The sequence below is a fragment of the Gorillibacterium massiliense genome, assembly GCF_000455485.1.
Classification (GTDB): Bacteria; Bacillota; Bacilli; order Paenibacillales; family NBRC-103111; genus Gorillibacterium; species Gorillibacterium massiliense.
Map to the genome: position 1 here is coordinate 1 of NZ_CBQR020000036.1, position 115,343 is coordinate 115,343.

Annotated in this window: 109 protein-coding genes and 4 pseudogenes (1 of these 113 running past the window's edge); 95 read left to right on the forward strand and 18 right to left on the reverse strand. The window is 45.0% G+C overall.

From position 1 onward, the window contains the following. Window positions 1–215: 215 nt before the first annotated feature. From TJ79_RS03745 to TJ79_RS03795, 11 genes are all read left to right on the forward strand, one after another. A complete protein-coding gene (locus tag TJ79_RS03745) occupies window positions 216–668 on the forward strand; it encodes a GNAT family N-acetyltransferase (protein WP_040948959.1) in 453 nt (150 codons plus the stop codon). Window positions 669–914: 246 nt separating this feature from the next. Further along, entirely contained in the window at window positions 915–1,193 is a 279-nt protein-coding gene (locus TJ79_RS03750; RefSeq protein WP_040948960.1) for a hypothetical protein, read from the forward strand. Between the two features lie 242 nt (window positions 1,194–1,435). Continuing rightward, on the forward strand, window positions 1,436–1,909 hold the full coding sequence (locus tag TJ79_RS03755; protein WP_040948961.1) for a hypothetical protein: 474 nt from the start codon (window positions 1,436–1,438) through the stop codon (window positions 1,907–1,909). 232 nt (window positions 1,910–2,141) lie between these two features. Beyond that, window positions 2,142–2,936, forward strand: a complete 795-nt coding sequence (locus TJ79_RS03760) for an aminoglycoside adenylyltransferase domain-containing protein (protein WP_040948962.1) — start codon at window positions 2,142–2,144, stop codon at window positions 2,934–2,936. A 203-nt stretch (window positions 2,937–3,139) separates the two neighbouring features. Continuing rightward, window positions 3,140–3,625: a DUF6985 domain-containing protein gene (locus TJ79_RS03765; RefSeq protein WP_040948963.1), complete on the forward strand. Its 486-nt coding sequence runs from the start codon at window positions 3,140–3,142 to the stop codon at window positions 3,623–3,625. Between the two features lie 230 nt (window positions 3,626–3,855). Further along, window positions 3,856–4,248, forward strand: coding sequence for a YxiJ family protein (locus TJ79_RS03770; protein WP_040948964.1), 393 nt, complete (start codon window positions 3,856–3,858; stop codon window positions 4,246–4,248). 259 nt (window positions 4,249–4,507) lie between these two features. Continuing rightward, complete coding sequence (locus TJ79_RS03775) at window positions 4,508–5,068, forward strand: hypothetical protein (RefSeq protein ID WP_040948965.1); 561 nt, start codon at window positions 4,508–4,510, stop codon at window positions 5,066–5,068. 246 nt (window positions 5,069–5,314) lie between these two features. Beyond that, window positions 5,315–5,785 carry a hypothetical protein gene (locus TJ79_RS03780; RefSeq protein ID WP_155987764.1) on the forward strand — a complete coding sequence of 157 codons (471 nt, stop codon included), beginning with the start codon at window positions 5,315–5,317 and terminating at the stop codon, window positions 5,783–5,785. A 210-nt stretch (window positions 5,786–5,995) separates the two neighbouring features. Continuing rightward, on the forward strand, window positions 5,996–6,379 hold the full coding sequence (locus TJ79_RS25660; protein WP_052339227.1) for a VOC family protein: 384 nt from the start codon (window positions 5,996–5,998) through the stop codon (window positions 6,377–6,379). 289 nt (window positions 6,380–6,668) lie between these two features. Further along, window positions 6,669–7,208, forward strand: coding sequence for a GNAT family N-acetyltransferase (locus tag TJ79_RS03790; protein WP_081756682.1), 540 nt, complete (start codon window positions 6,669–6,671; stop codon window positions 7,206–7,208). A 225-nt stretch (window positions 7,209–7,433) separates the two neighbouring features. Further along, on the forward strand, window positions 7,434–8,129 hold the full coding sequence (locus tag TJ79_RS03795; RefSeq protein ID WP_040948967.1) for a class I SAM-dependent methyltransferase: 696 nt from the start codon (window positions 7,434–7,436) through the stop codon (window positions 8,127–8,129). A gap of 260 nt (window positions 8,130–8,389) precedes the next feature. Here TJ79_RS03795 and TJ79_RS03800 read toward each other — a convergent pair whose 3' ends face one another. Continuing rightward, window positions 8,390–9,352, reverse strand: a complete 963-nt coding sequence (locus TJ79_RS03800; RefSeq protein WP_040948968.1) for a helix-turn-helix transcriptional regulator — start codon at window positions 9,350–9,352, stop codon at window positions 8,390–8,392. Window positions 9,353–9,466: 114 nt separating this feature from the next. Between TJ79_RS03800 and TJ79_RS03805 the strand changes: the two genes are divergently transcribed. The 12 genes from TJ79_RS03805 (at window position 9,467) to TJ79_RS03860 (ending at window position 17,894) form a co-directional block, all read left to right on the forward strand. Next, on the forward strand, window positions 9,467–10,423 hold the full coding sequence (locus TJ79_RS03805) for a Gfo/Idh/MocA family protein (RefSeq protein WP_040948969.1): 957 nt from the start codon (window positions 9,467–9,469) through the stop codon (window positions 10,421–10,423). A gap of 49 nt (window positions 10,424–10,472) precedes the next feature. Continuing rightward, window positions 10,473–11,396 (forward strand): SDR family oxidoreductase, encoded by a 924-nt coding sequence (locus TJ79_RS03810; RefSeq protein WP_052339228.1) that lies wholly within the window; start codon window positions 10,473–10,475, stop codon window positions 11,394–11,396. Between the two features lie 482 nt (window positions 11,397–11,878). Continuing rightward, on the forward strand, window positions 11,879–12,661 hold the full coding sequence (locus TJ79_RS25665) for an SPL family radical SAM protein (protein WP_052339229.1): 783 nt from the start codon (window positions 11,879–11,881) through the stop codon (window positions 12,659–12,661). Between the two features lie 183 nt (window positions 12,662–12,844). Then, entirely contained in the window at window positions 12,845–13,795 is a 951-nt protein-coding gene (locus TJ79_RS03820; RefSeq protein WP_040948970.1) for a transglutaminase-like domain-containing protein, read from the forward strand. Between the two features lie 208 nt (window positions 13,796–14,003). Then, complete coding sequence (trxA, locus tag TJ79_RS03825) at window positions 14,004–14,324, forward strand: thioredoxin (RefSeq protein WP_040948971.1); 321 nt, start codon at window positions 14,004–14,006, stop codon at window positions 14,322–14,324. Window positions 14,325–14,351: 27 nt separating this feature from the next. Further along, the gene (locus tag TJ79_RS03830) at window positions 14,352–14,666 is read left to right on the forward strand and encodes a rhodanese-like domain-containing protein (protein WP_040948972.1); all 315 of its coding nucleotides are present in this window, start codon (window positions 14,352–14,354) and stop codon (window positions 14,664–14,666) included. 41 nt (window positions 14,667–14,707) lie between these two features. Then, the gene (locus TJ79_RS03835; protein ID WP_040948973.1) at window positions 14,708–15,094 is read left to right on the forward strand and encodes a rhodanese-like domain-containing protein; all 387 of its coding nucleotides are present in this window, start codon (window positions 14,708–14,710) and stop codon (window positions 15,092–15,094) included. Between the two features lie 87 nt (window positions 15,095–15,181). Further along, window positions 15,182–15,844, forward strand: a complete 663-nt coding sequence (locus TJ79_RS03840; protein ID WP_040948974.1) for a hypothetical protein — start codon at window positions 15,182–15,184, stop codon at window positions 15,842–15,844. 33 nt (window positions 15,845–15,877) lie between these two features. Next, window positions 15,878–16,600, forward strand: coding sequence for a cytochrome c biogenesis CcdA family protein (locus tag TJ79_RS03845; RefSeq protein ID WP_202903285.1), 723 nt, complete (start codon window positions 15,878–15,880; stop codon window positions 16,598–16,600). Between the two features lie 12 nt (window positions 16,601–16,612). Next, the gene (locus TJ79_RS03850) at window positions 16,613–17,179 is read left to right on the forward strand and encodes a peroxiredoxin family protein (protein ID WP_040948975.1); all 567 of its coding nucleotides are present in this window, start codon (window positions 16,613–16,615) and stop codon (window positions 17,177–17,179) included. A gap of 41 nt (window positions 17,180–17,220) precedes the next feature. After that, window positions 17,221–17,616, forward strand: a complete 396-nt coding sequence (locus tag TJ79_RS03855) for a rhodanese-like domain-containing protein (protein WP_052339230.1) — start codon at window positions 17,221–17,223, stop codon at window positions 17,614–17,616. Window positions 17,617–17,633: 17 nt separating this feature from the next. Further along, window positions 17,634–17,894, forward strand: a complete 261-nt coding sequence (locus tag TJ79_RS03860) for a metal-sensitive transcriptional regulator (RefSeq protein ID WP_040948976.1) — start codon at window positions 17,634–17,636, stop codon at window positions 17,892–17,894. 101 nt (window positions 17,895–17,995) lie between these two features. Here the strand turns inward: TJ79_RS03860 and TJ79_RS03865 are convergent, their stop codons facing one another. Both TJ79_RS03865 and TJ79_RS03870 read right to left on the reverse strand, forming a co-directional pair. Next, a complete protein-coding gene (locus tag TJ79_RS03865) occupies window positions 17,996–20,476 on the reverse strand; it encodes an FAD-dependent oxidoreductase (protein WP_040948977.1) in 2,481 nt (826 codons plus the stop codon). Window positions 20,477–20,479: 3 nt separating this feature from the next. Next, the gene (locus TJ79_RS03870; RefSeq protein ID WP_040948978.1) at window positions 20,480–20,764 is read right to left on the reverse strand and encodes an ArsR/SmtB family transcription factor; all 285 of its coding nucleotides are present in this window, start codon (window positions 20,762–20,764) and stop codon (window positions 20,480–20,482) included. Between the two features lie 534 nt (window positions 20,765–21,298). On the opposite strand from TJ79_RS03870, the gene TJ79_RS03875 reads away from it, so the two are divergent. The 12 genes from TJ79_RS03875 to TJ79_RS03935 all read left to right on the forward strand — a co-directional run bounded on the left by TJ79_RS03875 (window position 21,299) and on the right by TJ79_RS03935 (window position 34,000). Continuing rightward, window positions 21,299–23,554 (forward strand): ATP-binding cassette domain-containing protein, encoded by a 2,256-nt coding sequence (locus tag TJ79_RS03875; protein ID WP_040949073.1) that lies wholly within the window; start codon window positions 21,299–21,301, stop codon window positions 23,552–23,554. 261 nt (window positions 23,555–23,815) lie between these two features. Then, window positions 23,816–24,373, forward strand: a complete 558-nt coding sequence (locus TJ79_RS25670; protein ID WP_052339231.1) for a hypothetical protein — start codon at window positions 23,816–23,818, stop codon at window positions 24,371–24,373. A 23-nt stretch (window positions 24,374–24,396) separates the two neighbouring features. Continuing rightward, on the forward strand, window positions 24,397–24,657 hold the full coding sequence (locus TJ79_RS03885) for a hypothetical protein (protein WP_238322766.1): 261 nt from the start codon (window positions 24,397–24,399) through the stop codon (window positions 24,655–24,657). Window positions 24,658–25,186: 529 nt separating this feature from the next. Beyond that, window positions 25,187–25,603 (forward strand): Hsp20/alpha crystallin family protein, encoded by a 417-nt coding sequence (locus TJ79_RS03890; RefSeq protein ID WP_162162906.1) that lies wholly within the window; start codon window positions 25,187–25,189, stop codon window positions 25,601–25,603. Between the two features lie 215 nt (window positions 25,604–25,818). Then, window positions 25,819–26,274, forward strand: a complete 456-nt coding sequence (gene gerPC, locus TJ79_RS25675; RefSeq protein WP_081756683.1) for a spore germination protein GerPC — start codon at window positions 25,819–25,821, stop codon at window positions 26,272–26,274. 58 nt (window positions 26,275–26,332) lie between these two features. Further along, window positions 26,333–26,632 carry a hypothetical protein gene (locus tag TJ79_RS03905; protein ID WP_238322768.1) on the forward strand — a complete coding sequence of 100 codons (300 nt, stop codon included), beginning with the start codon at window positions 26,333–26,335 and terminating at the stop codon, window positions 26,630–26,632. A gap of 292 nt (window positions 26,633–26,924) precedes the next feature. Next, the gene (locus tag TJ79_RS25680) at window positions 26,925–27,407 is read left to right on the forward strand and encodes a hypothetical protein (protein WP_238322784.1); all 483 of its coding nucleotides are present in this window, start codon (window positions 26,925–26,927) and stop codon (window positions 27,405–27,407) included. A 187-nt stretch (window positions 27,408–27,594) separates the two neighbouring features. Beyond that, entirely contained in the window at window positions 27,595–30,702 is a 3,108-nt protein-coding gene (locus TJ79_RS03915; RefSeq protein WP_040948981.1) for an efflux RND transporter permease subunit, read from the forward strand. 59 nt (window positions 30,703–30,761) lie between these two features. After that, window positions 30,762–32,072: a VTT domain-containing protein gene (locus TJ79_RS03920; protein ID WP_052339236.1), complete on the forward strand. Its 1,311-nt coding sequence runs from the start codon at window positions 30,762–30,764 to the stop codon at window positions 32,070–32,072. Window positions 32,073–32,111: 39 nt separating this feature from the next. Further along, window positions 32,112–32,663, forward strand: coding sequence for an RNA polymerase sigma factor (locus tag TJ79_RS03925; protein ID WP_040948982.1), 552 nt, complete (start codon window positions 32,112–32,114; stop codon window positions 32,661–32,663). Further along, window positions 32,660–33,148: an anti-sigma factor family protein gene (locus TJ79_RS03930; RefSeq protein ID WP_040948983.1), complete on the forward strand. Its 489-nt coding sequence runs from the start codon at window positions 32,660–32,662 to the stop codon at window positions 33,146–33,148. The genes TJ79_RS03925 and TJ79_RS03930 overlap by 4 nt, the downstream gene beginning before the upstream one ends. A 39-nt stretch (window positions 33,149–33,187) precedes the next feature. Further along, on the forward strand, window positions 33,188–34,000 hold the full coding sequence (locus tag TJ79_RS03935) for a hypothetical protein (RefSeq protein WP_040948984.1): 813 nt from the start codon (window positions 33,188–33,190) through the stop codon (window positions 33,998–34,000). A gap of 78 nt (window positions 34,001–34,078) precedes the next feature. Here TJ79_RS03935 and TJ79_RS03940 read toward each other — a convergent pair whose 3' ends face one another. The 4 genes and pseudogenes from TJ79_RS03940 to TJ79_RS03950 form a co-directional block, all read right to left on the reverse strand. Beyond that, window positions 34,079–34,729, reverse strand: coding sequence for a L,D-transpeptidase family protein (locus TJ79_RS03940; RefSeq protein WP_238322781.1), 651 nt, complete (start codon window positions 34,727–34,729; stop codon window positions 34,079–34,081). A gap of 134 nt (window positions 34,730–34,863) precedes the next feature. Then, window positions 34,864–35,007 (reverse strand): annotated as a pseudogene (locus TJ79_RS27920) (SDR family oxidoreductase); the annotation flags it as partial. Between the two features lie 36 nt (window positions 35,008–35,043). Then, window positions 35,044–36,714, reverse strand: a complete 1,671-nt coding sequence (locus tag TJ79_RS03945) for a thiamine pyrophosphate-binding protein (protein WP_238322770.1) — start codon at window positions 36,712–36,714, stop codon at window positions 35,044–35,046. A 167-nt stretch (window positions 36,715–36,881) separates the two neighbouring features. Then, the gene (locus TJ79_RS03950) at window positions 36,882–37,562 is read right to left on the reverse strand and encodes an SDR family NAD(P)-dependent oxidoreductase (protein ID WP_040948985.1); all 681 of its coding nucleotides are present in this window, start codon (window positions 37,560–37,562) and stop codon (window positions 36,882–36,884) included. 189 nt (window positions 37,563–37,751) lie between these two features. Here TJ79_RS03950 and TJ79_RS03955 point away from each other — a divergent pair, with 189 nt between their 5' ends. Beyond that, window positions 37,752–38,324 carry a TetR/AcrR family transcriptional regulator gene (locus TJ79_RS03955; RefSeq protein ID WP_040948986.1) on the forward strand — a complete coding sequence of 191 codons (573 nt, stop codon included), beginning with the start codon at window positions 37,752–37,754 and terminating at the stop codon, window positions 38,322–38,324. A gap of 102 nt (window positions 38,325–38,426) precedes the next feature. On the opposite strand, the gene TJ79_RS25685 is transcribed toward TJ79_RS03955, so the two are convergent. Next, window positions 38,427–39,326, reverse strand: a complete 900-nt coding sequence (locus tag TJ79_RS25685; RefSeq protein ID WP_052339237.1) for a helix-turn-helix transcriptional regulator — start codon at window positions 39,324–39,326, stop codon at window positions 38,427–38,429. Between the two features lie 287 nt (window positions 39,327–39,613). Between TJ79_RS25685 and TJ79_RS03965 the strand changes: the two genes are divergently transcribed. Next, window positions 39,614–40,894 (forward strand): MATE family efflux transporter, encoded by a 1,281-nt coding sequence (locus TJ79_RS03965; protein WP_238322771.1) that lies wholly within the window; start codon window positions 39,614–39,616, stop codon window positions 40,892–40,894. Further along, window positions 40,891–41,919: a phosphotransferase gene (locus tag TJ79_RS03970; RefSeq protein WP_040948988.1), complete on the forward strand. Its 1,029-nt coding sequence runs from the start codon at window positions 40,891–40,893 to the stop codon at window positions 41,917–41,919. The genes TJ79_RS03965 and TJ79_RS03970 overlap by 4 nt, the downstream gene beginning before the upstream one ends. 119 nt (window positions 41,920–42,038) lie before the next feature. On the opposite strand, the gene cdaS is transcribed toward TJ79_RS03970, so the two are convergent. Then, window positions 42,039–42,647 carry a sporulation-specific diadenylate cyclase CdaS gene (cdaS, locus tag TJ79_RS03975; protein WP_040948989.1) on the reverse strand — a complete coding sequence of 203 codons (609 nt, stop codon included), beginning with the start codon at window positions 42,645–42,647 and terminating at the stop codon, window positions 42,039–42,041. A gap of 176 nt (window positions 42,648–42,823) precedes the next feature. Between cdaS and TJ79_RS03980 the strand changes: the two genes are divergently transcribed. The 11 genes from TJ79_RS03980 (at window position 42,824) to TJ79_RS04030 (ending at window position 52,828) form a co-directional block, all read left to right on the forward strand. Next, the gene (locus tag TJ79_RS03980; protein ID WP_040948990.1) at window positions 42,824–43,918 is read left to right on the forward strand and encodes an endospore germination permease; all 1,095 of its coding nucleotides are present in this window, start codon (window positions 42,824–42,826) and stop codon (window positions 43,916–43,918) included. Further along, a complete protein-coding gene (locus TJ79_RS03985) occupies window positions 43,911–45,389 on the forward strand; it encodes a spore germination protein (protein ID WP_052339238.1) in 1,479 nt (492 codons plus the stop codon). The genes TJ79_RS03980 and TJ79_RS03985 overlap by 8 nt, the downstream gene beginning before the upstream one ends. Beyond that, a complete protein-coding gene (locus TJ79_RS03990; RefSeq protein WP_040948991.1) occupies window positions 45,386–46,540 on the forward strand; it encodes a Ger(x)C family spore germination protein in 1,155 nt (384 codons plus the stop codon). Before TJ79_RS03985 ends, TJ79_RS03990 begins: the two co-directional genes overlap by 4 nt. 233 nt (window positions 46,541–46,773) lie before the next feature. Then, window positions 46,774–47,685, forward strand: coding sequence for an AraC family transcriptional regulator (locus TJ79_RS03995; RefSeq protein ID WP_040948992.1), 912 nt, complete (start codon window positions 46,774–46,776; stop codon window positions 47,683–47,685). Between the two features lie 193 nt (window positions 47,686–47,878). Further along, window positions 47,879–48,784 (forward strand): alpha/beta hydrolase, encoded by a 906-nt coding sequence (locus TJ79_RS04000; protein WP_052339239.1) that lies wholly within the window; start codon window positions 47,879–47,881, stop codon window positions 48,782–48,784. A 284-nt stretch (window positions 48,785–49,068) separates the two neighbouring features. Beyond that, window positions 49,069–49,413 carry an ArsR/SmtB family transcription factor gene (locus tag TJ79_RS04005; RefSeq protein ID WP_040949085.1) on the forward strand — a complete coding sequence of 115 codons (345 nt, stop codon included), beginning with the start codon at window positions 49,069–49,071 and terminating at the stop codon, window positions 49,411–49,413. A 32-nt stretch (window positions 49,414–49,445) separates the two neighbouring features. Beyond that, window positions 49,446–49,961 carry an SRPBCC domain-containing protein gene (locus TJ79_RS04010; RefSeq protein ID WP_040948993.1) on the forward strand — a complete coding sequence of 172 codons (516 nt, stop codon included), beginning with the start codon at window positions 49,446–49,448 and terminating at the stop codon, window positions 49,959–49,961. Between the two features lie 89 nt (window positions 49,962–50,050). Continuing rightward, entirely contained in the window at window positions 50,051–50,428 is a 378-nt protein-coding gene (locus tag TJ79_RS04015; RefSeq protein ID WP_040948994.1) for a VOC family protein, read from the forward strand. A gap of 222 nt (window positions 50,429–50,650) precedes the next feature. Next, a complete protein-coding gene (locus tag TJ79_RS04020; protein ID WP_040948995.1) occupies window positions 50,651–51,019 on the forward strand; it encodes a VOC family protein in 369 nt (122 codons plus the stop codon). Between the two features lie 182 nt (window positions 51,020–51,201). Next, on the forward strand, window positions 51,202–51,699 hold the full coding sequence (locus tag TJ79_RS04025; RefSeq protein WP_040948996.1) for a GNAT family N-acetyltransferase: 498 nt from the start codon (window positions 51,202–51,204) through the stop codon (window positions 51,697–51,699). A gap of 574 nt (window positions 51,700–52,273) precedes the next feature. Further along, a complete protein-coding gene (locus TJ79_RS04030) occupies window positions 52,274–52,828 on the forward strand; it encodes a CueP family metal-binding protein (RefSeq protein WP_040948997.1) in 555 nt (184 codons plus the stop codon). Between the two features lie 6 nt (window positions 52,829–52,834). On the opposite strand, the gene TJ79_RS04035 is transcribed toward TJ79_RS04030, so the two are convergent. Further along, window positions 52,835–54,424: a multicopper oxidase family protein gene (locus tag TJ79_RS04035; protein ID WP_420319369.1), complete on the reverse strand. Its 1,590-nt coding sequence runs from the start codon at window positions 54,422–54,424 to the stop codon at window positions 52,835–52,837. A gap of 300 nt (window positions 54,425–54,724) precedes the next feature. Here TJ79_RS04035 and TJ79_RS04040 point away from each other — a divergent pair, with 300 nt between their 5' ends. The 7 genes from TJ79_RS04040 to TJ79_RS04070 all read left to right on the forward strand — a co-directional run bounded on the left by TJ79_RS04040 (window position 54,725) and on the right by TJ79_RS04070 (window position 62,049). Further along, window positions 54,725–54,982: a hypothetical protein gene (locus tag TJ79_RS04040; protein WP_040948998.1), complete on the forward strand. Its 258-nt coding sequence runs from the start codon at window positions 54,725–54,727 to the stop codon at window positions 54,980–54,982. A gap of 77 nt (window positions 54,983–55,059) precedes the next feature. After that, complete coding sequence (locus tag TJ79_RS04045) at window positions 55,060–55,767, forward strand: response regulator transcription factor (RefSeq protein WP_040948999.1); 708 nt, start codon at window positions 55,060–55,062, stop codon at window positions 55,765–55,767. After that, complete coding sequence (locus TJ79_RS04050) at window positions 55,760–57,160, forward strand: sensor histidine kinase (protein WP_052339240.1); 1,401 nt, start codon at window positions 55,760–55,762, stop codon at window positions 57,158–57,160. The genes TJ79_RS04045 and TJ79_RS04050 overlap by 8 nt, the downstream gene beginning before the upstream one ends. After that, window positions 57,157–57,375, forward strand: coding sequence for an SHOCT domain-containing protein (locus TJ79_RS04055; RefSeq protein WP_040949000.1), 219 nt, complete (start codon window positions 57,157–57,159; stop codon window positions 57,373–57,375). The genes TJ79_RS04050 and TJ79_RS04055 overlap by 4 nt, the downstream gene beginning before the upstream one ends. Window positions 57,376–57,896: 521 nt before the next feature. Continuing rightward, complete coding sequence (locus TJ79_RS04060) at window positions 57,897–59,723, forward strand: glycoside hydrolase family 2 protein (RefSeq protein WP_040949001.1); 1,827 nt, start codon at window positions 57,897–57,899, stop codon at window positions 59,721–59,723. Continuing rightward, window positions 59,710–61,026: an MFS transporter gene (locus TJ79_RS04065; protein WP_040949002.1), complete on the forward strand. Its 1,317-nt coding sequence runs from the start codon at window positions 59,710–59,712 to the stop codon at window positions 61,024–61,026. Before TJ79_RS04060 ends, TJ79_RS04065 begins: the two co-directional genes overlap by 14 nt. A gap of 6 nt (window positions 61,027–61,032) precedes the next feature. Continuing rightward, window positions 61,033–62,049 carry a DUF2804 domain-containing protein gene (locus tag TJ79_RS04070; RefSeq protein ID WP_040949003.1) on the forward strand — a complete coding sequence of 339 codons (1,017 nt, stop codon included), beginning with the start codon at window positions 61,033–61,035 and terminating at the stop codon, window positions 62,047–62,049. Window positions 62,050–62,223: 174 nt separating this feature from the next. Here the strand turns inward: TJ79_RS04070 and hisC are convergent, their stop codons facing one another. The 4 genes from hisC to TJ79_RS04090 all read right to left on the reverse strand — a co-directional run bounded on the left by hisC (window position 62,224) and on the right by TJ79_RS04090 (window position 65,599). Further along, window positions 62,224–63,297, reverse strand: a complete 1,074-nt coding sequence (hisC, locus tag TJ79_RS04075) for a histidinol-phosphate transaminase (RefSeq protein WP_040949004.1) — start codon at window positions 63,295–63,297, stop codon at window positions 62,224–62,226. A 243-nt stretch (window positions 63,298–63,540) separates the two neighbouring features. Continuing rightward, entirely contained in the window at window positions 63,541–63,966 is a 426-nt protein-coding gene (gene arsC, locus TJ79_RS04080) for an arsenate reductase (thioredoxin) (protein ID WP_040949005.1), read from the reverse strand. 31 nt (window positions 63,967–63,997) lie between these two features. Beyond that, window positions 63,998–65,290 (reverse strand): arsenic transporter, encoded by a 1,293-nt coding sequence (locus TJ79_RS04085; protein ID WP_040949006.1) that lies wholly within the window; start codon window positions 65,288–65,290, stop codon window positions 63,998–64,000. 12 nt (window positions 65,291–65,302) lie between these two features. Further along, window positions 65,303–65,599 (reverse strand): ArsR/SmtB family transcription factor, encoded by a 297-nt coding sequence (locus TJ79_RS04090; RefSeq protein ID WP_040949088.1) that lies wholly within the window; start codon window positions 65,597–65,599, stop codon window positions 65,303–65,305. 280 nt (window positions 65,600–65,879) lie between these two features. Here TJ79_RS04090 and TJ79_RS04095 point away from each other — a divergent pair, with 280 nt between their 5' ends. Both TJ79_RS04095 and TJ79_RS04100 read left to right on the forward strand, forming a co-directional pair. Continuing rightward, window positions 65,880–66,230 (forward strand): ArsR/SmtB family transcription factor, encoded by a 351-nt coding sequence (locus TJ79_RS04095; protein WP_052339242.1) that lies wholly within the window; start codon window positions 65,880–65,882, stop codon window positions 66,228–66,230. 73 nt (window positions 66,231–66,303) lie between these two features. Further along, window positions 66,304–67,101, forward strand: a complete 798-nt coding sequence (locus TJ79_RS04100; protein WP_040949007.1) for an arsenite methyltransferase — start codon at window positions 66,304–66,306, stop codon at window positions 67,099–67,101. A gap of 109 nt (window positions 67,102–67,210) precedes the next feature. Here the strand turns inward: TJ79_RS04100 and TJ79_RS04105 are convergent, their stop codons facing one another. Next, window positions 67,211–67,765 (reverse strand): hypothetical protein, encoded by a 555-nt coding sequence (locus TJ79_RS04105; RefSeq protein ID WP_040949008.1) that lies wholly within the window; start codon window positions 67,763–67,765, stop codon window positions 67,211–67,213. Window positions 67,766–67,933: 168 nt separating this feature from the next. Further along, a complete protein-coding gene (locus TJ79_RS04110) occupies window positions 67,934–68,329 on the reverse strand; it encodes a chromate transporter (RefSeq protein ID WP_081756701.1) in 396 nt (131 codons plus the stop codon). On the opposite strand from TJ79_RS04110, the gene TJ79_RS04115 reads away from it, so the two are divergent. The 22 genes and pseudogenes from TJ79_RS04115 to TJ79_RS04225 all read left to right on the forward strand — a co-directional run bounded on the left by TJ79_RS04115 (window position 68,256) and on the right by TJ79_RS04225 (window position 97,838). Next, window positions 68,256–68,852 (forward strand): MFS transporter, encoded by a 597-nt coding sequence (locus tag TJ79_RS04115; RefSeq protein WP_081756688.1) that lies wholly within the window; start codon window positions 68,256–68,258, stop codon window positions 68,850–68,852. The two genes, TJ79_RS04110 and TJ79_RS04115, sit on opposite strands and share 74 nt — an antisense overlap. A gap of 84 nt (window positions 68,853–68,936) precedes the next feature. Next, on the forward strand, window positions 68,937–69,299 hold the full coding sequence (locus TJ79_RS04120) for a hypothetical protein (RefSeq protein WP_040949010.1): 363 nt from the start codon (window positions 68,937–68,939) through the stop codon (window positions 69,297–69,299). A 9-nt stretch (window positions 69,300–69,308) separates the two neighbouring features. Beyond that, on the forward strand, window positions 69,309–69,959 hold the full coding sequence (locus TJ79_RS04125) for a response regulator (protein ID WP_040949011.1): 651 nt from the start codon (window positions 69,309–69,311) through the stop codon (window positions 69,957–69,959). Window positions 69,960–70,304: 345 nt separating this feature from the next. Further along, complete coding sequence (locus tag TJ79_RS04130) at window positions 70,305–72,530, forward strand: MMPL family transporter (protein ID WP_052339245.1); 2,226 nt, start codon at window positions 70,305–70,307, stop codon at window positions 72,528–72,530. A gap of 145 nt (window positions 72,531–72,675) precedes the next feature. Continuing rightward, window positions 72,676–73,869, forward strand: coding sequence for a sensor histidine kinase (locus TJ79_RS04135; RefSeq protein WP_040949012.1), 1,194 nt, complete (start codon window positions 72,676–72,678; stop codon window positions 73,867–73,869). Between the two features lie 1,065 nt (window positions 73,870–74,934). Beyond that, window positions 74,935–75,965: pseudogene (locus TJ79_RS04140) on the forward strand (Cfr family 23S rRNA (adenine(2503)-C(8))-methyltransferase). Between the two features lie 322 nt (window positions 75,966–76,287). Next, window positions 76,288–76,758, forward strand: a complete 471-nt coding sequence (locus TJ79_RS04150) for a DinB family protein (RefSeq protein WP_162162909.1) — start codon at window positions 76,288–76,290, stop codon at window positions 76,756–76,758. Between the two features lie 51 nt (window positions 76,759–76,809). After that, window positions 76,810–77,259: a YdeI/OmpD-associated family protein gene (locus TJ79_RS04155; protein WP_040949015.1), complete on the forward strand. Its 450-nt coding sequence runs from the start codon at window positions 76,810–76,812 to the stop codon at window positions 77,257–77,259. 411 nt (window positions 77,260–77,670) lie between these two features. Further along, a complete protein-coding gene (locus TJ79_RS04160) occupies window positions 77,671–79,530 on the forward strand; it encodes a glycosyltransferase 87 family protein (protein WP_052339247.1) in 1,860 nt (619 codons plus the stop codon). Between the two features lie 281 nt (window positions 79,531–79,811). Further along, window positions 79,812–81,929, forward strand: a complete 2,118-nt coding sequence (locus TJ79_RS27925; protein WP_040949016.1) for a motility-associated ABC transporter substrate-binding family protein — start codon at window positions 79,812–79,814, stop codon at window positions 81,927–81,929. Window positions 81,930–82,293: 364 nt separating this feature from the next. Next, the gene (locus TJ79_RS04170; protein WP_052339248.1) at window positions 82,294–83,898 is read left to right on the forward strand and encodes a VWA domain-containing protein; all 1,605 of its coding nucleotides are present in this window, start codon (window positions 82,294–82,296) and stop codon (window positions 83,896–83,898) included. A 19-nt stretch (window positions 83,899–83,917) separates the two neighbouring features. Continuing rightward, window positions 83,918–84,523 (forward strand): 5-bromo-4-chloroindolyl phosphate hydrolysis family protein, encoded by a 606-nt coding sequence (locus TJ79_RS04175; protein WP_040949017.1) that lies wholly within the window; start codon window positions 83,918–83,920, stop codon window positions 84,521–84,523. Further along, complete coding sequence (locus TJ79_RS04180) at window positions 84,520–85,611, forward strand: substrate-binding domain-containing protein (protein ID WP_040949018.1); 1,092 nt, start codon at window positions 84,520–84,522, stop codon at window positions 85,609–85,611. The genes TJ79_RS04175 and TJ79_RS04180 overlap by 4 nt, the downstream gene beginning before the upstream one ends. Before the next feature lie 25 nt (window positions 85,612–85,636). Next, window positions 85,637–86,719, forward strand: coding sequence for a toxic anion resistance protein (locus tag TJ79_RS04185; protein ID WP_040949019.1), 1,083 nt, complete (start codon window positions 85,637–85,639; stop codon window positions 86,717–86,719). Between the two features lie 495 nt (window positions 86,720–87,214). Continuing rightward, window positions 87,215–88,054: a membrane protein insertase YidC gene (gene yidC, locus TJ79_RS04190; RefSeq protein WP_238322773.1), complete on the forward strand. Its 840-nt coding sequence runs from the start codon at window positions 87,215–87,217 to the stop codon at window positions 88,052–88,054. A gap of 467 nt (window positions 88,055–88,521) precedes the next feature. Next, window positions 88,522–90,693, forward strand: coding sequence for a serine hydrolase domain-containing protein (locus TJ79_RS04195; protein ID WP_040949020.1), 2,172 nt, complete (start codon window positions 88,522–88,524; stop codon window positions 90,691–90,693). Between the two features lie 68 nt (window positions 90,694–90,761). Beyond that, window positions 90,762–91,151 carry a hypothetical protein gene (locus TJ79_RS04200; protein ID WP_052339249.1) on the forward strand — a complete coding sequence of 130 codons (390 nt, stop codon included), beginning with the start codon at window positions 90,762–90,764 and terminating at the stop codon, window positions 91,149–91,151. Window positions 91,152–91,374: 223 nt separating this feature from the next. Next, window positions 91,375–92,046 (forward strand): annotated as a pseudogene (locus TJ79_RS04205) (TetR/AcrR family transcriptional regulator). 309 nt (window positions 92,047–92,355) lie between these two features. Beyond that, window positions 92,356–93,039 (forward strand): response regulator transcription factor, encoded by a 684-nt coding sequence (locus tag TJ79_RS04215; RefSeq protein WP_040949021.1) that lies wholly within the window; start codon window positions 92,356–92,358, stop codon window positions 93,037–93,039. After that, window positions 93,032–94,387, forward strand: coding sequence for a sensor histidine kinase (locus TJ79_RS04220; RefSeq protein ID WP_040949022.1), 1,356 nt, complete (start codon window positions 93,032–93,034; stop codon window positions 94,385–94,387). The genes TJ79_RS04215 and TJ79_RS04220 overlap by 8 nt, the downstream gene beginning before the upstream one ends. Window positions 94,388–94,469: 82 nt before the next feature. Beyond that, window positions 94,470–94,646 carry a hypothetical protein gene (locus tag TJ79_RS27050; RefSeq protein ID WP_155987769.1) on the forward strand — a complete coding sequence of 59 codons (177 nt, stop codon included), beginning with the start codon at window positions 94,470–94,472 and terminating at the stop codon, window positions 94,644–94,646. Window positions 94,647–94,811: 165 nt separating this feature from the next. Then, window positions 94,812–97,838: an efflux RND transporter permease subunit gene (locus TJ79_RS04225; protein ID WP_040949096.1), complete on the forward strand. Its 3,027-nt coding sequence runs from the start codon at window positions 94,812–94,814 to the stop codon at window positions 97,836–97,838. A 198-nt stretch (window positions 97,839–98,036) separates the two neighbouring features. On the opposite strand, the gene TJ79_RS04230 is transcribed toward TJ79_RS04225, so the two are convergent. Beyond that, window positions 98,037–98,612, reverse strand: a complete 576-nt coding sequence (locus TJ79_RS04230) for an undecaprenyl-diphosphatase (RefSeq protein ID WP_040949023.1) — start codon at window positions 98,610–98,612, stop codon at window positions 98,037–98,039. Between the two features lie 427 nt (window positions 98,613–99,039). Here TJ79_RS04230 and TJ79_RS04235 point away from each other — a divergent pair, with 427 nt between their 5' ends. The 6 genes and pseudogenes from TJ79_RS04235 to TJ79_RS27930 all read left to right on the forward strand — a co-directional run. Beyond that, window positions 99,040–99,693: a TVP38/TMEM64 family protein gene (locus TJ79_RS04235; protein ID WP_040949024.1), complete on the forward strand. Its 654-nt coding sequence runs from the start codon at window positions 99,040–99,042 to the stop codon at window positions 99,691–99,693. A gap of 189 nt (window positions 99,694–99,882) precedes the next feature. Beyond that, window positions 99,883–101,088: a COG4705 family protein gene (locus tag TJ79_RS04240; protein ID WP_040949025.1), complete on the forward strand. Its 1,206-nt coding sequence runs from the start codon at window positions 99,883–99,885 to the stop codon at window positions 101,086–101,088. 190 nt (window positions 101,089–101,278) lie between these two features. Further along, window positions 101,279–101,791, forward strand: coding sequence for an SMI1/KNR4 family protein (locus tag TJ79_RS04245; RefSeq protein ID WP_238322775.1), 513 nt, complete (start codon window positions 101,279–101,281; stop codon window positions 101,789–101,791). Between the two features lie 13 nt (window positions 101,792–101,804). Continuing rightward, window positions 101,805–102,605: an Imm47 family immunity protein gene (gene imm47, locus TJ79_RS04250; RefSeq protein WP_162162910.1), complete on the forward strand. Its 801-nt coding sequence runs from the start codon at window positions 101,805–101,807 to the stop codon at window positions 102,603–102,605. 51 nt (window positions 102,606–102,656) lie between these two features. After that, a complete protein-coding gene (locus TJ79_RS04255) occupies window positions 102,657–103,055 on the forward strand; it encodes an immunity 22 family protein (protein ID WP_040949027.1) in 399 nt (132 codons plus the stop codon). Further along, window positions 103,052–103,190: pseudogene (locus TJ79_RS27930) on the forward strand (type I methionyl aminopeptidase); the annotation flags it as partial. The gene TJ79_RS04255 and the pseudogene TJ79_RS27930, both read left to right, overlap by 4 nt. 351 nt (window positions 103,191–103,541) lie before the next feature. Here the strand turns inward: TJ79_RS27930 and TJ79_RS04260 are convergent. Further along, a complete protein-coding gene (locus TJ79_RS04260) occupies window positions 103,542–104,411 on the reverse strand; it encodes a helix-turn-helix transcriptional regulator (RefSeq protein WP_040949028.1) in 870 nt (289 codons plus the stop codon). A gap of 33 nt (window positions 104,412–104,444) precedes the next feature. Here TJ79_RS04260 and TJ79_RS04265 point away from each other — a divergent pair, with 33 nt between their 5' ends. From TJ79_RS04265 to TJ79_RS04305, 9 genes are all read left to right on the forward strand, one after another. Beyond that, complete coding sequence (locus TJ79_RS04265; RefSeq protein ID WP_040949029.1) at window positions 104,445–105,149, forward strand: DUF4386 domain-containing protein; 705 nt, start codon at window positions 104,445–104,447, stop codon at window positions 105,147–105,149. 54 nt (window positions 105,150–105,203) lie between these two features. Next, window positions 105,204–105,647 carry a cell wall hydrolase gene (locus TJ79_RS04270; protein WP_040949030.1) on the forward strand — a complete coding sequence of 148 codons (444 nt, stop codon included), beginning with the start codon at window positions 105,204–105,206 and terminating at the stop codon, window positions 105,645–105,647. Window positions 105,648–106,052: 405 nt separating this feature from the next. Beyond that, window positions 106,053–106,625, forward strand: a complete 573-nt coding sequence (locus TJ79_RS04275; RefSeq protein WP_040949031.1) for a DUF1062 domain-containing protein — start codon at window positions 106,053–106,055, stop codon at window positions 106,623–106,625. Between the two features lie 379 nt (window positions 106,626–107,004). Further along, window positions 107,005–108,372, forward strand: a complete 1,368-nt coding sequence (locus tag TJ79_RS25690; RefSeq protein WP_052339251.1) for a glycosyl hydrolase family 18 protein — start codon at window positions 107,005–107,007, stop codon at window positions 108,370–108,372. A 272-nt stretch (window positions 108,373–108,644) separates the two neighbouring features. Continuing rightward, on the forward strand, window positions 108,645–109,961 hold the full coding sequence (locus TJ79_RS04285; protein ID WP_040949032.1) for an ABC transporter substrate-binding protein: 1,317 nt from the start codon (window positions 108,645–108,647) through the stop codon (window positions 109,959–109,961). A 411-nt stretch (window positions 109,962–110,372) separates the two neighbouring features. Continuing rightward, window positions 110,373–110,897 carry a hypothetical protein gene (locus TJ79_RS04290; RefSeq protein WP_202903284.1) on the forward strand — a complete coding sequence of 175 codons (525 nt, stop codon included), beginning with the start codon at window positions 110,373–110,375 and terminating at the stop codon, window positions 110,895–110,897. A 327-nt stretch (window positions 110,898–111,224) separates the two neighbouring features. Continuing rightward, window positions 111,225–112,670, forward strand: a complete 1,446-nt coding sequence (locus TJ79_RS04295) for an SWIM zinc finger family protein (protein ID WP_040949033.1) — start codon at window positions 111,225–111,227, stop codon at window positions 112,668–112,670. 11 nt (window positions 112,671–112,681) lie between these two features. Beyond that, window positions 112,682–114,553, forward strand: coding sequence for a hypothetical protein (locus TJ79_RS04300; protein WP_052339252.1), 1,872 nt, complete (start codon window positions 112,682–112,684; stop codon window positions 114,551–114,553). Further along, a protein-coding gene (locus TJ79_RS04305) for an ATP-binding protein (RefSeq protein WP_040949034.1) crosses the window boundary here: on the forward strand, window positions 114,471–115,343 show its 5' portion. 219 nt of this gene lie beyond the right edge of the window; only the first 873 of its 1,092 coding nucleotides appear in the window; the start codon lies at window positions 114,471–114,473; its stop codon lies beyond the right edge, outside the window. The genes TJ79_RS04300 and TJ79_RS04305 overlap by 83 nt, the downstream gene beginning before the upstream one ends.

A 115,343-nucleotide genomic window follows, 5' to 3' on the forward strand; every position in this document is an offset into this window, starting at 1 on the left:
TTATTCCCGCTACGGAGCTAACGCTCTTTGGTCGGCCCGAGGTTATTCGGTGAAGAGGATCAGGCAGACAACCCTGCGAGACTAAGTGGCGGAGCCACCCGGCACTGACGTGCCTTAAGCCTCTCGGGTTCGGAAATACAACAACGTTATATGAAATCGACTACTGATAATATTATTGGAAATTCAATGAAGATCTTATAGATGGGGGAATTTTCGTGGATGTTAGAAATATTAATAAGGGTGAATCAAGTAGAGTACTTAGACTAGTGGAGCAATGTGGGCCATATGTTGCACCGCACAACCTATATGTGTACTGGATGCTTGAAAACTATTATACATCGACGTGTAAAGTCATGGAACATGACAGTGAATTAATTGGTTTTATTAGTGGAATGCCAAGCGTAGATAATAAATCTTTATTTATTTGGCAGATATGTGTGCATAAAGAATATCGAAACCAAGGAATTGCATTCTTATTATTGGATTCAATATTGCAAAGTGCAAGAGAGATAGGATATAGGTTTATGGAATTATCCATATCAGAAAATAATAATGCAAGCCAGAGCTTTTTTGAGAAATATGCTCGAACTAATCAATTAAAAACAGTTGAAAAACGTAAAGAACACATTGGAAGTACAATAGAAGTAATAATTAAGTACGAATTATAGAAGAGTATTTTGGAATAATTCAAGAAGCAGTCGACTTCACCTAACAGCATATTCCCACTGCGGCCGGTTACGCCGTCCTTGGTCTACACGAGGTTTTTCGATGGAGTGATTCATGCAGGCAACCCTGCGAGGCTAAGTGGCAAGCCACCGGCCTGACGGCCTTAAACCTCTCGGGTTTGGGAATACAACAACGTTAGATGAAATGGCCGAGAGCTTGAATAACGACAAAATCATCGGGGTGATTGAATGTTTGAATTTTTTATAGAAGATGTCTTTAAGATCACTGGAAGAGGCTATGTACTAGGGGGAGTAATTAATGATCCTAAAGCATTATTAAGAGTTGGAGAGACATTAATCGTGAAGGACAATAAAGAGAAAAAGCTATACGTTAATTCAATTGAAATGCTTAATTATGGAAGCGACTATGAAAACAGACGATTAGATCAGATAGGGATATTAGTAGATATTTCGAATGAGGATGCAACTGAAATTAAAGGGAAAATACTGATTAAAGAAACTGAATGAAGATCTTATTTATGTAATTCAAGAAGTCGGTCACTTCATATAATACCGTTTTCCCGTCTGCGGGCCTAGCGGCCCTTGGTCTGCCCGAAGTTTTTCGGTGAAGATGAGTCAGGCAGACAACCCTGCAAGGCTAAGAGGCGGAGCCACCCGGCCCTAATGGACCTTAAGCCTCTCGGGTTCGTGAACACAACAACGTTAGATGAAAGAACTTGAAGAGATATTAATGAAATCGAGGATCTCAAATGTCAAATCATATAAATGATTTTAAAGATCAAGTGGAAGTTATTAATCCGATTGAAGCAGAGACTTTTAGAAAGTCTTATTTGGATTGTTTTATTAATACAAATAGTAAACAGTACATTGATAACATAGAGAAACTTTATTTATTTTCAGATGGCTTTTGTTATATAGGATATTTATGGGATTGCTTAAATCAAAAGCGCCCCGATGATTTTGAAAATTTAATAAATGAACTTCCGATTACTCCGATCCTTGTGATGTGGGATATTCATTCGAAAGAACGAATTTTCATTGATAATTATTGGATTTTTAACAAGGCAGATATTATTAGACTGGATAAAGAAAAGCTCATTAATAATCTAGAGCTTTTACCTGAAGACATTTATATTTTTGATGAGTCTTTAAAGTGGTCAATAATTTTTACACATGAAGAAATCACTCAAGGAAAAAGATATTGTTTAAAGATAGCTGTCTAGTATGACCGAAGATGCCAAGTTCCATCATCTAACACAGTATTCACGCAGCGGGCCTGACGGCCCTAGGTCTGCAGATGTTGTTCTATGAGGCAGAATCAGCAGACAACCCTGCGAGTCTAAGTGGCGGAGCCACCCGGTCCTAGCGGACCTTAAGCCTCTGGGGATTCGGGAATACAACAACGTTAGATGGAATTGGTGCGTTTTTAAATAAAATAGAATGAGGAAAATTCTTATGAAGAAGTATTCTTTTCAAGACGATAAATTAGTTGAAACTCTTAGAAATTTCATATGCATGTTACAGAATGATTTAAATGATCAACTAGATAGTGTCTATATTTACGGTTCAGCTTTATATAATGACCTTTGTCCAGGCTATGGTGATTTAGATTTTCTTGTTATCGTAAGAAACAACTTGGATGAAAGTACTGTCTCTACTCTAATCTCGAGAAGAAGCGAATTAAAGTTAGGGGAATATGGCACTTACGCAAGTATGCTTGAAGGCGCCTTCTTACCAATATCAATGATAACTGCTGGAGAAGAAGGTGTTGCATTATGGTGGGGTTCAAGAAGTGAAAGGATCTGGGAAACGAATCAACTTGATCAATTTACTTTATATGCAATTAAACATGAAGGTATTTGTATACATGGCAATTTTGATAGGAAATTATTACCGGAAATAGGGTGTGATGAAATAAGGGGATTTATAAGTCAATTCATTAGTTCGATGAAGTTGCATGGAAAAGGCGGTAGATTACATTCAATAGATTGGTTATTGCTAACTTCGAAATTTATTTGTTGGTTACGAGAAGGAAGAATACTATCAAAGAGTCAAGCAGCTGATTGGGGTATCGCTAATATTGAAAGTAGTTGGACAAAGCATTTAAAGAGATCAAAGGAATTACGAAAAGAACCACACAAACAAAACTTAAATGAGTATAGTGAATGGCTAATGGACTTGGAAATTGTAATTCAAGAAGCATGCAAAGATTTAGAACTGCAACTCGAGAAAGGCCCCAACTTCTTATAACACCGTATTCCCACCGTAGCCGGCTACGCCGAACTTGGTCTGCCCGAGGATTTTCGAGGAAGATGATTCAGACAGACAACCTTGTGAGGCTAAGTGGCGGAGCCACCCGCTCACTATGTTCGCTTAAGCCTCTCGGGCTCGTGAATACAGCAACGTTAGGTGAAATTCTCGAATAACTATAAATTGAATGGAGATGTTCGAAGATGGAATCAAATAATTCTAATACATGTAATGCCAGAGATGAAGTATATTTTTCATTGTATGAAACGTACATTGGATTGGAAGTTGATGACGATATCCCAAATGAATACATTAACTTGTGTGTCGAATATCTTAATAATTTGAGTGAAGAGATTATTCTATCTATTTGTACTTACTCGCTTGATTATTGTAAAGATGTCATGAAAAATTATTGTGATGTTGAGTTTATTGATGGGCTGCATAAGATTATCTCTTTAAGAGATATACTGAATTATATGAAACCTGTATCATTACAAATTGATCAACCAGATTATTGGTATATTCCAGCGATAAATCTATATTTTAAATGTGCTTGGGATCAAGACAATGATATGCAGGTACTAATAAATAATGATCGAGTTGTTTATGTTGGTCCATACGAAGGTTTGGATTGTTGGTTAAAGAACTTATCTGAATGGAGTAATTATGTAACAGGATATAAGATTTAGAACGTAATAGCGTATTCAGAAGAAGTTGAGAACTTCAACAATGCATTCCAGCATCGGGCCGGCTTTTCCGTCCCTCGGTTGCCGCGAGGCATTTCGGAGAAACAAACTCAGGCAACACATCCCTTTCCTGGACATCATGAATCCGAGAACGTTATATGAAACCGTCTCAGTACTGTGTTAAGTCAATATTCAAATAGGTGATGCTTATTCTTACAATTGCTATTAATAGGTTGAAAAACGAAATTTCGGAAATTTACTCTAAAGAGTATTTATGTATATCACTTTATCTGGATATTATTAGACTACAAAAAGATTTTGAAGAGATGTTCTTAAGATATGTTCCGAATGAGAGTATAAATGCGGATTTTGATGTTTATGAGTCCTTTATCATCGGGTTAGCTTCAGGTGGAATTGATAGCAGATTAGGAGATGCATTGGAAAGATATAAATTAAAAGTTTGGTTAAACAAGTCTTTTTTTGAATGGTTTCCGAAATATAGATTTCTTGAACCCTATGATTTATCAGAGTATGTAGAGCTTAACAATGCTATGAAAGTCGTAGACAACCTTAGAAGAAAATTAATTAATTTAATACGTCTAAAAGAAAATGGGGATCCTTTCTAGATCATATTCTTTGTAAGTTTTCTCGGTGAAGTAGATGGTCAGATTACACCATATTCCCGCTGCGGCCGGCTACGCCGACCTTGATCTGCCAGAGGTATTTCGGTGATGTAGATTCAGGCAGACAACCCTGCGAGATTAAGTGGCGGAGCCACCCGGTCCTGGCGGACCTTAAGCCTCTCGGGTTCGTGAATACAAGAACGTTAGATGAAATGCCCTAAATTCTTAATTATAAGAGGTGATTTTTATAGATATTGAAACGATGGTTACACAAATTAACGATAAATTCGTTTCAGCGATATTCCTAAATCAAAGTGACATTGGAATAGAAAACTCTGTTTATCCTGAAACACAAATTAATCTATATGGTGATAATAAAGCCCTCTTTACATTAGGCGCTCTATTTAATCTAGTTCAGAAAGAAACAAACTTAGTGATATATCTAGTAGGATCTTCGGATAAAGATTTTGATTTTGTTTTCTTTCACGGAACTAGTAATCCGTTATCATTTAAGGATTTATTTGAAATCAAAAGACAGGCAAGTAAATTAAAGAAGCCTAAAAAATATTGTCTAGAAATTAATGCTGAAATGGCAATTGATAGATTAAATGAATCATGGAAACTTAATGATCTATATTCAATAAGGTCTGAAGGTCAATTAATATCAATGAGTTGCAACCTTCTTGGATTAAGACTCGCTAAAGTCATATGCAAGTCACTTATTGAAACAGGTGAAGGACATACTCATTTTGATGGTTTTTCTACGAAGAGAAGCCTTGAATTAATCCTAAGAAATAAAGAGACTGATTGGATGTTTCAATGAAGAGGGCACTTCAGATAAGACAGCATTCACGCGGTGGGGCCAGACGGCCCCTTGGGTCGCCAGATGGTTTTCGGGGAAGCCAGAAACAGGCGACAACTCAGGACTAACTAACCGCATTGCGACCCGGGCATTTACAGTCCTTAAGCCGGTGAGGGTTCTTGAATACAAGAACGTTAATTGAAATTAATGCAAGTGAGGTGCAAAAAATCCTTGTTCTTCTTTCCAGACGAAGTAACTGATTTTTTCATGAAGTTCTTAAGTAAAGAAGAAAATGTATTAGTTGATTTTGAACAATGGGTCTATGACAATAATTTTTTGTCGCAACTAGGTAATAATACATATGATTTTTTTGTATCTTTTAATTTTCATAGCCTCTACACTGAAAAAGATTTAGAAGATTTTATACTAAATCTATATCAAGAGAAACATGTTGATATTAACAAAGAAAGGGTAACTTGGATTGTAAGTCGTATGGTTGATGGGTCTCACGATCTTATAACAGGATGTGCTGAAATATCTCAGCTACGATCGTTTGAGAAAGGCAATGAATATATACCGATTTTATATGTAGGTTACGATAGTGAAATTGAAGATATTAATTATCGATATAGTAATTTGGCAGAAGAAGAACAAACTAAAAAGAAGAAACTACTGGAATTGTATAAAGAAGAAATTCTTAAACTTTCTATTAAGTTTTTAGATACCATTATTGAGTAATTTCAATGGAGGCATTAACTTCAATTAAAACCACATTCACGCATCTGGCCTCTACCGAGGATCTTCGGTCGCAAAGTAGAATATTAAAGAAGTAGATTCAGGCGACAACTCTGCAAAGCCACCTGGTCGCGTTCGCGATCTTAAGCCTTTCGAGTTCGTGAATGCCAAACTTTACCTGAAATTGATGCGAAAAGAAAGGGAGATAAAGAGATGAAAGCAAAAGTAAAACAGATTGAATGCGTTTATATTCCCATCACTAACCCATATGTGTCTGCAGAATGGTATCAGAAGAATCTAGGCCTCGAACTAAGAAATCCAGTGACAGAGGATCAAGTGCAATTAAGAATAGGTGAGAATCAAGCGATATTTTTGATTAAGACTAAGGAGAAAACTACCTTGAACTATATTGAAGTGGGTGGGACAGAAATGTCAGCAATTACACTTGAAGTCACAAACATAGAAGAAATTTATAACAATATGAAAACAAATGGTGCAAGAATTGAAGGCATTAATGAAACAGATGGTTGTGGGAATTTCTTTGATGTATATGATCCTGATGGTAATAAGATATCCATATGGGGTGGATGGAAATAACACTTGTACGATTTTAGAAGACGGCATCAACTGCATTTCAAGGAAGCGATTCAGGCGGATTACCCTGTAAAACCGAGTGGCGGAGGCACCCGGCAGCAAGCTGCCTTTAGCCTCCTGTTTTCGTGAATACAACAACGTTATCGGAAATTGCTTAAGCATATGTTCGACGGTGACACTCAGCAGCAACTTGTAAAAGAACAGAAACCATACGATAAACACAGTTGAAGGAACATTGGTGCGCTTTATATAAGATAGAGCCAGTTAATCAAATCGAGGAAGGTAAAAAACGATGATAATGGAAACAGAAAGACTTATAGTCCGTCAGTTTGACCCAAGTGATTGGATAGATTTGTACGAATATCTTTCTCAAGAGAATGTGCTTAAGTATGAGCCTGGATCCGTAAGTAATGAAGAAGACTGTAAACGTATGGCTACTGAACGTTCACAGGGTAATCATTTTTGGGCAGTTTGCCTGAAAGAAACAAATAAACTGATTGGCCATGTATATTTTGAGCAGAAAGAGCCGAAAGAGTTTCTAACGTGGGAGATTGGATACATTTTTAACCCCGCGTATTATGGTAAAGGCTATGCGACCGAGGCCTGCCAAAAGTTGTTGAAGATCGGTTTTGAAGAATTAGGTGCACATAGAGTAATGGCTTTATGCAACCCTGAAAACGCTCCCTCGTGGAGACTATTAGAACGTCTGTTGATGCGTCGTGAAGGCTTTTTCAAGAAGGAAGTTTATTTTAATAAAACAGAAAGTGGACAGCCTATATGGCAGGATACGTATCAATACGCAATCTTGAAAGAAGAGCAAAACATTATCTAGGCGTATTACAAAGAAGTGGCAACACTGCGAGGCTAAGTCTTCGACCTGGCCGTAATCGGCTTTAAGCCTCTCGTGCTCGGGAATGCAAGCACGTAATGGAATTTCCAGCAAACCCTATAAAAATACGAACGAACATTCTATAAAATATGGGCTTTTATGGTAAAATGGAGAGGTGCAATTGAAGGGATAATACTGAAATAATGTAATGGGAGATTGAGGAGTAAAATGGACAACCAATTGGAATTAGTTTCAAAATCGTACGATAAAGCTATTGATTTTGGGAGGAAGGGAATTGATTTATACGAAGATTTACCAGAGCATATCACAAATCATCCCGACTACCCTTTGTTTCAAAGGCTGAAAATAGAAGGCGAACTTTCCGATAGTGGACGCAAGGAAATCAAGGACTATCTATCTCCAGATACAAATATGAATTTTATTGATCTTGGATGCTGTTTAAACCTAATGTTTAATGGGTATGATAAATGGCTCTCAACATATCATGGGGTTGATATAAGCAGCAAAACCATCCAGCTCCTTAATGAGTTTGTTAACAAAAAGAAATTGTCTGTAGGACTATTAATTTGCGGAAGTATACATGAAACGCCTTTTGAAGATAATTACTTTGATATTGGCGCATGCGTCGGTATACTTGAGTATTTTGAAAAAGATTTTGTTGAAAAAGCAATCGTAGAAGCTCATCGAATCATAAAAGCATATGGAAAATTTGTTCTTGATATTCCTAACTTTGATAGCCCACTCTTCCGAATTACGATGTTAATTGAAGAGCATTTAGGTAGACCTGATAAATTTAATATGTCATCTCAAGAATTTGATGTTATGCTTCAAGATTACTTTGAAATAGAAAAAAAAGAAAACGTAGCCGGCATGATTCAATATTTTTTGAGTTGTAAAAAGTAATATCATCGCATTCGACGCTGCGGTTCGGGACGAGCCGGGGCAATGAAGGCAATGACTTTATAATAACACCGTATACTATTGCCGCTCAGTTTTCCTGCCGGGAAATGAGCGGCTTTTTCTTTTAAGTATGACATAGATGAGGGATATTGAATGACGGTATAGTTTTCGACTGCACACGCCATTCATTGTTATTGATTATAAGATTAGGTGCAGGATCTTTTCCTATATCCGCTACTGGGGCTATGAAAAAGTCGGATCAATCATTCTTCCCGGTACATCCTATCGAGTTGTCTTAATTCTTCTTTTACATACTCTCTGAGTGCTTTTGGTTCAAGTATTTCGGCCTGCCCAATGAGCCAACCGACTTCATTGCAAGCAAGATCATACCTGTGCATGTTGACAGCAGCGAGAACATTATCTTGTTCCTCTTTGGAGTAAAGCACTTCCAACTTGCTCAGAATGCCTGTCTTTTCTTTCCTGACCTTAAGTAATACCGGATAATGCTCCTGTTCTTTGCGAACACTAATGAATTCTTTGCGTTGGGTCTTCCAATGGACTTCCAAAGAGAAATCCGGGGGAATGGCAAACTCCTCATTCAACAGCTCGGCCTGTTCGATTCTTTCGCATTTTAAGGTTCGGATCGCTTCTGCCCTCTCACAAAAAGCAACCAGATACCAATCAGTCATTTTCACCACAAGACCATATGGATGTACGATTCTCGCCGATTGTTCGCCGTTTATTTTGCGATATTGGATGACTGCTTTTTTACTATGCCAGACCGCAGATCTTAAAGTCTCGAGACATGTGATCGGCGTACGCTTTGTCCACCACGGAGTATCGTCAAAATAAAACCTGACTTTCGCTTTCTGAATATCTGTTTGATAAGCTTCCGGAAGGCTCTTTTCTAATTTGAGCAGGGCATTTTTTAACTTTAACCCCGATTCACTATGCCCGTCAGAATGAATGCCCATCCCTGTCAAATACAAATGGATGACATCATCGCCGCGCAGTTGTTTAAGATTGACCGTGTAACCTTCCATCAGACGAATTCCGCCAGAAGGACCTGTCTCTGTCGCAATAGGTATACCTGCCTCTGCAAGGGTATCAATGTCTCTATAGATCGTACGCACGGAGGTTTCTAATGCATCGGCAAGGTCTTTTGCTTTGATCCTCCCTCTGGATTCCATCAACAACAAAATGGCAATTAATCGATGTAGTCCCATTGCGCTGCCTCCCCAGATTCCAATGTCGTCATTCTCTATCTTTATATTAATGACATACAGATGTCAACAATACTGGTTTATGATGAATTCAGATCACGTAAGGGGGAGTGACTTATGAAAATAGGAGTGTTAGGTACGGGGTTTGGAGCTTATCATGCTCAGGTGTTGTCGAAGATGGAATGGGTTGACCATATCGTCGTATTCGGAAGGAACAGAGAAAAGCTACTTCAGCTGAAGAAGGAACTTGGTGTTGAAACCACAACATGCATTGAGGATATTCTACACGATCCCGGTATCGACGTGGTCGATAATTGCTTACCATCTCACCTGCACCGCCAATACTCTATTGAAGCGTTAAAAAACGGCAAGCATGTATTTTGCGAGACTCCGGTTTGTTTGAGCCTGGAGGACGCACAAGCCATGAATCTGGCTGTAGAGCAGTACAAGAAAAGAATTTTGGTCAATCAGTTTATTAAGTTCTCTCCTGCTTACCAGTATCTTTACGATGCGGTGAAGCAACAAACGTTTGGAAACCTGATATCCCTCTCGGTTGTAAGAGAAACTCCACCGATATGGGGGGAGTTGGGGCTTTCTACGATTTCAACAAATCTCATGATTCACGACATAGACTTCATCGTATGGATACTTGGAATCCCAGAGCGGTTAACCGTCTGGGGCAGAGAGATGATGAAGGAGGGTCAATCGCAAGTTCGCGCATTTTTCAACTATCGCGATACGGTTGCCGAGGTGACAGGTTCATCCCATATGCCGGAGTCCTATCCGTTCACGGTAGGGTTTCAGGCATATTTTGAGAAGGCCAAGCTCGAATACAGCGGAGCATTTGTGGGAGACCGGTTCGAAGAAACATTTTATGAGTATACCGGTGCTGGAAAACAAAAGGTTATCCCGAATGGTGGAGATCCATATGAAAAAGCGATTGAGCATGCCCTTCACTGTTTTGAAAAAGACGCCGATTCCGTGATCGAGCTCAATGAAGCGATACGGTCATTGGAAATAGCCGTTGAATTGAAGAATAGGCTTATGCAGAATCGCCCTCATTCTCCTTCATAAACCATGCACTAAAATCAATTGGTCTTAAGAAAAGGGGATGAAATCAAGGATGGGAAAAATTTTGGAGAATCGTATAGCACTGGTAGCTGGAGCAACTCGAGGTGCGGGTCGAGCGATTGCAATTGAACTCGCCCGAGCCGGAGCTTTTGTTTATGCCACAGGGCGAAGCAGTCGCAAAGAGGGTCCTTCAGAAATGGATCGTCCCGAAACAATTGAAGAGACAGAAGATTTAATCCGAAGCGTAGGGGGAGAGGGACTTGGTATCCGCACTGATCATCTAGACCCTGAACAAGTTCGTTCCCTTATCCAACAGATTGACGATCGGCACCATCGTCTCGACATATTAGTTAACGATATCTTTGGCGGTGATCGGTATGCTCAATGGGATAAACGGCTGTGGGAGCATGATTTGAACGGTGGACTCAGAATGATGCGCATGGGTATCGATACGCATTTGATCACTCTTTACTATGCATTGCCATTAATGCTTCGGGGAGAAAAAGGGATCGTAATTGAAATGACCGATGGAACTGCAGAAGCAAATACGGAGTTCCGTCAAAACGTAGGATTTTATTACGACCTAGTAAAAACAAACGTAGGACGTATCGTGAAAGGGCTTGCGTACGAATTAACCCATTATCCCGTGACACCTCTTGCAGTCACTCCAGGATGGCTTAGATCAGAAGCCATGCTTCAAAATTTCGGCGTGACCGAACAAAGATGGCAGGAAGCTTGTCAAACCACACCTGGGTTTGCGATCTCCGAGTCGCCAACATATGTTGCTCGGGGCATTGCTAAACTGGTAGCCGACCCGGAGAATTCGCGTTTTTCGGGAAGCATATTAACAGCCCATCAACTTGCCGAGTTCTATGATGTCACTGATATCGATGGTTCACGACCAGATTGCTGGGGACTTATCGCGAAACATGGCTGGAACTGTGAAGATGTTAGCGTAATCCAAAAATTTCGCTGATGACGGACGTCATAAATCAAGCATCATGAATTCAAGTTAACATAATATATAGGTAATTGATATTCACGTTGCGGAACTTACGCACCTTGGTTGCAAGATGTATAATCATGGAAGAAGCTCAGACAACAAACGCCCCAGCCTAAGATGAGAGTTATCTAAGGCTGGGGCGTTTCGTGAATACAAGAAAGGAAAAATTAGTATTTTAAGCAAGAAGGTTGTCAATGAAGCAGGGAGATGAAGGTATGAATTTTATCGGGCCAAATAATTCTAGTTGATAATCTTGAACGTCGTGAATACGGGAACACTAGCTGAAATCAATCGAAAACATAAAAAAACCATAGATCAATATATGACCCATGGATTCGTATGTCGTTTTTTTTCAAGACCTTATTCAACATCATATCAAATCAGTAATTATAAGTCTATATTTTTTTCGAGGATTAATTTACCATCTTGTTATAAGATGAATGGAGATGGTAAAAATGCTCAAAGAAATATTTGTTAATCGTGCAATGACTTATGAATATCCCCCGGATGGGGGGACAATACCGATTATAGACCCGTACGATGGATGTACAATTGGATGTCCTTATTGTTTCCAATTAGTCGATGAGACTTGGAATACTAACTTGAATGTTAAACTCAATATTTCGGATGTTTTGCAAAAAGAACTTATTCAATGGAATAAAGAAGATATTGTGTACTTGGGTAGTAAGTGTGATCCTTATATGGAGATAGAACGGAAATACCAATTAACAAGAAAATGTTTACTTGAATTAAGTAAGTTAGATTTGAAATGCATGGTTACAACTAAAGCCGGATCAAAACTTATTTTTAGAGATATAGATGTAATAAAACCTATGGGAAACAATTTTACTTTACTTTTAGGATTATCTAACCTACATCAGTTGAGTAAGGTCGATGATTATACTCTTATGAGTAATATACAGACAGCAAATCAGTTACATCGAATGGGAATTACTGTATGGGTATTTATTACTCCGATTTTACCTGGAATTACAGATGTAGATTTAATGATTAATGCAATAGATCAAGACATCCCTGTATTTTTAGATAAGGTTAGATTAGAACGAAACACTAGACCAGCATTAGAGTTGGAACGTTTCATCGACAATCATTACCCTCATTTAGTTAAGACTTACAAAGACATAATATATAATAATACGGATGTTTACTATGAAGATATTAAAGAAAAGTGGGGTAAAAGTGAGAGAGTAAAGTTTGTATTCGAGTCGAGTAATTAATAATTTTGAAAAAGAATAACTGCAAGTAGCTCATACAACACACAACCCAGCCTAAGATAAGAGCTATCTAAGGCTGGGTCGCTTTCGTGAATGTCAAACGTTAGATGAAATGTCCTAAACCATAAAGTAAACAGTATTCAATCTCCTTCTAATGTATGAGATATTATCGGAAAGAGGTAAGAGATGAAAGTTTATATAAAATTTTTTATTTTAACAAATATCATTATGCTTTCATTAAGTGCTTGTAACATCAGTAAAACCAGTAAGACCAGAGTATTTCAAGTTACCGAAACCTATAGGGTCACATCTTCAAAAGGCTCAAGTGTTTTTTTGACTGTTGAACTTCCAGTTAGCTATGGTTATCAAAGCATCGAAGCTATTGAAGTTAAGAATGTTGATGTCTATTATTTTGAAGATAAAGAAGATTATAGAATCCTTCACGCTGAATTGAGAGGTAGTAATAATGAAAAAGAAGTAAAGATCAAATATAAAGCATCATTATTAAACCGAGAACATACGTGGCTTATGGATAATAAGGCAGAGTATTTGTCTCATAATGGGATTATAAACGCCGATAATCAAAGCATCATTAAGGCAACATTACCGCTTGTCGTTAAGAATGATGAATATTTAACAGCTAAAAAAATTTCATCTTTTGTATCGAAATCAATCAAATTTGATGGCAACGAGAAAATAAACAAAGATATGATAAGTGCTTCTGATGTCTTGGCTGAAGGAAAAGGGATCTGCCATGACTATGCAAATTTAACAGTAGCTATGCTTCGAAGTTCGGGTATTCCAGCAAGAGTAATTGAAGGATTAGTTTATAATGATTTGAAAAAATCGGTTGATTGGTCTTCATCTGCCGGGTCGCATGCTTGGGTGGAGTTTTATACATTGGGTAAATGGCATTTTGCTGACCCAACTTGGGGGAATTCCTATTTTGACAAGCCAGATGGATACCATCTCTCTTACGGAGCAGATAGGAGTTCTAAGAATAAAATTGATTATAAAAGTATAGAAAATGATGGTTACAAAATAATTGGTGCAATGACGGCACCTATTAGATTTAGTGCATGGTCAGATGATTTTAATGCGAGTATCATACCTAGGGTAGTTATAAACAAACAGTAATTGCATATATGAGAAAATTTATTACACGTAACGATAGCTGCCGATGACCCGGCAGTTTTTTTGTTTTCTTTTTTTGCTAGCCTTCACAATGATTCTACATAGTCAAAAAGAGGCAAAGACCAGACGCGTTGACTTTTATGAGAAGCAGATTTATACTCTAAATATACCCCATGGGGTATTCGAATAATACTACTGGAGGGAAATTGTGATGGCAATTGTGAATGTTACTGATCGGACGTTCGAACAGGATGTCCTTCGTGCGAATAAGCCCGTATTAGTTGATTTTTGGGCTCCATGGTGCGGTCCATGCCGTATGATTGCACCTGAATTGGAACGTTTGTCACAAGAGTTGGGTGATACCGTAACGATCGCGAAAGTCAATGTAGATGAAAACCCGATGCTGCCTTCTATATATAAGGTACAAGGTATTCCTACCCTGAAACTATTTGCTGGCGGTAAGGATGTAGAGACTGTGGTTGGTCTCCGTCCCGGTAGCTATTTGAAACAAATGATTCAGAAATACATCTAATTAGATCTCGAAGGGGAGTTTGAACAAATGAGCACTATTCGTCAATGGTCTCCAGCAGAAGTTGCAGAACGGCTTGATAATGGAGAAAAACTATTCATCCTGGATATAAGAGAAGATGGAGAATGGGTATCCGGACACATTCCAGGAGCCCGTCACCTTCCTCTTGGACAGTTGCCGTACCGGCATGACGTGTTGGATCGAAACACAGAAATGGTAGTCGTATGTCTAAGCGGCGGTCGCAGCTCGAATGCCTGTGAGTATCTTGCAGACTTAGGCTATAAAGTCGTTAATATGCCGGGTGGCATGTCGATGTGGCCCGGAAAGGTGATTATGGGACGTTAAAGATAAGCTACATCTTGAGGAATGGAGGAAAGTAAAAAGGAATGAGCACTTCTAATGTTATCTACATCGTACTCGGTGTATTTTTGATCTGGATGATGTATAAGCAGTTTGCGCCTATCAAAGGCTTGCATCAGTTGAACGAAGGGGCATTTCGCAAAAAGATGGATGAAAGCCGGGACAAACAGCTTTTGGACGTCAGAGAACCTCACGAATTTAAACATGGACATATTCCAGGGGCTATTAACATTCCCCTTTCCCAGCTAGTGGGGCGGGTGAGTGAGATTCCCCAGAACAAACAAACCTTCCTGTACTGTCAGAGCGGCATGCGCAGCAAGCAAGCGGCAAGGAAACTGCTAAAAAGCGGGTTCCCTGAGGTCACCCATCTGGTAGGCGGCATTTCGGCTTGGTCCGGCAAGAAAACCAAATAAACAATAATGGAGCAGAGGCCCGTGAACGGCCCCTGCTTTCTTATCATGCATCTAGTCCGGATTATCTGATTGTTAAGGAAGGTGAACATGAGCATCATCTCTCTAGGCCCATTGATGATAAGATCAGACTTGTTTGTTTTAATTCTGTCTGCGGCGTTTGGGTATTTGATATTCCATCTGCGGCTCCACGGAAAGGACGAACGCACCGAAGCAGCGGATCTACTGATAAATTCATTTATCTTAGGATTTCTTACCTGGAAGTTTAGTCTGCTGTTGCTTCACCCTGTTTATACCCTCTCCCGACCGATGTCTCTTCTATATTATAGCGGTGGCGAAAAGGGGCTTTGGCTCGCTCATGTCTTCGCAGTTGTTTATATTTGGCGACGTTTGAAATACAAGCAGCATCTGGTAAAACCTTATCTTCAAGGAGGCACGTTAGCCTATTTGTCTTTTCGTTTGGCGGAGGCATCGCTTTTGTGGGGGATGGAAGGCACGGAGGGGTTTAGTCGCCCATTAGGGGTCATTCTATATGCTGTTCTAACGGGCTGGGCTTGGTTTCGGTTTGAGTCACCGTTGAAAACAATCGTTAACCTGGGGTTGTGGTATTGCATTGGATCCGTTTTGCTAGGGTACCTCTACGAAATCCGGGAGCCGATATTTGCCGGGTTATCCGCAAACCAGATTCTCTTTGCGCTGTTGGCTGTTGGGCTTCTTCTTTTGGATAATCGGCTACACAAACCTAGGCGGTAAATAGGTTCGGATCACGAAAAAGGAAGGAGGATGATGGTGTCTGTCGTGACATTGATAGTAGCTTTTGCGGCTGGCATGCTTTCTTTTTTTTCACCATGCGTATTTCCGCTCATGCCAGCTTATGTATCCCAGTTGACTGGCTCTCTTGTACGGGACGGCAGAGTGTGGGCGGACAAATGGGTTCTGCTGCTACGCTCGATTAGCTTCATCCTGGGATTCAGCATCATCTTCATCTTGATGGGGGCATCTGCGTCTACAGTAGGACAATTTCTCATGGAGCGGCGGACTCTAATCGAAAAGCTGGGTGGACTCCTCATCGTCCTGTTTGGCTTGCAGATGGCTGGGCTTTTGAATTTAAAGTTTCTGATGAAGCAAATAAGCTGGCAGGGAAAAGGCAAAACGGGAAGGGGAGGACCGGATTCCTTTTTGATGGGTCTGGCTTTCGGGGCGGGATGGACTCCTTGTGTAGGCCTCGCCCTATCTTCCATTCTCATGCTGGCTGGTTCTGCCGATACCGTGTTCAGTGGAATTGTACTGTTAGTTATGTATTCACTGGGCCTCGGAATCCCTTTTCTTATCATTACTTTGCTCATCACGTACTCTTTAGGGTATATGAAACGCATAAACCGAATACTGCCGATCTTGTCTAAAATCAACGGTTGGATTCTCGTTGGTATGGGTGTTCTTATGTATACCAGCCAACTGCAGAAAATCAGTGCCTGGCTATCACAGTTCACCTTTTTCAACATGTTATAAGGAGGCATACTGATGAAAAAAAACGGGATCGCAATCACGATCCTTGCCGGATTGATCCTTTGGGGAATATTTGACTACATGAAAAAGCCCAATAATACTCTAGCTCCTGCACCCAGCTCGATTTCGGCTTCAGTTCCGGAAGGGGTCACGAAAGGGAAACGAGCACCTGACTTCCAGTTGACTGACCTTAACGGCAATGCAATCAAACTCACCGATTTCCGCGGCAAGACGGTACTGCTAAATTTTTGGGCCACCTGGTGCCCCCCTTGTAAGGTTGAAATGCCCCAAATGCGTGATTTTTACACGCAGTACAAGCACAAAGATGTCATTATTCTAGGCGTGAATCTGACGGATACCGAGAAAAACGCTGGACATGTTCAATCTTTTGCGAGCGAAAATGGACTAACCTTCCCAATCGTTCTCGATAAGAAGGGAGTGGTGGCTGATCTTTATCGTGTGGCCGCCTATCCTACAACTTTCATCATAGACCCGGATGGAATCATACGGGATAAGTTTCAGGGAGCCATCGATTTCGATACCATGAAAGACGCATACGCGAAAGCTAAAAAAGATAGCTAGGGTTCATCTGTTGGTTGATTTGCTGACATGGAGGTTTAACGGTGAAAGTTTGGCTTTTTCTGATAGGTCTCATTGTCGGATGGAAAGTAAGGTTTGTTTTTCCGGTGAGGGGGATCAAATTCGTTGATTTATCTTTCTTAACCGATGCCTCCGACCCCGTAAATTTAAAAATGCTCGATATCCGGGATTCGGCCGATTATTTGGAGCAGCATTTGCCGGAAACCATTAATATATCGCTGGGCCGTCTTCCGTTTGTATGGGATAAGGAATTATCTCCTGACAATCATGTGCTCATTATGGGGGAAAAACGACGGCATTGTAAAAAGGCTGCACATATTTTGAAGCGTGCCGGATTTGTCCATCTCTATATCCTGAAAGACAAGGCACTTATTGCTAAGCTTACGAAATTCATCCATAATATACCCATCAAGGTATAAGAGAAAGGAAGAACCTCATGAAATATGATAATGATGTGATGAGGCGCTTGAAGCGGATGGAAGGACAGGTTCGTGGGGTTATCAAAATGATGGAGGAAGACAAAAACTGTAAAGACGTCATAACCCAATTGTCAGCGATTCGCAGCGCAGCGGATAAGGCAATGGCATACATCGTTGCCGTGAATTTGGAGCAGTGTATTTTGGAGGAGCAGGAAAAAGGTAACGATACCGGCAAACTAGTGAAAGATGCCGTTGAGCTCCTCGTCAAGAGCAGGTAATTATTATTCATATCCTTTTCTTCGGAAATTTAAAAAAGAACCCTGACGATTCAGGGTTCTTTTGTTCTGCTTAATTGAATGTTGAAGCCGTAGGGAATTCTCTAAATAAACAAATTATGTCCGGATTGATCCGCTTTACCAAGGTAATATCCTACGCCACCGATACCGACGCCATCAATCAGTTCTTCCCGAGCAATTCCCATAAGATCCATCGACATTTGGCAGGCAACGATTTCGACACCTTGATCAATGGCCGTTTGGATCAATTCTTCCAGAGAAGATACGTTTTTGCTCTTCATGAGACCGCGGATCATTCGGGAGCCGGCGCCCAGCATGTTCATTTTCGACAAGCTCAGTTTTCGGCTGCCTCGCGGCATCATCGCTCCGAACATTTTACCCATAAAGTCTTTATGAACAGGAACCTTTTGATGCTTACGAATGATATTCAAACCCCAAAAGGTGAAGAACATCGTTACCTTTTTTCCGCTGGCAGCTGCGCCATTGGCAATGATAAAGGAAGCGATCGCTTTATCCAAATCACCGCTAAACACGACCATCGTGCTAGCCTCGTGGGTGCTCGCCTGTTCCGCCGGAGCCTTTGCCTGTGCCGTCGAGTCCCCTTTGCAAACATAAGCTTCAATGGTTCCATCCGGCAATTTAGTGACTTGCATGAGACGATTCCGCGACATTTGAGCCCACGCTTTTATATCTTCAAAGAAGCCTGGATCCGAAGCGTTCACTTTGAGAATTTGACCATCCGACAGTTTGTCGATGCTTTGCTTAACCTGGATGAGGGGCCCAGGGCAGCACAGACCGCAAGCGTCTAATACAGCATCCGGAGTAAGGGGTTCTGCTGCTGTAGAGGGGGCTGCAACGGCAGCTTCTTTGCTTGCCTTGGTCAATTCCATTGATAGATCAACATGGTCAAACTTCTTTGGTATATAGTTGCTCATCTGATAGGTTTTGTAGCCACCGGTAAGGTTTTTCACGCGATATGCTTTTTGCTGCAAAATCCGGGAAGCCGTATATCCTCTCAAACCGACTTGACAATAGACCCAAATCTCCTTGCTCGGATCCAGTTCATCCAAACGTGAACGGAGTTCATCCACCGGTATGTTTACTGAACCTTCAATATGGCCATTGGCGTGTTCCATATCGGTACGGACGTCTACAAGCAAGGTGGTCTTCACATCTCGGTTCGCCAAGTCGGCAGGAACAAACACCTCCGTCTTTCCTGTCAAAACGTTTTCCGCTGCGTATCCCGCCATGTTAACCGGATCTTTTGCGGAAGAATAGGGAGGGGCATAGGAGAGTTCCAGTTCCGATAAGTCCGTGACGGTTCCTCTGAATCGAATTACGGTAGCGATGTCGTCGATTCGTTTATCGACACCGTTATAACCAACGGCTTGAGCTCCCAAAACGATCCCTTGATCGTTAAATAACAGCTTCAGCGAGAGAGGAGTAGCTCCCGGATAATAAGAAGCGTGGGAATTCGGATGAATATGGACGACGTGATAAGGGATGTTCAATCTTTGCAGCGTTTTTTCGTTATTTCCTGTAGCTGCGCCCGTCAATCCGAATACTTTTATAATCGATGTGCCTTGAGAACCTTTGTAGGTGGTTCCAAGTCCACATACATTATCAGCCGCGATCCGTCCCTGTTTGTTAGCTGGCCCTGCAAGAGGAATGGCTGTTTTCTTTCCGTTCACAAAGTCTACGACTTCTACTGCGTCCCCCACCGCATAAACATTATCCAGATTGGTTTCCATCCGCTCATTCACCAGTAGATGACCACGGGGGCCAAACTCTAAGCCGCTGTCCCGAAGGAAATCTGTATCCGGTGCAACACCAATGGCAAGAAGTACCATTTCGCTGCGTAGAGCCGTACCGCTGGAAAGTTTTACTTCGATCTGATCACCGACATCTTCAAAGCTCTGGACCATCTCGGAGAGAATAAGGCGGACGCCCTTATCTTCCAGATCTTTTGCCAAGACAGAAGCTATTTCCGGATCGAAAGGAGCCAGTATTTGTGGAGCAGCCTCAATCAAAGCAACGTCCAAGCCTGCTTCTTTTAAGTTCTCGGCCATTTCGACTCCAATAAAGCCCCCGCCGATCACAATGGCTGACCGGGTGCCTTCCTCACTGACTTTCGCTTTGACTTTGTCCGTGTCAGGGATGTTTCGGAGTGTGTGAATTTTGGAACTATTTATTCCAGGCAAACCTGGACGAATTGGCTTTGCTCCCGGAGACAGGATAAGGGCATCATAGCTTTCCTCATAATTTCCCCGATCCTTGCTTTGGACTAAAACTATTTTGTTTGTGGGATCTATAGAAACGACCTCACTCTGGGTCCGGACATCGATATTAAAACGCTGATTCATCGCTTCCGGCGTTTGCACTAACAGCTTGGAGCGATCTTGAATGGAGCCCCCAATGTAGTAGGGAAGACCGCAGTTTGCAAAAGAGATATAAGGGTCCCGTTCAAACATGATGATCTGCGCATCTTCATCCAATCTGCGAAGACGAGCGGCTGCAGAAGCTCCTCCCGCAACTCCACCGACTATGAGAACTTTTTTACTCATGATTTATTTCTCTCCTAAAAATAATGTAATTAGCTGTTTAACTTTCTCGTCCTTTACGGAATAAATCACTTCCAACCCCTTACGCTCGGTTTCGACAATTCCTAATGAGCGAAGCCTTTGAAGGTGCTGCGATACGGTGGACTGAGGAAGATCCAAGCACTCCTGCATATAGGAGACGTTACAGCATCCCTTTTCCAGCAATCCTTTAATGATGCATAGCCTAACAGGGTGCGCGATAGCTTTTAGCGTTTCAGCAGCTTGATTATAAGATTTGAAATTATTATCCATATATAGAAGCACCTCGTTCTTTTATTCACATATTCAAATAATATAATATATGAGCAATAAAGACAATTGTACTTCAATTATGGGCACTCGAATATTCACCTCCAAGCCGTAGAAGTCTATCGTTGAAAGAAAATTAACATTTATGAAATTGTATATTTAAATATTACGATATTATTTGGAATAGTCAATGATCAAAATATGATCAAATTGTTACATGCTTCGGTTAATCGGCTGACAGAGAGGTGTTACTGGTTGAATATGGTTTAGGGCATACTATCAAAAAATAGACGTTGTTGACACGACGCCATTTGGTGTCCTATAGTGAAAATGTGACCAAATAGTGTCCAAAATGAAGGGGCTTGTATGGCTGAACGAATTGGATAACCAGAATCAACCTTAACCGGCTGCATGCAGTTTGCAGCCGGTTTGTGTCTACATCGGACAAGCTGACATGTTCTGACGTTCGGTCAAGCTCGCATGATCGTTCTGATGTGAATAGGAGTAGGAATTGACATGATCGGAAGGATGGTAAACATGAGCGACTCGAATCAGGAATATATCGTGATCACAGGTGCGAGGGAGAATAATCTCAAAAACGTTTCCTTACGCATTCCCAAGCGGAAGATCACGATCTTCACCGGAGTATCCGGGTCAGGGAAATCATCGATCGTCTTCGATACGATTGCTGCAGAATCTACGCGATTACTGAATGAGAACTTCAGCATGTTCGTGCGCACTTTTCTTCCCAAAGTTCCGCAGCCGGATACGGACGCGATCGAGAACCTGAGCATGGCTGTAATTGTGGACCAGAAACGGCTGGGCGGAGGTTCCCATTCTACGATGGGCACGATTACTGACATTTCTCCTATTCTCCGCCTTTTTTTCTCCCGAGCGGGTCAGCCCCATGTTGGGCCAGCGAACATGTTCTCGTTTAACGATCCGCAAGGCATGTGTCCCGAGTGCAACGGAATCGGTCGCAGCCTGAGTGTTGATATGAGTAAGGCGCTGGATAAGTCAAAGTCGTTGAATGAAGGGGCAATCTTGCTACCGGGTTATACTGTAGACGGATGGGAATGGAACATGATCGTGCAGTCGGGAGATTATGATCTCGACAAGAAGCTAAGTGATTATTCAGATGAGGAACTGGAACACCTGCTATTTGCCAAGGCAAGGAAAGTGAAGATGGATTTTGCCGGTAAGGCAACGAATATTACAGTAGAAGGCGTCATTGAGAAGTTCACCAATAAATACATCAAGCAGGATGTGAAAACGAAGTCCGAGCGCACACAACAAGCAGTTGCACCGTACATTTCCGAAGGTCCCTGCTCCAGCTGCCATGGCGCGAGGCTCAGTCAAGCCGCACTTAGCTGCAGGATCAATGGATACAACATTGCGGAGCTTTCCTCCATGGAGGTCGGACAGCTCATCCGTGTCATTCGGGAAATTAGTGACCCTGTCGCTGAATCGGTCGTTAAGTCACTGACGGAGCGACTGCAGCACCTGGTAGATATCGGACTTGATTATTTGACGCTGGACCGCGAGACGGATACATTGTCGGGCGGCGAATCGCAGCGCGTCAAGATGGTAAAGCACCTTAGCGGAAGTCTGGTGGATGTCACTTATATCTTCGATGAGCCTAGCATTGGCTTGCATCCCCGTGATGTTCATCGGTTAAATGAACTGCTTCTGAAGCTGCGTGACAAGGGCAATACCGTGATTGTCGTCGAGCATGATCCCGATGTGATCAAGTTGGCGGATTATATTTTCGACGTAGGTCCTCATGCCGGCAGTCACGGAGGAACCATCGTTTACGAAGGAAGTTACCAAGGGTTGCTGGACGCAGGAACTTTGACGGGCACCCATATGAAGCGGCAGCTCCAACTGAAGCATGATAGCAGGCAGCCATCCGGCAAGCTGTCTATCAAGAATGCCACACTGCACAACTTGCAGAACGTGAGTGTAGATATTCCAACCGGAGTGCTGACAGCAGTTACGGGGGTCGCAGGCTCGGGCAAGAGTACGCTGATTAACGAAGTATTCCTCAGTCAGTTTCCAGATGCGATTGTCATTGACCAATCGGCAATAGGAGTGTCAACACGGTCGAATCCGGCGACCTACACGGGCATTATGGATGATGTGCGCAAGGCTTTTGCTTCCGTGAACAAGGTCAACCAAGGTTTGTTCAGCTTCAACTCCAAGGGGGCCTGCGAGAACTGCCAAGGACTGGGCGTTGTGTATATAGACTTTTCATTTTTTGACACCGTGAAGCTGCCATGCGAAGTATGCGGGGGCAAACGGTTCAAAGATGAGGTGCTCGCTTACAAGCTAAACGGGAAGTCTATTGCAGAAGTGCTGGAGATGACGGTGGAACAGGCATTGGATTTTTTTCAGCAAAAAGAGATTGTGCGCAAGCTTCAGGCGTTGAGTGATGTAGGTCTGAACTATATTACACTCGGCCAGCCGCTCAGCACGCTTTCGGGCGGGGAATGCCAGCGTATCAAGCTGGCTAGCGAGCTGCAAAAGAACGGCAGTATCTACGTATTGGACGAGCCGACGACCGGCCTGCATATGTCAGATATCGGTCACCTTCTGGAGATCCTGAACCGCCTCGTGGATGCCGGCAATACAGTGATCGTCATCGAACACAATCTCGATGTGATCTGCCAAGCGGATTGGATCATTGATATGGGACCGGACGGAGGCAGCAAGGGGGGACGGGTTGTGTTCGAGGGCACACCCTCACAGATCATCCATGCGGAGCAGTCAATTACGGGAAAATATTTGAGGTGATCATTACATTTTAAAGAAGTCCGCGTATATCGCGGGCTTTTTTTGTGAGACATTCCGATGCATTTTAGGGAAAAGGCATTACGAACCGATGTTACCATCAAACTGCAGCATTCCAGCAAATGCATATGACGGGTTAATGAGCTTTTGATCTATAGGCAAATTTCACTTGAATTAGGCAACACATCGGAATGGCGGAATACAATATTAGGCACACCTCCCTTTTGAGGTGTGGCTTGACATTTGTCCATCAGGGGGGATCGTATGAACATGAACCAGCAGAGGGCATTTGTGATTTTCAATAAACTATTCGTGAACACCATTGAAGACTCATCCGGCATTTTTATTGGAACCAACCAAGCAATCGGTTGGTCTTCATCCAGCAAGACCAATCAGGGCTTCGGCACCCTTCAGAATAGCACCCTCTCCAACATTGCGAGTGTCGTCTATGACTCGGATGTGATGGATGCATCTATTGATGATGCGACGAGCATAACCCTTGCCGAGTTAAACCATCCACTGCGGCAGTGCGCTATCGATTTTAATGCCATTCATGCGAATGTTGTAACCGACGGCTCAGCCATCGATCTCGGAGACAACACGCAATTAGGGTGGAGAAGCTCCCTAAAAAGCAATTATGGTTTTGGCAAAAGCTATGGCAGCAACCGGGTTAACCAAGTGGTCAGTATGACCGTTGACGACGATGCTGTCGATGCGCCTATTCAATATGCAGGACAAATTATAGAGAGTGTTCAAACTGATGAAAAGAACATTCGGATTACTCAGAAACAAGGGGACCACGATCCAAACGGTTCAGAATGAGATGAGCAAGGTCTTCCTCGGGGGTGAGCCATTTGGCCGTTTTTATTTCACTGACAGCCGGAGCGATTAACGTAAATGCGTTGAACAGAGGCAGCGTCATTGCTGTCGGAGAAATATCCCAGCCCGGTTGGAATCAAAATGGCAAAATGAACTTAGGGAACGGTGAATTATTCGGTGCTAACGTTCAAGCCTGCTTTGTTACCACCATTCTTGATAATGATGTCATTGATAATCCGATGTCTGAAATTGAACCCGCTACGTCGATTCAAAATAAAGTTGTTTAAGTTGAGAAATACGGAACTCGGAAAGGGAGAATGGTTGTGACTAAGAAAATGGATCCTTGCATTCGCTGCTCAAAAGTTCCCAGCGAAAACGATAAGTACTGCAACGATTGTGGCGCGCCTCTTGAGAATCGCTGCTCAGATGAACCCGGTATCCTGAAAAAAGGGTGCAGGTTCGTAAATCCTCCAGATGCCGCTTATTGCGCCAAATGCGGAGAGCCTACGATGTTTCATCTCCATGGGCTCATTTCCCCAAACTACGAAAATGCGAACAGACCACTTTTCAGTAAGGTGAGCAGTTGGCAGCAAACCGTTAACAAAGATATGTTCGGACATCATTCCCAATAAACAAACTGGCGGTGGGGAGGGTGATGATCATCCCCATGCCGCGGATGAGCAAAATCGGACAAGCTGCCGGATTTGTGAGGTGAATCATTTTTTTACTCGTACATATACATGAATTAGGCATGAAGCGATCATTAAGGCGCGGTGATGGATGATGGGGGAAAGAGACAGAGAGCGGCAGAATGGGATGAAGGATTTGAGCGCCTTCCAAAAGCAAGCCAGTGAAGTGCTCGGAGAAGAGTTTTGGCAGGACATCAGCGTTCTGATTCCTACTGCGGCGCCGCGTGTCGACATCTACCATACTCAGGCAACCGTCGTTGTTCTTGCGGAAATACCGGAACTGAAATCACCGGAGCAAATTCGCATCTATCTTGAAGGACAAACGCTCGTATTAGAAGGGGAGATCCCCTGTTTATATCCTGTTACGGAAAATCGGATTATTTTAAAAGAAAGGTTTTTCGGAAGTTTCCGACGATCTCTGACTATGCCAAAACCGGTGTCCAAAGATCAGATCAATGCCAAATATAGACAAGGTTTACTAGTCATTGAGCTGCAGATCGAAGACTCCGAACAACAAACCCAAGTTCAGATTGATTTTACTTAATTGATATCTGATCCATATGTTCAAAACAAGAGGAGGACGGAAGATGGTACGAATACACTTTTTTGACCTTCAGATTGGATCTGTTTCCAACTCCTCGGGAGTCTTTCAAGGCAGCACCAAACAATGGAATTTTAAGCATGTATCGAAAGATAATCAGGCATTCGGAACTGTAAATGGAAGGAAGGTTTTCGTATCCGATTTTCGGTCGTCTTTAGATGATATCGATCAAATTGACTCCTATTCTAAAATCAGCCGTCCCAAGATGTGATCTTATGTTTTGGAAGAAAAAAACCACTCCGACAAAAGCCGACTTGAGCAAGGAAGTAGAACGCTATTTTCAAGAGATAAACCTCCGTTTTAGCCGGGTGGAACAAACATTGGATCATTTAAAAGCGAATGCTACCCACATTACTATTGAAAATGTCCATATCCACCAACCGGTGCTGGAGAAAATGGAGTATCGTCTGGATAGTTTAGATATTGAACAGTTAAGCGGCACTCTAAATTTGGGCAACAATTTTGGTGCCAAGATAAGCTCAGATTCTCTTCAATCGTCTATAAAGAAAAACAATAATAAAGCCGTCACCACCAATCCGCAATCGATCCCTTCCGACGAATCAATGCCAGGCCTACAGAGGACACAAACCGGTTATCGGTTAACAAAAAACTGATCAACTTGCGCATAGATAGGGGGTTAAGGCTATATCTTCTTTTTTATCCCCTCAATTTGTGATTGGTTCCATCCGAATCGGCTCCATCGAGAACGCGGCCTGCCTCAATATGGGCAATAACTGGCCTACCGGCTTCGAGAGCCACCAGAAGCTTACGCAAGGTTTTGGCTCCGTAAGTGGGGATCGCAACGTGGTTTCCGGCATTCGCTCGCTTTTGAACGATTCTGATTTCTTGGATATGCTCAATCTTTCCAATTCCGATGCGCCTGAATGGCTGCAAAAATTGATCGGATCCGAAAATTCACCCCCGATCGTAACAGGGGAACCTGACATCGGCGAGATGCCGAAGGATACCTGATCTGTCAGCCATCTCTAGTCAAAGAAAAGAAGTTCCTGGAGATATCCCGGAGCTTCTTTTTCATTATCGTCTAGTGTTTCCTAGTGATAGGATAGCACCCATTTTGCTAGAGTAAAGGCGAAAATACATGCCGTAGAAGAAAAAAATACATAATCTGAAATGTTATCATTATTGTTTGCTTGTAATCCTCAGTTAATCGGAGGGAGGTGTTGTTATGGCTTCCAAGCACGTTCAAAGGACAACGGGAATCACGCTTCAGGAAGCAAGCCGGTATATCGGGCAGCCGGTTTGCATGGTGCTGAAAGATGGGAGCTATTATGTGGGAACGGTTACCGGTATTGATAAAGGCCAGTTGTTTCTTACGGGTAAAAAAGGAAGAGGAAGATTTTCCAATGTTATCCGTAACAAGGATACAGCCAACGTCTCCGGATTTATGCAATCGTTATTAGGCGGCGGTGGAGGGTTCAATCCTCTTGGGGGAAGTCTCGGTGGAGGCCTCGGTGGAGGTCTAGGAGGAGGTCTTGGGGGAGGCCTCGGTGGTTTGTTCAATCCTATGGGATCAAATCCCGGCGGATCGTTCAATTCTCCTGGCTTATTTCCAGGTGGCGGAACCCTTAATCCGTTCTCAGCTGGGAATGCTGGTGTCGGGCAACCTGGAGCAGGGCTAGGAGGCGGCGGCTTCTTTGGAATGGCTCAAAAAATGTTGCCAACAATCGGCTTTGGGCTTCAAATGGCAAAAATGATCATGCCGTTGATGGGTGCATTCAAAATTTAGCGTGGAATGAAACGATTCGATGAGGCATTATCAGCGAGCATTTCCTTACAGGACATGCTCGCGGTAATGCCTTTTTTCTTTAACGCAGGGCGATACCGATAATTTCTATAAAAAAATTTTTATGCTAACGAACAATCGAAGCTTTGGAGAAGTCCTTTAAGATAGATCAACCGAAAGGGGCTTCTCTATGAACAAACTCATTCAGTCCGTTATGCAGCGGTCAGTCATAATACTGATCTTTGTCATTCTTATCATCGCATGGGGAGGGGCCGCTGCTTTTCAAATGCAGCGCGACTACATGCCTGGAATTACCAATACCACGCTTATGGTTTCCTTGCGTGCCTCATCTTATCAAGCGAATCAGGTACAAACCGATCTCACTTCCAAGCTGAACGACGCACTCAAAAGTGTAGACGGTTTATCGAATATCGAAACGACATCGTATGATGGCGGCTTACTCATGAACTTGTATTTCCCCATGAACTACAACATGAAGAAAGCCGAGAGCGACACCAAGCAAGCGCTCGCCTCGGCGGCACTGCCTGACGGTGTCAACACACCATCGGTGACGCATCTGACCACGAGCTCGTTTCCCATTCTAAGTTACAGCCTTACGGCCGCTAACAAGAAGATCGACGATTTGACATTGCGTTCCGCAATTCAGACCAGCATCGTCAAACAGCTGAAGTCCGTGCCCGGCGTAGCGGCCGTAAATACAACCGGTGGAGCCAATAATGGTTATGTCATTACGGTCCGAATGAAAGACCTGCTAAAGAGCGGTATGACCATAGATGATTTTAATCAATCGGTCACGGCATCGCTTCCGAACTGGTCGCAAGGGAATATCGCGAATATCCGGGCATCGATTCCGGTGCAGGTCAAAAGTTGGGATGCGAGCGACGAGGAGCTCGGAAACCTAACAATTAAGAATAAGAAAGGTGATGTCGTTCCACTATCCGCTGTTGCGGATATCTCGCATTCATTGACGGACGTGAAGACCGTATCGAGAACGAATGGCGAAGCTAGTGTACTGATCGACGTCATCAAGACACCATCCACAAATATTACCGATGTAGCCAAAGTTGTTAAAGCGCGTGTTGCCGATCTACCTTCCGTTCAAAACGGTGATGTCTCGATGAGATTGACGTTGGATCGCGCCCACGATTTGAACGATTCTCTAATGGGTCTAGTTCGGGAAGGCTTGCTTGGCTGCTTATTCTCGATGCTGTGCGTGCTATTCTTCTTCCGTAACCTCCGGTCGACGCTTATTATCGCGATTTCGCTCCCGATCTCACTGCTCGCGACTACGGCTATCCTCAAATCGATGGGAATAACGCTTAATATTTTGACTGTCTCCGGTTTAATCGTCGCGATGGGGCGGATCGTGGATGACGCGATCGTCATCTTGGACAATATGTATCGGAGAACCCAGGAACACAAGGAAGAGCCAGCGCTTCGGGTTTTATCGTCTGCGGTGGTCGAGATGCTGCCTGCGATATTCGCATCGACCGCCACGACCGTCGCGGTGTATATTCCTATCGCCATGGTGGGCGGGATCGTCGGGGCATCCTATTCCGGTTTCGCATGGTCCGTCGTCATCGCGATTGGCGTCTCCTTCTTCACCGCAATGATCGTGATCCCTTCGCTTGCCTTCCTAGGATGGAAGGGGGGCAGCACCAAAACGGTTACTTTAGAGCCGGCCATGCGGCCTATTCTTCAAGCTTCGCTAAAGCATAAGAAGACGGTCATCGGGATCACGTTAGCGTTATTGGTTTGTGCGGCTGCACTCGGCTCCCAATTGCCGTTCAGTTTGCTTCCTAGTACGACGTCCGGTGAAGTGGCTGTGAAGGTTGAAATGCCGAAAGGGAGCACGCTTGCGGAAGTTGATGATCAGGTGAAGCACGTCGAGGACGTATTGCATCAAAATAAAAACGTTTCTTCCTACTCGGCGAACTTCGGCACGACTTTTACGCCGCAAGCGGATGACGTTTTCGACCAAGGCGGCGGGTTTATTCAACAGCCTAATGTGGCTAATCTATCGCTTACACTCGTGGATAAGAAGCATCTGAATTCGTTTATTCAATCGCTGCAGAACTCGCTCGACCCGATCGCTGGGAAATCGGTGATTACCGTATCCAACCAAAGCATCGCCGGCGACGATTCGCAAATGAAGATCATGTTGACTGGCGCCGATCAAACCACGCTTGAGACTGCCGCGCAAACGATCCGAACCCAATTGGCAAAGATCGATGGCCTTAGCGTGAACGGTAAAGCGGATTTAACCAATGGCGCGGTGAAGTATGCCATTACACTCAAACAAGATCAAATCGCCAAATATGGCATCAAGATGGAAGACCTGAATAAAGTTATCTCGCGGTATATGGCCAAGGGTAAGGACTTCGACATCCCGACGTCGAAAGGTATCATTCCGGTCGACGTTTATCTGGATCCCATCGCGACGGGAAGCGGTGCGAAAGCGGAAGATACGGCGCAGGTGCTTTCAGCTTTGGCGGCCGAGACGTTTACCTCCAAGGATGGCCAGCCCGTCCGCATGGATCAATTGGCAGTTATTCAGCCTAACGATGCCGCGTCGTCGATTCAAGAACGCGACGGTAAGCCCTTCGCGGTTGTGACCACGCAAATTGTGGCCAGCAATATGAGCAAGGTATCTAACGAAGTCACCTCCATGTTAGCTCATATCGAGCTGCCGCAGGGGGTAACCTATTCCTTGGGCGGCATCTCGCAGCAGGTTACTCAAATGGTCGAAGAAATGGTCATTGCCGTAGCCGTATCGATTCTACTCGTGCTGCTGATCATCAGCTTCGTTTTCAAGGGATTAAAGGCGCCGATGGCTGTACTGGTCAGTATTCCGCTGGCGCTAATCGGGGTTGTGCTCTCGTTATACCTAATCCATGGTCAATGGAATTTGGCCGCGCTTGTCGGTGTTCTCATGTTGACAGGGATCGTCGTAACAAATGGCATCGTGCTGATCGATAAAATTGAGCGGAACCGCAGAGAAGGCATGGAGATGAGGGAGGCTGTGTTGCACGGCAGCTTGTCCCGTGTTCGCCCGATCTTCATGACGGCGGGAACAACCGTCCTGACCTTGATCCCGCTGGCCTTCTCCCACGGAGGAGACTCTGTCGTTTCGCAAACGCTCGGAATCGTCGTGATTGGAGGGATGGTGACTTCGACCTTGAACAGTTTCCTCGTCATCCCGATTCTGTACGAGTGGATGCAGGGTAGAAAAACGAAAGCCTCCAGTTCCAACTATAAAAAGGTGACGTCCGCATAAAGGTTCGCGGTAACCCTTGCATACGCAAGGGTTACTGCCTCATCGAGAGGAGGGGAGTTATGAATTTTATCAACGATTGGATGACTCACCTGTTAGTAATGTACGGCTATTGGGTCCTTTTCTTCGCACCATTTTTAGAAATGATGGCGTTACCGCTCCCCGGAGAATTGATTATGACCTATTCTGGCCTCATCGTTTATGAAGGACAAATAAATTGGTTATTTAGCATACTTGTTGCTGGAACGGCAGTTTCCTTAGGAATGACGGCATCCTATGCCATCGGGTATCGGCTTGGCCATCCTTTTTTTGAAAAATACGGTGCTCGGTTTCACTTCGGTCCCGATAAACTGAACAGCGTATCGAAATGGTTCGACCGATATGGCAACAAGATGCTGATTTTTGCTTACTTCATTCCGGGTGTTCGCCATCTGACCGGCTATTTCTCCGGTACGACGCGTGTGCCATTTCGGAAATACGCAGCTTACGCATATCCCGGAGCATTCTTCTGGGTATTTACCTTCATCACATTAGGCAAATTGATCGGACCAGAATGGAAACAGTATCATTCGATCATCAATCAGTACATGATTATATTCGGTTTATTGACCGCCATCGCCTATTTGCTTTTCACCATGATCCGTAAATATTTTTCACAAATTCAAACGCGAGTGGTATTCTTGTTGCAGAAAGCTGTGCACCATTACCAGTCAATAGGTAAAATCCAACTTTTGATTTTGTCTGCTGGTCTTTTGTTCATCGTCTTTTTTTCCTTTATGATCGGGCTCATTCAAGACTTCTTGGACCACGAATTTACTCATTTCGACGAAGTGGCCAGCTATGTCATCGGGCGAATGTTTACTCCCGATTGGATGCTAACGATAAATCATCTTTCCGTGTTCAGTTCTTATCCTTTTCTTTTGCTGCCAATGCTTGCAACAGCGGTTTGGATCGGATTTCTTGGCAAAAACCGCATACTCGAGCTTGTGTTCTTCATCGCTGTGATAGTAGGGGGCGAGGGGCTGGATGAAGGATTGCGATCATTGTTTCATCGTATGGGTCCTAGTGGCAGCCAACTAACCTTCCCAAGTGAGCAAATATTCATGGCTTTCACGGTTTATGGCTTTTCCGTCTTTTTGATGTTTCGTCATCACAGGGAAAAGCGATATCAACTGGCTGCGACGCTTGTCTTCATTGCCTTTTGCCTCTTTATAGGAGTCAATACGATTTACAGGGGAATCAATTATCCAAGCGATGTTGCGGCGGGGTTTGTTTTCGGCGGATTATGGATTACGCTTAACGTGGCGGTACTTGAGATTTTCCGGTTGATTCGAAGCAAACGTTTATGGCCGAGAACCAAGCTTGCCATATAACCCCCATCGATATTATCGTCACTTAGGGGCTGATCATGGTTGGATGAAGAGCTTAACCGAATCATTCGGGAGGCTAAACAAGGCAACAAAGATGCCTTTGCACCACTCGTTCATCGATTTAAGGATCACGTATATCGGTATGCGTTCGGAATGTTGGGGGATCGAATGGAAGCGGAGGACTTATCGCAAGAAGCCTTCATGAAGTGCTATGCTTCATTGCCCCAACTTGAGAGCGAATTTTCATTCGTCTCGTGGCTCAATCGAATTGTCTCCAATCTGTGCGTGGATCGATTAAAAAAACGAAACAAAGAAACCACGAAGACTACAAGCCAAGATGCATTAGGCGATATGGAGATTAAGAGTGCACGAGAGCAGCATAGAGTCGACAGCTTAAAACAAACGATTGACGAAGCGATGGAGCTGCTATCTCCGGATCATCGGAAAATCATATTGTTGCATGATGTGCAGGGATTTCGTTACGAAGAGATCGCTGAAATCCTGGAGATCCCTTTAGGAACGGTGAAGTCTAGGCTCAATGCGGCTCGGCTCGCTCTCAGGCTTGTAATGAGAAGAGGTGAAGACAAAGTATGATGGATCACCCCACAGAATGGTTATCCGCCTACATGGATGATGAAATGGAATTGGAACAACGGCAGAAGATGGATCGCCATTTAGCCGAGTGTGCGTCATGCAGAGCTTTGCTGTCCGATCTGATGGACATGCAGAGTCAAGTTGCACAATTTTATCATCAAGTGAAAGCGCCGGATACGTTGGAAATGAACATCATGAAGGCGCTTGAAAAAGAATCGGCAGCATCGTGGATTACGAAGACAAGTACAGCCATTATTCCGATCATGGGAATTATCTTCCTGAGTGTAATCATTTTCCGCTTCGGTTCCATCTGGCTGAAACTATTCTCTGTCTTATTCAAGTTTACGGTTACGGCAGCTTACGTCATTTCACATATCGCTTCATCCGTTCCGACCGTCTGGGTGTCAGCATTGATAATGGCTGTCTGCCTCACCTTGATCTCCGGATTATCACTCAGACACATTTTGCGAAGCTCCGCACAGTAAAGGAGAGGGACTACTCTGCGAAAAATACATTGGTTTTCGTTGCTTCTCATCATAGGTCTGACTGTCTTCCCAACATCAACACATGCTGCAAGTATATTCGAGCATCAGAATACGACCATTCCAATTAGCCAAACCGTGGAAGACGTCGTCGTGATCGGAGGGAATACCAACGTTGCGGGGACGGTCAATAACTCCGTCGTAGTCGTTAACGGAGACGTCCACGTACAATCAAGTGCCCATATCAAGGGTGTCATTGTAGTCATAGGCGGACAATTGGAGCAAGAAGAAGGTGCGGATGTCACGAATGACGTGGTATCTATTTCCTTCGACGACGCAACCGTGAATAGTTTGCTTATAGGTTCGGGGCTCATTTTTGGTATTGGCGCTCTAAAACTTGCATCAAGTTTAATCATGATTATATTACCCGTGTTGATGGTTGCATTCGGTAAAAAGAGAACAGCTGCATGGGTGGAGCGATATCAGGTTGCGCCACGTGGTAAATCATTCTCCATGGGTTTTTTTACTGGACTATTGCTCTTTGCCATTAGTGTGTTGCTTTTGCTCACGATCGTCGGCATCCCTTTTATCTTGATTCCAGCACTGTTTATCTTCGTAGCCCTTGCCTTAGGATTAACGGTTGTCAGTAAAGTCATCGGCGAACAAATACGGGGGACAGGGGATAAGCCGGAATGGGTTAGAGTGGGAGCAGGGGCATTCATCTTAGTATCCGCGATCAACATTCCATTCATTGGACTGTTTATCTTCATGGCGTTGATTCTGTTTTCCCTAGGGATTACAACTACTTGGATGGTATCGTTGCTCCGCAGAAGGAGAAAGAGTACGAACATCTAAAACAAATAGATCAGGCACCTGTTTTCTCAGGTGTCTTTTTTATTTCCATTTTTCTCGTCGTAGAGGGTTGACCGTTCATTATTCCAATAATCCTAATTTCTCATACACTTTCGCCGAAACTACGCCGTTCGGCACCATGTGGTGATCCCGTTGAAATCGTTTCAAAGCTGCCGTTGTGCTTCCGCGGAATTTACCGTTACAGGTTCCTTTGAAGTAACCGGCACTCTTCAAGCGGGATTGAATCAACTGTACTTCTGCCCCGACGTCACCCTCCGCCAGATCCCTTGGTTCTCGATTCGGGTCTCCTAATACGTGTCCATGAATAATGACGGTTGTACCAACTGGAATCATTTCAAATAAGTCAATTACGTCTCGATTGCGCATACGAATGCAACCGTGGCTCAAATGCTGGCCGATGGAGTACGGTTTATTGGTATCATGAATGCCGTAAGTGCCCCAAGGGACGTTTAAACCAAGCCAACGCGGACCAAAGGAAGATGACCAATCTTTCCCTTTATATACAATTTGATATTCTCCAACAGGGGTTGGTGTATTTGAATTGCCAACGGCAATGGGATATGTTTTGAATATTTGTCCTTGCGCTCGTACCACCATGAGATGACGCTGAGGATATATTTCGATGGTGTAAATCCCCGGGGCAGCGATAATTGGCAGGGGCTCGTCGGCGTTAGAAGGGGAGTGATCAAATCCTGCAGTTAACAGACTCAATAAAGCTACTGTAATGAAACGCAGTAGAATGTTAGGAATGTTTTGCACGATTGTCTCCGCTCCTGAATAGTTTTTCAGACATATGATACTGGTAATATCCGCGATGGAAATTCAATCTTCATTGATTGATTATCTTAGCCGTTCATAATGACTCCGCCGGTGACATGGACAAACTGACCGGAAACGTAAGAGGAATCGTCCGACGCCAGAAATACATAAGCAGGCGCGATTCGGTGTTGTGATGGGTATGGAGGGACAGGCTGCATGACCGGCTGTGTTTGATAGGGATGCTGCGTTGTTGTCGTTGCCATCGATTAACCCCCTTTTACGATCATTTTGAAATCAGGATGTGGAATGTTGGCAGTCAGAACGTCCAATAAAACTGGCTTATTCGCAGATAGCGATTGCTGTAAAGCTGCTTCCAATTGTTCGAGAGTTTCAATTCGAAACGAGTTCCATCCACAAGCTTCCGCAACTTTGGCGAAGTCTGGATTGGTCAGCTTCGTCCCTTCGGGCTGCAGTCCTTTCATGAACATTTTATCTCGTTCCATCTGCAGTGCGCCGTTGTTGAATACGATAACGGTGATCTGTAGGTTATACCTCACGGCAGTAAGCAGGTCGGCCATCACCATTTCTAAGCCTCCATCGCCTGTAATACAAACAACTTGTTTTTCAGGTGAGATTAGCTTTGCTGCGAGTGCAGCAGGTAAACCGAATCCCATCGTCAGCCAACGTTCGGAGAGCAGGACATGTTGGCGTTTTGCCTGGAAGTTTCTTAGAAACCAGTGCATTGAATCGCCTACATCCAAGGTAATGACAGTATCTTCGGCAATCTGTTGTTCGATGGCCTTTATAATGCTTGCCGGATGCAAGGGAGATGAGATTTGATTTCTCTCGCTTTCATTTTGCGCGAACCAGGCTTGCTGGCATTGCTTGATCTGCTGAATCCAATCCGGATTGGGCACGTGCTGTTTCAGTCCAGACAATAATTTCGCAACGATACTTGCCGAATCTCCAACCAATCCAGCATCCATCGAAACGGAAACCTCAAGCTCCATGGGGTCATTTGCGATTTGAACAACCCGCGCTTTTAGGGGCACCAAATCCTCCGGCCACCAAGCTGTATCAATCGTTAAAACGGTATCCGCATGTTTGAACAGTTCTCCAACAAAAGGATTTCCGCCCTCCCCGAGTCCATCTAACATATAGGGATGCGAATTCGATACGATTCCTTTTGCACCGTAGCTCATGACAATGCCACATCCCCATGCTTCAGCTAACGCTTGAAGAGTCTCCGCTTGTATTCGAACGCGGCTGCCTACCAACATGACAGGTTGCTTGGCCGCTTGTATGATCTGCAAAGCTTGTTCAAATTGGGGTGAATCTACAAAAGGGGTGGACAGAGGGAGTTTCTCAAACGGCTTCATCATTGTAGGGAGGGCAAAAACATCCGTAGGGACGGACAAGTGCGAAACGGTTTTTTGTAAAACGGACGTTCGCATGGCCTGCGCAAGGGACTTCAATATTGCGTCCGGATGGGCGATTAGCTCACTATAAGACGAAATGGCTTTCACCATTTGCTGTTGATTTATGAATTGTTTATAGCTCGTGCCGATTTTATCGAGCGGCGCTTGACCGGAAATCGCTAGAACAGGGGCTTTGTCCAGAAAGGCATCACCCAAACCGTTTAAAAGATTGGCTAAACCGGGGCCCATTTGTGCGGCGCAAACCCCTAGACGGCCGGTTAATTTCGCCTCCGCCGAAGCCATCATGGCTGCAACGGACTCATGCTTAACAGCAATGAATGTAATTTGCTCTTGTTTTGCAAGTGCGTCCATCAAGCCGAAGATAGCATCCCCTACGACTCCATATATCCGGGTTACTCCCCAAAGCTGGAGCTGTTCAACAATCGCTTCCGCTACGGTGACGAAACGAGGCGATGGGGGTGGTACAAGCGGAGATTTGGCGGTCATTGTCTTTACCATTGCTGCACTCCTCGCTAAGATCAATTTCCCTTGTAGTATGTTCATCTAGTATTTGGAATAGTCCCACAACAGAAAGGAAATAATGGAATCGATCAAATTGCATAGGGAAGCCCTTCATCCTTTGATAGGACGAAGGGCTTCTTAATGATCATTTTATCAATTCATCATCAATTTGACAGTTTAGTTGGATTCATCTCTTGCGGGAATGTTTCTTCGAATCGATTCTTACTCTCGTATAAGTCATACCAAGCTTCCGCAATGAGATCGGGATCACCTACCGTACCCGCCTGAATGGTGGTTCCAATGCAGAGATGGCCGACAAAAATACCTTTATCCTTTAACTCGTTGTGTAGGTTAGTCGCATAATTGCGAAGCCCCGACATAACGATTCCGACATTCCCGCCAAAAGGTAGAGGGTACATCGCAGTTAAGCCAGTAGTAAACAGAATTGCCCCTGATCCATTGTTCATCATGTCCGGCAATACTTCGTTGACCGAGAGAATAGCTGGCAGCAAATGGCCATTCACTTGTTCCAATACATTTGCAGGAGTTGTTTCTAGTACATGTCTGAATATTTCCAGTCCTGCATAGGGGCTAAATTCTAATACATCGATACGACCAAAATCTTGTTTAACATCATTTAACGCTTGTTTCAGAGCAGTCAAATCTCTGATATCCGCAACATAAGACTTTGCTTCAATATTATGTTTGTTTAGTTCATTCACGATAAAGGCCAACTTCTCCGGGTTGCGCGCAACGGCAGCTACCCTGAAGCCATTTTTCCCGAATTTTTTCGCAAGGGACAATCCTAATCCAGGACCCGCACCAATAATTGCAATAGTTTTCATCTTTCTCAAACTCCTTATAAGTGATATATTAAACAAACATATGTTGCTTTAATAAAAATACAATGAATCTCTAAGCAGAACAACCAACAATGAGGGTGAGAATGTTGCTATAGCAACAAAAAATAGGAATTGTCAGGTTAGGAGAGATTTTGAACTTCGCTCAAAGAGGCCATTAAAGGAGTGAAAGAAGTGGGGACAAAAGTAAGAAATATACGAATGACTCAAACGAAGCAGTCTTTGATTAATGCTTTTGTTAATTTAGTGAATGAAAAAGATTTTGAAAAAATCACAGTAGCTGATTTAACAAAAGGAGCCCAAGTGAATCGGGCTACTTTCTACGCGCACTTTAATGATAAGTACGAATTGTTGGACTATATAGTTGATGAGTCTGCTTCGGCAGTCATTGAAAACCGCACATTAGGAGTTGTGAAATTCGATAAAGAAAGGATACATGAGCTCGTTCTTGCCGTGTGCGACTATCATCAGCAACCGAATATTCAATGTCGTCGCAGTTATTTAAGTTTAATCCCGCAGTTGAAAGACAAAATGTTAGTGGAGTTAAAAAATTATCTATCGAAAAGTTTTGATGCCATCTATACAGACGAAGAAAAGAGTTTTTACGTACCGATCTATGCAAACATTATTCTTGAGGCTGGTTACTTATGGGCTTCCGGAGCATCATCATTAGACAAAGAGACAGTAGCCAAGAAAATAGCAACATTTATATTAGGAGATAGCAGTCGAGTCATCTTGCAGGGGTAAAAAAATAACCGGGTGAACACGGTCTTTCACAAAATGTCAGAGGACATATCGCTATCGAGCCGTGCACAGCGCGGCTTTTACATTTGACGATATAATAATCGTTCACAACTGCACTTTCCTCAACATTTTCTTATATGTAAGCGGGCTGTATTTCGTTTTCTTTTTAAAGGAATCAATAAAATAGCTAATGCTGCTGAAGCCAACGGTTTCCGATATTTCAGATATGGACAGATTCGTGGTTTCCAGAAATCCAACCGCTTTGGAAATCCGATATTCCATGAGATAAGATGAGATCGTCATATGCATCATTTTTTTGAAAAAGCGGCAGCATTCTCCTCGGCTTACATTAGAGCTTATTGCCATATCCGTAAGCGAGAACTTTGAAGAGTAATTATTGTGTAGATATTCGATCATATCAAGTATTCGAGTATCGTGCTGAGTGGAGACTCCTTCTCTTTGCATGGACATGAGATTATGCCATAGGATAATCCATATGTCTTGTATGATGCGCTGCACGGCTAACTGAAATTCAGGGGTGTCATTTGGAAAGCGTTCATAAATCCATTTCATCTGGTCAAACACTGGTTTAGTCCAATCCTCCTGCACACCGAACTTAAAAAAGGTTTCTTTTCTGCTGAGGGCTGGCAAATAATAGTGCTGCTCAAAAAAACTACCCTTATATCCAGTGAGTAAATGGGGTTCGAAAATTAAAGTGAAATATTTTGCAACCTTATGATCTTTGTTCGGCTTTAACGTATGCAACCGTTCGGGCAATATAAGGAACCCGTCGCCAACGACCATCGTTTCCTCGCGTTCCAGCACGCTAACATTGATGCTGCCTTCCAATACGACCGCGATTTCCAAAGCACTTTGCTTGTGCCAATTTACGAAGCCGCCTACATACTCACTTAAATCATCATGGGAAACAATGAACGGGAAATTAGTATTCAATTTGATCGTGCTGTTCAAATCTTTATCAACTGGAATAATGAGATTCTTCATTAGGTTCACCGTATCTTGTTAATATATTGATATTTTGTGTTAACAATTATATATTATCGCTCTATATGCATCAATATAATTACAGTCATGGCAAGCAGGAGATGAAAGGTGAAACTATTGAGTAACGGTAAGATGTTTATGCAAAATATAAAGTTGAAGATAAATCCTGTACAGGTTTTTGTTCTTCTATGTTTAAGGGAGAGTTAATTATGGATCACAAAGAGACGATGAAGCTGACGAAGGAACCGATTGCTAAGCTGATGCTGACCATCTGTTCCCAAACGACAATGTCCGTCATGCTTTATAGCCTCTATGCCCTTGTAAACACTTTTTTTGTAGCGCTGGGCGTGGGGCCTTATGCGGCGGGGGCGGTGTCTCTATCCGCCCCTATGATCCTGATTATCGGGGCCTTTGCCAGCACAGTTGGGGCAGGGGGAGCCTCCATAATTTCCAGATCACTTGGTAAAAATGATACGGAAAAGGCAGCCTCAACCGCGGCTAACACGTTCATGCTGTTTTGGATAATCGCGCTTGTTTTCTCCATAATCGGTCTGCTTTTTCTGGACCCGCTGTTGAAAATGATGGCGGTGGATGCCATTCTGATGCCCTACGCAAAAAGCTATACAAGTATCATCCTGATGGGCGCAGTGTCGGCGACGGGGTTTTCCTCTCTAATCCGGGCGGAGGGCAATATTAGGTATTCCATCTATCAGTGGGCAGTCCCCTCTTTGGTTAATCTAGCTCTGGACCCCCTCTTTATTTTTGTCTTTCATATGGGTGTCGAGGGAGCGGCGTTAGCTACTATAGTCGCCCAGATTGTATCCACTTGCCTAAGTATGTATTACTTTTTCCTATCAAAATTTCACACCTATCCCATACGCCGACGTCATTTCCGAATCAAGCCGGCGCTGATGGGAGAGATTGTGGTCATTGGTTCGCCCACTTTGCTGACCCAGTTTTGCCAAAGCGGATTACTTGTCTCAATCAATCATAAACTGGGGACTTTTGGCGGCCCTGATGCCATTAGCGCATTCGCCATTATCAGCAGGTTAAAATCCTTTCTGTTTACGCCGATCAGCGGGATTGTACAGGGGTTGCAGCCCATTTTAGGGTTCAATTATGCGGCCAATTGCCAAAAGCGAGTTAAGGAGGCCATGCAGGTAGCAATATTGGCCTCCATTAGTTACGGAGTCGTGATCATGCTTATTTGTGAAGTCATACCCGGACAGCTGATCCGTATTTTTATAGCAGATAAACAGATTGTAACAATAGGCATTACAGCGCTGCGGGCCATCGCACTGTCCTTTCCTTTTATGGGCGTACTAACCCTTGCATCCGCCTATTTTCAGTCAACGGGAAAATCGGCGGTCGCCATCGCGCTCCCGACTATGAGTGTGCTGCTTATTTCGCTGCCCACGTTGTATATTCTATCCGGTCTGTTTGCACTGCCGGGTGTATGGTTTACCTATTTGGTTTCGGATGCGATCATGTTTATGGTTTCAACCGCCTTTTTGCGGTCTTCATTAAAAAAACTGCATGCAGAAGGAATAGGAGCGAGCATAATATGAAAAGCAACACCAAGAGCATTTTTCCGCGAGGAACCATAGAGATGATTATGCGGGAGCATTTCGGCAAGGATGTCGTATTGGATACGATTACCGAGATTACCGACGGGTGGTTTAACGCCATCTATATTTTATCTTTTGCCGGTCAAGGTGCGAGGGGATACAAGGAACTTGTTCTAAAGACTGGTGTCCAGGACTCCAAATATATCCTCTCCTATGAAAAAAATATTATGCGAGCAGAGATACTTGTTTACAGCCTATTAGAGGATACAATCGTGCCGGTTCCGAAAATCGTCGTCCAAGATTTAAGCAAATCGTTGGTGGATTGCGATTATTTCATCATGGAAAAGCTCCAGGGGGATAATTGGATGAATCTGGACGATACGATTTCAGTGGATAATCAGGAGAAGCTGATTGGTGAAATCGCGCGGTACACCGCTTCGATTCACAATATAAAGGGCAGCTATTTCGGATATCTGAAGGACGATAAGGAGTATCAGTTCACGGATTGGCGTTCCGCATTCCAGGGTATGGTGCACATGATGATTCGAGATGGACTTAAGGGAGGGGTCGACCTGCCCTATGACTCTATTTTGGCTGCCTTTGAGCCTTTGTGGGAGATATTGAATGAGGTTAAAGAACCAAGTCTTGTCAACTTTGACATGTGGAAAAAGAATATCATGCTAGCGGAAAAGGACGGCGAATATTATATTGATGGCATCATTGACCACGAACGGGCGTTTTACGGCGACCCCTATGCCGAATTTATCTCCAGCCAGACCATTTGCGGGGATGTAGAACACAATAAGGTATTCAAAGAAAACTACAGCTTCATATCCGGCAAACCCTTCACCTATACCCGAAACGACAAGCTTCGTTACTTTATGTACAATATGTATTTGTCCCTGCTTATGGGAGTAGAGGTTTACCGCTACAACGAGGAGGACACCAAACAAATGTTGGAGCATTGTAAAAGCAGGATTGCGAATGATTTGGCGGAACTGAAGGATTTTCTTGAGAATGCCTGATCGGTCAGTTAAGTAGGTGATTCATGGATCCAAGTCTTAAATCGAGCATGTCATTAGTTATAACCGCGTATTACGCGGTTTTTCTTTTTTTTAAGTTAATAGTTCGGGACTAGGAGAGTCTACATGTGAATTGGATGCAGGGCTCCATTAATGGCGAAAGAAGCCTGACCGGTTTCTTCAGATACGACGAGGACGATCGCATCGCAGCGTTCAGTCAATCCGATTGCTGCCCGATGCCTCGTTCCCATTTTTCGGTCCGTTACAACAATGTTGGATAAGGGGAGAACGTTAGCGGCAGATATCACCGTTTCGGAACGAATCAAAATGGCACCGTCGTGGAGCGGATTTCCCGGATAAAATATCGCTTCGATCAAGGAATGGGATAACGTGCCCCCAATTGGTACATTTGATCGGAGAAGTGGGTCAAGGGAATCATTGCGTTCAACGACGATTAGCGCCCCATGTTTTCGTTCAGATAAATTCCGTATGCAAATTGTCAAATCCTCGAATTTAGATGTGTAAGGAGATAAATAACATTTTAGATAAAAAGAAGCCGCCGTTGTTACAATATCAGTCATGACGTTTCTCATATTTTCGAACTCTTGTACAAGGCATATCTTTTCATTGCTCAATAATTCGATATTCCGCTTAGCAAGCGAAGAAATTTCTTCAAGCTGTTTCTCGATATGATCCTTTAGTGAGGACGAATCGCAGATACCATTTGCCATTTTTCGGACCCTCATTTCGGGTAGAGATCTGCCATTATTTTGCCCAAAAGAGATGGTATTATCCGCTTCAATGTTTATGAATGTTATCTGATGGGTGCATAATTTTTGGAAAACATAGCCATCCTACGATGAGACGACGCTTCTGAAATAGCTAATGACGCTGATAGGTGGGTTTGATGAACAATACATCAGGAAAAGTGAGTTTCGTACAGATATTTTTGGTGATGATGCTGTTCAACGGGATATTAAGCCATGTTATTTTGAATCCGATTATATTGGATGCCTCCGGAAGGGATGCCTGGATATCGGTTTTACTTACAACGGTTCTGTATATCCCTTGGTGCATCTTACTTGTTTACATTATGAAAAAATCAGGTGGACAAAAGCTGCAGGTTTGGTTGGCCAAACAGACCTCGCCTTTTTTTTCCTGGCTGCTCATTGCCCCTGTAGCTTTGCAATTGTACGTGCTGGGTGGCATGACCATCATCCAAACAACACTTTGGACCATATCGAATTATTTACCGCTGACCCCCCAGTCTGTATTGATAATCGTTCTAGTTGCAATTTGCCACTATTCGGCCAAACAGGGGGTAAGTGCCATAGCTATAAACTCGGGAATATTACTCCCGATCGTCGTCGTCCTTGGTTATTTTGTAACGGGGGCAAATCTTCCGGAGAAAAATTGGTCGCTGCTGACGCCAATTATGGAGCATGGATGGGGCCAATCCTTAAATGGAATGATTTATGCTGGCGGCGCTTTTACCGAAATATCACTGCTGTTGCTGCTTCAACATCAGTTGAAATCCAAAGTGCGGGCATGGCAAATCGTTCTTTTAGCGTTTGTTCTTGTCTATATTACACTCGGTCCGATAGTCGGGGCTATTACCGAATTTGGACCGGTGGAAGCTGCCAAACAAATGGTTTCGCCATATGAACAATGGCGGCTTGTCAGGGTAGGTAATCATATTGAACATATGGATTTTTTGTCTGTTTTTCAATGGCTTGCCGGCGCTTCAGTACGGATCAGTTTAGCTCAATATATGCTGGCTGACTTAATGCCTTTTCGGAAGCCGAAATCACGAAATTGGTTTCTGCTCGGGATCACGCTAAGCTATATTTTGCTGGGTCTAATTTCAAGGAACACCTTCTATTTGGAGATGTTTAAGAGTTACCTTGTCATTACATTATTCATGACTTTAGCGCTCACAATCATCTGGGCCGTTATCGCCTTGTTTTCGAAACCTGTAGCAGGGGATGTAACCCATGAATAGTCAGAAAAAGGAATCACTGTCTTCAGAACAAACGCTGCGCGACTTGTTTAGCGCATCATCCGACGTACATTTGCAGGTGTTTCATTATCATAACCAAGAAACGTCATCCGACATCATGCTTATCTATTCGGAGGGCCTTTGCGATAGCTCTCAAATCGTGAAAACCGTACTCCCGGAATTGAATCAGCATTTCCTCAAGGATAGCTTTGGATCCCTATTATCCGAGCAGTCCTCTTACTTTCTGCCGCTAACTCGCTTCGAAGGTGGGGGGACGAAACAGCAGATCGAGGAAGCTGTTTTTGAAGGGAATCTCGTACTCGTATTCTTGAACGAAAACACCCTTTTTAAGCTTAATTTAAGCCGACGGCCAGAGAGAACCCCCGAAGAATCAAGCACCGAAATATCCATTAAGGGGCCGAAAGACGGATTCGTGGAAAGTTACGTGACGAATATCGCATTGATCCGAAAACGAATTCGAAGCACATCACTTTGCTGCGAATCATTTATTCTTGGGAAACGGACAAGAACGAAGGTCGGGTTATTGTACTTCCAAGACATCTTAAATCCTTCTATTTTGAAAGAGGTACGCGCGCGTATAAGCAAAATCGATGTAGACGCAATTTACAGCAACAACCAGTTAGAAGAAGCGTTGGCTGATGTCAAGTATCCGTTATTCCCACTGATTGACTCTTCCGGCCGCCCTGATTATGCAGTCAGCAGTCTTCTTGCCGGGAGATTTGTTATCGTTGTCGATGGGAATCCTATGGTTTTGATAGGTCCTACAACATTTGCGCTAATATTGAAATCTCCTGAAGATGTTCACTTTAGTTTCCAATACGTATCGTTTGCGCGAATTATTCGTATATTGAGCTTTTGGCTTTCCATCTTACTGCCCGGGTTTTGGGTAGCCTTGACTGCCTTCCACCAGGATCAGATTCCGTTCCGGCTAATGGCGACGATAGCGGTGTCGCGGTTAGGTCTTCCGTTATCAGCACAAATGGAAATGTTTTTACTGCTACTGCTTCTGGAAATATTCAGGGAAGCGGGCGTCCGGTTGCCTAGCTCCATTGGTCAAACTTTGACCGTCATCGGCGGTCTGGTAATCGGCGATGCCGCCATTCGTGCCGGACTCGTTTCGCCCTCCGTCGTTGTTGTAGGTGCAATAACTGCCGTTATGGGGGTTACATTAGTCAATCAAACGCTCAGTACCACCACAAGCGTCATTCGCTTTGTGTTTTTTATGGTTTCGTCGTTCATCGGGATGTATGGACTTATATGCTGTTTGCTCTTGCTACTGATTTACATGGCAAGATTGCGGTCCTTCGGCGTCCCTTATTTGGCGCCATTATCCCCTCCGAATATGAAAGATATTTTACCGGGATATTTACGGCTTCCATGGAGCAAAATGCGGACTCGTCCAAAGAGTATTCACCCGGTGGATCCGGATCATCAAGGGGAAAAAGGCTCATGAGAAGAAAGGGAATCATTGTTCTCATTTACATCGTGCTCCTGTTAATGCCAACCGCCTGCTGGAACTCGAAGGATTTGCAAAGTATGGCCTATGCTACTGCGATTGGATTAGATTACGTGGATGGGAAATTTATTACCTACATCCAAGTTCTCAACTTCTCCAACATAGCCAAAGGAGAAATGTCATCTGAGGGAAAAAATGTTCCCACCTGGATTGGGAGAGGAGAGGGGGTGACAGTAACCGAATCGCTGAATTCTATTTATTCCACGGCACAGTTGAGGATATTTTGGGGGCATGTAAAGGCAATCGTGATGAGCGAACGGTTCATGAAACAAGGAGCACGCGTAGCGGAAGCCTACGACATGATCAACCGTTATCGAGAAATTCGGTATAACATCTTGCTGTTCGGTACAAAAGAACCGATGCGAAACGTGTTTTCCCAAAAATCGAACCTGTACATGTCCCCAATCGAGTCAATCCTGGAAAACCCTTTGGAGCAATACTCTCAGCGTTCATATATTTTGCCAATGTACGGGTATAAATTCATTGCGAAACTTAATGAACCGACAGGCATTGCCATACTGCCGTCCCTGTCCATTAATTCATCGGCTTGGACCGAAGATCAAAAAAAACGGACCATGTTCTGGATCGACGGAGCCTATATTTTTTGTGATAACAAATTTTGCGGCTGGTTTTCCAACGAAAAACTAGCAGGTTATCGCTGGATGGAGAAGAAGCTTGAACGTTCATTAATCAATGTTCCAAACAGTCCGCATCCCGATGTTGCGCTCGTCATGATAAAGCCGAAGCCTTCTGTTCAATATACAATTCGAAACGGTAAGGCACATTTTACTATTAAGCTGTCTATTCAAGCATATGTCGATGAAATGATCTATAACCGATCAAGGAAGGACATTGAGGAACAGGCGGCGCAAGACATCGAAAAACAAATTCGGGCAACCTATGAAAATGGATTGGGCATCCATGCTGATGTACTCGGACTTACAGAAAGCCTCTACAGGAAAAATCCGAAAATGTGGCAAAAGTTGCAGGAAAGCAACAAATTCATCCTCGATCATGATTCATTAGAGCGAATCGATGTTGCCGTCAAGTTGCAGCATTCCGGCAAATATAAATTGCGGGTTAAATGAGCTTTTGCTTTATGGGCAAATTTTCGGCGAGATCGAATTGGCTGAATACAATATAGACTCACTCCCCTTATGCGGATGCGAAAGCATCCGTTTTCTTCAATTGAAAATAATGGATATTATGCTATGATTTAATAGATCGAGAACAAATGTTTGTGATCGTATAAGTCCCAGTTGTTTCTCAATCAGCTAGGACAATTGCTGCTATCTACACCAGTATGGAGGCGGGCCAATTAATGGAACATCTCTGGACGGAAGGAAAGAAGTATTATTCGGGATATCGGTTAAGGATGGAATTCGATACGGAAAATATTGGGCATGACGATAGCGATGTGCCGTCCAGTTATCGCATAGCTTTAGTCGTAGAAGGAACGGGTTTAGTGCAGGTGGGGGATGTAATCTATCCTGTGATAACCCCGAGTCTCTATTGCATAAACGAAAAAGACAGAATTCGGTTTAAGTCAGACACTTCACTGAAGATAAAATCTATATGGTTTAGTCCGAATGTCATACATGATCGATTGACAGATTTATTAGAGGGCAAGCTTGAAGGCGAAGAAGTTGATGGCACCGATTTTCAGGATTTATGGATATTGGAGCCTTTTACGGAGCGATCCGGGACTGATTACGGATGTATGCTTCTGGATAATGCGGTCGCAAAGTATATGGAGGGGATTATGGAGGAGATCGGCAAAAACTTGACGATTCAGCCCGACTTCCATTGGCCATGTCGCAGCCGTTCGTATCTCATGGAGTTGTTATTTAGGATCCGATTGCTGTATCAGAATAGCCGCTCTACACCGGCAGCAATACCTCAAACCGGATTGGAACCGATCAGTCCGATCATCGAATACTTACATATGCACTATGGTCAAAAGATTAAAGTAGAGGACCTCACCTCCCGGTTTCTAGTGAACAGGACAACCTTGAATAAGTGGTTTAATCAATCAACAGGTCTTTCTGTGATTACCTATTTATGCCGGCTAAGGCTGCAAATTGCAGAGATGATGTTAAGGAATACAAAGCTCCCCGTCTCAGAAATATTGGCGATGGTCGGGTTTCAGGATGATGCGCACTTTATTCGACAATTTCGTAAATACTCAGGCTATTCCCCTGCGGATTATAGAGTGAGATTTTGTACAATGTGATAATAATTGTGATAACTAGTGTCCCTTTACCGAGGGGCACTTTTTTGATGGAGGGAACCATGATGAAGTACTGTTAATAATCAGGGAAACGCTGTGAATAATCCCTGTTTCCGATAATCGGGTGGTTATAGAATGTGGATGAGGAAAGGTGACGGAGAGACCACCTCAAAATTTGAAGGAAGGCGATGAGCGAATGAAGTTTATGAAGGTATTAGGAGTTGCTTTACTCATCTGCTTGCTGGGACAGTCTCTTGTTTCAGCAGCCCCACGTGCAAGTCATCCGTATTCCTCTACACTGAAAGCAACATTTTACAGCGAGTCCTTACAGAAAAATATGAGACTGAATGTCTATTTGCCACCTAATTACGACAGTCAAGACAGATACCCGGTCTTATATGTGCTGCATTCCTACAAACTTAATGAAGATCATTGGTTTGACGCTTTGGGCATCACAAAGAAGTCAGATGCTTTGATCGCGAAGGGTAGCATAGAGCCGCTTATTATCGTCGCGCCGGAGATTGATAATAGCTTTGGTGTGAACTCCTCTAAACAACCAGGTTATGCAGAGGGGAGCGGGGCGCCGGGAGATGAAGGGGTTTTATACACCGGAATGTACGAAGATTATATTACAAAGGACGTTGTTTCTTACGTTGACACCCACTTTAACACACTTAAATCACGTAACAGCCGTTATATCGGGGGAACTTCAATGGGGGGATTCTCAGCGCTCCATATTGGCTTCCGGCATCCCGAACTATACAGCAAGGTCGGCGGCCATTCTCCGGCGCTTTTTGATGGACCCATGTGGGATGTATTGGAGAAAATGATTTACCCGACGAAAGAGGTTAGAAAACAGAATGATCCCCTCTATTTGGCGGCGAATCAGAAACTGAACAAGCTGCAAATTTATCTCGATATGGGGGACCAGGATGATTTCAAGGTTGTCACCCAAAAGCTAAGTGACATATTAAAAGGGGTTAAGACGAAATCATTCGAGTTTCATGTCAACAAAGGCGGTCATCATGATGACGCTTATTGGAGCAGTCAGATGGAGAATTATTTGTTATTCTACGCAGGAGTTGAACCGGATTCCAACTAAGAATCATGGATTCTGAAAACATTCCGATCTCAGTGTTCATCTGCTATGGCACTAACTAAAACAAAGCCAATCCTTCGTTGTTAAAGGATTGGCTTTATATAATAAGTTGCATAGAGAGTGTGAAAACTATGTATGTGCTTGATCTTGCCATCATGAAGAAATTAATTTTCAATATTCCTTGACAGGAATATTCGGTTAGGAGTATATTTGAATTACAAGATGATAGTTATTCTAATCAAGGGAGATGATTAAGCAAAAAATCATTATAAACTGAGGTGAAGAACGTGTCCGGCAAAAGTCCGGGAATGGACATTACGACGCTAAGTGCTTTGGCAGAACCGAATCGTATGAAAATCGTTCAACTGTTGCGCGACGGTCCTCTCACCGTGGGCGAAATCGCCGGTCGGCTGGGGCTACATCAACCGCAAGCATCGAAGCATTTGAAAGTGCTTAGCGATAGCGGGGTTGTAGAAGTGCGAATCGATGCGAACCGCCGGATCTACAAGCTTCGGTCTGAACCCTTCCAAGCGATGGATATTTGGGTTCAGTCCTTCCGGCACATTATGGAACAAAGATTTGATAACTTGGACAATTACTTGCGTGAGCTTCAGAACAAGGAGAAACCATAGCAAACAACATGGAACGAGGAGGAGTAATTACAATGTCGAGCAATGAAATGGTTTCAAACGTAGAAAACGATCGAGTTTTGGTACTGGAGCGCGTATTCGATGCGCCGCGCGATCTTGTTTTCCGGATGTTTAAAGAATCTGAGCATCTTAAGCGTTGGTGGGGACCGAAAGGCTGGGAGATCCCGGTTTGCAACATCGATTTCCGCCCGGGCGGTGTGTGGCACTACTGCATGAAGTGCGTTGATCAGAATCTAGGTCAATTTTTCGGCATGGAATCATGGGGGAAAGGTGTCTATAAGGAAATTGTCGAGCCGGAGAAGATCATCTACACCGATTATTTTTCGGATGCTGAAGGGAATATTAATGAGTCCATGCCATCGACTCTAATCACGATGGATTTTATAGATCTGGGCAGCAAGACCAAGTTGGTAAACCGTTCTGAATATGCGTCGGCAGAGGGCCTTAAAACCGTCATGGACATGGGTATGTTACAGGGAATCACCGAAACCTGGAACCGCTTGAGCGAGCTGTTGGAGTCACTTAAGTAATTCCCTTTAAAGCGGCTGTCAGCGTTAGTGCGAATGGGAAGCTTCGGGCTACCCGGTAAATTACTATATAATGAGGAGCGTGTAGGATAATGATTAATAAACTTGGCCAAGTTATGTTGTATGTAAGCAATCAAGACGAATCCAAAGATTTTTGGACAGAAAAACTAGGGTTTGAAGTGATCTCAGAAGAAACCAATGGACCGATGAAGTGGATCGAAGTTGCTCCTAAGGGCGCAGAAACCAGCATTGTGCTTCATAATAAAGAGTTTGTTGCTCAAATGAATCCAGAAATGAATCTGGGAACACCATCTTTAATGTATTTTACGGATCATCTCGATCAATTGCGTCGGGATTTGACAGACAAAAACGTCACAGTTGGAGAGATTGTTGAACTCCCCTCCGGACGAGTCTTTAATTTCGCGGATAATGAAAATAATTACTTTGCCGTATTGGAAAAAAATAAATAAAAATCCCCACCAGACTAATTTCAGCCAATGGGGAAGTCGTAAGAGGAACGTTAGCAGAACAAATAAGCGGCAGTCTAGGACTATGTTTATAGTCTAAGATTGCTGCTGTTTTTTTATAGAAAGGTATAAATTGTAGGTAAGACCACAAAAAGGACAATGCACAAAGTTACCGAATCAGTATATGAACGGATCTTTTTGGTTAACCAAAGGAGGAAAGTGAGTATGAATGGTGTTGGTCTATTTGTTGAAGACATGGAAAAGATGGTTTCATTTTATAGAAATATCCTAAACTTTGAAACAGATTGGGACGGTGGAATGTTCGCAAGTTTCAAAAAGGGTAATGATGGCTTATTTATGTATGATCGAAAAGATTTCGCAAAGTCTATTGGCGAAATGTATTATCCGCCGAACGGAATAAATCTTACAATGGAAATGTACCTAGGCTTTACTACGAATGAGGTTGATAAAGAATATGAAAGATTGAGAAATCTTCATGTAAGGATCATAACAGAGTTGGCGACTCAACCGTGGGGGCAGAGAAACTTTTTTATTGCAGACCCTGAGGGGAATCTTATAGAAATCGGAGATTAATTGAGATCCATAGAATCGATCATGTGGGTATAATTGTTAGACTGGCGGAACGAATCGGATAAAAGTCGAATATCGCCAACCTATTAGTTTGAGTAAAAGCTTGAGAAATCAGGCTTTTATTTTTTATTATAAGAAATATTGTGTTTTGAAAAAACGTACAAAAGGAATGGGGAAAAAACAAGATGATTTCTATACGAAATGTTCAACCGACAGATTTAGAACAGCTGCAATTGATTGAGAATGAAGGCTTCTCGGTTGAAGAAGCTGCCACGAAAGAAGCATTTGTGCAGAGAATCAAGCTGATAGCGGATACCTTTATTGTGGCGGTGAGGGATGAGAAGATTCTTGGATATATTAATGGTCCCATTATTCATCAACCTTATATAACGGATGATCTATTTACGGAAATCAAAGGAAATCCGAAAAGAGGGGGATATCAGAGCGTTTTAGGATTGGTAGTGTCCAAACAAGCTAGAAATCAAGGGTTAGCAAAAATATTAATTAAAAAGATGGAAGAGCTAGTAAAGGAGAATGAGAGAGAGGGGATCACATTAACTTGTAAGCGGGAACTAGTTTCTTTTTATGAAACATTTGGATTTGTAAACCATGGGTTGTCTGAATCAAAGCATGGCGGAGTAAACTGGTATAACTTGCTTAAATTAAGAGAGAGTATGAATTAATTCGATCGGCAGTATTCCGGTAAAATGTGCTGATATCTATCCGTGATTCCAGTGTCTATTTCTGGCGGGAGGGCCCAACGATCTCTGGAAGAAGGATATGCAAATGAAATGTTTGTATTTCATTGTTTCTACATGGTTTCAACATCATTTTCTCACATATTAAGGCTATATTGAACTTGTAAGATTCAAATAAAGCAAGATCAATATTAATTTGAGGTGAACGATATGAGTTGTTGCGGCGGACATCATAACCATCAACAAGATGAACACCAGCATAATGGAACACAAGCAGAGAAAAATACTAAGATTAACTGGATGATGATCATATGTTGTGTTCTTCCTCTAGCTGTGGCTGCTGTGTTGCTCTTGAGTGGCACAGTATCGGGAAACTTAGGGAATAGTATGATTTTCCTCCTCGCCCTCATTTGCCCGTTATCCCACATGGTTATCATGCCTTTTATGATGCGTAGAAATAAAAATCATTCGTGATATAACGAATCTGTGATCAATGGAAAGGCTGCCGAAGAAATGAATTCGGCAGCCTTGTTAAAATATTGGGGGGATCGTTTAAAAAATGAAAAGAAAAATAGTATTGACTTCTGTGCTAGGTGCCGTTGTGGTAGTTCTTCTGTCTGTTTATTGGGGGAATAACCAAAGAAATGCGCCCAGTAAAATGAATAATCAAGACATCAAGCAACTGGTGCAGGATTTCAGTTCAGGCAAACAAAAAGCAAAATCAGCTTCTATAACATCTAACCAACTTATTGTGACCAGAAGCGGCTCTAGATCGGTAACCTATGAACTGCCCACTAACGAATTTTTTCTTTCGATTGCTCCCTACGTAGAGAAAACGCATCCTTGCGCTACTCACAACTTGGTCAGTTGTCGAGGAGAAATGGTCAATGAAGAGTTTAAGGTATTCATTGAAGACATTGAGGGCAACGTATTAATTGACCGATCAATGAAATCCCAAGAAAATGGATTTATCGATTTGTGGCTGCCACGAGATAAAAAGTACAACGTGACGGTCGAGCAGAACGGAAAAATAGCGAAATCCGAAATATCCACTTTCGATAACGACGATACTTGTATCACTACCATGCATTTAGTAGATAACAAAAATGTCTAAATTTGCTTATTCGGGCTTATTGCCCGCGCTGGGATCTGCAGTAAAATTTGATTGGTAATCCGAGTACTTTAGCTCCGTTACCATGCCTGCGGAAGCATGATGAAGTTCGTGACAGTGGAACATCCAGTTGCCTGGATTATCCGCTTTGAATGCGACGATATATTCTTCTCCCGGTTTGATATTCAGAGTGTCTTTCATTACGGGTGAACCCGTGAACGATTTTCCGTTCTTGCTGAGTACTTGGAAAAAGTGACCGTGTAAATGCATAGGGTGATCCACATCAGGCGATTTATTTTTCAAACGAACTTTAACCGTATCGCCTTTTTTAACATGTAACGGGTCCGTTTCAGGGGAAGATTTACCGTTGATGGTGTATAAAGTCGCATCATTTTTAGTAGTTGTATTTAACTCCATCGTATATTCATGGTCAAATTTCTGGTTAAGATTGAAGGTGTTTTGGCCGGTTTGACCGTATATCGCTAGGTCTACAACAGGGAGCTCTTCCATTGCATTTGAAATGTCAGCAGATGCTGAAGAACCCTCATAAGCAATAACTGCTCGCATGCCAGATGCAAATGGAGAGGCGCTGTGATCTTCGATAAGCCACTGTCCGGGATTGTTTGCTGTAAATTCAAGATCGTAACGCTCACCCGGCCCAATGCTCACGATGCTATCCTTCAGAATTCCTGGATTGTTTATGGGTTGCCCATCCGTTGCGACAACTTTGAATTCGTGGCCATGGAGGTGGATTCGATGGGGGAGATAGCCGGCATTGATAAGCCGCAGCCGAACTTTATCTCCTTCCTTAACGGTAAGCGGCTCAATTAACGAACCGGACTTTCCATTAATGGTGAAGACGTCATACATGTTCATATCATGCTCCATTGGAGCATTTGAATGATTAGATGCGGATGAATCCATGTTCATTTGACTGTGGTCCATTCCGGACATATCGCTAGACATATCCATACCCGACATTCCCGTTCCATTGCTTACCCACTCGTCCAATACCAATGTATAATCACGGTCGACCTTATCATCATTTGGGCCTTCAACAACTAAAGTACCATACAGGCCCCGATCAACTTGATTGACGCTATCTTGGTGGGAATGATACCAATAGGTGCCAGGAACAGTAGCTTTGAATTCATACGTATACGTTTCTCCCGGTTTTACTGCATTCTGTGTTACGCCGGGAATGCCATCCATGTTGTTCGGTACAGGATACCCATGCCAATGAATCGAAACTGGCACCGGCAGTTCATTTTTAAGATTGACTTTAACCGTATCGCCTTGCTTAACGCGGATTTGCGGCCCGGGAACCATATTATTAAAGGTCCAGACGGGAGTCGTTACGCCCGGCGCTATTTCTTGATTGCTTGCCATGGCTGTCAAATTAATTTCTCTGCCAGAGAGTATGGTCGGTATAACCGTTGATCTAACGGGAATTTCGGAATCCTTGGTTTTATTCGACTGCATAGACGAATGGTCCATTTGAGAATGATCCATTTCTGTGGAGGAACGATTGCATCCTGCCAATACGACTGACAATACACCGACAGCCAGTAAACACTTCATTTTCATGCTTAGTTTCATAAAACATTCTTACCTCCATCCCATATTGATGTTCAATACGAGATTGTATAAGATAATTGTGTATATTTTATGTGGAATTCATACTAAAAAATAATAATTATCATTTTGTGCAGGTGCTCGTTATTTTACTCTATAATACACATAGGTCTGTAACATCTCGCAGATAATGGAAGAAAAAAGAAACGAAGGAGCTCTGGTCAAGAAACGATGAGTGTTATTGTCTTCATAACTTCTTCATAAGAAGCAAACAAGTTCTTAATTTCCTCCGTTTATAGTGGAATCATAAGGAGGTAAGAAGAGATGAAGAAAAAATTATGGATTGGCATCACAGCATTGGTTTTGGTTATGGGGATTGGCACAAGCGCGGTATTTGCTGCTGCAACTGACACCGATCCGAACAACGCTAAAGGTTTTTTTGAACAAATGTTGCCTTTCGCGAGACAAATGCACCCCAATTTGACGGATAAGCAAATCCAAAATATGTATAATCGCTGCCAGGGTTCAAAGGTCGCAGGCGTGCGGCAAATGATGAATTTTTCTGACACACAAACCCAATAAGTTCTGTTCACCTCATCATCGAGAGGCCTCACTCCAGGTGAGGTCTCTCATGTTATAGGCGGGAAAGGACGGGGAATATGGAAACTGTTAAAATTCTGGTTGTGGATGACGAGGAATCCATTATCCAAGTGATCAAAGCTTATCTTGAAAAGAACAATTATATCGTGTATGAAGCGGATACGGGAAAGGGCGCCCTGCATTTATTCGAGAGTTTAAACCCTGATCTAATCATACTGGACTTGATGCTGCCCGATATTTCGGGTGAACAAATATGCCGAATGATCCGAAAAACCTCATCTGTCCCAATTCTCATGTTAACGGCCAAAAGCACCGAAGACGATATGGTAAACGGTCTGTTAATTGGTGCGGATGATTATATAACTAAACCTTTTAGTCCCCGTGAGTTGCTTGCACGGGTAATCAGTTTATTAAGAAGAACGAGAACCTCTCCGGCAGCCACAGAAGAAAATACAATCTCTTTCGGTGGAGTGCATTTAGTTATCGATCCAGATCAGCATGAAGTTAAGGTCCAAGGAATCCCAATTTCCCTGACTCCTATCGAGTTTAAGCTTCTGGAAGTTCTGGCGAGGCATCCGAGAAGGTCTTTTACTCGATTTGAGCTGGTGAATTTGATCCAAGGCGATACATTTGAAGGTCTCGAACGGACAATTGATGTGCATATCAAAAACATCCGGCAAAAAATCGGGGATGACCCTAAGCAGCCCACGTTTATCGCTACGGTATTTGGAGTCGGGTATAAATTTCTGGTGAATCCCGATGAGTAAAAGAGATCTCCGAAAAAAGCTGCTATTTTCCCATGTCGGCGTGGCTATTAGTTCCCTTTTGACGATCATTCTTTTGGTCAATTTGGTTATGAGCTATTCATTTGGAAGGTATGAAGAGAATCAGCGGCAGGCGGAAGTGAATTCGCTATTGCAAAACATGGAAACATCGTTTGATCCGTCAACGGGTCAATGGTCAGCCGGAGCCTTAATGGCTCTATCCCATCAAGCTATTCTCCGCAATTACAGCGTACGAGTTTTCGATAAAGATCATAACCTGATTTGGGATACCGATCAGATGAGTATGCCCATGCATGGGAGTCTTTCCACCTCTACGGAGTATGCGTCTGTACAGGATGGGCAAACCATTACAAAAGCTATCGTAAAGGATGGAGAACAGATTGGTACTCTTGAGATATTGGGAATTGAACGATCCCTGCAAAGCCTAAATCAACCTTTTCTGAAGCAATTTAATACCTTTTTATGGCTCGCGCTGCTCGCCGTTATTGCCGGAGTTTATTTCTTCAGTGTCTTTGTTGCAAACAGTATTAGCCGGCCTTTAATAAAAATAAAGCAGATCGCCACAAGGATGAAAGAAGGGGATTTATCCTCCCGTGTTGAGATTTCCGGTCAAGCGACAGAAGTCGAGGAACTGGGGTTGGCATTAAATCACCTGGCGGACACCTTGGAACAACAGGATAAACTGAGAAAAATGCTGACAGCCGACGTTGCCCATGAGCTACGCACGCCGCTGACCACCATCCAAAGTCATCTGGAAGCCTTTCAAGATGGAATCTGGGAAGCGTCTCCAGATAAACTGCAAATTTGCCACGACCAAGTCATGCGTCTAGTTCAACTGATCAATGATTTGGAGAACTTGGCAGCTGTAGAGAATCCCATGCTGCAGCTTCGAAAAGAAAACCTTTGCCTTAATGAGGTTGTTCATCAAGCTTTGAACACCATCTCTGGACCATTTGCTTATAAAGATATTCAGGTCGTTGTAAAAGAAGATGAGAAGGTGTACATGAATGGTGATTATGCTCGTTTGGTGCAGGTTTTTTCCAATCTTTTTAGCAACGCTTATAAATATACGAATTCCGGGAGTATTCTTGTTACCCTTACCGACAAAGGAACGGAAGATCAAGTCACCATTACGGATACCGGAATGGGAATTGCCGCGGAAGAACTACCTTTCATTTTTGAAAGGTTCTATCGCGGTGAGAAGTCACGAAACCGCAAAACGGGTGGTGCCGGAATCGGTCTTGCCATCGTTAAAGCTATCGTTGAAGCACATGAAGGACTAATTTTCGTCGAGAGCACAGTTCATCAAGGCACAAAAGTAACGGTTCGTTTTCCAAGGGTTGGAGCGAACTTAGAAAGGAATGAGCTTTTATGATGATGGGATATGGCTTTGGTATGGGGATTTTCGGTTTTATTATAAATTTCGCGGTTATTATTGGAGTTGTATATTTGGTAATCCGTTTCGTAAAAAGCGAGGGAAATGGGCGGGGAGCTGAAAAACGTGCCGAAGAGATTCTGGCTGAACGTTTTGCAAGAGGGGAAATAACCGAAGATGAATACAAGCAAATGAAAAAAGCACTACGTAACTAAAATGGTTAATAGGGAACAAAAGTTAACGAAACAAGGAGCAGCTGCCTCGGCAGCAACTCCTTGTTTTCAATAAAAACCAATGTACAGGTTAGTTGAAATAAATAGTTGTTGAAGATAGCTCACTTACGAATGGAACCAACCCGATATTGAATGATTACTTCTCATACCACAATGTGTATGTATCTAAAGGATAGAAACCAATATTGTAATAAAATTGTTGGGAAGAAATTACATAAGCTGTTTTTGCTCCAAGTTTTCCACAGCGTAGTTATCAGGATTACTTTATAGTAAAAGAAAGTTTATAAACAAGGATAGCCTACGTCATGCTATATGGGCTGTAGTTAATGCTATACTCAAAGATATATGGGGTGAGGGCACGACAACCTCTGCCTCAGACAGGGCATGGGATCAGAATTTCATGACTGATTGGAGGATTTCGCTGATAAGGAGACTTCACCATATCGATCTGCAGATGAACTGTTTCGTTTTACCTTAGGTTATGGAAGAGCAGGAGGCTGATCATGAATACGGAAGAAGACTACGGTTGGACCATGGCAAAGGGCGGGTTGGCAACAAGATGGGCCAAAGAGGTGAATCCGCAAAATGTGCTTCCTGAGTACCCGCGGCCGCAGATGGTTCGGGAAAAATGGATGAATTTGAACGGGGTATGGGATTATGCGATACGCCCGAAGAATGCAGATGAACCCCGGGACTATGACGGGAAGATTCTTGTTCCTTTTCCCGTTGAGTCTGCGCTGTCAGGTGTATGCAAGCCGTTGCTTCCCGATGAACGTTTGTGGTACCGGAGATCGTTTACCATTCCGGATCTATGGAAGGGACAAAAGCTTTTGCTGCATTTCGGCGCTGTGGATTGGAAAGCGGAAGTATGGATCAATAAGCGGAAAGCGGGGGAGCACACGGGAGGCTATAATCCTTTTTCCTTAGATATTACCGAATTTCGGATGGACGGCGATAATGAAATCTTGGTCGCCGTATGGGATCCCACGGATACCTTTGGCCAAGAGCGGGGCAAACAGACGCTTCATCCGAAGGGTATATTCTATACGGCAGTTTCCGGGATCTGGCAAACGGTATGGATAGAGCCTGTCCCCCATTCTTACATCGCATCAATCCGATTGACCCCAGACATAGAAGCCGGAGAACTGTCCATCGATATAAAAAGGTCGACTCCGGAAGATATCAAGGAAATCCGCTACGAGGCGACCGCTCACGAAAATGGGGAGACGGTTGCGATAGGCTGCAGCCGCGCAGGAGAGGCAATGAAGCTTACTTTTTCCCAAGTGAAGCTTTGGAGTCCGGATACGCCCTTTCTCTACGATCTCACCCTTCATATAGTGGAGGACGGAGAGACGGTGGACACCGTAACCAGCTATTTCGGCATGCGGGCATTCTCGGTAGAACGGGACCGGGATGGCGTGAAAAGGCTTTTTTTGAATCATGAGCCTCTTTTTCAACATGGCGTGCTGGATCAGGGATATTGGCCGGATGGGCTGTACACAGCTCCAACAGATGCGGCTCTTGAATATGATGTGGCCATGACGAAGAAGCTTGGTTTTAATATGACCCGGAAGCACATTAAGGTGGAGCCTGCGCGGTGGTATTACCATTGCGACCGGCTGGGGCTAATCGTTTGGCAGGATATGGTGAACGGCGGCGGGGGGTGGAACAACTTGCATCACTTCATCCTCCCGAATTTTGTAAGCGCAATCAAAGTGAAGGACAACAACTATAAGGCTCTTGGACGGGATGACGCTACCAATCGGGAGAGGTACCGCAAGGAATTGAAAGAAATGGTGGATGCCCTGTATAATGTTCCGAGCATCGGCATGTGGGTGCCTTTCAATGAGGCCTGGGGCCAGTTTGACGCCGCCGATACGGCGAAATGGTTAAGGGCGTACGATCCAACACGGCCCGTGGATCACGCCAGCGGGTGGCACGACCAAAGAGTCGGAGAGATCAAGAGTGTCCATCGCTATATCCGTAAATTGAAGCTGCCCGATCATATCCTGGACCGCGCTGTCGTGATTTCGGAATACGGAGGGTACAGCTTAGCGGAGAAGGGGCATATGTGGAGGGAAAACAAGGGATTCGGCTATAAAAAATATGGTTCGAGGGAAGCTCTGAATGCAGCCTATACGGCATTAATACAAGAGCAACTGCAATCGCTGCTGCCCAAGGGAGTCGCTGCTGCGGTTTATACCCAGCTAACCGACGTCGAAAACGAATTAAACGGCATTCTCACCTATGACCGGGAAGTCGTAAAGCTTGAACCGGAGCAAGTGAGGGAGATACACCAGCGATTGATAAAGGGAGATGATCAACATTAGCCAAAGGATATCGGCAAAAAACTGGGCTTTGATCTGGATTCTTGGGATGGCGGGGCAAATTTGCTGGAATATCGAAAACTCTTGGTTCAACACCTTCGTTTATGACAAAATTGCAAAAGACCCGGCTATCATCTCCTGGATGGTGGGAGTTAGCGCTATTGTATCGACATTCGCAACCTTCGTCATCGGAACCTGGGGGGACCGGGCGGGAAAGCGGAAGCCGTTTATCGTTGTCGGCTATATTTGCTGGGGGCTCTTTACAATGGTCTTCGGAGCGACGGAATTTATTCCTACCAATCCGTTGATTGTCGCTGCGGTAGTGATCGTTGCTGCCGATGCGATCATGAGCTTTTTTGGTTCCACCGGCTATGATGCCGGGTTTAATCCGTGGACAACGGACATCTCCAATGAACATAACCGCGGAAAACTGGGCGGTGCCTTTGCCGCCATGCCGGTGCTGGCTACGATCTTCGGCGCTGTCGTTTCCGGCATGATCGTGGATGCCATCGTTTTCTTTCCGTTTTTCATGTTGATGGGCGGAATTGTTTCGGTGACGGGAGTGTTCACCCTGATTGCCTTGAAGGATGATCCCGGACTGAAGGCAAGAAAAAACGCCGGAGGCTATTGGCGTCAATTCGCGGAAGTATTTCACATCCGGACGGTCATGGCAAATAAAGAGCTGTTCTGGGTGTTTGTCATCAATTGCGTGTATTTTACTGCCTTCAATGTCTATTTTCCCTACATCACCATCTACCTCAACAACTATCTGAGCATGAGCTATACGCTCTCGGGCACCTTGCAGGGAATAGGCTTGCTAGCTGCCATTTTCATGACGATTCCGGTATCCAGATACATAAACAAGGGGAAAATGGTGCCTGTTATTTTTCTAGCAGTGGTAGCTAATTTCGCGGGACTGCTTTTGATTTCTCTGTTTTCGCATATTGCTGTTCTGCTTATTGGGATATTCGGAGCCGGAATCGGTTACGTGTTGATGGTCCAGACGATCACGGCTTGGGTCAAAAACCTGTATCCAGAGGAGATGAGGGGGCAGTTCGAAGGGATCAAAATGATCTTTGCCGTTTGCATCCCCATGGTGGTCGGTCCGGCTATTTCCAGCTTCGTCATTCATCATTATGGGGTCCATATGGAAATCAACGGCGTCGCCGGTATGGTCCCGACAGAGTCGTTGTTTATCGTCTCCGCACTGATCACCCTTTTCACCTTGCTTCCGCTTCTTCCGGCGGACAAACATGTCAAACAGCGTTTACGGACGAATGTAAAAAAATCACAGTTGGAGGTATAACCATTAATGCAAAATCGTATCAGTCAGGCCAGCGATCTGTTGGGGAAGGACGGCTCCTTACTCCAAAGGGGATTCTCAACTGAAGCCGTAATGACCTACAACCGTGAAGCGATCAAAGCACCGCCATGGCGGATTAAAGAATGGGATTTCTATCAGGTATCGAACGATGATTACTGCCTGCAGCTGACCATCGGGCATGTTTCCTATGCAGGTAACGTCTCCGTCAAATTATTCGAATTCGCTACAGGTAAGCACTATGAAGTGACGAAAATGCTGGTTCTTCCCTTTAACCGTCTTCGTATGCCTCTTTCGGCGGAGCACGGCGATTTAATTTACAGGGGAAAGGGCATCTCCATGGAGTTTCGGTTGTCAGACGGAGAACGCAGGTTGATCTGCAAAGCAAGCCAAGGTAATGGACTTGTCATTGATGTGGATATCGTCTTATCTCAACCAGATAAAACATCGATGGTCATCGCCACGCCTTTCGACGAGGAACCGGCCATGTTTTACTATAATCACAAAATAAACTGTATGCCGGCTAATGGTACCGTGCAGGTCGGCAATAAAACGTACCGTTTTGAGCCGGAAAGCTCCTTCGGCTTGCTCGATTGGGGCAGGGGAGTATGGCCATTTCATCATGAATGGTTTTGGGGAAACGGAAGCTGCTATGTCAACGGCAAGCCTTTTGGTTTCAACATCGGTTTCGGGTTCGGCAACCTTTCCGCAGCGACAGAGAATATGCTGTTCTATGACGGCACGGCTCATAAATTGGGTCAAGTTCACTTCGATCTTGCATCCGGAGGCTATATGTCGAAAAAGCGGGTTACCAGCGATGACGGGAGATTCGAGATGGAATTCACTCCGATCTACGATCAAATAACATCCACCAAGCTTTTGTTTGTGAACAATGGCTGTCACCAAGTATTCGGCAAATTCAACGGGACTGCCGTTCTGGATGACGGCGCAATCCTGGAAATCAAGGATATGGTCGCTTTTATGGAACATGCCATCAACAACTGGTGACGCCTCAAAGAACGAACAAATATGGTCGGAACGCGACTGGGCGAATGCGCATTTTTACGAAATGGATTCTGGTAAAAATCTGACGCAACGAAAAAGGCTCTCTCCCTATCCGCAGGACAAGAGCCAGTTTACATTGTAGAACAAGTATACACGGTGTGACACGAAGCCAAATAATTAGGATGTACTAGTTGTTGAAAGGATTTCATGAATCTGATTTATAAAGATGTCCATCTCATCATCTGTGCCGATACTGACTCTTAAATAGTTATCGATTTTAGGCTTTTCGAAATAGCGAACAATAATGCCTCTGCTTTTCAGCTCGTTGAATATCCTTTTTGCTTCTATTCGGGGATGACTCATAAAAATAAAGTTTGCGTTTGAATCAACTACATAGAAACCCATGTTTTTCAGTCGTTTGGATATCTTATCACGGGTTTGGATTATTTTTTCTGCATTCCTTAAGCAATGTTCATTATCTATCAACGATTGTTCAGCGCCAGCTAATGCTATCCTATCGATAGTATATGAATTGAATGAATTCTTGACCTTATTTAATCCTTCGATCAAATCAGCATGCCCAAAAGCAAGACCAATCCGGAGTCCGGCCAAGGAACGGAATTTGGAGAACGTTTGAATGATAAGCAGGTTGCCATATTTTTTTATCAATTCAATTGCTGTTTTTCCGCCAAAATCGATATAAGCTTCATCGATAATCACAATATTCGACGGATTGTTTTTTACGATCTTTTCAATCTCCTCGATAGAGAGTAATTTTCCTGTAGGTGCATTAGGATTGGCTAAAACAATTCCTTGGTTGAGCCCTAAAAAACAATTAATTTCGAAATCAAAATTATCAGTTAAAGGAATCTTGTTGCATTTCAGATTAAACAATTTTGCATATACTTCGTAGAAACTATATGTAATTTCGGGGAATGCGATAACGTCATTTGGATCAAAAAAGGCTTTGAAACAAAAGGCCAATATTTCATCTGAGCCATTCCCAACAAATATATGATCGCAAGGAATACCGTATAAGTTGCTTGCGGCTGCTCTAACCTTGTTGCAATCCGGATCAGGGTATAATCGCAAATCCCCGGATATTGCCTCATGCATAGCCGATAGCACTTTTTGTGATGGAGGGTATGGATTTTCATTTGTATTCAGTTTAATGAGATTCTTATTCTGAGGTTGCTCACCGGGGGTATAAGGCACAATTTCTCTAATAGCCCGACTCCAATATATACTCATACATCAACATCCTTTTTAATCAATAGTTACGCTTTATTTCGTTACCACACTAAAGTATATTACCATAATATCCTACTCCTAAAGTAAAAAGTCAAGACACATTTTCACTAAGTCTTTTATGTAAAAAAACTGCATGTGGAAATGGGGAGGCCATCTTTTTAGGACGGTTTATCGACTTAGGCGGTCGGGGTGGAATAAACAAAGAAGTACCTTCGTTTACAACGCTGGAACTTCTTTGTTGTTCTATTGCCCTTGTTGAACAAATAATTCAATACGGGAACTAATTGCATCACGAACGTCTCGGAATTGATTCATGACCTCATCTTCGGTGCCGGTTGCCTTCGCCGGATCATCGAAACCCCAGTGCCATTTGATCACATTCGGATTCGTGATAACTGGGCAATGCTCATCGGCATGACCGCATAGCGTTATGACATAGGTTGCTTGGTTTAAGATAATCGGATCAATGACATCCGAAGTGTTGCCACTGATATCGATGCCGGCTTCTCTCATAACTAGCACAGCACGAGGGTTCAATCCATGCGCTTCAAGACCCGCACTTTTTACTTCATATTTTTCACCACCAATAGCTCTCAGGAAGCCATCGGCAATTTGGCTACGGCATGAGTTTCCCGTACACAGGAAATAGACAAGCGGTTTGTTGCTCATTTTTTCATTCCCCTTTTACGTATTTTTGTAGTTAGCCTACAACCTTCAACCATAAGTACAAGCCACATAATGTTATGAGTAACACCGGAACCGTTAAGGTGATTCCAGTTTTGAAATACATTCTCCATGAGATTTTGACACCCTTGCTGGACAATACGTGAAGCCAGAGCAAAGTAGCGAGCGAGCCGATTGGTGTAATCTTAGGCCCTAGATCAGAACCGATTACGTTTGCGAAGATGAATGCTTCCCGTAAGATACCTGTTGGATTCGTTCCATCGATGGCTAGCGCATTGATCATGACTGTGGGCATGTTATTCATAATAGAGGATAGGATCGCTGCGATAAAACCGGAGCCGATCGTCGCGACAAACAAACCTTGATCGCCTACCCACTTAAAAACTTCGCCGAGTTCATCCGTCAGCCCTACGTTTCTCAACCCATAAACGACGACGTACATGCCAATTGAAAAAATGACGACAGCCCAAGGTGCACCTTTGACGAGCTTCCAGGTATAAATGCTGTGACTCTTTCTCGCCAATAACAGGAAGATGATGGCCACGGAGCCGGCGATAAGGGACACGGGAATTTGTATGAATTCACTGATTAAATAGGCGATGAGGAGCACGGCCAAGATAATCCAAGATATTTTAAACAAGCGCATATCTTTGATGGCATCGATCGGTCTCTTTAATTGAGACAAGTCATATTGCTTCGGTATGCTCCGTCGGTAAAATAGGTACAGGACTAGCAAGCTAGCCGCAACCGAAAAGAGAGTCGGGACAATCATTCGGCTCGCATACTCGACGAAACCGACGCCGAAGAAATCGGACGATACGATATTCACCAGGTTGCTTACAACAAGCGGCAGCGATGCGGTATCGGAGATAAAACCACTCGCCATGATAAACGGGAGGATCATCCGTTCATCAAATTTTAGAGCCCGTACCATGGCCAAAACGATCGGCGTCAATATTAGCGCAGCTCCATCATTCGCGAAAAAGAAAGCGACTACAGCGCCGAGCAAGACGACAAAGACGAACATGAGAATACCGTTCCCACGGGCAAAACGAGCCATATGAAGGGCTGCCCATTCAAAGAAACCAATCTCATCCAGGATAAGGGAGATTAAAATAACGGCAACGAATGCGAGCGTAGCATTCCAGACAATCTGTGTTACGTCCCTGACGTCTTGGAAAGTGACAACTCCGCAGATCAGGGCGATAATGGCACCTCCGCAAGCAGACCATCCGATGTTCAAGCCTTTTGGTTGCCAGATTACAAAAATCAAAGTGACGAGGAAGATAATAGAAGCAGTTGCGAGCATAGGACCTCCAGATTAACAGCAGCTATTGGGTTTATGAGCATTGATTTTATCTCGCATAGAGGGGAGTTGATTAAGGATTTCGGTTAAGTACAATTTGTCGGCCACATTCAGCGAGTAATAGATCCATTGACTGCGGCGAGTCTCGTTGACGATACCACCCATTTTCAGCTTTTTTAAATGTTGACTGATATTGGGTTGGGACGTCTCAAGGATGTCCACAATATCGCATACGCACATTTCCTTTTCCTTCAGCAGGGCGATGATTGTTAATCGGGTTTTATCCGAGAGTAATCTTAAGGTTTCCGCCATCGCATCGATGGTTGCTTCGACTGTACTCACTCGTATCACTCCTTTCCACATTGATACCCTTATGTGGGCTTGATTATATAATCAAACAATTATATTATCAAGTGCTTATATAGTTGGAATGTTAAAATCAACTTTTTTTGATTAAGTCTTGAATTTACCAGTTTACCGTGATACGATTTGTTCATCAAAAAATGTTGATGAATGGAGGGGGCCGATCTCCAGCAGTCCACCCCCCCATTGTGGCTTGTTGCCCAACCTGCTGCTAAGAGGAGATATGAGCATGATAAAAGAACTTTCTATCCTTACTCAAACAGAAGACCAAGTGGATTTTGCGGGTTATGAAGCCAAATTCAAAGCATTAGCGGATCAAAAACGGTTGCAAATCATGTATGAGCTCACTCAAAGGGGGAGCGTATGTGTATGCGACTTGGTGAATATTGTAGATATGCCTCAGTCAAAATTGTCCTACCACTTAAAGATTTTGCTCGATGCAGGATTAATATCTAGGGAAACGAAAGGGACTTGGAGCTATTACGAGTTGAACCATTCTGAAGTGAATCGGCTGCTTTCCCCGGAGTTGTGCTGCATCTTTCGTAAGAATGATGATAGGCCAAGCGGATGTTGTTCATAAACCCCGTTTCGTGGGTTTTTGTATATCTTATTAATCAAAAATATTTGATATAGCAGAAGGGAAGAGATAATCTATGAGTCAAGTACAAAACGATGAAGTACGTCAGCATGTTCGTAATCGCTACAAGCAAATTGCGGTCGAAAGCGGTAATGCAAGTTGTTGTACGCCAAGCACAGTGGACACTAGCTGCTGCGGTAACCCTGATGATGTTTCGTCGAAATTGGGATATTCGAACGATGAGCTGGCGGCGGTTCCAAAAGGGGCTAATCTCGGATTGGGTTGCGGAAATCCACAAGCAATCGCATCGCTGAAACCTGGGGAAATCGTTCTTGATTTGGGAAGCGGAGCCGGCTTCGATTGTTTTCTGGCATCCAAGCAAGTAGGGGATTCGGGCAGGGTCTACGGGGTAGATATGACCCCAGAAATGGTAAGCCGTGCTCGTCATAATGCATTAAATAACGGGTACGAGAATGTTGAATTCAGACTTGGTGAAATTGAACACCTGCCTTTATCGAATAACTCGGTTGATGTCATCATTTCCAACTGCGTCATTAACCTGTCGCCTGATAAAAAGCAAGTTTTCCATGAAGCTTTCCGTGTGTTGAAACCGGGCGGCCGCCTAGCTATTTCCGATGTTGTTACAACCACGGAGCTTCCAGAGGAGATAAAGGGCGATCCTGATTCATTGGCCAGTTGTATATCAGGTGCTTCAACTGTTAGTGAAGTTACGGAAATGCTTAAGCAAAGCGGCTTTACGGATATCGTAGTCAAGGCTAAAGATGCTTCACGTGCTTTTATCAAGGATTGGGTACCCGGAAGCAATATGGAGGATTATATTCAATCTGCGATCATCAAAGCAATAAAACCTTGAAGATATGAACAAAAATAGCCGACTTGCTTCTCACGAGTTGAGAAACGAGTCGGCTTTTTTATTGCTACAAATAAACACTTTGATTGGACATTTTAGGCAATAGATTGTCTTAAAAGGATGCGACATCGGGGTCAGCAGTATGAAATTGTTTTGGGAATAAGAAGCCTTGGGTGTAAGGAGAATATTGACCTTTTAAGCGAAAAGCTTTTTCAATTTCTTCAGCAGCACGACGGGAATCTTCTACGGTACGCTTGCCAGTCACAATATCGTCCATCAGGTTTAAAGCCATAAAATTCGCCGCTTCTTGGTCACATTTTGCCGAAGCCTCTCCAGCTGTACGGTCTGGATATAAACTGCCATCAAACCGTGCTAAGTCATCAAAATATTGAACAGGGACTCTATAATCAATGGTTTGTTCTAAATAATCAAGATGCGGAGTCGGAGAGTTATGAAGGACTGTATGCTGATGAACAATCGTTCGCTTCCAAGGTCCATTATTAAACCAAGTAATTTTTGTCAAGCTTGCATCATTTGGTAAACCATATTTATTGATTAACAAAAAAACTGTTTTCTTTGGCTCGCCAGTCCATCTCTCCAAAATTTGACTTAATGTCGGAGGAATACTGGGGTGTTGGCGGTAATAACCGCTAAATCCATAATCCATTAAAACACCTCCTGACATATTCTATAATGGATAATTGTCCATAGTTACAGTGAGCTGTTTGGAAAATGAAGGGTTGATCATAATCTAATGTTGGCGTTTTCTGGACAATAATTCATATCATCCATCAGCGCCTCGAAGAACAGTTCCTTTTATATATCCATAACGATATTAGGAAAAAACAGAGATCAAGGCACCACCGATTGCGGAGATTAATACAATTACCCAAGGAGGAAGTTTCCATAACATAAGTAAACCAAACGCAGCGATAGCAAGACAAAAGTCGTAAGGCGTATGAATTGCCTTTATCCAAACTGGGTTAAACAGGGCAGCGAGCAAAATGCCAACAACGGCGGCGTTAATCCCTTTTAAGATCGACTGAAAATTTGGGCGACGGCGAACGGCATCCCAAAACGGTAATGCGCCTATCACCAACAGAAAGGAGGGAAGAAACATCGCGATTAGGGCGACTATTGCTCCGATCCATCCGTCGATGGAACCTCCAATGGGCGCCAAGGAACGCATGGCCGTATGGAAAGAACGGCGTACCGCTCTGATCGGTATCATCGTACTTGGAATGGTTTTTGCGGAAGGTTCGGCAAATGACTGGTTGCCACTTGTTATGGTGGACGGCTACAAAGTTACGCCTGCTGAGGGTTCATTCGCTTTTGGACTGTTTGTAGCCGCGATGACGATTTGCCGTGCAGCGGGTGGAGTGTTGCTTGACCGGTTTGGCAGAGTTATCGTTCTCCGAGCATCCGCGTTCTTTGCAATAACAGGACTGCTTATTGTTATTTTGGGTCAGAGTTACGCAGTAGCAATTGTCGGAGTTGTGCTTTGGGGATTTGGCGCAGCATGCGGCTTTCCGGTGGGGCTATCTGCTGCGGGAGACGATCCGCGCGGAGTAGTGGCAAGAGTAGGCGCAGTATCGACCCTCGGTTATCTCGCATTTCTTGTCGGACCGCCCGTGTTAGGGATTATTGGTCAATCTGTCGGCCTGTTGCGCGCCTTAATTGTTGTGCTTATAGCGGTAACCTTTGCCGGCTTACTGTCTCAAGCAGCAAAGCCCATTGGAAGTGCAGACAAGTAAGTCAAGGGATCGGGACATGTTACCGGACGGAAGGCACCATACTTTCATCCCAGATTATTTTCTTCGACATATGCAGAACGTGAAATGACAAATAATGTTGAAGCCGTAATATTGGCGCGCAAATCCTATTGCAAAATCGTCCTGAAGTGGAACGAACAGCACAAACACCCTCAAGAAGCTCCAAACAGCTTAACCGTGATGCTGGTAGGATCGCTTTTGGGGTTGTTTTTGTTCTCTGTACGATTGCCACCAACATTGACTGACGCCAATACCAAAGAGTATTCTGACATCAGAAGAAGTGCGATTATGGAGCGTGCGGTGGAACGGACAGTAGCCAATCTCTATTTTCAGGAGGAGCTGTTCACAGGCGACAGAGGTACCTTATATTTGCGTCTGGAACGAAGCAGTGGGCTGTTCAAAAGCCATATCTTCACGCACAGTAGATGAAGGAGATTAATGATGATAAACGTTTTGATTGTAGATGATCATTTTGTGGTACGTGAAGGGCTCAAGATGATCTTGGAGACCAGTGACTGTTTTTATGTCGTCGGCGAAGCGATCAACGGGGAGGAGGCCATTAGGCAGATTGAGAAACTGCAGCCGGATGTAGTGCTAATGGATCTCAACATGCCGGTCATGAGCGGACTGGAAACGATGAAGGTGATTAAAAACAGAAACTGGAGCGTCCCGGTCATTATTTTGACAACCTACAATGAAGACGATTTGGTAATCAGTGGTCTTGCGCTCGGAGCCAAAGGGTATTTGCTAAAAGATACGAGCCGGGACAATCTGTTTCGAAATATTGAAGCGGCGGTGCGAGGGGAGACATTGCTCTCGGCGGACATGATGCAGCGGGTCATCTCCGTGAAAGAATTGCCAGATGAGGAGCAGCCACCCAAGGCGTATGCGGGGTTGCTGTCTGACAAAGAACAAAGGATTCTGCAATATGTCGCGCAAGGCTTTAAAAGCAAGGAAATCGCCTTCGATCTAGGCATCGCCGAACGGACTGTAAAAGCCCATCTGACCAGCATATACAACAAACTGGGCGTCGATTCTAGACCGCAGGCAGTGGCTTTAGCGCTCGAGAAGGGTTTAATTAAAATGTAATATTGTATTTCAGCTTATCCGGCATCCGCCGTTTTTTTATTCATCTAGTTACAGATGACATTTTGGTTCCGATCATCTATAAAGGCGATTGGAAATGGTTGGCTAGAAGTAAGATTGTTGAATAAAGGTTGAGCAGACTGAAATCTGCTCAACCTTTTTTAGTGGTCAATAGATTTGACGGGAGTGGCTAACATAATCTTTCATTTGTTGGTTGGTATTTTATAGGGTAAAACGGGCTGCCCGAAAGGGCAGAAAGCAGTCGCCCCTTTGGACGATGGCGGAGATTATATCAGAAAGTAAGATAAGTCCATATAGAAAAACAATTATACAGAGGAGAGATACTATATGGCCAAGATGTTATACCGGATCGGTTTGTCGGCTGCGAAGAACCGACTAAAGTTTTTGTTTGGAGGTCTGTTGCTGCTGATAGTAGCTGCCAGTGTTGCAATGTCGCTGGGAGTTAACTTCGGTGGAGAAACATCTATCCCAGGTCTGGAATCACAAAAAACGCTTGAAGTCATGTACAAGGAATTTCCAAACATGCACGATGACAGTGGAAAGATTCAACTCGTGCTAAAGGCGCCGGCAAACGAGACGTTGTCTTCCGATGCTTCCAAACAACTCGTCAGCAGCAAATTGGAGGAGATCTCCAAAGATCCGCAGGTTAGCAGTGTTGTCAGCCCAACCGACGGTCAAACGATGAACGCGGACGGTACCATCGGCTACGCAACGATCACCTATAAAACGCCAGGCGATGCAGTAACAGGAAGCTCTAAAGACCGTGTATTGAATGCTGCAAAATCACTGCGGGATGTCGGTTGGGAAGCGGAGCTAAGCGGTACAGGGTATGTGAAAATGGAAACGGGTAGCCCGGCGGAAGGTGTTGGCGTCATTTTTGCCCTGGTGATTCTGTCCATTGCGCTGGGTTCGTTACTCACAGGCATTCTGCCGATCCTGACTGCAGGTATTGGGCTTGGCTTCGGCATAATGCTGATTATTATAGGCTCGAACATTACGACCGTCCCCTCATTTGCCTTATCCCTGTCGGGCATGCTCGGACTTGCCGTCGGCATCGACTATGCCCTGTTTATTATCTCAAGGTACCGCCAGCAGCTCAGTGAGGGATACGAACGTAGAGAAGCGATTGCCATCGCTAACGGTACGGCAGGAAGCTCGGTCGTATTCGCAGGGGTAACGGTTATTATCGCCTTGGTCGGGTTTTCATTCGTCGGCGTTCCTTTCTTGACAATTATGGGCCTCTCCGGAGCACTTTGCGTATTCGCTGGCATTCTGGCTGCAATCTTCCTTGTTCCTGCGTTCCTTGAATTGATGGGAGACAGGATTAAGGCTTCCAACAAAAAAGCAAAAAGTAGAACCAGTCAGAAAAACGGAAATTTGTGGGGCCGTATGATCACCCGCCGTCCATTGATCGCTACAGTGCTTGGTGTGGCTCTACTTGGAACGATTGCAGCGCCTTTCTTCAATATGCAGACCGGCAATCCGGATGACGGCCAAAAATCGACGACGAAGACCGAACGTCGCGCCTACGATCTGTTAACCGAAGCTTACGGTAAAGGCTACCACAGTCCGCTGGTTATTCTTGCCAAAACTGACGGTAGCGCAGATAGTGAAGCCCATCTGAATAAATCCGTTGAAACGCTTAAGACTTATCCGAATGTGGCTACCGTTACACCACCGGTTCCCGGACCTTCTGGAATGTTGTACTTAATCACCGTAATTCCCACGACCGGACCACATGATTCCGAAACAACCGATCTAGTTCAACTAATCCGCAACAATACATCTGAAATTCTGAAGCAAGACAAGGTTGAGCTGATGATCACAGGTACAAGCGCTGTCAATATTGACATCACCGAAAAGCTTAATCACGCGTTGCCGAAATTTTGTCTCATTATCGTCGGTCTGGCGTTTGTGCTTCTTATGGTCGTGTTCCGCTCGCTCCTTGTGCCGGTAAAGGCTGTGCTTGGGTTCATTCTTTCGCTGGGTGCTACACTCGGATTTGTCACTTATGTTGTTCAAGAAGGGCATTTCCAGAGTCTATTCGGATTCCATTCGGCCACAAGCGTGTTTAACTTCCTGCCGATTCTACTGGTCGGCGTGTTGTTCGGTCTGGCAATGGACTATGAAGTATTCCTGGTCAGCCGTATGCGTGAAGAATTCAAAAAAACCGGAGATGCGAAACAATCGGTACTGGCTGGAGTTCAACACAGTGGCGGGGTCGTTACCGCAGCTGGATTAATTATGATTTCAGTCTTCACCGGATTTATGTTGGCTGATGAACCGACCGTGAAGGTGATGGGCTTCGGCCTTGCTTTTGGTATTCTGTTCGACGCATTCGTCGTACGCATGATCATTGTTCCAGGAATCATGACGTTGCTGGGCAAGGCCGCCTGGTACTTACCGAAATGGCTTGACCGCATGTTGCCTAATCTGGATGTAGAGGGCGAAGAAGTGATGAGAATCGTTGAAGAGAAAAGAGAACAATTGCTCAATAGCTATACGGGCAACGAAGCGCTGCGTAAAGTGGGAACTGTCAAATCAGCCACTTAGCAATCAGATCAAATGATTCTTACAAAACCAACCGTCCGCGTGCGGTTGGTTTTACCACGTTCAGAGGCTGGATGGAAGGTGTGTTCCAGGGTGTACGCTCGTTTAACACTTTCGGTGTTGTATAATTGAAGGAGGAGGAATGTCCATGAACAAATTAAAAACCGAAACGGCTCGGAGAAATGATTTGTTTCCCTCCAGGATACCGGTTCTCATCTGGGGGCTGCTCGTCTATATAAGCACGATGATCATGCAATTTATCCATGAACCGTTGATCATGGCCGGAACGGTGTTTACGGGCTTGTTCTTTGTTCATGTTCTTTTGTTATGGTATTCCTATAAGGTCTCCCAGAAGCAATTCTGGATTTATTTTTCGATTCAGGGAATTCTGATCTATCTATGTGCCATCTTGATGCCCTCCGGCTATCAAGGAGTTTTGATCGGTTTGCTACCGGTGCTCATCGCGCAAAGCCTCGGATTCTCCTTTCGGCTGCGAAGAGCGATCTTCATCACTTTGATCGCCGTAATCATTTTTTTTGATTCCGCGCTCACCGTAGGCGATACCGGCGAGCTTATCGTCTTTTTGCCGATTTTCACCTTGATGTTAATTATCATTATTGCGTATGCCATCCTATTCTTCCGGCAGGTGGATGAACGGTTGCGGATACAAAGCTTTCTGCAAGATCTTCAGGAAGCTCATCGGAAAGTTGAAGAGCTGACTTTGGCCAATGAACGACAGCGGATGGCCCGTGATTTGCACGATACGTTAGCGCAGGGGTTGGCCGGACTGATTATGCAGCTAGAGGCGGCCGATGCGCATATGTCAAAAGGCCGGGTAGAACGCGGTCATGAGATTATTCACCAATCTATGTACGGAGCGCGCCGGACGTTAGCGGAGGCACGGCGTGCCATCGACAATCTGCGGACGAAGTCGGCCTCCGAGATAGACTTTAAGGATGCGCTGCTCAATGAAGTGGAAAGGTTTCAAGAAGCGACGGGGATTGAAACGACTACGAAGCTGCTATTGCACCAACATTTATCGCGGTTAATGATGGAGCATCTGCTTAATATCGTAAAAGAAGGTTTAACCAACATTGCCCGGCATGCCAAAGCAGATCAGGTCTCCGTGACAATGTCATCTGAAGGGGAGCTGCTGCGCATTGAGATTATAGATAACGGCGTTGGCTTCAACACGGACGCTATTGGCAAAGACGCCGGACACTACGGACTGCTGGGAATTCAGGAGCGTTCGCGGCTGATCGGCGGCGAGATGCAGGTACTCAGCAATGAGGACGGTACGACAATTATCATTAAAGTTCCGATACCAGTTACGCATGGTTGAATGCTATTAAAATGAAAAAACGGCTTCAACAGCGCAGATGGCTGCTTGAAATCATCATTTTTTCCTGTTCGAAAAGGGCAGGGTGACATATCCTCCGATGGAGGATGAGCTTGAGTCGCGATGCAATTTGAACCATTATAAAAAATGAAATTCCTTTTGACTCTGTCTTTGGGGAAACGGTTATAATTAGACGGCCCGGGCATTCTGTCATGTTTCATGTTATCAAACCGGATACTTACAAACTCTTAGGCTATAGACAGGTTGAGTATTTTTTTTCGGTAAAATTTTTGGGGGATTAGTGGGAGGGCGTAATGAGCATTTACAAGAACTAATGTCATTCAGTTTCGAAGATTCAGCGTCTATTGGACGCCGTTACGCATTTTTTTGAACATTTGAACGAGAAGAGTAGTTGTTTTGATAAAAATGTCGGGGGACAAGAACCTATATTATTAGAGTTAGTTGCGATGAAATATCGGGTATGTTAATATTACGCTGACATTTACGATAGGAGTTGAAGAGGATAATGTAATATTTCTTGCTTATGTTTAAGAATAAAACAAGATCTGTTTGCTCTGTTTTGTTCTTTATTGGCAAGAAAGTTACCTCATTCTTTTCACTCAAAAAATATATCCTGATCTGACTCTACGTCGGGTTGGATTTAAACTTTTTTGAGCTGCAAGAAAGGTCAACTTTCTTGTAGCTTTTTTTATTTGTGAACAAAGGAGTTTTCTGGAATGTCATTGATCAAAGGCAACTAACCTGACGTTTTCTTATGGCGTCAGATACGACAACATTTATGAAAAGGTGAAAGTTTAATTCACTCTAGGAGGATGAAAGCGATGATCATTGAGGTTGTAGATGATTATGTGAACCGGTTCCTACCGATTGACCTGGTTCACAAAAAAATAAATCTGTTGCCGGAGGTTTACCAATCTATCGACAAATGCACGTAGCGATTACGTCCGTAAGCGCATCGTGTTTATTCCTGCATAGTTGGTTAATGACGCATTAAAGCGCCGGATGACGGTTGCTTTTTTGCATTTTCTCCGGCGGTAAGGAGAACACATGAAACCAACCTCGAAATATGAAACGATTGGGCGAATCTTGTCCGACTTCAAGCAGCCTGCGTACCGGTATGGGCAAATTATGGACGCTATTTTCAAACAAAAATTGCTGAATACGAGCGGATCACTATACTACCTAAATTTTTGCGAGAAGAGTTGGCTCGGACGATTGGCCCGTACGTCTTCAGCGTTATTCCGGTAAAGGAACTCACATCGCAGCAGGTCAGCAAGGTGCTATTTGCCATCGGCGGTGGCGAACGGGTAGAGGCCGTTCGACTTACCTATGAACGGGGGTGGAAATCGTATTGTATTTCCACTCAGTGCGGCTGCGGGTTCGGGTGTCGCTTTTGCGCCACTGGTACTATCGGCTTGAAACGAAATCTGACCGCCGACGAAATTACCGACCAATTGCTTCACTTTCACTTGAACGACCACGCCTTAGACAGCGTGTCCTTCATGGGCATGGGGGAGGCGCTCGCAAACCCGCACCTTTTCGATGCGCTGGCGATTTTGACCAATCCGCATCTATTCGGTTTAGGACATCGAAGAATTACGATATCCACCATCGGCCTGTTGCCGGGAATCGATAGACTGACACGGGAGTATCCGCAGGTCAATCTAACCTTTTCGCTGCATTCGCCGTTCGATGATCAACGGAGCGAACTGATGCCGATCAATAAGCGGTTTCCGCTCCACGACGTGCTGATTGCATTGGATCACCATATTCGGCATACGGGAAGAAAGGTGTATATCGCGTATATTCTTCTTCGAGGGTTCAATGACTCAACGGAGCATGCGAAAGCGGTTGCCGCTCTGTTGAGGGGAAGGGGAGCTTGGGAACATCTCTACCACGTGAACCTAATTCCCTACAATACGACAGACGTGACGCCTCAAAACTACATGCCATCTGATCCCGAAAGGATCAAAACGTTTGTTCGGACGTTGAAGATATATGGTGTGAACGTTACGGTCCGAACTCAATTAGGATCAGACATTAATGCGGTATGTGGTCAGTTATACCGAACCGAATAGTCGACGTTTGAATTTATCATACAATACCTGCCGCAATGCATTTGCGGTGACAGTAAAGAGAAGCGGTTGCCATGAAGAGGGCAGCCGCTTTAGTCTAGTTGAAAGATGTTAACTTTAAGTTCCGCAGAAACCGCGGATTTTCTATTTTATAGTATGCCGATTTTGGCTTTGTGCCGTGTGACCTCTCAGTCACATCGGCACTTTTTTGATTTCAAGTTGGTTCACAAATCTGCCAATAGCACATCTGAGAATGAGAAGGTTTTGTTTGTTAAGATCAAGAATATAGTCAAAATTCTAAATTATGAGAATTGAGTTGATAAGCATGAGTGACAAGATGGTAGCTGTCTTAAGAAGACAGTTTGAACCGACATTAGAAATGTTCAAGGATCTTATCGAAGTATGTCCTGATGATTTTTGGATGGATGCCAAGCAAAAATACTGGAAGCATATATTTCATGCTACAACCAGTATGAAATTTTGGTTTAGGCAGCAGAAGGATGAGGATTTCAAAATACCTGACTTCGGTAAGGATATAACGGAAGCCCTAGATCAGGAGTGCTCTGACTACCCTACTAAAGAGGAAATGGCTAATTATCTTGAGGATATACTAAGTGTGGCTCATAAGTTTTTTGATGAGCTTACTGACGCCAGACTATTGGAACCATGTGTACTATACGAAGAAATAACTAAAACTGATGTAATCCTAATGCAGATCCGTCATGTTCAACATCATATAGGGTATTGCAACAACATACTGAATTCGAATCACTTAGAAGCAGTAAAGTGGCAATGATAACGTGGGTGATCGAAAGTAGCTTCTTTACAATGAGGAGTGCTATTCCATATGGTTTATGAATTTGATAGTGAGATAAAGATGCTGGAAGGTAAAATGAAATGGAAAGTCGTTTATTTCCCATATTCAGTAAGGGAAACATTTAATACGAATGGTAAAGTATCTGTTCAAATCACCGTTGACGGGCATGAGTTTGAGCATACGTTGTTGCCGTCAAAAAATGGGCATTATTTTGTTTATAATGAATTTATTCGAAGAGATGTTCATAAAGAGCTCGGTGACAAACTCCATGTCATTCTCAAAAAATGTGAGGAAAATCGTACTATTGTTTTACCAGATTACATTTCAAAAAACCTTGCGGAACAACACATTCTGGATACATTCCTAAATCAGCCTGATTACATGAAGCGAGAGCAGATAAATTATATTGAAATTGCCAAAAAGGAAGAAACAAAGAGTAACCGAATATTAGCTTTAATTAATAAACTTAAGGATAAATAGATCCTATAATATGAAAATTACATAAAAGTCCAGCAATCTATGAAAGTTGATTGCTGGACTTTTATGTCGGAAAAAACAGGCTTATTGATTCGCTCATTCTAATGAAACTTTTACAAACATTAAACCCTTGATCGATATTTATTAATTGAGATCATGGGTTTTTTCCGTTTTCTAATATTTGCAGCCCAATCGATCTCATCATTCAGATCTTGGTAGTTGTAAACGACGCTATCCTGGTGCCCTAGCCGTAAGGCTGGGAACCGCGGATAATCGGCAGTTTCTGTCCGACGGGAAGAGGTAAATATGGAACTGCTTGTTTGACATTCAGAAATCTTTCAGATCCTCTACAGTTTCAATTCATCTTCGTCGTGTAGGATGGGTTCCATCAAGCGTTAAAAGGAGCCATTCTTAATGACAACAGACCAACCAACCACAAGCCACGTTCCGGTGTTCGGAAGAAAGCCTTGGGGCATCCCGATTTTGCTGCTGGCGCTGGTGTTGTCCCTCGTCTTGGCGGGATATTCGGTGTGGCGCAGTCAAGGATCTGCGGGTGTAGGCGGAACCGGCTCCCCGGCTATGAGCAGAGGCTGGGGCGGAAGCCCGGGCGAGAACAGTTCGACAGCAGGAGGCAACGGCGGGACGTCAGGCGGTGCAAACCAGGGTATGGCACAGCCACCGATGACCGGAGGCAACACGCAAGAATCAGGGAATGGCGATCAAACGCAGCAGCCAACGGTCTCCGGCTTCGAGCCAGGTAGCGCAGATCAAGGAAGCTCCAGCCAAAGCCAGGTGCCCCCATCTGACAACGCCAGTAAAAGCAACGGCAGTAAGGGCCAGAGTCAAGGTCAAAGCCAAGGCTTCCGCGTCGGCAGAGGCGGGCCCGGGATGAACGGGGACGGTGGCGGAGGCGGAGGATTCACTAATGGCGGCCGGCAGTTCGGCGGCGGAGGATGGTCCTCCGGCACCTCCTATGCTAAGCCTGTCGCCATCGGCAGCGTCGCCTTCTTCGCCATTGCAGCCGTTATCTACGCTCTGCGTCGCCGGCTGAAGCTTCTACTGATCCGTGTGGGCAGCCACCGAACCGTACTCTGGTTGGTGCTGGGCATCGCCCTGCTACTGCGGATCGCCGCGGCACCTTGGGTTGGCGGCCACCACGATCTGCAGCTCTTCGAGAACTGGGCGATGTCCGCCGCCAAGGGATTGAAAACCTTTTATCAAAATACCAACAGTGACTATCCTCCCTTCTACAACGAAGTGCTGTATGTGGTTGGGAAGCTTGCATCGCTGCCTGGCCTCAGCTCGTCCATGACCTTGCTGGTCAAGCTGCCGTCGATCCTGGCGGATGTGGGCACAGGCTACCTCCTGTTCCGCCTCAGCAGCAAACGACTATCCTATATATCGAGCCTTGGCGTGGCGCTGTTCTACATCTTCAACCCGGCCGTCTGGATCAATTCCGTCTTCTGGGGACAGGTGGATTCGTTTCTCACGTTCTTCGTGGTGCTGACGGTGATGCTTCTCAGCAAGCGCAGGATGGGTTGGGCAGGCGCTGTGTTCGCCGCTACAATGCTGATGAAACCGCAGGCGATCATCTACTTCCCCGTATTCCTCTTCGAACTGGTCCGGCTCCGCCAGGTGAAGTATTGGCTGGCCGCGGGAGGAGCCGCACTCGCGACGGCTGCGGGCATCCTGCTCCCCTTCAGCCTCCACAATGGGCTGTCATGGCTACCAAAGCTGTATGTCAACACGGTGAACGAGTACCCATACGCATCAGTGAACGGCTACAACCTGTACAGCCTCATCGGAGCTAACTACAAGCAGGACTCCACCACCTGGTTCTTGTTTAGCTACCATACGTGGGGGATGATCTTCATCGTCCTGATCACCGCCTATACCGGCTATCTCTGTTTACGGGCGCGGAACGCCGCCTTTGCTTCAACCGCCGCACTGCTTCTGATTAGCGGCGTGTTCACCTTATCCGTCAGCATGCATGAGCGATACCTATTCCCGGCGATGGCCTTGGCTCTGTTAGCCTTCGGCAGCCTGAATGACAAGAGAATGCTATGGCTGAGCGCAGGCTTCAGCGTGACGGTGTTGATCAACACGTATGCGATTCTGTATGCCAAAAACGGTGGGATGGATATGCAAAGCTCAAACGGCAGCAGCATGACGATGGTCCTGACTTCCGCGGCGAATGTCCTCCTATTGGTGATCCTCGCTTGGGTCGCCTGGGCCCAAGCACACCGCCCCGCAACTGAACCTGAACCGTGCTGATACGCTCGAATAAAAAGAGGCTGCCGATGACGGCAGTCTCTTTTTGTGGCCCGATATTGCCCGATATTCGATACATCAATTAATGGGGGTATGAGGATGCAGAAAAGGGACAAACAACCTTTTTCGTAGAAACTCTGAATGTCTATGAAAGAAATTTACCAGGTTAGCCCAATTCTTAATAAATTCTCGAAATGATTTAAACATCCCCGAAATGTTTCTCTTCTATAATGATATATGGGACGATTTTCCAATCGCCACTAATTATAGAAGGGAATGAAATTATGAGAGATTGGAAGAAAGCTGTGCAAGCTGGCGTTATCGGGGCAGCAATACTGCTGCAAAGTGTACTGACTGTAAACAGCATCAATGCGGAAGGTGCGTCCGACCCAGCTCCGGTCATTAATCCGACAGGCATATCTAACGGAAAAACAGTGCTGTTCGACAACACGCATGAAGAAACTGCCGGTGCTGCGGATTGGGTCATTGACGGCGGCTTCTCAGACTTCGGACAAGCACTTGCGGGTCAAGGTTATATGGTCAAGGAATTACGCAAGTCAACGCCGATAACGCTGACCGACCTGCAGCAGGCGCAAGTATTCGTGATGGCCGAACCGAACGTTCCGCTGAAAACGTCCGAGCAAAGCGCCATTCTCCAATACGTGCAAAATGGTGGCAGCATCCTGTTCATCGGTGATCATTATAATGCGGACCGCAACCTGAACCGATGGGACGGTTCGGAGACGTTCAACGGCTATCGCCGCGGCGCTTTCGGCAACCCAACGAAGGGGATGAACAGCGGAGAAGCTTCTTCAGCCGCCATGCAAGACGTGACGAGTACCGACTGGCTGATGACGAACTTCGGACTTCGTTTCCGTTATAATGCGATCGGCGACGTAACGGCCAACATTGTCGTTTCTTCATCGGAGTCGCTCGGCATCACCTCCGGTGTTTCTACGGTAGCCATGCATGCCGGTGCGACGCTGGCGATCGGCGATACCCACCACGCCAAAGGCATCGTATACGTACCAGCCAATCCGCCGAAATGGTCAAGCGCCGTAGATCAGGGAGTCTACAATGGCGGCGGTAGTGCGGAAGGCCCGATGGTAGCTATTGCGAAGAACAGCCTGGGAAAAGCTGCGTTCATCGGCGACTCCTCAGCCGTTGAAGACGCGACTCCGAAATATAAACGTGAGGACACCGGCGCGACGAAAACGACATATGCCGGTTTCCAGGAGCAGAACGATTCGACGCTGCTCGTAAATCTTGTCAATTGGCTTGCCAAGCAAGAAAGTTATACAAGCTTCGATGGCATCAGCGGCTTTACGGAAGATCAGCCAACTCAGCTGCTCAGCATGGAGACCCCAGCCAACTCGACCGAACCGCAACAGGAGCCGTGGTCGACTCCGCCGTCCGGTTATTTATGGTATGATTCTTCTACATTCAAGCCCGGCTCCTATGGCTATAGCTCCGGTCAATCTGGTGGCGGTGGGACGGCATCATTCTCGGAAATGTTCGAAACCGGCTCGAAGACGTCTTACACATCGGGCAACGTGACACTCGCGTCGGGCTCATGGTATTTCGACGATGCCCTTATAGGGAATTTGTCCACTGATGTCAAAGATGGCACACAGGCGGCACGCATCAAGTCCGCCGGCGCGATCTCGATGAACTTCGACGTTTCAGGCTCCTCCCAAGTGCAGCTGTCCATCGCCAACTTCGGATCGGATACCGGCGCCACCTGGAAGCTGCAAAAGTCAACGGACGGTGGTTCCACCTGGATCGACGTGACCAGTGCCACAACATGCACTTCAACACTCACTCAACAAACGATTACGGTAGGGGCAACAGGAAATGTTCGTTTTAAAGTCGTTGTTGCCGGCACCTCAGGCAGCCGTATCGACGTGGACGATTTTCAGATCGTTAGTGCTGGATCTGGCTCTGGGTCAGGATCAGGGTCCGGGACTGCAACGATGTCCGAAACCTATGAATCAGGTACCAAAAGCACCTATACGGCAGGTAATGTAACACTCGCGTCGGGCTCATGGTATTTCGACGATGCCCTCATGGGAAATTTGTCCACTGATGTCAAAGATGGCACACAGGCGGCACGCATCAAGTCCGCCGGCGCCATCTCGATGAATTTCGACGTTTCAGGTGCCTCCCAAGTGCAGCTGTCCATCGCCAACTTCGGATCGGATACCGGTGCCACCTGGAAGCTGCAAAAGTCAACGGACGGCGGTTCCACCTGGATCGACGTGACCAGCGCCACAACATGCACGTCCACACTCACTCAACAAACGATTACGGTAGGGGCAACAGGCAATGTTCGTTTTAAAGTCGTTGTTGCCGGTACTTCCGGCAGCCGTATCGACGTGGACGATTTTCAAGTTATGAACTAATCGTTTTCTCAATCGCTCCTATACCCCGTAAACCACCAGTCTCGTTCATCCGAACGCAGCTGGTGGTTTTCTTATTCAATTGAATCAGCCTAACTGGTGTGGCAAGAGCATAAGTACTTACATTGTCGTTGAAGGACACAAATTAACCAACATTGAAGGTAAAAAGAGCGTCGGTAGAATTATCCATTAAGTGAAGTAGGCCTAAATCGTCTTCAGCTATAACCTGAAACTAAGGCACCTTCTTTTCGTATCTGAAACAAGATGCATTTTCCCATTAATTTCTATACTTTACAAAACGTTAATATTCCGCGAATACTCACTTGATAAAATATGGAACAGATGAGAATGAGAGGTGTAAAGACGAATGAGGGGACTGGCACCCAAGGCTCGCAAGTTTCACATGATTCGTTTTATGGCAAGCATACTCGCCCTGATCTTAGTTTTATCCGCGCTAGCGGGTTGCAAAAGCTCGGATGGAGGAAAGACGTTCACGATCCTGTCCGGTTCCGAGAACAAGGCGCTGGAGCCAATCGTCGCGAAAATCGTGAAGGACGAGGGGTACAACGTGCAATTCGAGTACAAAGGCTCGATCGACAGCATGAGCTTGCTGCAGACGGAGTCGGACCGCTTCGATGCCGTTTGGCTCGCATCGCGGTTTTGGATCGACCTCGGCGACAAGGACAAAAAGGTGAAATATGCCAAGTCTGTCATGACGTCCCCGATCGCGTTTGGCATTACGAAATCGAAGGCGGAGAAACTCGGATTCGTTGGTCGGGAAGTGAAAATCCGAGACATCCAGAAGGCAGTCATCGACAAGAAGCTGCGCTTCATGATGACGTCGGCGACCCAATCGAACTCCGGCTTGAGTGCATACCTCGGCTTTTTACACGCGTTCCTGAATAAGGATCAAGCCGTCACCAAGGAAGACCTGCAGAACGAGGACCTTCGCGGGCAAGTGAAGCAGCTGCTCCAAGGGGTCAACCGCAGCTCCGGAAGCTCGGGTTGGTTGAAAGACCTATTCCTGAAGGGCGACGGTTCCTATAACGCGATGGTGAATTATGAAGCGGTGCTCATCGAGACGAACCAAGAACTCGTCAAAGAAGGCAAAGAGCCGCTCTATATCGTCTATCCGGTCGATGGCCTCAGCATCGCGGACTTTACGCTTGGGTACATCGACAACGGAGACAAGGATAAAGAAGCGTTTTTTCGAAAATTACAAGACGCGTTGCTCGCGGAGCCGGCGCAGAAGGAAATCGGCGCGCTCGGGCGGCGAACAGGGTTCGGCGGCGTCGTGAGCAGCGTGGATCCGAAGGTGTTTAATCCGGATTGGGGCATCGATCTGAACCGGCCGATCTCACCGATCCCGTTCCCGAGTACCGACGTCGTGCTCGAAGCGATGAACTTGTACCAGACAGCGCTCAAGAAGCCGAGCTACACCGTGTACGTGCTCGATTATTCCGGGAGCATGGCCGAGAATGGTGAGCAGCAACTGAAGAAAGCGATGCGCACAATCCTGAACCAGCAGGAAGCAAGTAAATACTTGCTTCAGAGCTCGAAGGAGGACGTCGTAACGGCCATTCCGTTCAGCGACCACGTCATCGACGTCTGGGAAGCCAATCGTCTCGAGGATTACGACGATCTGCTCGGCAAAATAGAGAATTTGGCTGCGGGCGGAGGCACCGATATTTATACCGCTTCCGTCAAAGCGCTTGAGCAAATCAAAGGCGTTGACGCAGAAAAATACAACATCGCCGTCATCCTGATGACGGACGGCAAGTCGGACGGCTCATACGAAAAGTTCGAGCGATTGTACGGCGCACTCGGCCGTGACGTTCCGGTGTTCCCAATCATGTTCGGCGACGCTTCGGAAGATCAGCTCGTCAGACTCTCCGACCTGACGCGAGGCAAACTGTTCGACGGCACGAAGGACTTGATCAGCGCCTTCAAGGAAGCGAAAGGATACAATTAAGAGAGGAGGAGCGGTCCACATGCAAACGTTAAAAGGGATTTTAGCCGGACTGCTCGGAGCAGGGGTCATCCTCCTCTTTCTTTTCGGCATCCGCGCTTCGTTCTGGCTTTCGTTCGCGTCAGGAGCCGCAGTATACGGTGCGGTACTGCTCATTTGGCGCAATAAGCCGATTGCTTCTTTACCGCTGTCGCTTGACGAAACATCTATCGATTTCTATAAGCGGACGATCGAGGAAGGCCGCATTCACGTCAAGGCGATCAAGAGCTACATACCGCTTACAGGCGATCCGGCTGTACAAGTGAAAATTAAGAAAATCGCCGACATCTCCGACCGCATCTTCGAGGTCCTGGAACAGAAGCCGCAAAGCGTGAAGATCATCCGTCAATATTTTACATACGATTTGGAATCGACAAGCAAAATTCTGAACAAGTACACGGAGCTTAAGCGCAAGGGGCTGACTGACCCGGAGGTGATCGAAATCATCGCCAGAACCGAGAGCCAGCTGGATCTAATCGCTGATTTGTTCGAGAAGAAGCTGAAAAAGCTCGTTTCCGATGATGTGCTCGATCTGGACGTCGAGCTGGATATGTTGCAACAGATGTTGAAAACGGAGGGGATGCAGTGAACGGGAGGAAGCTGGGCATTATCGTCGGAATCCTCATCCTGGTTGCCGTAGCGATCATCGCTTTTGTCGCGAGCAAAGGAGCCGGCGGGTCCAAGGGGAACATTACCGCGACCGGATATCTGGGCGGAGAAAAAGCCGGGTTGTTTGACGACGAAGAGATCATTCGCATTTTGAAAGAAAAATACGGAATTACAGTCGATTGGAAAAAGGCGGGCAGCATCGACATGGTTAAATCGTACGCTCCGGGACCTGACTTCCTGTTCCCGTCTAACCAGGTGGCCCTCGAGATTTTCAAGAACGGGCATGCGGGAGACGTTCGATCGAGTGAAATCATCTTCAACTCTCCGATCGTGTTCTACACGTGGGACCGGATCGCAGACGCTCTGACCGCGCAAAAGATTGTCCACAAGGAAGGTGACACCTATTTCGCAGATACGCAGGCGCTCCTGCAGGTCGTCACCGACGGGAAAACCTGGGACGAACTCGGGGCGAACGCCGATCACCCGTCATCGAAGCTGTATGGCAAGGCAACGATTATCTCGACTGACCTGACGAAATCGAACTCGGGCAACCAATTTGCCGGGCTATACGCGAATCTGATCAGCGGAGGTATCGCGAACGAGAGCAATATCGGCAGCGCGCTGCCACGGGTCAAAGCGTTCTTTGAAGGTCTCGGGTATTTGGAGCCGTCATCGGGAGATCTGTTCGAGCAATATTTGAAAACGGGGATGGGAGCCAAACCGATCATTGTCGGCTATGAGAACCAAATGATTGAGTTCGCACAGCAAAATCCACAAGTTTGGGGCCAAGTGAAGGACAGGATGCGCATCCTCTATCCTGAACCGACGGTATGGAGTTCCCATCCGCTGATCGCGCTTACGCCTAACGGCGAGAAACTGCTTGCAGCGCTTAAGGATCCGAAGATCCAAGAGCTCGCTTGGAAGAAGCACGGGTTCCGCTCCGGCCTCACAGAAATCCAAAATGACACGAAAGCGCTCGGCATCACGGGCATCCCGGAAACGATCGATGCGGTCATTTCGATGCCGACGGCCGCGATCATGGACCGCATTATTGGAGATTTGCAATAACCTATTCCAAGGAGGAGTCATTCAAATGACGGAACTGCAGACGGTAACGGAAAACGCGGGTTTGACCCCAGAGCAAGTGGAGAAAGCGAAAGCGATTGCGGCAAGTCTGGACTTGGCGGACCCGCAAGCAGTCACTTATTATGGCGCAGGTGTGCAGAAGGAGCTGAGCTCCTTCTCGGATAAAGTGCTGGAGCATGTCACGATGAAGGATTCTGGAGCCGCCGGCGAAATTTTGACCGACCTGAGCTTGAAGCTGAAGGGACTCGACGTCGACAGCCTGTCGGATAACAAGGGGGGCTTCATCTCCAAGTTGTTCCGGTCGTTCGCGAGTAAAATCGAGAAGTTCATCGGCCAATACCGGGAAATCAACGCTTACGTCGAACAGATCTCGGTGAAGCTGGAAAAAACGAACCACACGCTGATGAAAGAAACGATGACGCTACAAGAGCTGTTCGACCGCAACGCGGGCTACTATCAAGAACTGTCCGTCTTTATCGAAGCGGGGGAAATGAAACTCAAAGAGCTGCGAGAAACCGTGCTACCCGAAATGGAGAAGAAAGCAAAGGAGTCCGGTGACCAACTAGCTTTGCAACAATTCACCGATTTGGTGAGCGCGGCGAACCGATTCGAGAAGAAGCTGTATGACTTGAAACTGTCGCAGACAATTTCGCTGCAAGCCGCGCCGCAAATCCGCCTGATCCAGTCGAACAACCAAGTGCTTTCGGACAAGATCCAAAGCTCCATTTTGAACACAATTCCGATCTGGAAGCAGCAAATCATTATCGCGATCAGCCTATTCCGTCAGAACGAAGCGTTGAAGCTCCAGCAGGAAGTGACGAAGACGACAAATGACATGCTGCTGAAAAATGCGCAAATGATGAAGCAAGGCACGCTTGAGATCGCCAAGGAAAGCGAGAAGGGCATCGTCGAAATTGAGACGCTGAAGAAAACGCACCAGGATTTAATCTCCACGCTAGAGGAGACGATCCGAATTCAGCGCGACGGCCAGACGCAGCGCAAATCCGCAGAAGAAGAAATGGTTAAGATGAAAGAGGAGCTTCGTGCGAAGGTGCTGGCGTTCGCTGAGGAAGAGCGCAGAATAGGCTAATGGCTCAGGAAGCTTTTGGGCAACAACTTCACTAGTTTAAGAGCAAGCCGCTAATGATGTTCAGAGCTAACGGATACAATAGGACGATTTAGCCTGCCGGAATAATCCGGCAGGCTGTTTGACTAACGGGCAGGTTAGTGAAACTAAACAATTTTTCTAACGTATAATCATTTAGCCTAATTTTTCCAATATGGCTCAGGCAGAGGTGAACTTGACTGGAGCATTTATTTGACTTGATTCAATTGGCATTCTCGATCGTTCTCATCTCCTCCGTAGTGTTACTTCCATTTACCTCTTTTTCATTACGAGAGATACGCTGGGATCATGAAATGGCTGCAGCCGGTTCAACTTTGTTTGTGGCTGTCATTCTGTCGCAACCCAACGGCATTCAGCGGTGGATAGCACGTACCGTCAGACGAAAAGAAGCACCTGATGAAGACGACAATTGTCCTTCCCTACTTTGATATTCCATACATTCAATTAGGGAGGACAACGGTGAAAAATATAGTATTACAACAAAAATGGGCGAAGCCCGTTCTCGTTATGTTGATTGGGATTATTCCGATCATTGTGCTCAGCGGGTGTTCGACGGCATCCTCATCAAACCCGATTAATGCCGATTCGCCAGGGATATTTAATCACTACCTTATTTATCCCTTTTCGAACTTGATTAAATTCTTCGCGAATGCTTTTCACGGAGACTACGGATTATCGATCGTGCTGTTGACTTTTATCATTAGACTTGCGATCATGCCGCTAATGATGAATCAAACGAAGAAGCAAATGGCCATGAAAGAAAAGATGGCCGTCCTCCAGCCAGAGTTAACCGCACTAAAGGAGAAGTATAAGAACGACGTCAGTGCAGATGCAAAAAAGCAACAGCAAGTCGAGATGATGCAGCTCTACCAGAAGCATCAATTTAATCCCTTAAACATGGGGTGTTTGCCGGTGCTTCTCCAATGGCCGATCACCCTCGCATTTTACAACGCCATTCGTCGTACCCCAGAGATTGCGGCTCACGATTTTCTGTGGTTTAGCTTGGGGAAAACAGATATGATTTTGCCGCTTATTGCCGCAGCGGTGTATTACATTCAGTTCCGTGTGTCTCAATCTGTTTCAACGCAGGTTCAGCAAAATCAAAATAACCAAATGGCTTTCATCGGATTGTTGTCCCCGATCATGATGGGGGTGTTCGCTTTTGCGATGCCCGCCGCGTTACCCTTATATTGGGCGGTAGGTGGTATATTCATTATCGTGCAAACGATTATACTCAATAAAATGTACTCGAAGCCAAATGAAGCGGGTAAAAACCTGCCTACAGGAGTAGAAGATTAATAAAAATGAACCAGTCATAGAAAAATACTAAATTAAAGGCATCTGAGGCACGACCTCAGATGCTCTGTTTTTTATGTTGGTTTTTTCCGTTTCAGTAAGTCGGTTCTCGTTCATCGAAGTAATCCGAGAAGTTGAATTTCGTCGCGACCGGAGCGCTAGTTTAATAAATTCAGTGACCATCGATGAACATGTCCATGACAAGAACAAAATCCACTGCGTGGCTACAGAAATGAGACTCTCTTGGAAAAAATCCGATTAGAGAAAGATCATGTTTCTGAGGAATCATTCTTGAACTGGAGTGAAGCGCCGTGGGACTAAAGATGGTTGAAAAACTATCTAGTATTAAACGAAAATTCAAGCGGTGGTTGCATGGGGTAAGGTATCTTCTTCAACTAATGCTTGATAGGATGTTTCCAGCATTTATGCTATTTTATTCGCAAGAGTTACCTTTAGAAAGGAGAGTTCAAATGATGAAAAGTCGATGGATAATGGGGGCTGTGTTATGTTCGTGTCTGCTGCTAACCTCCTGCGACGGCAATATAGCACCGGCAGAGACGCAGCACACTGCAGTGGTGCGTAATACGTCTGGGGTGATTGAGCCAAGCGCTGTACCGACAACCGTGCCAACGGCAGCAATGGGCTCTCCTACGAACGAGGCTTTAAACTCCTTCGAAGTAACCCGGCAAGACGCAAAGGAGAAGGCCGATCTCCTCACTAACTCTTACGGCACGAACAGCGTGCAGTACGTCATTATCGATCATGGCGACATCGTCGTATCCGGCCAATCCGGAAAGAATGATAAGGAGCGACAGAAGCCGCTCACGAAAGACACGATGTACGGGATCGGCTCGATAAGTAAAGTGTTTACCACGGTTGCCGTCATGCAGTTGGTCGACCAAGGGAAAATCGATCTGGATACGCCGGTCGTCCAGTATATCTCCGAGTTCACGATGAAGGATGAACGCTACAAGCAGATTACGCCACGCATGCTACTGAATCACTCTTCCGGGCTGAACGGATCGTCGTTTACGGATGCCTTTTTATTCGAAGATAACGATACATATGCCCACGACACACTGTTGAAGCAATTGGCCGGACAGACTTTGAAGGCGGACCCAGGCGCTTATTCGGTTTATTGCAATGACGGATTTACGCTAGCCCAGATTCTGGTCGAGCGAGTCAGCGGTATGGACTTTACCTCTTATATCCATCGATTTATTACGGAACCTCTAGGTATGGCCAATACGGAGACGCCGCTCGATTCTCCGAACAATGCAAAGATGGCGGGAATCTATTATCCTTCCTACATAGGACAACTTCCCAACGAGACGCTCAACACGATCGGAACGGGAGGCATCTATTCCACAGCGGAAGATTTAGCTCGATTCTCACGAATTTTCACCGGGGAACTGGGAGAAGTCTTGTCCGGAAAATCGGCTACGGCCATGGCACAAGACGAGTATAAGACACCTTTGTGGCCTGATGATGCGGACAGCTCGATCACTTACGGTCTTGGCTGGGACAGTGTCAATCTGTATCCCTTCAGCGAATATGGGATGAAGGCGCTGACCAAAGGCGGTGACACGCTTTTCTATCACGCGGCACTCGTTGTGCTTCCCGAGCAGGACATGGCGGCAGCTGTCGTCACGTCCGGCGGGTCCAGCACAAACGATGAGCTTCTGGCAAATGAAATCCTGCTTCAGGCGCTGAAAGAGAAAGGGACAATTGCCGAATTCAAGTCTGAGAAGTCATACGGCTCGTCAGATGAGGTCGATATGCCGGAGTCTGTGCTTAAGTATTCGGGAATCTATGGCGCGACCGGTACAACGATGAACATCGATATTACCAAAGGCGGCGACATGTTCATCACTTCGGAGCAGTCGCCCGATAGTCCATCCCAGATCTACATGTATTCGGTGGATGGCACGTTCCGGAGTGCGGATGGGAATGCGATAATCAGCTTCGTGACGAAGGGTAACGGCCACACCTACTTATGGATGCGTCAATACGCTTCGTTGCCAGGTCTTGGGCAGATGGCTGTGTCCTTGTATCAAGCCGAGAAGCTCCAGCCTCAAAATCTTTCGATAAAGACGAAAGAGGCATGGATCCGCCGCGATGGCAAGAAGTATTATCTGCTGAATGAGAAGTATACGTCGATCGCTTATTTGGTGTTGAAATCCATCCAATTGAACGTGTCGAAACAATTGCCAGGGTATGCGTTGGATAAGCGAATAATCGGCCCGAATAAGGCCGTCTCCGAATTGCAAATTCCGGGAGTGAACGGGCGGGATCTCACAGGTTATACGTTCTTTACGCAGGACGGCGTTGAGTACCTGGAGTTAGGTGGAAGTATCTTCGTGAACGAGGACGCCGTAAAGCCGATAGACGTTGCTAAGAAGTCAATCGTTACAATTCCGATGAGCGGATACGCCAAGTGGTTTACGATAAGCGACAAAGACGGGGGCAAGACTGTTAAGGTTGGCATGCCCTTGAACGCCTCTTTTGCTGTTTATGATGAGAAGGGAACATGCACCTACTTCAGTGTCATCGGAGGTAAGGAACAGGTCGTGCTGCCCGCAGGAGGATCCATTGTTTTCGTTGGGGATGCCGGCACAAAGTTCGAGATTTCCGCGCAATAACGTCTCAACAGGCTTCCGATTGCACTTAAGAGATTCTACTCATTCACTAATACAGAAGGATGAGATGTATGTACCGGAATACTGATTCTGCAACAATGGAATGGCTTCTTGGCAAAAAAGCGATTGATTCTTTAATCAATGAGTCCAAAAGTGTCTCATATCGAGCTGTCACTCTAAAATCTAAAGAAATTGATCCTGAAGGTGTTGGCATTCACGTAAAATCAATCTTTACTAATGAACAACTACATGATTACTTTTCTACACACTGTTATAATAGGCATTCTAAAGGAAGTAGAGCCACCAAAATGTCGCTTGATCAAGCTAACAATATCTATAAGCTAGTGAAAGAGAGACGAGATCTAGAACGCATTAGAAGGCGGTATATGAAGCTTTCAAAGTCGGAATTAGTGGAGTTATTAATTCATTTCGAGCAATACAATACTCAGAATAAATCATAGTTAAAAAGCGAGATAACTTTAAACTAAGCTCACAACATAACGAACCGTTCCTTAAAAGAGGAACGGTTTTCATTATTATTGGCTTATATAATGATATTTCACAAAGTCTATGAGAACTTTCGTTTTTCGATTTTGGTCTTGATTAATGTTTGTGTCAAACATAGAAATGATGAATATTGATTTTACATTGACATTACTGCACAGGTCTAAAAAAGGAGGACACATGTCACCACTTACCAAAGAACAGAATGACGCGATCCGGGAGATGCGAATGAACCAAATCATGGAAGCGGCTGCGGAAGCCTATTTGGAGAAGGGCATTCAAATTGGAAATACGCGACGTTGCGGTCAAGGCAGAGCTCGGCTACGGAACCGTATATCATTATTACAAAAATAAGTTCATGCTTTTGGAAAATTTACTCTGGGATGCCCTGAATCGAACGGAGTCGGCAGTATTGCCCGCTTTGTCGGGGGAGGGTGGCAGTTTACATAAAGCTGAGTCGTTCTCTAGACTGCTCCTGGGGAAGTGCATCCAGGATCCTTCTGTATTTATTTAACTAAAACGGTTGTAGATAATTTTCATTACTTCCCGGGAAACCGGTTCAGCAAGCTGTTTGCCGATTTTCAGGAACGGATCTATTTGCCGCTTGTGGAAATGATTCACGAAGGAATCGGTTCCAAATCGCCCACCCACGTCGGGAATCCGGGCAAAGGGTTCCGCTTGAAGGAAGGGATGGTTTTTACGATCGAGCCGATGTTAAATGCAGGAAAAGCGTTAATGACGATTGATCCCGATGGATGGACCGCTAGAACTGCTGACGGCTAGCTATCCGCACAGTACGAGCATACGATCGCCATCACAGCGGATGGCCCGATTATACTGACCGCACAATAGAATTCTAAGCTCAAATTTGTAATTTCGAACGATCAGGTGTTTAGTATGAGAGCTGAACAATAATCCTAGATAAACTTTATTAAAGAAAACTCACTGATTCATTTCAGTGAGTTTTCTTTTAAATGGGAAGAAAGGAAGAAAGGGCGAATGAGTTTATTACGACATGGGCACAGTACTATGAAAAACCTGGCTGTGTCATCTCGGAACCACAAACCATTAAAGCTACCGTATCATTTTATCGAGTTCACACAGAGTACAAGAAAGAAGGCTATAATCGACAGTAGTTTTATGGAGTCAGGAGGGCTGTGATTGACCACTATAATGGTTGTGGATGATGATCGACACATACGCCAATTAGTCCGATTTTATTTGGAGGATGAAGGTTTTGAAGTAGTGGAACAAGCGAATGGGGCGGAAGCGTGGCAGTATTATAATGGTCATGCGGTCGATTTGATTATATTGGATGTCATGATGCCTTTTATGGATGGCTGGGAGTTGTGTAGGCGCTTGAGAGAGCATGGAGAAAAGCCGGTCTTAATGATTACAGCTAAAAATGAACCCATGGATCGGATCAAGGGTTTTCAACTTGGAACAGACGATTATCTGGTAAAACCTTTTGAACCCATGGAACTTGTGTTACGTGTTAAAGCTTTGCTGAAGCGTTATAAAATTTCGGTTTCCGAAACCATCAATTTGGGGAGTATCTCGTTAGATAAAACAAGCTACCAGATCCGGAATAAGGATACAGGGCAGAGTGAATCGATTCCTCTTAAGGAGTTCGAGCTGCTTGCTGCGCTCGCCAGTTATCCGGGTAAGCTCTTCACGCGGGATGAATTGATCCAGAAAATTTGGGGGCACGATTATGAGGGAGACGAACGGACGATCGATACCCATATCAAACGACTTCGAGTTAGGTTCGGCGCCTATGAAGAGGATTTCAAAATCATGACGTTGCGGGGTCTTGGCTATAGGTTGGAGGTATATCGTGATTAAATCACTTTACGTTCGCGTTATCCTAGCTTTCGTCATTGTTCTATTTCTCAGCCTCATCCCAGCTTTTTATATGGTTACCTGGTTTTATGCTGAGAAAGTCCAAAATGTGGTTTTAGAGAACTTGATCGAAGGTGGCAAGAAAATCATTGATTCTTATGTGGCTTCTCCACCAGAAGTGCAGGCTACATTATTGGATGGGGTTACAGCGCTACCTAACTATTCTATTTTGCTCTTTGACCAAAACAGCAAGCTCTTGCACAACGGAGATCCATCGGAGATTCAAAGACTTCGCTTAACTAAAGATGAGATTCAATTGGTACTTCAAGGAAACATGTATCAAGTGATTGGAGAGCACAAGCGTCCGCTTGTAGCAGGGCTTCCATTTCAAATAGACGGGAAACCTTATGCACTTTTTCTTTCACCTGAGATAGACAGCATTCCTTTTGCTTCAATATTGAGAACCGCGCTTTTGCTTGTATTACTATTCGGCAGTCTTTTCTTTCTTGTTGCGGCACGTTTCCTCGTTCGACCCATTCAGATGTTGACCAAAGCAACACGCAAAATGGCCAAAGGAGAGTTTGATATCCGTTTGAATATTAGAAGTAAGGATGAAATCGGTCAACTAGCAAATAGTTTTAATCGAATGGCGTATGAGTTGGGAAATTTGGAGGCAGTACGTCGGCGGTTCGTTTCCGATGTTTCCCATGAAATTCAATCGCCTCTTACTTCAATAAAGGGCTTCACGCAAGCGATACGATATAAAAAAATGGATGAGCACGTGAGGCAAGACATGTTAGCAATCATCGAAGAGGAGACCGATCGACTTTCTCGTCTCGGCACTGATTTGCTTCAACTGTCATCACTTGAGTATGAACATTTAGTGCTTAATAAGAGTGTTTATCGGTTAGATGAACAATTGCGTCATGTTATCGTGGCATCCGAACCTCAATGGTCTAGAAAAAACCTGAATGTGGTGTTGGAGGCAGGGGAAGTAAATGTGCAAGCGGATAAGGATAAATTAAATCAATTATGGATCAATCTGTTTGGCAATGCTGTTAAGTTTTCACCTACTGGCGGGAATGTCCAAATTATAGTAGATCAAAACGACCAGGAGATTCGAGTATCGATCACAGACAGTGGACCAGGCATTCCACAAGAGGAAATTGAACACATTTTCAAACCATTTTATAAGGTGGATCAATCAAGAGATAAAGCAATGGGGGGCAATGGAATTGGCTTGTCCATTGTGAAGCGTATTTTGGATTTGCACAACGGAGAGATACAGGTTTCTAGCCGTATTGGCGAAGGGACCGTTATGACCGTCGCGCTTCCGAAAACACCAAAGTAAAATCACTATTTTATCTACGACACAGTGAGTTCACATTCATTTGTTATAATGAACTCGTAAACAAGAAAGGGGAGATTTTATAATGGAAAACGAACTGTTGTGGCAGATTGTTATTGGATCCCTCGGTTTGTATTACGCCATGCAAATCAATAAGAAAGCCATGTTAAATATAGAATCGACATCTTTACTACCCTCGCAAGTGGATCAGTCAGTTGTATTGATCGAAACGAGTAAATCAAAAGAAGAAGTGAAAAGGTAAAACAGGAAATAGACAAAAATGGATAATGGAATTCATCTGGCTCGTGTTCCTCACGAGCTTTTTATTTTCTCAAAAATTCCCCTGTCGATAATATTCGCTCCGTACACAGTGCGTACAAATTGGATTGATAAGATGATCCTATCGATAGGAGAGGAGAGAAAAAAGATGAATTGGTTAACAAAGTTCAGTTTGAAAAACAGCACCGCCGTTGTCATTCTGTGCCTACTTATATTGGGCTACGGGGTTTACTCAGCGATGCAAATCAAGCAAGAGACGCTTCCCGCAATGGATATGCCTACTGTTTACGTACAGGTGACACAGCCGGGGGCATCAACGGAAGAAATGGAATCGCAAGTTACGAAGCCCATAGAAAACAGTATAAAGGGCTTGAAAGATTACGATTCGCTCACGAGTACCTCTGCCGAAAACGCAGCCAATGTCATTGTACAATTTCCGTTCGGTTCAAATATGGAAAAGCTAACGGGTGATATTGAAGATGCGGTGGCAAAGATTAAACTTCCGGATGGAGCTAGCGTCAAGGTCCAACGGTTATCACTGGGTGCTGGGGCCATATACGAAGCTGCCATATTCTCTGAAAGGCTTGATTCTCAAGCGTTAGAGGAAAAGCTTCAGACTGAAGTCGTCCCACAAATACAAAAAGTCGCAGGCGTAAGCTCCGCTGAATTGAAGGGCACGACTTCTGATCGTTTAGAAGTCGTTGTGGAAAAAGATAAAGCCGCTCAACAGGGTATTACTTTGGGAGCTATTCGCACAGCACTGCAAGCAGTTAATTATGCCGTTCCTCTTGGTTCCGCAAGTGTAGATGAGACAACAATTCCGATCAAGCTGTCAGGTCAAGTTACTTCTCTGTCTCAGATCGAAAACCTGAAATTAGGAAACAACGGCGTGTTGCTATCGAATATTGCTGAAATCAGGACCGTTTCCACACAAGACGAAAGAACTCGTTACAACGGGGAGCCCAGCTTTCTGCTTGATGTCGTAAAGAATCAGGATGCAAATACAGCAAGCGTTACGGATGAAGTGAAGTCCCTTTTAGCAGACTATGTAGATAGCGGCGATCTGAGTATTCACGTCATTTCTGACCAAGGGGAAAATGTTAAGGAATCGGTTTCCGGGCTTATTCATGAAGGGCTTTTCGGCACATTATTTTGTATGATCATTATTTTCGTCTTTTTGCGGAATGTGAGAGCAACATTAATCTCTATCGTGTCGCTGCCCATTTCCGTTTTCGCTACTATCGCCGTTATGAACCAGATGGGTTATACGCTTAACATCATGACTCTCGGTGGGATTGCCGTTTCCATCGGCCGTATTTTAGATGATAGCATCGTCGTTATCGAGAATATCTACCGGTGGAAGCAAAAGAAAGGGGACGAATTGCGAGGTAAAGAGCTTGCAATGATGGCCACTCGGGAGGTTATGGGTGCTGTCGCTTCTTCTACCTTTGCTATGGTGGTTGTTTTTGCGCCATTGCTATTCGTTGGCGGCATGATCGGAGTCGTGTTCCGACCATTTGCCCTAGCTGTTGTCATTTCTATCCTGACTTCCTTGCTTGTTGCCGCCATGCTTATTCCCATTATGGGCGGAAAATTCTTCAACCGCGTTAAGCCGCACAAAGAAGGTGGGCGAATGATAACCATCTTCGAAAAGACGATTCGTGGGGCATTGAAGCGCAAAACACTCGTCCTTGTATTTTCCGTTTTACTTTTAGTTGGATCGGTTTGTTTGGTGCCACTGCTCGGCATGAGCTTCCTTCCCACTACATCGTTGCCATCGGCTTCTGTTGAAATAACCTTGCCGGTAAAAAGTTCCTTGGATGCAACCGATAAGGTTGGGAGCAAGGTAGAGAACTATTTGAAGGCATTGCCTGGTGCAGAAAGTTATCAGATCTCTATTGGCGGATCTCAAGATAAGAACATGACTGGCCTAGTAAGTAAAAATAAGGCCAAGGCAACAGTCCAGTTCGAGAAGGGTACCGATTTGGATTCGATGATCGAGCGGATGAACAGCGAAATTCCAGCAATTGCAGCGGCAGAAGTAACAGGAACAGAAATTGAAGTTAAGTCCAACGAAGTAAGCATGACTTCGGGAAATAATGTATCGGTAAGTATTTATTCCAATGATCCCGCCCAGCTCTCCGAAGCAGCCAAGCAAGTGGAAAGTACGTTGAACCAGGATGGTGACCTTAAGGATGTTACAAATAACATGAATGAGGTAACTCCAAAATGGGTCGTAACGCTAAATCAAGTCGGAATTGATGAAAAAATAAACCCAGGACTCATTGCCCAACTTGTTGGGGAACAACTGAGACCACTTGATGCAGGTGCTTACACAATCGATAACGAAAACCGAGAAGTAACACTTGCTTACCAGCAACAAATTGAATCTCGCTCTGAACTGGAAGACATCCAGATCCCAACCACAAATGGTGCGAAGAAACTTAGCGATATTGCTAACGTAACGGAAGAAAGTGCTTGGATTAAAGTAAATCATGATGATGGGAAAATGTATGCTGAGGTCAGTGCAACAATCAAAGATAAAGACGCAGTCCAATCGGTGACGAAACAAGTAAAAGAGAGCATAAATAATTTGTCTATGCCAAGTGGTGTTGAAGTTAAATTCGGTGGTGGAATGGAAATGATCGGAGAAGGCTTCAGCAGTCTTATTATTGCGATGGCTGTTGCCGTAGGACTTGTATTTATCGTAATGAGCATGACTTTTGGTGGTCTGATTACACCGCTGATCATTTTGACGTCACTCATCTTCATTCCGATCGGTTCATTAGGTGCGCTTCTTATTACTGGTGAGTCCCTATCTATCAGTGCCATGATCGGTATGCTGATGCTTGTCGGTATTGTCGTAACGAATGCAGTCGTGTTACTGGATCGTGTCGAGAAAAATCGTCTGTCTGGTATGGAAATTAGGGAAGCGATTGTTGAAGCATCGAAAACCCGAGTGCGGCCAATTTTGATGACGGCGTTCGCCACTATGTTGGCACTAATGCCGGTAGCGATATCTTCCGGATCATCGACCAGTTTGATCTCAGGTGGACTTGCAATTACCGTAATCGGGGGTCTATTCTCATCAACTTTACTCACGTTGATTGTCGTACCTGTTATTTATGAGCTTGTTTGGCGCAAGCGTAAGGTACGGAAAATTGAAACATTGTAAAAAGATATAACAAGGGGGAGCAATCAATCTCATTTAGAGGCTCAACTGCCATCTTACACCAGGGCACATGGATGGGTTAGAACCTGTTACGCATAAAGAAAACTATCTCAGGTAAAAGTATTTAAAAATGGCAGCCGTACAACGGCTGCCATTTAAAATGTTGTTTTCTCGAAAAATAAATAGCAGCAAATCTCCAATTCATGTGCGGGGTAGGAAAGGTACTTTTGCCGTGATGCCGCGATACAATCGGATTAAAAAAAGGTCTATGGGTTGCAATTGGCGTTGCAGCTTCGAAATGAGTATGGTCGTACATGCGGACAAGACGATCGCACCTGCGATATCTGCCGGGTAATGAACTCCAACATATACGCGCGCGATTCCTGTTAGAATGGCAAGCAACAGCATGAAGGACCCCGTTTTTCGTTTGCCGACCAAAATGCCGAAAGCGAGCGCAAATGCGAGCGTAGCATGGTCACTCGGGAAGGACGGGTCCGGTGCATGGGCAACCAATAGGTGCACTGCATGTCCGACGAATGGGCGCGGGTGGTTCACGAGCGGAGAAATGACCCAACCGCCGAGCAACAGGGCGATTGTCGCGGAAAGGACCGCGTGGAAAGCGAGCTTCTGGTTATGGATGTTGCCGGAAAGCCACAAACATGCAACGACTCCAATCAGGATCCAGACGAGGTCTTGCGCGAAAAACTCCATTATATCGTCGATGCCGTCGAGACGACCGGCCAAATCATTGAGCCAATGAAAAATGATCAAGTTCATAGTTGATGTCATACCTTTCAATTAAGTTATTGTTTCGGATACTCGTCCCATTATAGTTGTGAGATCGATACTATCGCAACGGATTTGAGACACTTAATAATGATTTAAGATTTTTCACCGTTTGTTTATTTTTGAGACATACAGTGAATCGCCTATGAATAAGAGAAAACACGCACTATCAAATTTAAAGAAATCATCAATAATTACTGTCATGACGACGATGCCATTCAGCCAGAGTTATGAAAATTTTAATCGTTCGTTTACGTCTTTTTAATGGCGAGAGTTTATCCTAATAGTAAGGCGATCGTAAGGTTCCAGATTTCCGCAGAGCGAGCGGTTTTTTCGTGTTTTCGATCGTGTAATACGTTACGGCCAAGTTCGCACTGTTTCGTAAGAATCAAATGTCATTCTAATACGGAGGTTGACATTGAAGATCAAATCCCGTTTGATTAGCGTCATTAGCTTTGTATTGATCGTCATCGCGATTGTCTATTATCTACATTTATTAAAAATCGGAGTTGTACAACACACCTTCAAAGCCGTACAACAAATAGGCCCATGGGGCGTATTAATCGGAATCATCGTTCAAACGTTCGTCAATGTCGTCCCAGTGCCAGGAGAGTTCACGACGTTTTTGTTAATGGAAATTTACGGCCCTTTTCTAGGAGGATTCTACTCCTGGATCGGCGGTGTTCTTGGAGCAATTGGTGCTTATTATTTGATACGGTGGCTATCTAAACCATTTGCTGGCGCGATAAAGGATATACCATATAAAAACAAACTAGAACGATTTGTGAGCGAGCAAAAGGCCTCGGGGCTGTTGACAGTCCGTTTTGTTCCTTTACTGCCTTACCATATGATCAATTACGCTTCTGGATTGCTAAAGATCGATATTAAAACCTTCATCTGGACTACGATGATCGGGCTCATGCCTTACCACATCGCAGTAAGCGGGATGTTTGCCGGCGTGAGGCGAGGATCCTTGGCGATGGGAGCCATAGGAGCCGCTGCTTTTATAGGTCTGATCCTATTCGGACGAACTCTAAAAAAACGCAAAGTAATGAGCATAAATGAAAAATAATCAATTCATTGTATATATGATGATGGAGGCGCTCCTGAATGGGAGCGTCTTTTTCAAATCTAAAAGAGGCATGAGTAATTTTTGTTAATAAAAACTTAAGTTTTGATTCACAGGAGGTTTAGGAATACAGGCTAATGTGAAAGAGAGATAATCGAAGTCGTGAAAGGAAGAAATGAAAGGGGAGACGAAATGTTAGCGAAACAGAACAAAATGAGTAAGATTCTTAGTAAGGTTCCGGAAGTAACCATTTTTTTCTGGGTCATCAAAGTATTATGCACGACCGTTGGAGAGACCTTTTCGGATTTTCTGAATGTTAATCTGGGAATCGGCCTGCCACTCACTACCCTCATAATGGGAATCGCATTTGTTATTGTCATTTATCTTCAATTAAGAGCAAAGAAATACGTTCCGGTACTTTATTGGCTCACAGTTGTGCTTATCAGTGTGTTTGGAACTTTGGTTACCGATAATTTAACGGATGGATTTGGCGTACCGCTTGAGCTTAGCACCATTGTTTTCAGTGTATTATTAGGATTAACGTTCCTATTCTGGTATCTAAGCGAAAAAACGCTATCTATTCATTCGATTTACACATTTAAAAGAGAAGTCTTTTACTGGTTAACGATTCTTTTTACATTTGCACTCGGAACTGCAGTCGGAGATTTGTATTCCGAGCAACTCGGTCTTGGTTATCTAAAAACAGGTATCATTGTCGTCATTATTATAGGCTGTGTAACCTTGGGCTGGAAATTTGCGCGGCTTAATGAAATTCTAGCATTTTGGGTTGCGTATATTCTCACTCGTCCGCTTGGAGCATCGTTGGGTGATTATTTGTCTCAATCCAATGTGAATGGCGGCTTAGGATTGGGTGCAACCATTACCAGTGTCATATTTCTTCTAGCGATATTGGCGATTGTCGTGTACCTTATCATTTCGAAGATCGATATTCTTTCCAATAATGAATCTGTGTCCCCAAACCACACAAGCGGTAACCCAAAGAATGTATTGGTTCAGACCATTTCGGTACTGTGCGTTTTTCTGGCGATCGGCATTGGGGGATATGTTTGGATGAATAATCACATCTCATCTCAGACCGTTTCTACTCAAACGACATTGACTGGGCAGTTATCAGATTTTATCAATATAGAAAACAATATTCTGAAGAACGTTAATTCTAACAGCATTTCAGATGCGAAAACGGGTGCTGATAATTTGGAACATGATTGGGACGATGCAGAGCCGAGTCTTCGAAAAATCGATCGGAAAACGTGGACCCAAATTGATGGCACAATCGATAGCGTTTTGGCTGCCGTTCGTTCTAAACACCCGGATGCGAGCAAATGTAAGTCTGCTTTGGATAATTCACTAACTGTACTAAACAATGCTAATCAATAAGGTAGTGATGTAAAGCAAACCGTCAGAGGTCTAACCTCTGGCGGTTTGTTTTAGCTTTTGTGGTTTGTTTTAGTATAAAACTTTGCCAAATTTGACAAGAACCTAGTTAATTTAGCCAATTTGATGATTGTATAATTAATTAAGATAAGGGATTTCAGAATGAGAATACATTGCTGATTTCATAGCTAATATGCTAGCCAGCAGAGAGAAATTTGAAGCTAGGGAAAAGAAAACAATAAGAAAAGGTGAAAATGTTATGGTGCAATTTACTGAAACAAACGGACCTCTTTCTGTGGAGATCATCGAACAATTTGAGTTGAAACATAGCATCAGCCTTCCTGAACAGTACAGAAGCTTTTTGTTGGAATTTAACGGGGGGCGGCCAATACCTAAACTATTTAAAATCTCTGATGAACAAGGACCGGATATCCTAAGAATGTTTTTTGGCATAGGAGAGATGTACAACAATCTCGCAGAAAACATACACATATATGAAGATAGATTACCAATAGGATTGATGCCAATTGGCAACGACCCCGGTGGTAATGTGATCTGTATAGGCACCGATGAGGAATATTATGGGAAAATATACTTCTGGGATCATGAGGAAGAATCCGAAGATCTCGATGACATAAGCAATGTTTATTTATTGGCAGATTCATTTGATGATTTTCTATCAGAAATGTATACAACTCCTGAATAGGATTGGAGACGAGATGATGGTTTTATTTAGCGATTTATTAAAAAGCCATTGGTATGGAGAAACAAATTCAGGTTGTGATATTGCTGTTTTAAGAGAATCCTTTGAACATGCAATGTCTGATCGGGAAAAGTTGATGCTCATCACTGAATTGTTGAAATTAGGTGATTTTTCCGTAAAAGCTGATCTACTCCAGATCATGAATATTACTAAGGATGAAGAAGTTTTAAGAGTATGTATTCGCTTATTTTGCTTAGTGGCATCACATAAAGATCTTTTAATTAGTGAGAATCTGTTGTTTCTTTCTGATGTATCAGAGAATAATGCTGACACGTTTGCAGCTGCTTCTCTATATACGTTATCGTATGATGTTATACCCTATCTGTTGGCTATGCTTGAAGAATGGGAAGATACAAATGTAGCAGGAACGATTAGAAATTCGTTGGATATCTTTCTAAATTATTCAGATCATTTGGATGAGGACGCGACAGTAGAAGAGATTGGGAACTATTACGTTGATTTTTTGAATGATGTGGTTGAAGAGCATTACTATTATTACTCCACTCCAGTTTTCCCTGGAAAATTAACGAAACAGATTATTGAGAAATCGGTTAACTCATTAAATACAAGCGTTCCTATAAGAACTAACGTAATTCCAACTTTGCTGTCCGTTTGGAGCGGAATAAAATGTCCGGTTCAATTTGATACGATTGTTGATAGCAAGATACTTGAGGACATCTATCAATACGCAGAGATGCTTTCCAAAATGGATTGGGAAACCGGTATAAAGTACTTTTATGGGCACCGGGTAGTTTAGTAACTAATTTATAACTTACGGCTAAAAATAAAATCATTACAGGAGGATCTAATGGGAGAAAGTGCAGGCGCGGTTTCGCTTTGGTTTGGAAACTGCAGACGGCAAAATGATCTGAATAAATATGTAGAAATAAAGTATGATGAACATGGAGATAGAGTTCGATCAATGTTCATGTCTGATTTCAATTTAGATTTTCTTGATTATAATCAGGATTTATTAGAATGTACTTTTAGGGAAACTTCATCTTCAACAATCTCGGAATTGCTTATGAATGCTTCTTTTTCTGAAGTAATCATACGTGAACTCGTTGAGTTTTACGGTGATGATTTAGCAGAAGAATATAATATAGCTATTCGATTATACGACTATGAATATGAAGATGATATTGAGGAGGCATTCCTAGATAGCAGAAAACTTACCTATATAGGTTCTGTAGTCTACGAGGACTAGTTCTCGGTGTCGAAAAAGCTGTTGTCGGAAACCGGACCACGATGTGATGTGATGCATGTGGTTCAGATCCATGCCAAGCAAAACGGATTCTCGGTGGTACGCGATCTGCTCGGTCATGGCGTAGGAAGGGAGCTCACTGATTCATTTCAGTGAGTTTTTTTAAATGGGTAGAAAGGTTAAGTTATTCATTATAACAAATCCTCGGAATCCGCGGAAGATTGACACAAATGCCCCTTGTATTCGGCGGTAGTGACATAAAAATCCCCTTTTATTATACCATTCCTTTCTGGAAAGAAACCTCTTGGTCCTACGCGCTCTATGCCGTAGGTAGGCAAACGCGAGAAGTGTTAGCCCTCATCGAATCCTTCAGTAACTTGTATTGGTAATGAAGCTGTCCGAGAGGTAGCGCAGGATTACAGCAAGATCTGGAAAGTACGACGAAGATCCTTATGGTATCTTGTGTTCATCCGATCCTTTGGAATAGCGCTATTCCTCATCGGAATCGATGGGCAGTTTTTTGATCGGAGCGTAGATATGATAGGTTGAACCAAGGTTGTGAACGTCATCGAAACGTTGGATCAACTCGATGTGGGAATCGTCCGTTTCCTGTCTAGAAATCTTCAGGAATCGCGCGTAATCCGTCTTCAGGACTTCGCCAATCTCGAGGAGACCGCCGGAATAAGTGAACTTGGCGCAGAAGAGCTGCGGCACGTCCACGGTGAAATAAAAGGGCTTTTCGATCCGGATATCCTGCGGAATTCCGAACAGGACATTGAACCGGGTGGAGTCAGGCTGGCAATTCGAATAGACGACATAACAAGGGCCTTGAACAGAGGAGTCCACTTCCTGCAGCAGCATGTTCGAATGGGACCGAATCGTCGTCTCGTAGTCTGCCGCCAAATCCACCTCGAAGACGATCCCGCTCAGCCGGATGGGCGGGATTTCCATAAGGGTAAAATCCGCGACCACGTCACCGTTGATATTCTTGATGGGCCTTCGAACGATGGAGGGGATCGGGACTGGAAGAATGGTAGGGTGATGAGCCTTCAGCGAACTAGGGGCCACGCCGTACTGGCGATTGAAAGCGCGGGTGAACGAGGAAGGTGTCCCGAAGTTGAGCTGGTAAGCAATATCGGTAAGGGACGTTCGGCCAGCTTGAATGAGGGGCAAGGAAGCGTTCAGCCTTCGGGACAGAATGTATTGATTCAACGAACAACCCATTATGGCCGAGAAAAGCCGATGAAAGTAGAACTTGGATATATTGAAGGAATTTGCCAAAGAGTCCAGCGATAAAGACTGGTCCAGGCGGTCCTCGATATGGATCAATGCTCGTTCGATAACCTCATAATGGTCCATAGGCATCTCCAATCGAATAAGGAGGTAAGAGGAATGGCGCAAGATAGAAGGAATGGAATCCTCATCGGGATTTTCTATATTTTAGCCGCGGTTACATCCGTCATTGCCGTGCTCTGTTACGCCCCCGTTTTGAACGATAATTGGTACTTAGCCGTCATCGATGGAAAAAAAACAGAGTTGTTGATCGGCGTCCTGAATGATCTCTTGCTCGTACTGACGGCGGTGGGGACGGCAATCATGTTGTTTCCTTATCTTCGCCGCTGGAATGAGCACCTGGCTCTTGGCTATCTGATCTTTCGATTTATGGAGGCTGTGTTCATTGCCATTGGCGCGGTGAGTATATTGGGGTTATTGCAGCTCAGTATTCACTATGAAGCAAATGGGGTGCCCAATCAAGACAATCTTATTGAGATCGGGTACCTGCTGCAGGGGATTCACCGCTGGACATCGATGCTGGGACCTAACTTTATGCTTGGAGTCAATACGACCTTGTATAGCTATCTGCTTTTTCAGACGAGGCTGGTGCCAAGACCGTTAGCACTGTTCGGAATGGTGACGGCGGTGCTCGTGTTTACGGCGGGGCTGCTGGAGATGTTCGGTGCTTTCGAGCCTTACTCGGCAGCTAAAGGGCTCATGGCTCTGCCCGTGGGCATATATGAGATGAGCCTGGCCGCCTGGCTGATTGTGAAGGGATTTAGCACTGTTACACAGGGGAGCATAACTAATTTGCCAGAGTAACACATCCGCTTCACTTATAATATGATAGCCTAGAAACCTTAAAGAGGTGATCCAATGGCAGTCGTAAAAGCCAGGAAACAGCATATTGATATGCTGGCAAGGCTGCTTCGAGCAGAGGCTGAGACCGAGGGCGAAATGGGTATGCTCTTAGTTGGAAATGTTGGCATTAACCGAATAAGAGCGAATTGCTCCGATTTTAAAGATATCCGGACAATTCCCGAAATGATAAACCAGCCCCATGCTTTCGAAGCCTTGCAACATGGCATGTACTATCAAAATGCAAGAGAAAGGGAACGCCGTCTGGCGCAACGGGCTGTGAATGGGGAACGGAACTGGCCAGCCAAATACTCCCTATGGTATTTCCGTCCAGGAACGTTCGAAAATCCCGGTCCATGTCCGCCAACTTGGTATAATCAGCCGTTAGCAGGACGATTTAGGAAGCATTGCTTTTATGAACCGACCGCGGAAGAATGCGAAAGTATATATAATACGTATTAATTTAATATTTTGGTCGCCGCGCTCAGCGCGGTTTTTCATTTAACGATATAAGTTCTTGTCTTGAAGTGAAGGGCAGAATTATTGGATAAAACGAATTATTCCGTTTTTATTATCGCGGTATAAGGATATATTTTTATAGGAGAAACAAAAAGGTGGGATCGTTGTGCCAGCATACCTGTAATGGTTAAGAAAATTTAATGGTTATTGCTTCTTCCATTGAAGGGGTTTTCTAACAAGGGAGCAGTCTGACCATTTTAACCATTACAGAGAACGCAGGATAATCTGTTATAAACCCTCCATCGGTACCCTACCCAATAGGGAACTCGCATATATAATATGGAAATTAGTTTTCCCATTAACTCATTACCGGCGTTCCTCTGATCTTCTAGAGGAGGAACCAAGAATATGATTTTATCAAGGAAATATCGTGTTGAAATTATCGCTTTAGAAACACCAAAGGTACTAAACAAATGCCATAGATGTAAAAAATCAACGGAGTTCTATTGTAGTGAAAAATTTAGAGGGAATGCACAGCAGAAGAGCATAGATATATGGCTCATCTATAAATGTGTACATTGTGATAGCACTTGGAATTACCCCATTCTGTCTAGAGTTCATACAAATTCAATGGATAAAGTTCTTCATCAGAAGTTTATGAACAACGACAGAGAGACCGCATGGGAGTATGCATTTCAAATGGATCAGCTATGCAAGGCATGCAGTGAGGTAAATACAAACATAGAATACACATTGAAAATCGAAACAGTAGAACATAAGGAAAATAATATTAAGATAATCTTGTTTTCCAAATACAAATTCGATCTTAGATTGGATAAGCTATTGAAAGAAATCCTTGATGTATCTAGGTCGAAATTATATCAAATGGCGGATAGCAGTAGCATCATCACGAGTCCGCAAGTTAGCATGAACAGTAAAATAAAAGAAGATTTGCTTATCACCGTTACAGCAATTGACTGATTAATTTAATAACCTAACGGAAATCGATAGTACCATATTCCCGAGGCTGCTGAACTCCATTCAGTAGCCTCTCTCAATGTTTAGTCTGAAAAAGATAAAAATAATGGCGGGCTCTCCGTCGATCGCCTTTCGATTCGGATCTGGCCAAACTGGGTTTGGGAGCATGGGGATGAGCGGCAATGACGCTCCAAGCTCGACTGAGACAAAAGTTATTAGTCCGAAGTACATGGCCTATGTTATCCTTTTGGTAGGTAACATGTTCACCGCATTCGAGAAGCTCCGTATGCGAAATTAGGTCGATCGATCAAATTCCATAAAGGCTATAAACGAGTGAGACAACAGGAGAATTCATTACCTTATTAGTGGGAGGTATAAGATTATGAAAAGAAAGATTTTGACAGCTTTCATAATTGTTATCCTCGCGGCTTCTCTATTTCCTCGGCAAATTAGTTTTGGCAAGGAAAATGGCAATTTTAAAGTCATGGGATACTTCACCGAATCTGCCTATTTGAATGATCCAATCGATGAAGCTGTTCATTTTGACGGACTGACTCACCTGATATACGGGTTTTTGAAGCCCGCTTCGGACGGCTCTCTTTATCCGATCGGACAGCCCGAAAGATTAAAGGAACTCGTTGATAAAAGTCATGCACATGGAGTGAATGTTGTCATCGCTGTCGGTGGGGTGTTCTACGGGACTGAACCGCTGTCAGGCCATTTTGAAGCTCTTGCCGGCAATGACGAAACCATACGGCGGTTTGTCCGGGAAGTACGGGATTTCGTGGAGACCTACAATCTGGATGGCGTGGAGATCGACTGGGAATACCCCGACGCCGAATCTTCCGCGGAGTTTGAACGTCTCATATTGGCGCTGAAAGACGTTTTATCCCCCATGGGCAAAACCTTGAGCGCAGCCGTGGCAGCAGCCGGTTCGGTAAATACGAAAGCTGAATCCGTACAATCCGTGACGGATATAGCCCTTGAGAACTTGAATTGGATAAATATTATGGCTTACGATTTGGCGGGAGGCCAGCATAGTCCCTATTGGTTGGCGGATGCATCCATTCAGTACTGGAAGAAAAGGGGAGCGTCCGAGGACCAGATCGTTGTTGGCATACCTTTGTATGCCAGACCAAGCTGGAAGCAATACAGGCATTTGGTGGCTTTGGATAAAGAAAATGCTTATCTCGATTTTGTGCCCGGCGATAAATTGGACTCCTATTATAACGGTCTCAACACCATCCGCCAGAAAACCAGGCTCGCTTTGAATAAAGGCGGCGGCATCATGTTTTTTGACATACAGGAAGACACCCGGGATGAAACCAGCGGGCTGAATGCCGCGTTGGATATGATACGAAGGTGTGAACAATATAATCTCAACGATTATTTTATTTTGGTGGACAATCGCGAGCTGTTGTATACACCGGAAGAAAAATTGGGAATGCCTTATCAAGACGGTCAGAATCGCATCCAAATCCCGGTAAGGAAGGCGCTGGAAGCCATTGGAGCAAAGATCGAATACGATCAGGCCTCTCAAACGGTCACTGCAAATCGTGGAGAAACAACAGTTAAGATCCACATCGGCAGTGAAATACTAGAAGTAAACGGTAATAAAAAAACCATGGACACCAAAGCCGTGGTAAAAGATGATCGTACCTATTTACCGTTGCGCTGGGTATATGAAAGCTTCGGCTACAAAGTAACCTGGTCCGAAAGCAGCAAAACCGTTCTGGTGAGTAAAAACTAGTGGAAGCAGCAAAGTAACGGCTCGGCTACGTAGAACTTTCGGGACTAACTTTTAAATTGCTTGTTCTCCTTTAAATCAGATAAAATTTTAAGTAAAAGCTTGAGAACCAGGCTTTTATTTTTTTTATGTAGATCATTTTGTGTCTTGGAAAATGGTTATTTTACGATACGGGACCATATGGCATATTATTGAAACTATGGAAGATTACAACCGTACAAACCACTATGTCGTAGGAATCATCGAATCTCATATGAAAGTGAGTTGTCGCTGAGATGAAAATCGGAAGACAATTGTTGGCTATTGTCCTGAGTTTGATTTTGCTCGCAGCAACCGTCGGCTGCAATAGCAAAGCCAAGTCGGAGCCGGAGGAAGAAACCATTACCGTATTGGTGTCTGATCAGGGAACTAGCGATCTCGGCATCCATATGAATTCGCTCATGGACGAAACCAAGCAACTCGTGGAAAGCAACAACCAGGGACTTCACGTGAACGTCGTTCGCGTTCCTTCTGAACAGTATGAAGATAAGATAAAAGAGTTGAGTCCCGATATCTTCTGGTACATGCCCAGCCAACTGAACGATTTGGAAAAGCAAAACAAGCTGATGGACTTGAATCTGCTGAACAGCGAGGGCTTGGATTTAACACAATATTTCGCGCCGAAATTGCTGGACATGACGACCGTAGATGGCAAGCTGTTGGGCATTACGCTAGCGGCTTACGACATGTCGATAGGCTACAGCAAAGAATGGTTCGATAAAGCTAACCTCCCGTATCCGACATCGGATTGGACTTGGGACGATTTCGTCTCCACGGCGATCCAGTTGAAACAGGCGAACGCCGCAGGTATGGATAGCGCATACGGGGCCATCATCCCACTATTTCCTGAGTTTGTCGAATCGATCGCCATGGGCAAAGGGAGTGGTTTTTTATCCCCGGACGGGACGACGGCTTCCGGCTATTGGGACGGCGAACCCGCCGTCGATACGGTGAAATGGCTGCAAAATCTCATCCGGGACGGCGTTATTCCAAAGGATACGAGCGACATGCAATCCATAACCGATTCCCTCGGATTGACAACTGGCATGCTCCTTTCGATATCTCCTCTATTTAGTGATCTCGCGAACAGCGGCAAACCCATCGCCACGGTCAGCATGCCGCACTTTACCGACGGCGAGAGGGTTAGTGCGCCCTATATTACCGTACTTGGAATATCGTCGGGCAGCAAGTATCCCCATGCCGCTATGAAATACATTCAAGCGCTTACGCTTGAGGACAATAATATTACGAGGCAAGCGTTCCAAATGGGACTTAGCGTCTCCAAAGCCGTATTCGATAAAATCGGCGATAAGGTAGCACCGTACATCGTGCAGGAATATAACGATCTACAATTCGCCCAGAAGCGTTCCTTTATGAAATCGATGGCTTGGAACGATATATTGATGCAGTACTCTAACGAGTGGTACTCTTTATTCGCTACTGACGAAGATCCCGCTCCCAAGCTGACCGATATGGCCAAGCGGATCGACATCACACTTGCTGAAGCGGCGCAGAAACGGGCTGAAGCAAGCGAAAGCGCGAGTCCGCAGTAATACGCAACGAAAGAACGCCCCCAATCACGATTGAACCGTGATATGGGGGCGTTAACTTTGCCCAAGTTTGCCTTAACAAACGTAGATGATATTTTTGTTCTCATGGTTTCATTTTCACAAGTTAAGGCATTGAATCCTTATGGAAAGAAGGGAGGCGATACTGCCGATTATAGGCAATGTGGTAACACTAATTGCATTTTTCATTGAAGGACATAAATTAACCAACATTGTCGAAAATCGACTTTCCAGGGTTGGAGCACCCTGATCTATACGTCGCTGGAAGTGGGGTAGGGGGGAACTGGGAAGAGGGCTATCGCCCAAGCCAACGCCAGCGTGCTGACATATACATTCAATTAAGCACCAATATGAAAATGCAGAAACGAATGTATATTCATAAAGAGGATGAATCATATGGCGAAGATCCCTAACTTCCCCCAAAAGCTAATGGATGAGCATGCCCGATGGCATATGAACCATATGAATCGGGACTTGCGTCCGGGCGACGGTATTTCGTTCCTTCGGTTCCATCGAAGTTTTTTGAGAAAAGCCCTGCGATGGTATAAGTCTCAGGGGCTCGATCTCCAAAGAGTGACGCCGTGGTCCCGGATCCCATCGGTTATCAAAGCCACCCCCGGCTGGGACAGTCAACTGCAGGAAGCCGAGGACCGTATGGTTGAGAGTCTGGGCTTGTTCAAGTCCTCGGATGAACTGGGCCGGTTCCTGCTGATGTCCTCGCTACACGACTCCATTCATGTCCTCGGCTCGGAGGTTTACGGAGACCCAGATTTCGGAGTCATCCTTAGATCCCCTCGAAGCACCCTGTTCTATCGCTGGCATGGCTTAATCGACCGATGGTGGAGGAAGTACCAGCAACTGAACAACAGCAAAAAGACAAAGACCAAGACAAAGACCAAGACCATGAAGCCCACTCGGTGAGCGGGCTTTGGTCTGAAATAGGTGGGGATAGTTTGACCGCCGATTTGATCGGGTATTGAAAGGTTGACTGAGTTCAGTGACTAGGGTTAACTCATAGGGCGTTTGTTGTTCTCTATGATGTCTTGGGTATTGCGGCTGAAAAATGTGGTGGAGATGTTGCAAGTTTGCTTCGAGCAGTAATTGAGACCGAAGGCGAAATGGGTATGCTCCTTTCTGGAAGACCGCGTAAATCGTGGTCTTTTAGTTATGAAGAAATTGCCGAAAAGACAGGAAATTATTGCTCTTATGTGGAAGATAGTAGCATTCTGACGGATTGTGAGGTTGACAATGGCTACGATAACGGAAGCGTACGTCGACAGCTTGGCGCCGAATGCCGGTGCGATCAAGAACGGACGTGACTTGGTCAAGAAGAATAGTTTTCCCCAGTTGCATGAAACCGAAGATGGGGTCTTGTTGTTCGGAGAATGCGCAGGAAGCGGAAAAGAGCCGTACCGATGCTCCGTGGATTTCGTGAACGAGGCGAATCCGGTTTTCCGATGTACCTGCCCAAGTAGGCAATTTCCATGCAAGCACACGCTGGGCCTTCTCTATGCCCGCGCATTGGGCAAGACCTTCGCGCGAGCGGACATCCCTCAAGATATTGTCGAGAAACGTGACAAAGCGGAGAAGCGCGAGGAAAAGAAAAAGGAAGCGGCCGCGGTGCCGCCAGAAGAAGCGTCGAAAGTGAAGCGCAAGGTGAACAAGTCTGCCCTCGCCAAGAAGATAGCCGTCCAGTTGGACGGTCTCGCTACCTTGGAAAAGCTCGTGCTGCAGCTGACGCAATCCGGTCTGGGAAGCGTGGACAAGAAGACGCTGCAAATGGTCGAAGAGCAGGCGAAGCAGCTTGGCAACCACTACATTCCGGGGGCGCAGGCTGGTCTTAGGGAGTTCGTGATGACGATGCAAACGGAGGGAGATAAAGAAGCGGTCTACACGGCTGCCATGGAGCAACTCGTTATCCTGCGGGCTTTGACCAAGAAGGGTAAAAGTTATTTGGAGCAGCGGGCGGCGCAGCCGGAAATGCCGATGGATACGGAAACGACGCTAGAGGAGCAATTGGGCCATGCATGGCAACTGGCTGAGCTGCAGGAATACGGGCGTGTGGAATCGGACGCGGAGCTTCTTCAGCTTGCGTTCACATCCTATACGGATCAAGCACGTGGCGAATTCGCGGATACGGGATGGTGGGTCGATCTGCGGAACGGCGCTATACGTGTGACCCGTCATTTACGGCCCTTTCGCGCGGCTCGAGCGCTTCGGGAGGAGGATACGTTCCAAGCTGTCGTGAAAGCCACGGAGCTGTTCGTTTATCCGGGTGAACTTGGTGCAAGAGTGCGATGGGAGACGGCAACATTCCGCGAAACGGAAGAGTCGGACTACGGCAGGGTCAAATCGGTAGCGGCGGCTTCGTTTCCGGAAGTGATCAAACAAGTGAAGAACGTCATCAAAAATCCTTTGGCGGATAAAAAACCCGTGATGCTGGTCGCGTTTCAATCCATCGAGAGAATCGGGGATAGCTTTATCCTTCGAGATGCGCTGGGAAAGCAGCTTCCGCTCACGGATTTCGCGGAGAACGGAAGGCCGACGACTCCGTTGATTTCCCTACTCGGGGACGAAGAACGGAAGGATCAAGCCGGACTTGTCATGTTCAGGCATGATCCGGGCGATAACCGTCTGGGCGTCCAATTATTAAGTATCGTTACGGATAGCCGAATCGTTCGGCTGCTGTATTAAGGAGAGACGATATGAGTGTAGACATTTTGTTCGATCTGCAGCAAGAGACGCGGCGCCTATTCATAGCCGGGAGTGCGATGGCTGCAGGCGATCTTCGGCTGACTAAGATATTGCCTTCCCTTCGGAAGCTGGGCGAGTCCGCTCCCGTGTTCAAGCGTCTCGCGGATGCGGTCGACGAACTGCTAACGGCGGATTGGGAAGAGAGCGCCGCGAAACTGCTGGAACTTGGCACGCTTCTCAGCGCTGTTTTATATACGCAAGGCAAAACGGAGACAGCAGGGGAATCGCAACCGGTTGAAGGAACCCCAATCGGGTTTAAAACGGATGTTCCGTACCGCAAGCTGCACCCGCTTATCGAGGCGCTAACGACCAAAGGACAAGGACGTTTGGAACAGCTTAGGGCTGCTTTCGAAGACGGAAGCTTCCTTGATTTACGCGCAATCCCAGCCGTATGCTCGGCTCTGGACGAAAGCTATTCGGAGATTCCGGACTTCGTTCAAGAGAAGATGATTCCCGCTTTCGGAAGAGATGCGGTTCCCGTCTTAAGGAGCCAATTGAACCTGCAAGGCGGCAAAGGCGATGGCAGAAGACTCCTGCTCCTTCATTGTCAACTCGGAGGATCCATGATTGAACTCGTCACGGAATCAGCCGTTTCCGGTTCACCGGAAGTCAAGATCGCGGCGATCTCGATTCTGGGCGAATACCCTGAACAGGAACCGTTATTGTTGGAGCTTAGCCTGGAAAAGCGCAAAGAGGTTCGTATCGCAGTTTATTTCTCATTGGCGAAGGTTGGAACAGGCCCAGCCTTTCAACAATTGTATAAAGCGGCGACTTCGAAAGATCGCGAGCTTGCAGTCGAACCGATCAAGATGAGCGAGTCTCCCGAGCTGTTGGTACGAATCATCAATTATGGCGAAGAGGCGTTGAAGCGTTATTCTAATTTGGAAGGAAGCGATAAAAACGAAGCGGTGGAACAGATCCGCATCGTCATCCGCTGCTTGGAGGGATCAGGCAAACGAATGGCCGCAGAAGCCTATCCGTTCTTGTGGAAACTCTTATCCACTGACGCTTTTCTCGTGCAGGAGACAGAGACCGTGCAGGAAGCGGCAGCAGAGCTGCTTCTTGAGCTGGATATACCGGAGGCTGACCGATTCGCTGTCGAGCTCGGCGATAACGGGAAGGGGCCTTTCATCCGTCATGGTTTCTGTGCCGCCAACAAGCTGATGGCACCGGCTGATGTCTATCTTCGCTTCGCTGGCGTTTTAAGCAGCGGAAAATCTAAAGTAGCGAAGGAGTTGCTCGTTGCGATCCGAGGGCTGGCCGCAAATCAATTGCAGGCAGACGAGGAGCAAGACGGATTAAGAGCCGTTTCCGAGGCGGCATGGGATCCCCGTTGGATAAGGCAGTTCATCCGATTGGATCAGCCCGATTTGGTTTGCCTATTCGCTCAACGCTCTGACCCGGAGATTACGGATTTCTTATCCTCAAAATTGAAAGATACCCAAATCAATGACCGGAACGTAATGGACATGCTGCTAACCCTTTTTCGAATTCGGTTCAATAAAGCTCCTGAACTTCTCATGGGAATCCTAGAGAAGAGTTCCGCCCGTAGCTTGTATTACCTCAATTGGAAATTAAAGCAACTTATTGCCAATATGCCGAGAGCCTATGCGCCTCGACTTCGAGCATTCGCAGAGCAATTGGCTTACGAGTCCGTGCGCAATGAGATGATGCCTATCGTTGAAGCATTGGAAGAAAAGCAGATGATACAAACGAAGAGAGTGGAAGGAGCCTATGGGGATGGATCAAAAACAAGATGTCTTAAGATTGCCGGCAGAAAAGCTGTACGCGAAAGAGCTTGCGGCGCTAAGGGAAGCGGATAAGGATGCTAGACCCGCAGGGTGGCAATTGTCGCCCAAAGCGGTTCTGACATACATCACGGGAGGCAAAGCGGGCGATGCGATCATTACGCCGAAATATATCGGTAACAAGCGGCTTGTCGAGATGGCGATCGCAACGCTGCTGACCGACCGGGCGCTGCTTTTGATCGGAGAACCGGGTACGGCCAAGTCTTGGTTGTCGGAAAATTTGACCGCCGCCATTCATGGCGACTCCTCGAAAGTCATTCAAGGAACGGCCGGCACAACTGAAGAGCATGTTCGCTACTCCTGGAACTATGCGCTGCTGCTCGCACAAGGGCCTACGGAACAGGCGCTGATTCGCAGCCCGATCTTCCGCGCGATGGAGTGCGGCGGTATCGCACGCTTCGAGGAGATATCTCGCTGTGCGTCAGAAGTGCAGGATGCGCTGATTTCCATCCTGTCCGAGAAGGCGATCGCCATTCCCGAGTTGAACCGTGAGATGGCGGCAGAGCGGGGATTCTCGATCATTGGGACTGCTAATACGCGCGACCGGGGCGTAAACGAGATGTCGGCAGCTCTTAAAAGAAGATTTAATATCATCGTTCTGCCTGCGCCGTCCAGTTTGGAGATGGAGATTGATATCGTAAGAAGGCGGGTTGGCGAGATCTCCGCCAGTTACCAATTACGCGCATCTCAGCCCGATGAGGAGACGGTCCGTAAGGTCGTCACGATTTTCCGGGAGCTTAGAAGCGGACTTACGTTGGACGGCAAGGAAAAAGTGAAGGCTCCGACCGGCGTTATTTCGACAGCC

What these genes read in the sequence shown, in the direction of transcription:
- TJ79_RS03750 (WP_040948960.1), top strand. Translation starts at nt 915, where the DNA reads ATGTTTGAATTTTTTATAGAAGATGTCTTTAAGATCACTGGAAGAGGC.
- TJ79_RS03755 (WP_040948961.1), top strand. Translation starts at nt 1,436, where the DNA reads ATGTCAAATCATATAAATGATTTTAAAGATCAAGTGGAAGTTATTAAT.
- TJ79_RS03760 (WP_040948962.1), top strand. Translation starts at nt 2,142, where the DNA reads ATGAAGAAGTATTCTTTTCAAGACGATAAATTAGTTGAAACTCTTAGA.
- TJ79_RS03765 (WP_040948963.1), top strand. Translation starts at nt 3,140, where the DNA reads ATGGAATCAAATAATTCTAATACATGTAATGCCAGAGATGAAGTATAT.
- TJ79_RS03775 (WP_040948965.1), top strand. Translation starts at nt 4,508, where the DNA reads ATGGTTACACAAATTAACGATAAATTCGTTTCAGCGATATTCCTAAAT.
- TJ79_RS03780 (WP_155987764.1), top strand. Translation starts at nt 5,315, where the DNA reads ATGAAGTTCTTAAGTAAAGAAGAAAATGTATTAGTTGATTTTGAACAA.
- TJ79_RS25660 (WP_052339227.1), top strand. Translation starts at nt 5,996, where the DNA reads ATGAAAGCAAAAGTAAAACAGATTGAATGCGTTTATATTCCCATCACT.
- TJ79_RS03790 (WP_081756682.1), top strand. Translation starts at nt 6,669, where the DNA reads ATGATAATGGAAACAGAAAGACTTATAGTCCGTCAGTTTGACCCAAGT.
- TJ79_RS03795 (WP_040948967.1), top strand. Translation starts at nt 7,434, where the DNA reads ATGGACAACCAATTGGAATTAGTTTCAAAATCGTACGATAAAGCTATT.
- TJ79_RS03800 (WP_040948968.1), bottom strand. Translation starts at nt 9,352, where the DNA reads ATGGGACTACATCGATTAATTGCCATTTTGTTGTTGATGGAATCCAGA.
- TJ79_RS03805 (WP_040948969.1), top strand. Translation starts at nt 9,467, where the DNA reads ATGAAAATAGGAGTGTTAGGTACGGGGTTTGGAGCTTATCATGCTCAG.
- TJ79_RS03810 (WP_052339228.1), top strand. Translation starts at nt 10,473, where the DNA reads ATGGGAAAAATTTTGGAGAATCGTATAGCACTGGTAGCTGGAGCAACT.
- TJ79_RS25665 (WP_052339229.1), top strand. Translation starts at nt 11,879, where the DNA reads ATGCTCAAAGAAATATTTGTTAATCGTGCAATGACTTATGAATATCCC.
- TJ79_RS03820 (WP_040948970.1), top strand. Translation starts at nt 12,845, where the DNA reads ATGAAAGTTTATATAAAATTTTTTATTTTAACAAATATCATTATGCTT.
- trxA (WP_040948971.1), top strand. Translation starts at nt 14,004, where the DNA reads ATGGCAATTGTGAATGTTACTGATCGGACGTTCGAACAGGATGTCCTT.
- TJ79_RS03830 (WP_040948972.1), top strand. Translation starts at nt 14,352, where the DNA reads ATGAGCACTATTCGTCAATGGTCTCCAGCAGAAGTTGCAGAACGGCTT.
- TJ79_RS03835 (WP_040948973.1), top strand. Translation starts at nt 14,708, where the DNA reads ATGAGCACTTCTAATGTTATCTACATCGTACTCGGTGTATTTTTGATC.
- TJ79_RS03840 (WP_040948974.1), top strand. Translation starts at nt 15,182, where the DNA reads ATGAGCATCATCTCTCTAGGCCCATTGATGATAAGATCAGACTTGTTT.
- TJ79_RS03845 (WP_202903285.1), top strand. Translation starts at nt 15,878, where the DNA reads ATGGTGTCTGTCGTGACATTGATAGTAGCTTTTGCGGCTGGCATGCTT.
- TJ79_RS03850 (WP_040948975.1), top strand. Translation starts at nt 16,613, where the DNA reads ATGAAAAAAAACGGGATCGCAATCACGATCCTTGCCGGATTGATCCTT.
- TJ79_RS03860 (WP_040948976.1), top strand. Translation starts at nt 17,634, where the DNA reads ATGAAATATGATAATGATGTGATGAGGCGCTTGAAGCGGATGGAAGGA.
- TJ79_RS03865 (WP_040948977.1), bottom strand. Translation starts at nt 20,476, where the DNA reads ATGAGTAAAAAAGTTCTCATAGTCGGTGGAGTTGCGGGAGGAGCTTCT.
- TJ79_RS03870 (WP_040948978.1), bottom strand. Translation starts at nt 20,764, where the DNA reads ATGGATAATAATTTCAAATCTTATAATCAAGCTGCTGAAACGCTAAAA.
- TJ79_RS03875 (WP_040949073.1), top strand. Translation starts at nt 21,299, where the DNA reads ATGAGCGACTCGAATCAGGAATATATCGTGATCACAGGTGCGAGGGAG.
- TJ79_RS25670 (WP_052339231.1), top strand. Translation starts at nt 23,816, where the DNA reads ATGAACATGAACCAGCAGAGGGCATTTGTGATTTTCAATAAACTATTC.
- TJ79_RS03890 (WP_162162906.1), top strand. Translation starts at nt 25,187, where the DNA reads ATGAAGGATTTGAGCGCCTTCCAAAAGCAAGCCAGTGAAGTGCTCGGA.
- gerPC (WP_081756683.1), top strand. Translation starts at nt 25,819, where the DNA reads ATGATATCGATCAAATTGACTCCTATTCTAAAATCAGCCGTCCCAAGA.
- TJ79_RS25680 (WP_238322784.1), top strand. Translation starts at nt 26,925, where the DNA reads ATGGTGCTGAAAGATGGGAGCTATTATGTGGGAACGGTTACCGGTATT.
- TJ79_RS03915 (WP_040948981.1), top strand. Translation starts at nt 27,595, where the DNA reads ATGAACAAACTCATTCAGTCCGTTATGCAGCGGTCAGTCATAATACTG.
- TJ79_RS03920 (WP_052339236.1), top strand. Translation starts at nt 30,762, where the DNA reads ATGAATTTTATCAACGATTGGATGACTCACCTGTTAGTAATGTACGGC.
- TJ79_RS03930 (WP_040948983.1), top strand. Translation starts at nt 32,660, where the DNA reads ATGATGGATCACCCCACAGAATGGTTATCCGCCTACATGGATGATGAA.
- TJ79_RS03945 (WP_238322770.1), bottom strand. Translation starts at nt 36,714, where the DNA reads ATGGTAAAGACAATGACCGCCAAATCTCCGCTTGTACCACCCCCATCG.
- TJ79_RS03950 (WP_040948985.1), bottom strand. Translation starts at nt 37,562, where the DNA reads ATGAAAACTATTGCAATTATTGGTGCGGGTCCTGGATTAGGATTGTCC.
- TJ79_RS25685 (WP_052339237.1), bottom strand. Translation starts at nt 39,326, where the DNA reads ATGAAGAATCTCATTATTCCAGTTGATAAAGATTTGAACAGCACGATC.
- TJ79_RS03965 (WP_238322771.1), top strand. Translation starts at nt 39,614, where the DNA reads ATGTCCGTCATGCTTTATAGCCTCTATGCCCTTGTAAACACTTTTTTT.
- TJ79_RS03970 (WP_040948988.1), top strand. Translation starts at nt 40,891, where the DNA reads ATGAAAAGCAACACCAAGAGCATTTTTCCGCGAGGAACCATAGAGATG.
- cdaS (WP_040948989.1), bottom strand. Translation starts at nt 42,647, where the DNA reads ATGGCAAATGGTATCTGCGATTCGTCCTCACTAAAGGATCATATCGAG.
- TJ79_RS03980 (WP_040948990.1), top strand. Translation starts at nt 42,824, where the DNA reads ATGAACAATACATCAGGAAAAGTGAGTTTCGTACAGATATTTTTGGTG.
- TJ79_RS03985 (WP_052339238.1), top strand. Translation starts at nt 43,911, where the DNA reads ATGAATAGTCAGAAAAAGGAATCACTGTCTTCAGAACAAACGCTGCGC.
- TJ79_RS03990 (WP_040948991.1), top strand. Translation starts at nt 45,386, where the DNA reads ATGAGAAGAAAGGGAATCATTGTTCTCATTTACATCGTGCTCCTGTTA.
- TJ79_RS03995 (WP_040948992.1), top strand. Translation starts at nt 46,774, where the DNA reads ATGGAACATCTCTGGACGGAAGGAAAGAAGTATTATTCGGGATATCGG.
- TJ79_RS04000 (WP_052339239.1), top strand. Translation starts at nt 47,879, where the DNA reads ATGAAGTTTATGAAGGTATTAGGAGTTGCTTTACTCATCTGCTTGCTG.
- TJ79_RS04010 (WP_040948993.1), top strand. Translation starts at nt 49,446, where the DNA reads ATGTCGAGCAATGAAATGGTTTCAAACGTAGAAAACGATCGAGTTTTG.
- TJ79_RS04015 (WP_040948994.1), top strand. Translation starts at nt 50,051, where the DNA reads ATGATTAATAAACTTGGCCAAGTTATGTTGTATGTAAGCAATCAAGAC.
- TJ79_RS04020 (WP_040948995.1), top strand. Translation starts at nt 50,651, where the DNA reads ATGAATGGTGTTGGTCTATTTGTTGAAGACATGGAAAAGATGGTTTCA.
- TJ79_RS04025 (WP_040948996.1), top strand. Translation starts at nt 51,202, where the DNA reads ATGATTTCTATACGAAATGTTCAACCGACAGATTTAGAACAGCTGCAA.
- TJ79_RS04030 (WP_040948997.1), top strand. Translation starts at nt 52,274, where the DNA reads ATGAAAAGAAAAATAGTATTGACTTCTGTGCTAGGTGCCGTTGTGGTA.
- TJ79_RS04035 (WP_420319369.1), bottom strand. Translation starts at nt 54,424, where the DNA reads ATGAAACTAAGCATGAAAATGAAGTGTTTACTGGCTGTCGGTGTATTG.
- TJ79_RS04040 (WP_040948998.1), top strand. Translation starts at nt 54,725, where the DNA reads ATGAAGAAAAAATTATGGATTGGCATCACAGCATTGGTTTTGGTTATG.
- TJ79_RS04045 (WP_040948999.1), top strand. Translation starts at nt 55,060, where the DNA reads ATGGAAACTGTTAAAATTCTGGTTGTGGATGACGAGGAATCCATTATC.
- TJ79_RS04050 (WP_052339240.1), top strand. Translation starts at nt 55,760, where the DNA reads ATGAGTAAAAGAGATCTCCGAAAAAAGCTGCTATTTTCCCATGTCGGC.
- TJ79_RS04055 (WP_040949000.1), top strand. Translation starts at nt 57,157, where the DNA reads ATGATGATGGGATATGGCTTTGGTATGGGGATTTTCGGTTTTATTATA.
- TJ79_RS04060 (WP_040949001.1), top strand. Translation starts at nt 57,897, where the DNA reads ATGAATACGGAAGAAGACTACGGTTGGACCATGGCAAAGGGCGGGTTG.
- TJ79_RS04065 (WP_040949002.1), top strand. Translation starts at nt 59,710, where the DNA reads ATGATCAACATTAGCCAAAGGATATCGGCAAAAAACTGGGCTTTGATC.
- TJ79_RS04070 (WP_040949003.1), top strand. Translation starts at nt 61,033, where the DNA reads ATGCAAAATCGTATCAGTCAGGCCAGCGATCTGTTGGGGAAGGACGGC.
- hisC (WP_040949004.1), bottom strand. Translation starts at nt 63,297, where the DNA reads ATGAGTATATATTGGAGTCGGGCTATTAGAGAAATTGTGCCTTATACC.
- arsC (WP_040949005.1), bottom strand. Translation starts at nt 63,966, where the DNA reads ATGAGCAACAAACCGCTTGTCTATTTCCTGTGTACGGGAAACTCATGC.
- TJ79_RS04085 (WP_040949006.1), bottom strand. Translation starts at nt 65,290, where the DNA reads ATGCTCGCAACTGCTTCTATTATCTTCCTCGTCACTTTGATTTTTGTA.
- TJ79_RS04090 (WP_040949088.1), bottom strand. Translation starts at nt 65,599, where the DNA reads ATGGCGGAAACCTTAAGATTACTCTCGGATAAAACCCGATTAACAATC.
- TJ79_RS04095 (WP_052339242.1), top strand. Translation starts at nt 65,880, where the DNA reads ATGATAAAAGAACTTTCTATCCTTACTCAAACAGAAGACCAAGTGGAT.
- TJ79_RS04100 (WP_040949007.1), top strand. Translation starts at nt 66,304, where the DNA reads ATGAGTCAAGTACAAAACGATGAAGTACGTCAGCATGTTCGTAATCGC.
- TJ79_RS04105 (WP_040949008.1), bottom strand. Translation starts at nt 67,765, where the DNA reads ATGGATTATGGATTTAGCGGTTATTACCGCCAACACCCCAGTATTCCT.
- TJ79_RS04115 (WP_081756688.1), top strand. Translation starts at nt 68,256, where the DNA reads ATGGAACCTCCAATGGGCGCCAAGGAACGCATGGCCGTATGGAAAGAA.
- TJ79_RS04110 (WP_081756701.1), bottom strand. Translation starts at nt 68,329, where the DNA reads ATGATACCGATCAGAGCGGTACGCCGTTCTTTCCATACGGCCATGCGT.
- TJ79_RS04120 (WP_040949010.1), top strand. Translation starts at nt 68,937, where the DNA reads ATGACAAATAATGTTGAAGCCGTAATATTGGCGCGCAAATCCTATTGC.
- TJ79_RS04125 (WP_040949011.1), top strand. Translation starts at nt 69,309, where the DNA reads ATGATGATAAACGTTTTGATTGTAGATGATCATTTTGTGGTACGTGAA.
- TJ79_RS04130 (WP_052339245.1), top strand. Translation starts at nt 70,305, where the DNA reads ATGGCCAAGATGTTATACCGGATCGGTTTGTCGGCTGCGAAGAACCGA.
- TJ79_RS04135 (WP_040949012.1), top strand. Translation starts at nt 72,676, where the DNA reads ATGAACAAATTAAAAACCGAAACGGCTCGGAGAAATGATTTGTTTCCC.
- TJ79_RS04150 (WP_162162909.1), top strand. Translation starts at nt 76,288, where the DNA reads ATGAGTGACAAGATGGTAGCTGTCTTAAGAAGACAGTTTGAACCGACA.
- TJ79_RS04155 (WP_040949015.1), top strand. Translation starts at nt 76,810, where the DNA reads ATGGTTTATGAATTTGATAGTGAGATAAAGATGCTGGAAGGTAAAATG.
- TJ79_RS04160 (WP_052339247.1), top strand. Translation starts at nt 77,671, where the DNA reads ATGACAACAGACCAACCAACCACAAGCCACGTTCCGGTGTTCGGAAGA.
- TJ79_RS27925 (WP_040949016.1), top strand. Translation starts at nt 79,812, where the DNA reads ATGAGAGATTGGAAGAAAGCTGTGCAAGCTGGCGTTATCGGGGCAGCA.
- TJ79_RS04170 (WP_052339248.1), top strand. Translation starts at nt 82,294, where the DNA reads ATGAGGGGACTGGCACCCAAGGCTCGCAAGTTTCACATGATTCGTTTT.
- TJ79_RS04175 (WP_040949017.1), top strand. Translation starts at nt 83,918, where the DNA reads ATGCAAACGTTAAAAGGGATTTTAGCCGGACTGCTCGGAGCAGGGGTC.
- TJ79_RS04185 (WP_040949019.1), top strand. Translation starts at nt 85,637, where the DNA reads ATGACGGAACTGCAGACGGTAACGGAAAACGCGGGTTTGACCCCAGAG.
- TJ79_RS04195 (WP_040949020.1), top strand. Translation starts at nt 88,522, where the DNA reads ATGATGAAAAGTCGATGGATAATGGGGGCTGTGTTATGTTCGTGTCTG.
- TJ79_RS04200 (WP_052339249.1), top strand. Translation starts at nt 90,762, where the DNA reads ATGTACCGGAATACTGATTCTGCAACAATGGAATGGCTTCTTGGCAAA.
- TJ79_RS27050 (WP_155987769.1), top strand. Translation starts at nt 94,470, where the DNA reads ATGGAAAACGAACTGTTGTGGCAGATTGTTATTGGATCCCTCGGTTTG.
- TJ79_RS04225 (WP_040949096.1), top strand. Translation starts at nt 94,812, where the DNA reads ATGAATTGGTTAACAAAGTTCAGTTTGAAAAACAGCACCGCCGTTGTC.
- TJ79_RS04230 (WP_040949023.1), bottom strand. Translation starts at nt 98,612, where the DNA reads ATGAACTTGATCATTTTTCATTGGCTCAATGATTTGGCCGGTCGTCTC.
- TJ79_RS04240 (WP_040949025.1), top strand. Translation starts at nt 99,883, where the DNA reads ATGTTAGCGAAACAGAACAAAATGAGTAAGATTCTTAGTAAGGTTCCG.
- TJ79_RS04245 (WP_238322775.1), top strand. Translation starts at nt 101,279, where the DNA reads ATGCTAGCCAGCAGAGAGAAATTTGAAGCTAGGGAAAAGAAAACAATA.
- imm47 (WP_162162910.1), top strand. Translation starts at nt 101,805, where the DNA reads ATGATGGTTTTATTTAGCGATTTATTAAAAAGCCATTGGTATGGAGAA.
- TJ79_RS04255 (WP_040949027.1), top strand. Translation starts at nt 102,657, where the DNA reads ATGGGAGAAAGTGCAGGCGCGGTTTCGCTTTGGTTTGGAAACTGCAGA.
- TJ79_RS04260 (WP_040949028.1), bottom strand. Translation starts at nt 104,411, where the DNA reads ATGGACCATTATGAGGTTATCGAACGAGCATTGATCCATATCGAGGAC.
- TJ79_RS04265 (WP_040949029.1), top strand. Translation starts at nt 104,445, where the DNA reads ATGGCGCAAGATAGAAGGAATGGAATCCTCATCGGGATTTTCTATATT.
- TJ79_RS04270 (WP_040949030.1), top strand. Translation starts at nt 105,204, where the DNA reads ATGGCAGTCGTAAAAGCCAGGAAACAGCATATTGATATGCTGGCAAGG.
- TJ79_RS04275 (WP_040949031.1), top strand. Translation starts at nt 106,053, where the DNA reads ATGATTTTATCAAGGAAATATCGTGTTGAAATTATCGCTTTAGAAACA.
- TJ79_RS25690 (WP_052339251.1), top strand. Translation starts at nt 107,005, where the DNA reads ATGAAAAGAAAGATTTTGACAGCTTTCATAATTGTTATCCTCGCGGCT.
- TJ79_RS04285 (WP_040949032.1), top strand. Translation starts at nt 108,645, where the DNA reads ATGAAAATCGGAAGACAATTGTTGGCTATTGTCCTGAGTTTGATTTTG.
- TJ79_RS04290 (WP_202903284.1), top strand. Translation starts at nt 110,373, where the DNA reads ATGGCGAAGATCCCTAACTTCCCCCAAAAGCTAATGGATGAGCATGCC.
- TJ79_RS04295 (WP_040949033.1), top strand. Translation starts at nt 111,225, where the DNA reads ATGGCTACGATAACGGAAGCGTACGTCGACAGCTTGGCGCCGAATGCC.
- TJ79_RS04300 (WP_052339252.1), top strand. Translation starts at nt 112,682, where the DNA reads ATGAGTGTAGACATTTTGTTCGATCTGCAGCAAGAGACGCGGCGCCTA.